The 113244-nt window shown below is 73.3% G+C and carries 105 protein-coding genes, 6 tRNA genes and 1 pseudogene (2 of these 112 only partly in view); 65 read left to right on the top strand and 47 right to left on the bottom strand.

What is annotated here, in order from left to right; genetic code table 11:
- The 3 genes and pseudogenes from manB to AC2TEW_RS01050 all read left to right on the top strand — a co-directional run.
- A pseudogene (gene manB, locus AC2TEW_RS01060) lies at nt 1-847 on the top strand (mannose-1-phosphate guanylyltransferase) (its annotated part extends 218 nt beyond the left edge of the window); the annotation flags it as partial.
- Between the two features lie 223 nt (nt 848-1070).
- Complete coding sequence (locus AC2TEW_RS01055; protein ID WP_484621345.1) at nt 1071-1991, top strand: Yip1 family protein; 921 nt, start codon at nt 1071-1073, stop codon at nt 1989-1991.
- A 146-nt stretch (nt 1992-2137) separates the two neighbouring features.
- Nucleotides 2138-3040, top strand: a complete 903-nt coding sequence (locus AC2TEW_RS01050; protein ID WP_484621344.1) for an alanyl-tRNA editing protein — start codon at nt 2138-2140, stop codon at nt 3038-3040.
- Between the two features lie 122 nt (nt 3041-3162).
- On the opposite strand, the gene dcd is transcribed toward AC2TEW_RS01050, so the two are convergent.
- Together dcd and AC2TEW_RS01040 are read right to left on the bottom strand one after the other, a co-directional pair.
- A complete protein-coding gene (gene dcd, locus AC2TEW_RS01045) occupies nt 3163-3738 on the bottom strand; it encodes a dCTP deaminase (protein WP_033817696.1) in 576 nt (191 codons plus the stop codon).
- Nucleotides 3739-3833: 95 nt separating this feature from the next.
- Nucleotides 3834-4055 carry a hypothetical protein gene (locus AC2TEW_RS01040; RefSeq protein WP_484621343.1) on the bottom strand — a complete coding sequence of 74 codons (222 nt, stop codon included), beginning with the start codon at nt 4053-4055 and terminating at the stop codon, nt 3834-3836.
- Nucleotides 4056-4313: 258 nt separating this feature from the next.
- Between AC2TEW_RS01040 and AC2TEW_RS01035 the strand changes: the two genes are divergently transcribed.
- From AC2TEW_RS01035 to AC2TEW_RS01020, 4 genes are all read left to right on the top strand, one after another.
- Nucleotides 4314-4387 (top strand) — tRNA-Gly (locus AC2TEW_RS01035).
- Between the two features lie 477 nt (nt 4388-4864).
- A complete protein-coding gene (locus AC2TEW_RS01030; protein WP_484621342.1) occupies nt 4865-5776 on the top strand; it encodes a LamG domain-containing protein in 912 nt (303 codons plus the stop codon).
- A gap of 378 nt (nt 5777-6154) precedes the next feature.
- Nucleotides 6155-7576 (top strand): cellulose binding domain-containing protein, encoded by a 1422-nt coding sequence (locus tag AC2TEW_RS01025; protein ID WP_484621341.1) that lies wholly within the window; start codon nt 6155-6157, stop codon nt 7574-7576.
- 205 nt (nt 7577-7781) lie between these two features.
- On the top strand, nt 7782-9308 hold the full coding sequence (locus tag AC2TEW_RS01020; RefSeq protein ID WP_484621340.1) for a polysaccharide deacetylase family protein: 1527 nt from the start codon (nt 7782-7784) through the stop codon (nt 9306-9308).
- Nucleotides 9309-9392: 84 nt separating this feature from the next.
- On the opposite strand, the gene AC2TEW_RS01015 is transcribed toward AC2TEW_RS01020, so the two are convergent.
- From AC2TEW_RS01015 to AC2TEW_RS00990, 6 genes are all read right to left on the bottom strand, one after another.
- Nucleotides 9393-10865 (bottom strand): glycosyltransferase, encoded by a 1473-nt coding sequence (locus AC2TEW_RS01015; protein WP_484621339.1) that lies wholly within the window; start codon nt 10863-10865, stop codon nt 9393-9395.
- A complete protein-coding gene (locus AC2TEW_RS01010) occupies nt 10862-12133 on the bottom strand; it encodes a nucleotide sugar dehydrogenase (RefSeq protein ID WP_484621338.1) in 1272 nt (423 codons plus the stop codon). Before AC2TEW_RS01010 ends, AC2TEW_RS01015 begins: the two co-directional genes overlap by 4 nt.
- A 762-nt stretch (nt 12134-12895) precedes the next feature.
- Nucleotides 12896-15652, bottom strand: coding sequence for a molybdopterin-dependent oxidoreductase (locus AC2TEW_RS01005; RefSeq protein ID WP_484621337.1), 2757 nt, complete (start codon nt 15650-15652; stop codon nt 12896-12898).
- Complete coding sequence (locus AC2TEW_RS01000; protein ID WP_484621336.1) at nt 15649-16563, bottom strand: FAD binding domain-containing protein; 915 nt, start codon at nt 16561-16563, stop codon at nt 15649-15651. The genes AC2TEW_RS01005 and AC2TEW_RS01000 overlap by 4 nt, the downstream gene beginning before the upstream one ends.
- Before the next feature lie 225 nt (nt 16564-16788).
- A complete protein-coding gene (locus AC2TEW_RS00995; protein ID WP_484621335.1) occupies nt 16789-17478 on the bottom strand; it encodes a hypothetical protein in 690 nt (229 codons plus the stop codon).
- Between the two features lie 172 nt (nt 17479-17650).
- On the bottom strand, nt 17651-18100 hold the full coding sequence (locus tag AC2TEW_RS00990; protein WP_484621334.1) for a nuclear transport factor 2 family protein: 450 nt from the start codon (nt 18098-18100) through the stop codon (nt 17651-17653).
- 232 nt (nt 18101-18332) lie between these two features.
- On the opposite strand from AC2TEW_RS00990, the gene AC2TEW_RS00985 reads away from it, so the two are divergent.
- From AC2TEW_RS00985 to AC2TEW_RS00965, 5 genes are all read left to right on the top strand, one after another.
- The gene (locus AC2TEW_RS00985) at nt 18333-18812 is read left to right on the top strand and encodes a cupin domain-containing protein (protein WP_484621333.1); all 480 of its coding nucleotides are present in this window, start codon (nt 18333-18335) and stop codon (nt 18810-18812) included.
- Nucleotides 18813-18931: 119 nt separating this feature from the next.
- Nucleotides 18932-19372, top strand: a complete 441-nt coding sequence (locus AC2TEW_RS00980) for a MerR family transcriptional regulator (RefSeq protein WP_484621332.1) — start codon at nt 18932-18934, stop codon at nt 19370-19372.
- 25 nt (nt 19373-19397) lie between these two features.
- Complete coding sequence (trxA, locus tag AC2TEW_RS00975; RefSeq protein WP_484621331.1) at nt 19398-19736, top strand: thioredoxin; 339 nt, start codon at nt 19398-19400, stop codon at nt 19734-19736.
- Nucleotides 19737-19811: 75 nt separating this feature from the next.
- Nucleotides 19812-20234, top strand: coding sequence for a MarR family winged helix-turn-helix transcriptional regulator (locus AC2TEW_RS00970; protein ID WP_484621330.1), 423 nt, complete (start codon nt 19812-19814; stop codon nt 20232-20234).
- 111 nt (nt 20235-20345) lie between these two features.
- Nucleotides 20346-20762: a PPOX class F420-dependent oxidoreductase gene (locus tag AC2TEW_RS00965; protein ID WP_484621625.1), complete on the top strand. Its 417-nt coding sequence runs from the start codon at nt 20346-20348 to the stop codon at nt 20760-20762.
- Between the two features lie 51 nt (nt 20763-20813).
- Here AC2TEW_RS00965 and AC2TEW_RS00960 read toward each other — a convergent pair whose 3' ends face one another.
- Entirely contained in the window at nt 20814-21572 is a 759-nt protein-coding gene (locus tag AC2TEW_RS00960) for an aquaporin (protein ID WP_484621624.1), read from the bottom strand.
- A gap of 236 nt (nt 21573-21808) precedes the next feature.
- Between AC2TEW_RS00960 and AC2TEW_RS00955 the strand changes: the two genes are divergently transcribed.
- Nucleotides 21809-22585, top strand: a complete 777-nt coding sequence (locus AC2TEW_RS00955) for a MerR family transcriptional regulator (protein WP_484621329.1) — start codon at nt 21809-21811, stop codon at nt 22583-22585.
- An 82-nt stretch (nt 22586-22667) separates the two neighbouring features.
- Here AC2TEW_RS00955 and AC2TEW_RS00950 read toward each other — a convergent pair whose 3' ends face one another.
- Nucleotides 22668-23705 (bottom strand): helix-turn-helix domain-containing protein, encoded by a 1038-nt coding sequence (locus tag AC2TEW_RS00950; protein WP_484621328.1) that lies wholly within the window; start codon nt 23703-23705, stop codon nt 22668-22670.
- A 134-nt stretch (nt 23706-23839) separates the two neighbouring features.
- Here AC2TEW_RS00950 and AC2TEW_RS00945 point away from each other — a divergent pair, with 134 nt between their 5' ends.
- Nucleotides 23840-24292, top strand: coding sequence for a rhodanese-like domain-containing protein (locus tag AC2TEW_RS00945; RefSeq protein WP_484621327.1), 453 nt, complete (start codon nt 23840-23842; stop codon nt 24290-24292).
- Between the two features lie 199 nt (nt 24293-24491).
- On the opposite strand, the gene AC2TEW_RS00940 is transcribed toward AC2TEW_RS00945, so the two are convergent.
- Nucleotides 24492-25973, bottom strand: a complete 1482-nt coding sequence (locus AC2TEW_RS00940) for an aminopeptidase P family protein (protein WP_484621326.1) — start codon at nt 25971-25973, stop codon at nt 24492-24494.
- Between the two features lie 151 nt (nt 25974-26124).
- Nucleotides 26125-27555 (bottom strand): PP2C family protein-serine/threonine phosphatase, encoded by a 1431-nt coding sequence (locus AC2TEW_RS00935; protein ID WP_484621325.1) that lies wholly within the window; start codon nt 27553-27555, stop codon nt 26125-26127.
- Nucleotides 27556-28067: 512 nt separating this feature from the next.
- Here AC2TEW_RS00935 and AC2TEW_RS00930 point away from each other — a divergent pair.
- Complete coding sequence (locus AC2TEW_RS00930; protein WP_484621324.1) at nt 28068-28814, top strand: bifunctional DNA primase/polymerase; 747 nt, start codon at nt 28068-28070, stop codon at nt 28812-28814.
- Nucleotides 28815-29057: 243 nt separating this feature from the next.
- On the opposite strand, the gene AC2TEW_RS00925 is transcribed toward AC2TEW_RS00930, so the two are convergent.
- The 4 genes from AC2TEW_RS00925 to AC2TEW_RS00910 all read right to left on the bottom strand — a co-directional run bounded on the left by AC2TEW_RS00925 (nt 29058) and on the right by AC2TEW_RS00910 (nt 33480).
- The gene (locus AC2TEW_RS00925) at nt 29058-30044 is read right to left on the bottom strand and encodes a DUF5926 family protein (RefSeq protein WP_484621323.1); all 987 of its coding nucleotides are present in this window, start codon (nt 30042-30044) and stop codon (nt 29058-29060) included.
- 203 nt (nt 30045-30247) lie between these two features.
- The gene (locus AC2TEW_RS00920; protein ID WP_484621322.1) at nt 30248-30727 is read right to left on the bottom strand and encodes an ATP-binding protein; all 480 of its coding nucleotides are present in this window, start codon (nt 30725-30727) and stop codon (nt 30248-30250) included.
- A 404-nt stretch (nt 30728-31131) separates the two neighbouring features.
- Nucleotides 31132-32001 (bottom strand): glycerophosphodiester phosphodiesterase, encoded by an 870-nt coding sequence (locus tag AC2TEW_RS00915; protein WP_484621321.1) that lies wholly within the window; start codon nt 31999-32001, stop codon nt 31132-31134.
- A 117-nt stretch (nt 32002-32118) separates the two neighbouring features.
- Complete coding sequence (locus tag AC2TEW_RS00910) at nt 32119-33480, bottom strand: purine-cytosine permease family protein (RefSeq protein ID WP_484621320.1); 1362 nt, start codon at nt 33478-33480, stop codon at nt 32119-32121.
- Nucleotides 33481-33859: 379 nt separating this feature from the next.
- Here AC2TEW_RS00910 and AC2TEW_RS00905 point away from each other — a divergent pair, with 379 nt between their 5' ends.
- The 3 genes from AC2TEW_RS00905 (at nt 33860) to AC2TEW_RS00895 (ending at nt 36629) form a co-directional block, all read left to right on the top strand.
- Complete coding sequence (locus AC2TEW_RS00905) at nt 33860-35527, top strand: S1C family serine protease (protein WP_484621319.1); 1668 nt, start codon at nt 33860-33862, stop codon at nt 35525-35527.
- Between the two features lie 88 nt (nt 35528-35615).
- Nucleotides 35616-35703: transfer RNA gene (locus tag AC2TEW_RS00900), tRNA-Ser, on the top strand.
- A 320-nt stretch (nt 35704-36023) separates the two neighbouring features.
- Nucleotides 36024-36629, top strand: a complete 606-nt coding sequence (locus tag AC2TEW_RS00895) for a histone deacetylase (protein ID WP_484621318.1) — start codon at nt 36024-36026, stop codon at nt 36627-36629.
- A gap of 114 nt (nt 36630-36743) precedes the next feature.
- Here AC2TEW_RS00895 and AC2TEW_RS00890 read toward each other — a convergent pair whose 3' ends face one another.
- Entirely contained in the window at nt 36744-37946 is a 1203-nt protein-coding gene (locus tag AC2TEW_RS00890) for a L,D-transpeptidase (protein ID WP_484621317.1), read from the bottom strand.
- A 367-nt stretch (nt 37947-38313) separates the two neighbouring features.
- Here AC2TEW_RS00890 and AC2TEW_RS00885 point away from each other — a divergent pair, with 367 nt between their 5' ends.
- Nucleotides 38314-39678: an FAD-binding oxidoreductase gene (locus tag AC2TEW_RS00885; RefSeq protein WP_484621316.1), complete on the top strand. Its 1365-nt coding sequence runs from the start codon at nt 38314-38316 to the stop codon at nt 39676-39678.
- A gap of 442 nt (nt 39679-40120) precedes the next feature.
- Nucleotides 40121-40462, top strand: a complete 342-nt coding sequence (locus AC2TEW_RS00880; protein ID WP_033823700.1) for a hypothetical protein — start codon at nt 40121-40123, stop codon at nt 40460-40462.
- Between the two features lie 314 nt (nt 40463-40776).
- Here the strand turns inward: AC2TEW_RS00880 and AC2TEW_RS00875 are convergent, their stop codons facing one another.
- Nucleotides 40777-41595, bottom strand: coding sequence for an EamA family transporter (locus AC2TEW_RS00875; protein WP_484621623.1), 819 nt, complete (start codon nt 41593-41595; stop codon nt 40777-40779).
- A 428-nt stretch (nt 41596-42023) separates the two neighbouring features.
- Here AC2TEW_RS00875 and AC2TEW_RS00870 point away from each other — a divergent pair, with 428 nt between their 5' ends.
- From AC2TEW_RS00870 to AC2TEW_RS00860, 3 genes are all read left to right on the top strand, one after another.
- Nucleotides 42024-43046, top strand: coding sequence for a DUF1906 domain-containing protein (locus tag AC2TEW_RS00870; RefSeq protein WP_484621315.1), 1023 nt, complete (start codon nt 42024-42026; stop codon nt 43044-43046).
- Nucleotides 43047-43256: 210 nt separating this feature from the next.
- Complete coding sequence (locus AC2TEW_RS00865; RefSeq protein WP_484621314.1) at nt 43257-44918, top strand: long-chain fatty acid--CoA ligase; 1662 nt, start codon at nt 43257-43259, stop codon at nt 44916-44918.
- Nucleotides 44919-45004: 86 nt separating this feature from the next.
- Nucleotides 45005-45517: a DUF4396 domain-containing protein gene (locus AC2TEW_RS00860; protein ID WP_484621313.1), complete on the top strand. Its 513-nt coding sequence runs from the start codon at nt 45005-45007 to the stop codon at nt 45515-45517.
- Nucleotides 45518-45637: 120 nt separating this feature from the next.
- Here the strand turns inward: AC2TEW_RS00860 and AC2TEW_RS00855 are convergent, their stop codons facing one another.
- On the bottom strand, nt 45638-49114 hold the full coding sequence (locus AC2TEW_RS00855; RefSeq protein WP_484621312.1) for a PAS domain-containing protein: 3477 nt from the start codon (nt 49112-49114) through the stop codon (nt 45638-45640).
- Between the two features lie 202 nt (nt 49115-49316).
- On the opposite strand from AC2TEW_RS00855, the gene AC2TEW_RS00850 reads away from it, so the two are divergent.
- The 3 genes from AC2TEW_RS00850 (at nt 49317) to AC2TEW_RS00840 (ending at nt 49788) form a co-directional block, all read left to right on the top strand.
- A tRNA-Ser gene (locus AC2TEW_RS00850) sits at nt 49317-49407 on the top strand.
- Nucleotides 49408-49602: 195 nt separating this feature from the next.
- A tRNA-Arg gene (locus AC2TEW_RS00845) sits at nt 49603-49678 on the top strand.
- 34 nt (nt 49679-49712) lie between these two features.
- Nucleotides 49713-49788, top strand: a tRNA-Arg gene (locus tag AC2TEW_RS00840).
- A 100-nt stretch (nt 49789-49888) separates the two neighbouring features.
- Here the strand turns inward: AC2TEW_RS00840 and AC2TEW_RS00835 are convergent.
- Nucleotides 49889-51088, bottom strand: coding sequence for a globin domain-containing protein (locus tag AC2TEW_RS00835; RefSeq protein WP_484621311.1), 1200 nt, complete (start codon nt 51086-51088; stop codon nt 49889-49891).
- A gap of 10 nt (nt 51089-51098) precedes the next feature.
- The gene (locus tag AC2TEW_RS00830; protein ID WP_484621310.1) at nt 51099-51554 is read right to left on the bottom strand and encodes a hypothetical protein; all 456 of its coding nucleotides are present in this window, start codon (nt 51552-51554) and stop codon (nt 51099-51101) included.
- 294 nt (nt 51555-51848) lie between these two features.
- Between AC2TEW_RS00830 and AC2TEW_RS00825 the strand changes: the two genes are divergently transcribed.
- Nucleotides 51849-54929: an Ig-like domain-containing protein gene (locus AC2TEW_RS00825; protein ID WP_484621309.1), complete on the top strand. Its 3081-nt coding sequence runs from the start codon at nt 51849-51851 to the stop codon at nt 54927-54929.
- A gap of 151 nt (nt 54930-55080) precedes the next feature.
- Complete coding sequence (locus AC2TEW_RS00820; RefSeq protein ID WP_484621308.1) at nt 55081-56433, top strand: SPFH domain-containing protein; 1353 nt, start codon at nt 55081-55083, stop codon at nt 56431-56433.
- An 88-nt stretch (nt 56434-56521) separates the two neighbouring features.
- Here the strand turns inward: AC2TEW_RS00820 and AC2TEW_RS00815 are convergent, their stop codons facing one another.
- Nucleotides 56522-57487 carry an aldo/keto reductase gene (locus AC2TEW_RS00815; protein ID WP_484621307.1) on the bottom strand — a complete coding sequence of 322 codons (966 nt, stop codon included), beginning with the start codon at nt 57485-57487 and terminating at the stop codon, nt 56522-56524.
- Nucleotides 57488-57650: 163 nt separating this feature from the next.
- Between AC2TEW_RS00815 and AC2TEW_RS00810 the strand changes: the two genes are divergently transcribed.
- Complete coding sequence (locus tag AC2TEW_RS00810) at nt 57651-57857, top strand: hypothetical protein (protein ID WP_484621306.1); 207 nt, start codon at nt 57651-57653, stop codon at nt 57855-57857.
- Between the two features lie 207 nt (nt 57858-58064).
- Nucleotides 58065-58955 carry a tyrosine-protein phosphatase gene (locus AC2TEW_RS00805; protein WP_484621305.1) on the top strand — a complete coding sequence of 297 codons (891 nt, stop codon included), beginning with the start codon at nt 58065-58067 and terminating at the stop codon, nt 58953-58955.
- Nucleotides 58956-59015: 60 nt separating this feature from the next.
- Here AC2TEW_RS00805 and AC2TEW_RS00800 read toward each other — a convergent pair whose 3' ends face one another.
- From AC2TEW_RS00800 to AC2TEW_RS00775, 6 genes are all read right to left on the bottom strand, one after another.
- Nucleotides 59016-59999 carry an RNA polymerase sigma factor SigF gene (locus AC2TEW_RS00800; protein ID WP_484621304.1) on the bottom strand — a complete coding sequence of 328 codons (984 nt, stop codon included), beginning with the start codon at nt 59997-59999 and terminating at the stop codon, nt 59016-59018.
- A 183-nt stretch (nt 60000-60182) separates the two neighbouring features.
- Complete coding sequence (locus tag AC2TEW_RS00795) at nt 60183-61091, bottom strand: RNA polymerase sigma factor SigF (RefSeq protein ID WP_484621303.1); 909 nt, start codon at nt 61089-61091, stop codon at nt 60183-60185.
- A 285-nt stretch (nt 61092-61376) separates the two neighbouring features.
- On the bottom strand, nt 61377-61670 hold the full coding sequence (locus AC2TEW_RS00790; protein ID WP_484621302.1) for a Dabb family protein: 294 nt from the start codon (nt 61668-61670) through the stop codon (nt 61377-61379).
- 66 nt (nt 61671-61736) lie between these two features.
- Nucleotides 61737-61877, bottom strand: a complete 141-nt coding sequence (locus tag AC2TEW_RS00785) for a hypothetical protein (RefSeq protein WP_179419212.1) — start codon at nt 61875-61877, stop codon at nt 61737-61739.
- 747 nt (nt 61878-62624) lie between these two features.
- Nucleotides 62625-63860, bottom strand: a complete 1236-nt coding sequence (locus AC2TEW_RS00780) for an NsdA family TPR-like regulatory protein (RefSeq protein ID WP_484621301.1) — start codon at nt 63858-63860, stop codon at nt 62625-62627.
- A 147-nt stretch (nt 63861-64007) separates the two neighbouring features.
- Entirely contained in the window at nt 64008-64352 is a 345-nt protein-coding gene (locus AC2TEW_RS00775) for a winged helix-turn-helix domain-containing protein (RefSeq protein WP_484621300.1), read from the bottom strand.
- A gap of 665 nt (nt 64353-65017) precedes the next feature.
- Here AC2TEW_RS00775 and AC2TEW_RS00770 point away from each other — a divergent pair.
- The 19 genes from AC2TEW_RS00770 to AC2TEW_RS00680 all read left to right on the top strand — a co-directional run bounded on the left by AC2TEW_RS00770 (nt 65018) and on the right by AC2TEW_RS00680 (nt 81420).
- On the top strand, nt 65018-65266 hold the full coding sequence (locus tag AC2TEW_RS00770) for a hypothetical protein (RefSeq protein WP_484621299.1): 249 nt from the start codon (nt 65018-65020) through the stop codon (nt 65264-65266).
- The gene (locus AC2TEW_RS00765; RefSeq protein WP_484621298.1) at nt 65263-66171 is read left to right on the top strand and encodes a DUF2637 domain-containing protein; all 909 of its coding nucleotides are present in this window, start codon (nt 65263-65265) and stop codon (nt 66169-66171) included. The genes AC2TEW_RS00770 and AC2TEW_RS00765 overlap by 4 nt, the downstream gene beginning before the upstream one ends.
- The gene (locus tag AC2TEW_RS00760) at nt 66168-66515 is read left to right on the top strand and encodes a hypothetical protein (protein ID WP_484621297.1); all 348 of its coding nucleotides are present in this window, start codon (nt 66168-66170) and stop codon (nt 66513-66515) included. Before AC2TEW_RS00765 ends, AC2TEW_RS00760 begins: the two co-directional genes overlap by 4 nt.
- Nucleotides 66512-66880, top strand: coding sequence for an RRQRL motif-containing zinc-binding protein (locus tag AC2TEW_RS00755; protein ID WP_484621296.1), 369 nt, complete (start codon nt 66512-66514; stop codon nt 66878-66880). The genes AC2TEW_RS00760 and AC2TEW_RS00755 overlap by 4 nt, the downstream gene beginning before the upstream one ends.
- 72 nt (nt 66881-66952) lie before the next feature.
- Entirely contained in the window at nt 66953-67636 is a 684-nt protein-coding gene (locus AC2TEW_RS00750; protein ID WP_484621295.1) for an NUDIX domain-containing protein, read from the top strand.
- Nucleotides 67637-67669: 33 nt separating this feature from the next.
- Nucleotides 67670-68794 carry a tyrosine-type recombinase/integrase gene (locus AC2TEW_RS00745; RefSeq protein WP_484621294.1) on the top strand — a complete coding sequence of 375 codons (1125 nt, stop codon included), beginning with the start codon at nt 67670-67672 and terminating at the stop codon, nt 68792-68794.
- A complete protein-coding gene (locus tag AC2TEW_RS00740; RefSeq protein ID WP_484621293.1) occupies nt 68794-69135 on the top strand; it encodes a helix-turn-helix domain-containing protein in 342 nt (113 codons plus the stop codon). The genes AC2TEW_RS00745 and AC2TEW_RS00740 overlap by 1 nt, the downstream gene beginning before the upstream one ends.
- 425 nt (nt 69136-69560) lie before the next feature.
- Nucleotides 69561-71573 (top strand): site-specific integrase, encoded by a 2013-nt coding sequence (locus tag AC2TEW_RS00735; protein WP_484621292.1) that lies wholly within the window; start codon nt 69561-69563, stop codon nt 71571-71573.
- A complete protein-coding gene (locus AC2TEW_RS00730) occupies nt 71560-72054 on the top strand; it encodes a hypothetical protein (protein WP_484621291.1) in 495 nt (164 codons plus the stop codon). The genes AC2TEW_RS00735 and AC2TEW_RS00730 overlap by 14 nt, the downstream gene beginning before the upstream one ends.
- Nucleotides 72055-72402: 348 nt before the next feature.
- A complete protein-coding gene (locus AC2TEW_RS00725; RefSeq protein WP_484621290.1) occupies nt 72403-74622 on the top strand; it encodes a P-loop NTPase family protein in 2220 nt (739 codons plus the stop codon).
- 140 nt (nt 74623-74762) lie between these two features.
- The gene (locus AC2TEW_RS00720; protein ID WP_484621289.1) at nt 74763-75014 is read left to right on the top strand and encodes a hypothetical protein; all 252 of its coding nucleotides are present in this window, start codon (nt 74763-74765) and stop codon (nt 75012-75014) included.
- Between the two features lie 43 nt (nt 75015-75057).
- The gene (locus AC2TEW_RS00715) at nt 75058-75249 is read left to right on the top strand and encodes a hypothetical protein (RefSeq protein ID WP_484621288.1); all 192 of its coding nucleotides are present in this window, start codon (nt 75058-75060) and stop codon (nt 75247-75249) included.
- On the top strand, nt 75246-75452 hold the full coding sequence (locus AC2TEW_RS00710) for a hypothetical protein (RefSeq protein ID WP_484621287.1): 207 nt from the start codon (nt 75246-75248) through the stop codon (nt 75450-75452). Before AC2TEW_RS00715 ends, AC2TEW_RS00710 begins: the two co-directional genes overlap by 4 nt.
- Nucleotides 75449-75721: a hypothetical protein gene (locus tag AC2TEW_RS00705; RefSeq protein WP_484621286.1), complete on the top strand. Its 273-nt coding sequence runs from the start codon at nt 75449-75451 to the stop codon at nt 75719-75721. The genes AC2TEW_RS00710 and AC2TEW_RS00705 overlap by 4 nt, the downstream gene beginning before the upstream one ends.
- Complete coding sequence (locus tag AC2TEW_RS00700; RefSeq protein ID WP_484621285.1) at nt 75711-76736, top strand: DNA cytosine methyltransferase; 1026 nt, start codon at nt 75711-75713, stop codon at nt 76734-76736. Before AC2TEW_RS00705 ends, AC2TEW_RS00700 begins: the two co-directional genes overlap by 11 nt.
- Before the next feature lie 10 nt (nt 76737-76746).
- Nucleotides 76747-77862 carry a bifunctional DNA primase/polymerase gene (locus AC2TEW_RS00695; RefSeq protein WP_484621284.1) on the top strand — a complete coding sequence of 372 codons (1116 nt, stop codon included), beginning with the start codon at nt 76747-76749 and terminating at the stop codon, nt 77860-77862.
- A 173-nt stretch (nt 77863-78035) separates the two neighbouring features.
- On the top strand, nt 78036-79574 hold the full coding sequence (locus AC2TEW_RS00690; RefSeq protein ID WP_484621622.1) for a YfjI family protein: 1539 nt from the start codon (nt 78036-78038) through the stop codon (nt 79572-79574).
- 309 nt (nt 79575-79883) lie between these two features.
- The gene (locus AC2TEW_RS00685; RefSeq protein ID WP_359893870.1) at nt 79884-80123 is read left to right on the top strand and encodes a helix-turn-helix domain-containing protein; all 240 of its coding nucleotides are present in this window, start codon (nt 79884-79886) and stop codon (nt 80121-80123) included.
- A gap of 16 nt (nt 80124-80139) precedes the next feature.
- On the top strand, nt 80140-81420 hold the full coding sequence (locus tag AC2TEW_RS00680) for a tyrosine-type recombinase/integrase (protein WP_484621283.1): 1281 nt from the start codon (nt 80140-80142) through the stop codon (nt 81418-81420).
- 73 nt (nt 81421-81493) lie between these two features.
- Here the strand turns inward: AC2TEW_RS00680 and AC2TEW_RS00675 are convergent.
- The 4 genes from AC2TEW_RS00675 to AC2TEW_RS00660 form a co-directional block, all read right to left on the bottom strand.
- Nucleotides 81494-81583: transfer RNA gene (locus tag AC2TEW_RS00675), tRNA-Ser, on the bottom strand.
- Between the two features lie 80 nt (nt 81584-81663).
- Nucleotides 81664-82179 carry a tRNA adenosine(34) deaminase TadA gene (gene tadA / locus AC2TEW_RS00670; protein WP_484621282.1) on the bottom strand — a complete coding sequence of 172 codons (516 nt, stop codon included), beginning with the start codon at nt 82177-82179 and terminating at the stop codon, nt 81664-81666.
- Between the two features lie 50 nt (nt 82180-82229).
- Nucleotides 82230-82745: a tRNA adenosine deaminase-associated protein gene (locus AC2TEW_RS00665; protein ID WP_484621281.1), complete on the bottom strand. Its 516-nt coding sequence runs from the start codon at nt 82743-82745 to the stop codon at nt 82230-82232.
- 255 nt (nt 82746-83000) lie between these two features.
- Complete coding sequence (locus tag AC2TEW_RS00660) at nt 83001-83204, bottom strand: hypothetical protein (protein ID WP_033818243.1); 204 nt, start codon at nt 83202-83204, stop codon at nt 83001-83003.
- Between the two features lie 174 nt (nt 83205-83378).
- Between AC2TEW_RS00660 and upp the strand changes: the two genes are divergently transcribed.
- Nucleotides 83379-84014 (top strand): uracil phosphoribosyltransferase, encoded by a 636-nt coding sequence (gene upp, locus AC2TEW_RS00655; RefSeq protein WP_359893865.1) that lies wholly within the window; start codon nt 83379-83381, stop codon nt 84012-84014.
- 79 nt (nt 84015-84093) lie between these two features.
- Here upp and AC2TEW_RS00650 read toward each other — a convergent pair whose 3' ends face one another.
- Together AC2TEW_RS00650 and AC2TEW_RS00645 are read right to left on the bottom strand one after the other, a co-directional pair.
- On the bottom strand, nt 84094-84783 hold the full coding sequence (locus AC2TEW_RS00650; protein ID WP_484621280.1) for a LytR C-terminal domain-containing protein: 690 nt from the start codon (nt 84781-84783) through the stop codon (nt 84094-84096).
- Between the two features lie 267 nt (nt 84784-85050).
- Nucleotides 85051-85347, bottom strand: coding sequence for a type II toxin-antitoxin system VapB family antitoxin (locus AC2TEW_RS00645; RefSeq protein WP_014136828.1), 297 nt, complete (start codon nt 85345-85347; stop codon nt 85051-85053).
- Between the two features lie 157 nt (nt 85348-85504).
- On the opposite strand from AC2TEW_RS00645, the gene AC2TEW_RS00640 reads away from it, so the two are divergent.
- Complete coding sequence (locus AC2TEW_RS00640) at nt 85505-87148, top strand: helicase HerA-like domain-containing protein (RefSeq protein ID WP_484621279.1); 1644 nt, start codon at nt 85505-85507, stop codon at nt 87146-87148.
- Nucleotides 87149-87194: 46 nt separating this feature from the next.
- Here the strand turns inward: AC2TEW_RS00640 and AC2TEW_RS00635 are convergent, their stop codons facing one another.
- Entirely contained in the window at nt 87195-88358 is a 1164-nt protein-coding gene (locus AC2TEW_RS00635) for a hypothetical protein (protein WP_484621278.1), read from the bottom strand.
- 91 nt (nt 88359-88449) lie between these two features.
- Between AC2TEW_RS00635 and AC2TEW_RS00630 the strand changes: the two genes are divergently transcribed.
- The gene (locus AC2TEW_RS00630; protein ID WP_484621277.1) at nt 88450-89313 is read left to right on the top strand and encodes an alpha/beta hydrolase; all 864 of its coding nucleotides are present in this window, start codon (nt 88450-88452) and stop codon (nt 89311-89313) included.
- Nucleotides 89314-89379: 66 nt separating this feature from the next.
- Nucleotides 89380-89901 carry a YbhB/YbcL family Raf kinase inhibitor-like protein gene (locus AC2TEW_RS00625; protein WP_484621276.1) on the top strand — a complete coding sequence of 174 codons (522 nt, stop codon included), beginning with the start codon at nt 89380-89382 and terminating at the stop codon, nt 89899-89901.
- A gap of 62 nt (nt 89902-89963) precedes the next feature.
- Here the strand turns inward: AC2TEW_RS00625 and AC2TEW_RS00620 are convergent, their stop codons facing one another.
- Entirely contained in the window at nt 89964-90458 is a 495-nt protein-coding gene (locus tag AC2TEW_RS00620) for an FBP domain-containing protein (protein ID WP_033818236.1), read from the bottom strand.
- 115 nt (nt 90459-90573) lie between these two features.
- On the opposite strand from AC2TEW_RS00620, the gene AC2TEW_RS00615 reads away from it, so the two are divergent.
- A complete protein-coding gene (locus AC2TEW_RS00615) occupies nt 90574-90795 on the top strand; it encodes a KTSC domain-containing protein (RefSeq protein ID WP_484621275.1) in 222 nt (73 codons plus the stop codon).
- Here AC2TEW_RS00615 and AC2TEW_RS00610 read toward each other — a convergent pair.
- Nucleotides 90779-91375, bottom strand: a complete 597-nt coding sequence (locus AC2TEW_RS00610) for an HhH-GPD-type base excision DNA repair protein (protein WP_484621274.1) — start codon at nt 91373-91375, stop codon at nt 90779-90781. The two genes, AC2TEW_RS00615 and AC2TEW_RS00610, sit on opposite strands and share 17 nt — an antisense overlap.
- 90 nt (nt 91376-91465) lie before the next feature.
- On the bottom strand, nt 91466-92380 hold the full coding sequence (locus tag AC2TEW_RS00605) for a LysR family transcriptional regulator (RefSeq protein WP_484621273.1): 915 nt from the start codon (nt 92378-92380) through the stop codon (nt 91466-91468).
- 253 nt (nt 92381-92633) lie between these two features.
- Between AC2TEW_RS00605 and AC2TEW_RS00600 the strand changes: the two genes are divergently transcribed.
- Both AC2TEW_RS00600 and AC2TEW_RS00595 read left to right on the top strand, forming a co-directional pair.
- Nucleotides 92634-94061, top strand: a complete 1428-nt coding sequence (locus AC2TEW_RS00600) for an MFS transporter (RefSeq protein WP_484621272.1) — start codon at nt 92634-92636, stop codon at nt 94059-94061.
- Between the two features lie 243 nt (nt 94062-94304).
- A complete protein-coding gene (locus tag AC2TEW_RS00595) occupies nt 94305-94832 on the top strand; it encodes a SixA phosphatase family protein (protein ID WP_484621271.1) in 528 nt (175 codons plus the stop codon).
- 58 nt (nt 94833-94890) lie between these two features.
- Here the strand turns inward: AC2TEW_RS00595 and valS are convergent, their stop codons facing one another.
- Nucleotides 94891-97467, bottom strand: a complete 2577-nt coding sequence (gene valS / locus AC2TEW_RS00590; protein ID WP_484621270.1) for a valine--tRNA ligase — start codon at nt 97465-97467, stop codon at nt 94891-94893.
- Nucleotides 97468-97564: 97 nt separating this feature from the next.
- On the opposite strand from valS, the gene AC2TEW_RS00585 reads away from it, so the two are divergent.
- The gene (locus AC2TEW_RS00585; RefSeq protein WP_484621269.1) at nt 97565-98149 is read left to right on the top strand and encodes a hypothetical protein; all 585 of its coding nucleotides are present in this window, start codon (nt 97565-97567) and stop codon (nt 98147-98149) included.
- A gap of 91 nt (nt 98150-98240) precedes the next feature.
- Here AC2TEW_RS00585 and AC2TEW_RS00580 read toward each other — a convergent pair whose 3' ends face one another.
- Nucleotides 98241-99368 (bottom strand): TolB family protein, encoded by a 1128-nt coding sequence (locus tag AC2TEW_RS00580; RefSeq protein ID WP_484621268.1) that lies wholly within the window; start codon nt 99366-99368, stop codon nt 98241-98243.
- 283 nt (nt 99369-99651) lie between these two features.
- Between AC2TEW_RS00580 and AC2TEW_RS00575 the strand changes: the two genes are divergently transcribed.
- The 3 genes from AC2TEW_RS00575 to AC2TEW_RS00565 all read left to right on the top strand — a co-directional run bounded on the left by AC2TEW_RS00575 (nt 99652) and on the right by AC2TEW_RS00565 (nt 103081).
- Complete coding sequence (locus tag AC2TEW_RS00575) at nt 99652-100161, top strand: DinB family protein (RefSeq protein WP_484621267.1); 510 nt, start codon at nt 99652-99654, stop codon at nt 100159-100161.
- A 156-nt stretch (nt 100162-100317) separates the two neighbouring features.
- Nucleotides 100318-101133, top strand: a complete 816-nt coding sequence (locus AC2TEW_RS00570; RefSeq protein WP_484621621.1) for a VOC family protein — start codon at nt 100318-100320, stop codon at nt 101131-101133.
- A 181-nt stretch (nt 101134-101314) separates the two neighbouring features.
- Nucleotides 101315-103081, top strand: a complete 1767-nt coding sequence (locus AC2TEW_RS00565; protein WP_484621266.1) for a DUF8823 domain-containing protein — start codon at nt 101315-101317, stop codon at nt 103079-103081.
- Between the two features lie 57 nt (nt 103082-103138).
- On the opposite strand, the gene gcvH is transcribed toward AC2TEW_RS00565, so the two are convergent.
- Together gcvH and AC2TEW_RS00555 are read right to left on the bottom strand one after the other, a co-directional pair.
- Nucleotides 103139-103531 (bottom strand): glycine cleavage system protein GcvH, encoded by a 393-nt coding sequence (gcvH, locus tag AC2TEW_RS00560; protein ID WP_484621265.1) that lies wholly within the window; start codon nt 103529-103531, stop codon nt 103139-103141.
- A 222-nt stretch (nt 103532-103753) separates the two neighbouring features.
- Complete coding sequence (locus tag AC2TEW_RS00555) at nt 103754-104332, bottom strand: TetR/AcrR family transcriptional regulator (protein WP_484621264.1); 579 nt, start codon at nt 104330-104332, stop codon at nt 103754-103756.
- Between the two features lie 159 nt (nt 104333-104491).
- Here AC2TEW_RS00555 and AC2TEW_RS00550 point away from each other — a divergent pair, with 159 nt between their 5' ends.
- Complete coding sequence (locus AC2TEW_RS00550; protein ID WP_484621263.1) at nt 104492-105307, top strand: NAD(P)H-binding protein; 816 nt, start codon at nt 104492-104494, stop codon at nt 105305-105307.
- A gap of 60 nt (nt 105308-105367) precedes the next feature.
- Here AC2TEW_RS00550 and AC2TEW_RS00545 read toward each other — a convergent pair whose 3' ends face one another.
- Together AC2TEW_RS00545 and AC2TEW_RS00540 are read right to left on the bottom strand one after the other, a co-directional pair.
- Entirely contained in the window at nt 105368-106903 is a 1536-nt protein-coding gene (locus AC2TEW_RS00545; RefSeq protein WP_484621262.1) for a hypothetical protein, read from the bottom strand.
- A gap of 10 nt (nt 106904-106913) precedes the next feature.
- On the bottom strand, nt 106914-107510 hold the full coding sequence (locus AC2TEW_RS00540; protein WP_484621261.1) for a hypothetical protein: 597 nt from the start codon (nt 107508-107510) through the stop codon (nt 106914-106916).
- 226 nt (nt 107511-107736) lie between these two features.
- On the opposite strand from AC2TEW_RS00540, the gene AC2TEW_RS00535 reads away from it, so the two are divergent.
- On the top strand, nt 107737-108567 hold the full coding sequence (locus tag AC2TEW_RS00535; protein ID WP_484621620.1) for a glycosyltransferase family 2 protein: 831 nt from the start codon (nt 107737-107739) through the stop codon (nt 108565-108567).
- Here the strand turns inward: AC2TEW_RS00535 and AC2TEW_RS00530 are convergent.
- From AC2TEW_RS00530 to AC2TEW_RS00520, 3 genes are read right to left on the bottom strand one after another with little or no spacing between them, the layout of a single operon-like run.
- A complete protein-coding gene (locus AC2TEW_RS00530) occupies nt 108564-109571 on the bottom strand; it encodes an NAD-dependent epimerase/dehydratase family protein (RefSeq protein ID WP_484621260.1) in 1008 nt (335 codons plus the stop codon). The two genes, AC2TEW_RS00535 and AC2TEW_RS00530, sit on opposite strands and share 4 nt — an antisense overlap.
- Nucleotides 109572-109623: 52 nt before the next feature.
- On the bottom strand, nt 109624-109827 hold the full coding sequence (locus AC2TEW_RS00525) for a hypothetical protein (protein WP_484621259.1): 204 nt from the start codon (nt 109825-109827) through the stop codon (nt 109624-109626).
- Entirely contained in the window at nt 109824-109973 is a 150-nt protein-coding gene (locus tag AC2TEW_RS00520; RefSeq protein ID WP_484621258.1) for a hypothetical protein, read from the bottom strand. The genes AC2TEW_RS00525 and AC2TEW_RS00520 overlap by 4 nt, the downstream gene beginning before the upstream one ends.
- Before the next feature lie 449 nt (nt 109974-110422).
- Here AC2TEW_RS00520 and AC2TEW_RS00515 point away from each other — a divergent pair, with 449 nt between their 5' ends.
- The 3 genes from AC2TEW_RS00515 to AC2TEW_RS00505 form a co-directional block, all read left to right on the top strand.
- Nucleotides 110423-111805, top strand: coding sequence for an NsdA family TPR-like regulatory protein (locus tag AC2TEW_RS00515; RefSeq protein WP_484621257.1), 1383 nt, complete (start codon nt 110423-110425; stop codon nt 111803-111805).
- Between the two features lie 13 nt (nt 111806-111818).
- Nucleotides 111819-112310, top strand: coding sequence for a TrmO family methyltransferase domain-containing protein (locus AC2TEW_RS00510; protein ID WP_484621256.1), 492 nt, complete (start codon nt 111819-111821; stop codon nt 112308-112310).
- A gap of 389 nt (nt 112311-112699) precedes the next feature.
- Nucleotides 112700-113244 carry the 5' portion of a tyrosine-type recombinase/integrase gene (locus AC2TEW_RS00505; protein ID WP_484621255.1) on the top strand. It continues 61 nt past the right edge of the window, so the window shows 545 of its 606 coding nt (coding positions 1-545); its start codon is at nt 112700-112702; its stop codon lies off the right edge, out of view.

Genomic DNA, 113244 nt, shown 5'->3' with positions numbered 1-113244 from the left:
CGAGCTGGTCTACCTCACCGAGAAGGAGCCGCTCGGCACCGGCGGCGCGATCCGCAACGCCGCCTCCGGGCTGACCTGCGGCCCCGACGAGCCGGTGCTGATCTTCAACGGTGACATCCTCTCCGGCGTCGACATCGCCGCCCTGCGCGACAGCCACCTGGCCGCCGGCGCCGACGTCACCCTGCACCTCACCCGGGTCGAGGACCCGCGCGCCTTCGGCCTGGTCCCCACCGACGCGGCCGGCCGGGTGCTGGAGTTCCTCGAGAAGCCCGAGACGCCCGAGCAGATCGTCACCGACCAGATCAACGCCGGGTGCTACGTCTTCACCCGCTCGGTCATCGACCGCATCCCCGCCGGGCGGGAGGTCTCCGTCGAGCGCGAGACCTTCCCCGAGCTGCTGGAGAGCGGCGCCCTGCTGCGCGGCGTGGTCGACACCTCGTACTGGCTCGACCTCGGCACCCCCGGCGCCTTCGTCCGCGGCTCCGCCGACCTGGTGCTCGGCAAGGTGGACTCCCCGGCCGTGCCCGGCCCGACCGGCGAGGCGCTGCTGCTGCCCGGCGCGGAGGTGGACCTGGGCGCGGTGCTCAGCTCCGGCACCGTGGTCGCCGAGGGCGCGAGCGTCGCCGCCGGCGCCATCATCGAGGGCAGCGTGATCCTGGCCGGAGCCGTGATCGGCCCGGACGCGTACGTCAAGGACTCGATCGTCGGTGCGTACGCCACCGTCGGCGCCCGGACCTCGCTGGACGGCGCCGTGATCGGTGACGGCGCCATCGTCGAGGCCGACAACGAGCTGCCCAGCGGCCTGCGGGTCGCCTGCGGCACCCTGCTGCCGGTCGGCGCGGTGCGCACCACGGCCGGCCCCGGCGGGTGCCCGGCCGGCCAGGTCTCGGCCGCCGCCGTGCACGGGAGCGGCCAGACCCGCTCCGAGGTCGCCAGCCGCTGACCGCACCGCGCCCGGGCCACCGGCCCGGGCCGGGCGGTCCGGCGGGTCGTCACAGGACGGCCCCAATCTCCCCACAGGGCCATGATCACCCGACGGCCGGTCAGCACGAGCGGGTACCGTCGATGGCGTGGCAGGTAATCGATACGACAGTGGGCAGGGCGGGGACCCCCGGCAGGGCTGGCCGGCACCGGGCGGCCCGGCGTCCCCGCACCAGGGGGGCGGCCCGACCGGGCAGCCGGAGTACTTCACCGCGGCCCGGGAGGCCTACCCGCAGCCCGACGCCCACCCGGCCGGCCCGGGCGACCCGTACGCGGCGGACCAGCCCGGACACACCCGCGCCTTCGCGGTCGGCGACGACCCGTACGGCCCCTACGACCCGTACGGCGCCCCCGCCGGGTACCCGGCCGGGCCGGACGGCTACGGCACCGGGCCCGACGGCTACGGCGGCCAGGACAACGTCGCGGTCTACCGGGCCGGCGGCCGCAGCACCCCGCCGCCGGCCGGCCCCAGGCTCGCCTGGCGGCCCCTGCTCGCCGGGATCTACCGAGAGCCCGCCCGCACCTTCGCCCGGACCCGCGACCACCAGGTCTGGCTGCCCGCCCTGTGCGTCTCGCTGATCTACGGCGTGCTCGCCGTCCTCGGCCTGGGCTCCACCCACAACGAGGTGGTCAACTCGACCTTCTCCGTCGCGGTGTGGGCCATCGCCGGCGCGGCCGTCGGCTTCACCCTGGCCGGCGCCGTGCTCGGCGCGGTCACCTACGCCCTGGCCCGCCAGTTCGGCGGCGACGGGCCCTGGCAGTCCACCGTGGGCCTGGCCGTGCTGATCGGCTGGACCACGGACGCGCCGAGACTGCTGCTGGCCCTGTTCCTGCCCGCCGACAACATGGTGGTCCAGGCCGTGGGCTGGGCCAGCTGGCTGCTCTGCGCGGTCCTGCTGACCACGATGGTCCGGCGGATCCACGACCTGCCCTGGGGCAAGGCCGCCGGGGCCGCGGCCCTGCAACTGCTGGCACTGCTCGTCCTGATCAAGCTGCCCACCCTGGGCTGAGGCGGACCGGCCGCGGCCCGGGCGCCGTGCCGGCCCGGCGGCGGGCGGGCCCCGCACACCACGGGCTATAGGCTGTTGGCTTTGCCCGCTTCCGCCCGTGCCGTCACGTCCGCGACCGCCGGCCCCACCGCGACCGGAGCCATCGAATGACCCTCCCCACCACGCACGTCAGCTTCCCGGCCGGCACGGTGCACGGCGAGTCGGAGATCCTCGCCGTGCACCTGCTCGCCGACGGGCGCCCGGCCGTGATCACCGCGGCCACGCCGTTCCACCCGCTCGACCACACCTGGCCCGACCAGCCCGCCGACCACGGCTCGCTGACCGTGGACGGCGTCGAGCACCCGGTGGTGGACTGCCTGACCGGCGCCGTCGGCCCGGACGGCGGCGAGGTCCTGGTGGGCGCCGACATCCCGGTGCGCCGCGGCGACGAGGACTGGTCCTGGCTGGTCCTGCACGTGCTGCCGCAGTCCTCCGCGGACGCCCTCGCCGCCGCGGCCGGCCGCACCGCCGAGCTGGGCGTCGACGCCCACCGCCGCGGCCTGCTGTCCGCCGCGCACAGCGGCTGCCACCTGCTCGCCCTCGCCCTCAACGAGGCCCTCGCCGCCCGCTGGCGCAAGGACCCGGGCCGCAGCGACGCCTTCGGCAACCCCGACTTCGACAGCCTCGCCATGGCGAGCTCGGTGATGGACACCGAGGCCAGCACCGACACCTACCGGCTGGGCAAGTCGCTGCGCAAGAAGGGCTTCACCACCGAGGCGGCCGACGACCTCCCCGCCCTCGCCGACGCCCTGCCGGCCGTCACCGAGGCCGTCAACCAGCGGCTCGCCGCCTGGGTCGCGGCCGACGCGCAGGTCCGCATCGAGGTCCCCGGGCCCGAGCTGACCGCCCGCCGCCGCTGGCAGTGCGAACTCCCGGCCGGCACCGCCGAGATCTTCTGCGGCGGCACCCACCTCCACCACCTCGGAGAACTCGCCGAGCTGCGCACCGAGTTGACCCTGTCCGAGGACGGCAGCGAACTGGTCGCGGTGACCCGCCCCAAGCGCGCCTGAGCCCCGTACGGCAGGGGCCGACGGGGACGGGGAGAACGCGAGGGGGGGAAGCACGACGAGGGGCGGCCGGGTGACCGGCCGCCCCTCGTCGTCGCCGCGTCCGTGCGGCCGATCCGCGCCGCTCAGATGTCGGTGCGGTGGAAGTTCAGGTGGGAGCGCGAGGCCGTCGGGCCGCGCTGACCCTGGTAGCGCGAGCCGTACCGCTCGGAGCCGTACGGGAACTCGGCCGGCGAGGACAGCCGGAACAGGCAGAGCTGCCCGATCTTCATACCCGGGTAGAGCTTGATCGGCAGCGTCGCGACGTTCGACAGCTCCAGGGTGACGTGCCCGTTGAAGCCGGGGTCGATGAACCCGGCGGTGGAGTGCGTCAGCAGGCCGAGCCGGCCCAGGCTGGACTTGCCCTCCAGCCGGGAGGCCACGTCGTCCGGCAGCGTGAGCCGCTCGTACGTCGCCGCCAGCACGAACTCGCCCGGGTGCAGGATGAACGCCTCGTCCCCCTCCGGCTCGACCAGCCGGGTCAGGTCCGGCTGCTCCTCCGAGGGGTCGATGTGGGGGTACCGGTGGTTCTCGAACACCCGGAAGAAGCGGTCCAGCCGGACGTCGATACTCGACGGCTGGACCATCGAGGGGTCGAAGGGGTCGATCACGACCCGACCCTTGTCGATCTCGGTACGAATGTCCTTGTCAGAGAGCAGCACGTCACCGAGGTTACGTGCACCGGCGGGCGCCCGACCAATCGTGCCCCCGCCCCGCGGGGGCGTGCTCGGGCCCGCCCGGACGCGACCAGGGTCGCTCAGGCCAGGAACTCGGCCGCCTCCAGCCGCAGCGCCCGGGCCAGCTGGGGCGCCGACAGCTCGTCCGGATCGGCCGGCACCGAGTTGCGCAGCCGCCCGCACCGCGGACAGCGGATCAGTCTCCCCGGACCCAGCCGGCCGGCACCGAGGTTCTGCATCGGGAACGTGGTGGTGCTGAACAGATGCCCCTCGGCACAACGAACGACGGTGCGCTGATCCATCGGTCCCCTTCCCGGTCTTCCCCGGACACCCTGCGCCCGGCGCGGCCTGCGCCCCGGCGACAGCGTCACATTAGGGGATGTTCCGGACATCACGCACAGCGGCTCGCCGCCCTCCACGCCGACCGGGCGGCCCACACGCTACGCCCCGGCGGGGCCCGCCGCACCGGCCCGGCGCCGCGTTCATGCCGGACGCCCGGACGGCTCCGCGGATGGGGTACAGTGGTGATCGATCGAGCGGTCACTGACGGCTCATCAGATGCGGGCGTAGTTTAATGGTAGAACATGAGCTTCCCAAGCTTATAGCGCGAGTTCGATTCTCGTCGCCCGCTCCAGCAGTGAAGCCCCAGGTCAACGGCCTGGGGCTTTTGCGTTGTCCGGGGCCGGTCGGAGCCGGTGGTCGGCCGGCGCTCCCTCGTCCGCCTTCCGGGCGCGCGGCAGGCTCGCCCGGAACCACGGCGCGGTGGCATTCCGGCCGGGCCGGAAGCCGTCGGCGGCGGGTGGTGAATCCGTTCCCGCGGCCATTTCCGGGCGGGGGGCGGTGATTACGCCGCGGGCGCCGGGAATGCGAATTGCCGGGGTGGGGACGATTGCGTCGTGAACGCCATCGCAAACCGGCGGAGCGGCGCCCCTTTCGGCCGTTTTGTCACCCGGCGACCTGGGCAGTGTCCGGTAGCCGGGACGGGGCGGCCCGCGGCGGCGGCGGGACGGCCGGAGTGGGCCCGGGATCTGCGGCCCCCCGGTGCTTGCGGATCCTCCCGGGTGGCCTAAAGTTTCGACCCATGGATAGTGCTGGGGGAAGTGGGGGAAACGTGAGCGGCGGCCAGGGCGGCAACGACGGCTGGGGCGCGCCGGGTTTCCAGCCGGCGATGAACGACAGCACCCCGGACTGGGCGGCGATGGCCGAGGCCACCGAACGCGAGGACCGCAGGAAGCGCCGGATGCGCATCGTGCTGAGCGTGGTCGGCGTGCTGGTGGTGGCCGGCATGGTGGCGACCGCGGTGGTCCTGCGCGGCACCGGCGGCAAGAAGCCGTCGGCCGACGACCAGCCCGTCGCGTCGGCGCCGAACTGCATCGCGCCTTCCCCCGCGGGTTCGAAGGGCGCCAACGACGTCCGCCTCGGTGCGGGCACCCACGTCGGCACCATCGACGGCCACAGCGGCCTGGCGCTGACCCTGCGCGGCAGCGCCGACGGCTACGCCGAGGCCGACTCGGTGGTGGTCAACACCTGCACGAGCTTCACCGTCTCCGCCGTGGTGCGCAACAACGCGCCGGAGCAGCCCCGGGCCGTCCTGTCCCAGGGCAGTGACGGATTCTTCTCCTTCTACCTGGGGCGCGACTTCCGCCCCGGCCACAACCAGTGGGTGTTCAAGGTCCAGACCGCCGCGGAGAGCGGCAAGGCCGTCCTGGCGGAGGCCCCCGGCTCGGTCCCGATCGGTGAGTGGACCACGCTGACCGGCGTGTACGACGCCAAGGCCGGCAGCATCGCGCTCTACGTCAACGGCGCCCTCGCGATGACCACCCCGGTGTCCGGGATCCTGTCCACCAACGGCCCGATCGAGATCGGCCGGGCGCGTTTCAAGTCGCACTGGGCCGACGCCTGGGACGGTTCGATCGCGGACGTCCAGATCTGGGACCAGGCGCTCACCCCGGAGGGGATCGCCCAGGTCGCCAAGGACCGCTCGACCGACGTCGCCGCACGCGCGACCTGGTTCCGGTTCTGACCTCCCGTTCCGGGTGGCCGGCCGGCCACCCGGAACGCCGCCGATTCGGCGGTCCGGCCGATACCGGTCCTGACCTCGGAATCTCCCCGCGCGGAGATATCTGACGGGAGATGAGTTTCCCCGCGCATTTCCGTCGCCGGAGGACATCGGCCCCGGAATTCTCGGGACGGAACCGGTCGGGGAGCGGGCGGTCCGGTGACTGCCGGTGCGTCACGGAATTGGCCGCGGTGCGCTGTTGAGCACGTCACATCGGAATTTCCGGTCCGCCCCCGGGGGCGGCGCCCGCACTGGCTAGGATGGCAGGCGAATCCGGTCAATTCTGAACATCATTTGAAGGCGCGCCCCCAGTAACGCGTCGCACCTGTGCTAGGAGCTCCCGTGGGATCTGCCCGCAGCGCGTCGCGTCGGCGCCTCTGGAACGTGCTCAAATTGCTGCTCCTGGTGATCGTGCTCGTTGCGGCCGGCAACGCGCTCTACCCGGCCTGGCGCGCCGCGCATCCCGATCCGAGCGATCTGACCATCCGGCACCGGACCGAGCCGACGGCCGTGGTCCCGGTGGCCAAGCCGTGGCTGGAGGTCATCAACAGCTCCAAGAAGGCGATCCCGCTCAACCAGGTGACGCTCCGGTACTACTTCACCGCGGACGGGGGCGTCCCGTACGGCTTCAACTGCGTGGAGGCCGCGGTCGGCTGCGCGAACATCGACGGCACCATCGTCGCGCTCGCCAACCCCTCGGACAAGGCCGACCACTACCTGGAGCTCAGCTTCACGGCGGGCGCCGGCAGCCTGCAGCCCGGTGTCAACAGCAAGGGCATCCAGCTGCAGCTCTACCGCCTCGACCACCAGGACCTGAACCAGGCCGACGACCGGTCGTTCGAGCCCGCCAACACCAGCTTCAAGCCCGCCAAGCTGGTCACCGCCTACATAGCCGGCAAGCTCGCCTGGGGCGACCAGCCCGCCGACTCCACCGCGGCCCCGGGCCAGCCGGCCGCCGCGGCGAGCCCGAAGCCGGCCGCGCCGGCCGGGATCGCGTTCGACAACTTCCACTACAGCGGTGCGACCGACCCGGCCCTGGTCAAGCACGGCTGGCGGATCCGGACCAGCAAGGGCGGCCCGGGCGTGGCCGACACCTGGTCGGCGGCCGGCGTCAGCTTCCCGGCCGAGCCCACCGCGCAGGGCGGACAGGCACTGCAGCTGAGGGCCAGCACCGACGGGACCAAGCAGGGCACCACCCAGGCCCAGGTCGACAACGCGGACACCGACTTCCTGACGGGCACCTACGCCGCCCGGATCTTCTTCAGCGACCAGCCCAGCAGCGGTCAGCCCGGCGACCACATCAACCAGTCGTTCTACACGATCTCCTCCAACGACTCGCTCTACAGCGAGCTGGACAACGAGTACATGCCGAACGGCGGCTGGGGTTCGCCCGGCCCGGTGCTGGACACCACCAGCTGGTACAGCGCCAAGAACGGCGACCGGGTGACCCGCCGGCACAACGCGAGCCTGCAGGGCTGGCACACCATCGTGATCACCGCCGTCAAGGGCGTCGCGACCTACTCGCTGGACGGCAAGGAGCTGTTCAGCAGCAACGGGAAGTACTTCCCGCGCCAGACGATGGGCGTCAACTTCAACACCTGGTTCGTGGACCTGCCCTTCAAGGGCCAGCGCAGCTGGGACATGAAGATCAACTGGTTCTACTACAACGCCAACCAGGCGATGTCCCAGGCGGACGTCGAGAAGACGGTCGCGGACTACTACAGCAGCGGCACCAACTACATCAACACCGTCCCCAAGTCCTGACCCGAAACTCCCCGGTCCCCGGGTCGCCGCCGGAACGCGACCCGGGGACCCGGTCCTCGAACCCGGGGACCGTACACAGAAGGACCGCCAGGGGCCGCGGAGAATCGTTCCGCTACGCTCCTCGGCTTGGGTGGGTGGAACGCAGCGGTCAGGACACCTGAGTGCGCGCGCCTTCCCCCGGTCCGATCGCACACAGGAGCCAACCATGAGCCACGAGCCGACCCGGAGCCCGTTCGGACTCCGCACGCCCCCCGCCGGGCTCCTGAGCGGTGTGAGCAGGCGCTCGGCTCTGCGGCTGGCCGGCGTCGGCGGGCTCCTCGCGGCCGGCGGCACCCTGCTCACCGGCTGCGGTGACGACCCCGCGGCCGGCTCCCCCGCGACGGCGGCGAGCACCGCCACGGCCTCGGCGGCAGCCACCGGCAAGCCCAAGGAGGCCGGTTCCGACCTGCCGATCCTCACCCCGGCCGGGTACAACCCCAGCAGCCGCCGGGCCACCTGGTCCCAGCAGTTCCAGACCGGACACGGCTGGTCGGCCGGCGGCGCGGGCACCGCGGGATACGAGCTCAACGACGCCTCGCTGTTCCTGCAGGGCACCCAGTCGGTGCGGGTCACCACCGACGGGTCCGGCCGGCAGTCCTACGTCCGCCGGACCGGGATGCCGAAGCTGGACCTCACCAACAAGATGATCAGGCTGACGCTGCGCGTCGACGACACCACCCACCTGCACAAGCTGGGCTTCTACCTGGGCACCGGCTCGCTGGCCAACAACTTCCAGTGGCAGTTCCACACCCACTCCACCAAGGCGGCCAACTACGTCCAGTCCGGCGAGTGGGTGGTGGTGCACCTGCAGTGGGCCGACGTCACCAACACCGCCGGGTCCTTCAGCCTCTCCCCGGTCGGGGTGCCGTCCGCCACCGCGGGGTTCACCGACATGTCGTTCGTGGCCTACGACGACGCGAACAGCCGGGTCACCTACCACCTGCAGTCGGTGGAGATCCTCCCGGACACCCGCACCACCTTCCCCCGCGGCGCGGTGTCCATCACCTTCGACGACTCCTACAGTTCGGTCTTCGACCTCGCCCGGCCGGTGATGAACGGCCACGGCTTCCCCGGCACGATGTACAACATCGCCCAGGCGGCCGGCACCGCCAACTACCTGACCATCGACCAGATGCGCACGATGCAGGAGTCCTCGGGCTGGGAGATGGCCGGGCACGCCTACTCCACCGCCGCCCACAACTCCGGCTACAACCAGCTCACCTCGCAGCAGGTGGACGAGGACATGGGCAAGCTGCGGGACTGGCTGACCACCAACCGCTTCAGCACCGAGAACTTCGCCTATCCGCACGGCGCGTTCCAGGAGACCTCGGACGGGGTCGGCGTCGACCGGATCGCCAGCCGGCACTTCAGCACGGCCAGGTCGATCATCTACGAGACGATCGAGTCGTTCGCCCCGGCGATGCCGTACCGGCTCAAGGCCCTCACCGGGCTCAACGACGGTGACAACGTGGGCGGTTCGACGCTCGCCGAGGTGACCGGCCCGGGCGGCAAGCTGGACCGCTGCGCGAAGAACGGGGACTGGCTGATCCTCTGCTTCCACGACATCGTGGCCGGCAGCCCGGTGGCCAGCACCCAGATCAGCCAGGCCGGCGTCACCAAGGTGATGGAGGCCATCGCGGCCCGCGGCATGCCGGTGGTCACCATCTCCGAGGCGATGAAGCACTATTCCTGACCCCGGTACGGAGCGAGGGGCTCCCGGGCGTGTGCCCGGGAGCCCCTCCTCGCGTTGTTCCCGGTGCCACGCCCCGGGGGCCGGTCAGGCCCGGCTGCCGCTCATGGCGGGCTCGGCCTCGTCCTCGTTCCACATGGCCGAGTAGTCCCCGCCCTGGCCGGACTGCACGGTGACCTCCACGCCGGCCTCGCGGGTGCCCCACTTGCCCTTGTTGAGGGTGACCAGGGCGTACATCCGCAGCGGTGTCAGCAGCGTCAGCTGGATCACGCCGTAGACCGGCGCCAGCATGAACATCCCGAACCGCTTGACCAGCCCCATGTTGCGCCGGGGGAAGTCGAGGTACCGGACGTTGCGCAGGTACCCCATCAGGACCATGAACATCAGGTAGTCGCCGACGTGGCGCATGAACCCGACCGGGTCGAGGATGGGGCTGACGACCAGCGAGTAGAGCATCGCGGTGCCGAAGACGAGCCACAGGCCCATCTCCATGACGGTGAGCCAGAACGCCGGCCGGGTGATCCGCTGGTTGCGCAGGGCCCACAGCGACTCCCGGAAGAACGACTTGTTCCACCGGACCTGCTGGCGCAGGAAGTGCGGGAGCTTCTCCGGGACGGCGGTGTAGCCGACGGCGGTCTCCTGGAAGACCACCTGACCCTCGGTGAGGCAGTAGTTGGTCATCCGCCGGTCGTCGCCGAACACCGCCGGCTTGCCCAGGAACTGCTGGTTCAGGAAGTCCGGGAGGTACTTGCGGACCAGGTCGCCGCGGTACGCGGAGAGCGCGCCGCAGCAGCACAGCACGGACTTCAGCTGGGAGTAGGCGGCCCGCTCGAAGAGGAACGAGTTGCCGTACCGCAGGTCCTGCAGGCGGGTGAAGATGTTGGCGTCGTGGTTGAGCGCCAGGACCATGCCGGTCGAGGCCATCACCCGGTCGTCGACCAGCGGGACGATCAGCTCGCGGACGGTGTCCCTGGTCAGCACGGTGTCCGAGTCGACGCACAGGAAGACGTCCGAGTACGGGGCGTCCAGGAAGCCGCGCGCCAGGGCCTCACGCTTGCCCCGGTTCTCGGGCTGCGCGCTCACCTTGAAGATCACGCCGGAGAGTTCGAACTCGCGGGCCATCCGACGGGCCACGGTGAGACCGCCGGGGTCGGCGCTGTGGTCGTCGATGATGTGGACCTCGTTGGGCAGCCGGCTCTGGGCGAGCAGGCTGCGCAGGCCCTGCTCGAACATCGACGGGTCCTCGTTGTAGATCGGCAGGACCGCCGTCACCCACATCTCGTCCAGGCGCTGGAGCTCGGCCGTGGTCGCCCGCCGCGGCCGGTAGAAGAGCGCCAGGAACATCTTGACCGACAGCAGCCCGACCGCGGCCAGCGAGTACAGGTGGACCGAGGAGGCGTCCATCTTGGTGGCGATGAACGCGGCCAGCGCCACGAACACCACGTACGAGACCTTCAGGTGCCGCTTCTTGCGGTGCCCCTGCCGGCCGCCGCGCCGCCGGGCAGGGGCCGCGGCGGAGGCGGGCAGGTCGCGCTCGCCGTCGTTGCGGTCGCGGCTCACAGCTGCACCGCCTTCGGGTGGCCGGTGGTCCTGCCGCGGGTGTCGAAGAGCAGCTCGGCGCGGTCGGCGAGGGCGTCCGGGTCGATGGTGCTGTGCGGCTGGAGCAGGATGGTCAGGTCGGCCTCGGCCGAGCCCGCCAGATAGTCCGTCACCCGGGCGACCGGCTCGCCGGCCACCGCCCAGTCGGCCACGTTGGGGTCGTAGTAGCGGACGTCGGCGCCACGGCGCCGCAGCTCGAGCGCGACGGCGGTGGCCGGGGTCTCCCGCTGGTCCGCTATGTCCGGCTTGTAGGTGACGCCCAGCAGCAGCACCCGGGCGCCGCGCACGGCCTTGGCCCGCTCGTTGAGCAGGTCGGCGGCCCGGTGCACGACGTGGACGGGCATCCGCTGGTTGATCTCCTGGGCCAGTTCGACGAACCTGAACGGGATGCCCAGCGACTTGACCTTGTAGGAGAGGTAGTTCGGGTCGATCGGGATGCAGTGGCCGCCGACCCCGGGCCCCGGGTAGAACGGGGCGAAGCCGAAGGGCTTGGTGGCCGCGCAGCGGATGGCGTCCCACAGGTCGACGTCGATCTCCCGGCAGAACATCGCCATCTCGTTGACCAGGGCGATGTTGACGTGCCGGTAGGTGTTCTCCAGGAGCTTGGCCATCTCCGCCTCGCGCGGACTCCTGGCCTCCACGACCTCGTTGACGAACCGCTCGTAGAACCCGCGGGCCGCCTTGGTGCACTCGGGGGTGCAGCCGCCGACCACCTTCGGGGTGTTCTCCAGGCCGAAGGACGGGTTCCCGGGGTCGATGCGCTCGGGGGAGAAGGCCAGGTGGAAGTCGGTGCCGGCCCGCATGCCGGTGGCCTCCAGGGCCGGGCGCACCACGTCGTCGGTGGTCCCGGGGTAGGTGGTCGACTCCAGGACGACCAGCGTGCCGGGCTGCAGGTGCCCGGCCACGGTGGCGACGGCGCTGTCCACCGCGCGCAGGTCCGGGGCACCGTGCTCGGTGAGGGGGGTGGGGACGCAGATCACCACGGTCTCGGCGGAGGCGATCACCGAACCGTCGGTGGTCGCCCGGAAGCCCTGCTCGCGCATGGCCGCGAGATCGGTGTCGGAGATGTCGTCGACGTGCGAGTGCCCGGTGTTGAGGCCGTCCACCACTGCGGCGCTGCGGTCGAGGCCGATCACCCGCAGTCCGGCCCGCGCGGCCCCCCGGGCCAGCGGAAGCCCGACGTATCCCAGGCCGATCACCACGAGATCGGCTTCTCTGCGGGACTTCATGACGCCTACTACTCCAAAGGTCTGGTCAAGAGACATAAAACGGTGCTCTGTCCGGTTCGCCGGAGGAATTTCCGCTCACGGCGCCTTTCGTCGCCCCCCGGAATATGTCGGATGTTCACGCTCGAAGTCCCGGTTCCGGCCGTGGATCATTCTCCCGGACCGGGCAGCGGTGCGATCCTTCCCACCCCCAAGACGGTCGCCGGGAGAACTACCCGACTTCCGTGAAGATGTTCGCACAGTGCTGTGGGGGCGGTCGGGGCAGGGGGGTGGGGAGCATGGTGATGCACATCACACGCGGCCGGGGGTCGGCCCGCTATGTCCGCCAAGCGGGCAGTTGATGCATAAACCGAAAGCTCGGGGTTTATTGTCCACATTTCGCCGGAAATGCGTCGACGGGGTGCGGGCGCCGGGGCAGACGCTCCAAAAGCGCCCTCGGTTCCCGGCGGCCCGGTCCCCGGCAGGCCGCCCCCGGGAAACCGGTCACGTCCGCCCGCTCCGCACGGCGGCCCGCGCCGCCGGCCGCGGCACCGGCGGCCGGGCAGCCGGCCGGCCCGCGCCGGGGTGGGGAACGCGGGCCGGCAGGAAAGATCGAATACCGCGGCCACGGGGGCCGGGAGATCACCGGCGAACCCTCTCGGCCGGCTGTTCCCGATGCCGGGTGATCGCCGGCCGAAAGCCGAACCTCGGGTATGCCGGGGACAATTTCGCCGGTCGGGCCGGAGGCCGGGATCGCCGCACGGGAATTCCCCGGCCGCGGACGGCTCAGGCGGCGCCGGACGCGCCCCGGGCGCGGTGGTCGGCGAGCGCCTGCCAGACCCTGTCCCGCAGGAACGGCGCCTCGGTGAAGCGGATGCCGGTCGCGTCGCGCAGCGCGTTGGCGAAGGCGGGCGGGACGGGGTTGAAGGGACTCTCGCTCATCGATTTGGCGCCCAGCGGGCCGATCGCGTCCGAGGTCTGGGTGAAGTGCACCTCGGTGCGCGGGATGTCGGCGTACGCGGGCAGCCGGTACCGGCGGAAGGCGGCCGTGGTGACCTCGCCCCGGTCGTCCAGCAGGACCTGCTCGAACAGGGTGGCGCCGAGCGCCTGGGCGACGCCGCCCTCGACCTGGCCGCGGCACTGCAGCGGGTTCATCACCCGGCCGGCGTCGGCGCCGTGGACGCTGCGCAGGATCCTGATCTCCCCGGTGTCCGGGTCCACGGCGAGCCGGAACCACTGCGAGTTGAACGCCACCGACCTCGGGGTGCCGCCCCAGTGCCCGTCCGCCGAGAGCAGCACGCCCCTGCCGTGAGCAGCCTCGAAGACCTCCTTGAGCGACACCGTCCGGCCGTCGCACTCCACGGCGTCGGCCAGCAGCCGCACCAGGCTGCGCGGGGTGCGGGCGTACTCGGCGGTGAAGGAGAGGATCTGCTCGGCGAGCGCGTTGGCGGCCTTCATCACGGCCTTGCCCGCCACCACCGTGCCCGCCGACCCGAACGCGCCGGTGTCGTGCTTGACCACATCGGTGTCGGACTGGCGGATGGCGATCCGGTCGACCGTGGTGCCGAGCGCCCCGGCGGTGATCTGCTTGTGCACGGTGGTGGTGCCGTTGCCGAACTCGGCCGTGCCGACGGCGATGTCGTAGGTGCCGTCCTCCATCAGCTTCACCGTGGCGTCGGCGAAGTGGCCGCCGGGCGGCCCGGTGGCGATCGCGGACATCGCGAACCCCTGGCCCACCAGCCAGCCCTCGGGCGCCAGTTCGGCGCTGCGGTCCTCGGCCAGGGCGTCCCGCACCACCTTCAGGCACTGGTCGAGACCGTAACTGGCGATGTGCAGGTCCTCCTCCTCACCGGCCGGGCCCTCCATGTGCTCGCCCGGGCCGATGACGTTCTTCTCGCGCAGGACCAGCGGATCCATGCCCAGCCGCCGCGCGAGCTCGTCCATCGCCGACTCCAGGGCGAAGGTGACCTGGCCGAGCCCGTAACCGCGGAACGCCCCGGCGGGCACGCCGTTGGTGTAGACGGAGTACGCGTTGACCTTCTTGTGGGGCGCCCGGTACACGCCCATCGACTCGCCGACGCTGTGGAACATCACCGCGGGCCCGTGGTTGCCGTACGCCCCGGTGTTGGCGACCACCCGGAACTGCAGCGCCGTCAGGATGCCGTCCCCGGTGGCCCCGACCTTCACCGTGATCTTGAACGGGTGCCGGGTGGTCGCGCCGTAGAACTGCTCGGGACGGGTGAACTCCAGCTTCACCGGCCGGTGCAGCTTCAGCGCCGCCAGCACCGCGATGTCCTCGGTGAGCATCTCCTGCTTGCCGCCGAAACCCCCGCCGACCCGGCCCGCGACCACCCGGACCTTCTCCGGCGGCAGGTCGTACAGGTCGCACAGCGCCCGCCGGGTCAGGAACGGCACCTGGGTGCTGGAACGCACCACGATCCGCTCCTCGCCGCTCTCCTCGTTCTCCTCGAAGTAGACGACGCAGCCGTGCGTCTCCAGGCTGGCGTGCTGCACCCGCTGCGTTTGGAAGGTCTCCTCGTAGACCACGTCGGCCTCCGCGAAACCCTGCTCGACGCTGCCCAGCTCCCCGTGCACCTCGCCGCAGACGTTGTTCTCGGCGCGGAAGATCCGGGACTCCGGCCCCTTCGGGTGGATCACCGGCGCACCCGGCAGCATGGCCAGCTCCGGGTCGACGACGTACGGGAGCTCCTCGTACTCGACGACGACCCGCCGGCACCCCTCCTCGGCGGCGCCCTCGCTGTCCGCGACCACGGCCGCCACCCGCTGGCCGACGAAGCGCACCACGTCGTCCAGCACCCGGGTGTCGTCCGGGTCCTCGGTGGGGTGCTCGTGCCGGGCCGAGGAGTACAGCTTGTCGGGGGCGTCGTGGTGGGTGAACACGGCGTGCACCCCGGGCACCCGCAGCGCGGCGGAGGTGTCGATGGACCGGATCCGGGCGTGCGGGTGCGGCGAACGCAGCAGCTTCATGTGCAGCAGCCCCTCGACCTCGAGGTCGAAGGTGTACCGGGCGGTCCCGGTGACCACCAGCGGCCCGGCCGGCGCCCCCAGGCTGCGGCCCACCGCCTGGCCCGCGCACGGCTCCTCGGCGTGCTTGACCCCGCGGATCGAGTCCTCGATCGCGCGGTAGCCGGTGCAGCGGCACAGGTTGCCCTTCAACGACCGCGGCAGGTCGGTGAGCTGCTCGGCGTCCAGCGCGGAGGTGGTCATCAGGAAGCCCGCCGTGCAGAACCCGCACTGGAAACCCTGCGCGTCCAGGAACCGCTGCTGCATCGGGTGCAGTTCGCCGTCCTTGGCCAGCCCCTCGACGGTGGTCACCGAACGGCCCTCGGCCCGGACGGCCGGGTACAGGCAGCTGTGCACCGGCTCGCCGTCGACCTGCACCGTGCAGGCGCCGCAGTCGCCGGCGTCGCAGCCCTTCTTCACCCCGAACCAGCCGCGTTCGCGCAGGTAGGTGCGCAGGCACTGGCCGGGGCGGGGCTCGGCGTCGAAGTCCTGGTCGTTGACGCGGATCGCGTAGCTCATCGTCCGGCCTCCTCGGTCGGTGCGGCGTCGGCGGGGGCCCAGTGGGTGGGGGCGCGGTCGGCGGTGGTGAGGGCAGGGTCGGCGGAGTCGGCGTCGGCGGGGGCGGCCAGTTCGCGGCGGATCTCCTCCGCGTAGCGGAGCGTCATGTGGCGCCGCCATGCGGGCAGCCCGTGGATGTCGTCGAACCACTCGTCCGGCGCCACCGCCTGGTCGACCGCCTCCCGGACGGCCGCCGCGTTCGGCGACGGCGGGAACCAGACCCGCACCGGCCGCACGGTCGAGGCGCTGACAGTGATGGTCAGCGAGCCGTCGACGGGATCCAGGGTGCCGATCACCAGCGAACCCGAGCGGCCCAGGCCGTACAACGACGCCTGCCGGAAAGCGGTCCGGCCGGCCAGCATCCGGGCCGGCAGGGTGACCGAGCGCAGCAGCTCCCCCCGCTGCAGGACGTTGCGGCCCGCGCCGACGACGAAGTCGGCGACCCGGACGGTGCGCATCGACCCGGCCTGGTCGCGCAGCAGACAGGTGCCGTCCAGGGCGGCGGCCAGCGAGATCATCGGCCCGGCGGGCAGCGAGTTGCACAGGTTGCCGCCGAAGGTGGCCATGTTCCAGATCTTCCACGAGGCCAGGAACGCCCGGCAGCACTGCTCGAACAGCGGCGCCGCCGCCCAGCGGGCGGGCTTCGGGAAGCGGGAGAGCTGGGCGATCGTGCAGGTGGCGGCGATCTCCAGGGAGTCGTCGGCGGCGATCCGCAGCGGCTCCCAGCCGGTCCGGCTCAGGTCGATCAGCCGGCGGATGTGGGGCTGCGGCTCGGAGAACAGGTACGTGCCGCCGCCGAGCCAGGCGTCGCCCGGCTGCCACACGTAGTGACGGCGGGCGTCACGTACCTCCTGCACCGTGTTCAGATCCACGTCGTCCCACCGTTCTCGACAGCTCGATACGGCGATTGAAGCAACGCGTCACCTGCACGGACGAGTGGTGCCGCACACCGCCGCACCCGGCCGCGGCTGGAGGATCGACCAGCCGGAACCGGGCCGCCGGGACTGCCGACCTCGCAGGTGAGAGGCCCGGGAACGGGCCGGACGCACGGCGGCGGGGTGCGGCGGCGCGGCCGGACCGGTGCCGCCGGTGACGGATCAGGCGGCTGCGCCCAGCGCCCGCGCCAGCAGGCGGCCGCGGTGGGTGCCGATGCCCCGGGCGTCGGCGCAGGGCGCGCCGGGAACGGCGGGCCCGGGGGCGGTGAGCCGACGGGCCAGGGCCGGGCGGAGCCCGCCGGGAGTGCCGACGGCCGCGAGTGCGGCGGCGACCGTCACGGCGGCGTCGGACGGCAGCGCGGCGGCCCGCAGCGCGGGCAGCAGGAGCAGCAGCCGCGGGTGCCGGGCCGTGACCCCGCCCTGCCCGCCCGGGTGGCGGGCGGCGTGCAGCAGCTCCGGCCAGCTCAGACCGGGGCCGGCCGGCTCCGCGCCGGTACGCGCCAGCAGCCGCGGCCCGGCCCAGCCCGGATGGACCAGGAGCAGGTCGAGCCCGGCACGGCCGGGGACGGCCAGCACGGTGTGGTCGTGCTCCAGCGGCAGCCGGGCGACCGGCCGCCCCACCGCGGCGGCGAGGGCCGCCCCGGCCTCGGCGGCCTGCGCCGGGGTGACCCCGAAGACCTCCGGCCCGGTGTCGGCCCCGCCACCGCCGCGGGCGTCCGCGGGCGGGGTGCCGCCGCTCACCGTGGCCGGCCGCAGTGCGTACCGGGGCAGGTAGGAGGCCCAGAATCCGGGCAGCGCCTGCGGCCCCTCGTCCGGCTCGGGCAGCCCGTCGACCTCTCCAGGGATCAGCACGGGGCCATCCTGGCATCCGGCGCCGACATCCGGGAGAGGGCCTCGGGCCCGTCCGGTGATTCGCCGCGGACCGCCCGGACCGCCCCGGCCGCCCGTCACGAGCGCCGGGAGTGGCCTCGGGGCGGCGCCCGGGCCGGTCAGGCATACGGCTCGCCGTCGGTGTCCGGGCCGGTCAGGCGTAGGGCTCGCCGTTGGCGCGCGGGCCGTGGAGGGTGCGCTGGGCCTCGGTGATGGCGAGGTCGTTGATCGAGGCCTCCCGGCGGCTCATCAGGCCGTCCGCCGTGAACTCCCACAGCTCGTTGCCGTGGCTGCGCCACCAGCGGCCGTCGGCGTCCCGCCACTCGTAGCGGAACCGGACGGCGATCCGGTTGTCGGTGAAGGACCACAGGTCCTTGCGGAGGGCGTAGTCGAGCTCGGTCTCCCACTTGTGGGTGAGGAAGGCCTCGATCTCGGCCCGGCCGGTGATGAACCGGTCGCGGTTGCGCCAGACGGAATCGGGTGTGTAGGCGAGTGCGACCCGGTGCGGGTCGCGGGTGTTCCAGGCGTCCTCGGCGGCCTGGACCTTGGCGCGGGCGGTCTGCGCCGTGAACGGCGGCAGCGGGGGACGGGCGGGTTCGGACACGGTCGCTCCTGACCTCGGCGGACTGCGATCACCTAACTCTTGAATCATCTCGTAGTGGTTAGGTGTGGGCAAGCGGCTTGCCTCCCAGGCAGGTCCGGTCCGGTGCCGGGTCGGCTATCGTGTCCGGCCGAAGCGGCGTCGAGCCGAACCGGCTTCTCCGGAAGGGCAGTTGAGGACGGCCATGGGAGTCGGCAGAATCGCGGCGACACGCAGGGGACATCGGCCCCGCCCGGTGGAGCTGCCCGCCGCCGCGCCGAGGACCACCCCCGCCCCCGGCACCGCCCCCGCCGCTCCCACCGGACCGGCGGTCCCCGCCCCCGGGGTCACCGCCCGGCTGCTCGCCCAGGGCACCACCGACGGCGCCGTCGCGGTCCGCAGCCGCGGCCGTACCGACGTGGTGATGCGCGAGATCACCATCCGTCCCGGCGGCTCGACCGGCTGGCACTACCACCACGGCCAGCTCATCGCGGTGGTGCAGTCCGGCACGCTGACCCGCACCCTGGCCGACGGCACGGTGCAGACCACCACCGCCGGCCAGTCCTTCGTCGAACCCGCGGGACCGGGCCAGGTGCACAACGCCCGCAACCTCGGCACCGAGCCGGTCGTGCTGTACGTGACGTACGTGCTGCCCGCCGGCAGCCCGCTCGCAGTGGAAGCTGCAGACCCCGCGGACCCCGCGGACCCCGCGGACGGCCCGGGCCGCCGCACCTGAGCCCCGCGCCCTGATCCCTGCGGGCCCCGCCGCCCGCACCCCCGGCCCGGGATCCCCGGCCCAGGACCCCGGACCGGTTGCTGGCGTTGACGTCCGGGTCAAGGTCTACCGTCGGGGGCATGCGGATCGGCGAGCTGGCGGCGCGGGCAGGTACGACCACGCGCACTCTGCGGTACTACGAGTCGCGCGGACTGCTGCCCGCGCGGCGGTCGGTCAACGGCTACCGGGCCTACGACGAGGAGGACCTGCGGCTGCTGCGGCAGATCCGCACCCTCCAGGACTTCGGCTTCGAGCTGGAGGAGACCCGGCCCTTCGTGGAGTGCCTGCGGGCCGGGCACCCCGCGGGCGACGCCTGCCCGGCCTCGCTGGAGGTCTACCGCAGCAAGCTGGCCGAGCTGGACGACTGCCTCGCCCGCCTGCAAGCCGTCCGCGACCAGGTCGCCGCCCAACTGGCCCGGGCCGAACAGGAACGGGCCGAACTGGAACGCGAGGCCGTCCGCCCGGGCGGCCCCGAACCGCAGTGCGAGCTGTCCGCACCGCGTGGGCCGCACCGGAACTGAGCACCACGACCGAGAGGAGCAGGAGATGCGCACAGACCTGGGAACGGACCTGCGGACCGTCACCGACCGCGACTTCGAGCAGGAGGTCGTGGCGGCCGACCGGCCGGTGCTGGTGGAGTTCACCGCCGACTGGTGCCCGCCCTGCCGGATGCTCGCCCCGGTGCTGGCCGAGGTCGCCAGGGAGGAGTCCGGCCGCTTCGCGGTGGTCCAGCTCGACGTCGACACCAACCCGCAGACCCAGGCCGCGTACGCGGTGATGTCGATGCCGACACTGATGCTGTTCAAGGCCGGCGAACCGGTCCGGACCCTGGTCGGCGCCCGCTCCAAGGCCCGGTTGCTGCGCGACCTCGCCGACCTGGTCTGAGCCGGCGTTTTCCCCGGAGCCCCGGCGGGCGCCTACCGTGGTGGGCACCATCCGGATCCGAAGGAGTCACCCCTCATGCCCGACCGCGACGCCGCGCTGGAGACCATCCAGCGGGAGCTCACCGCGTTCGCCCGCCGGGCCCGCCACAAGGCCGCCCAGCTGCACCCCGATCTCTCGCTGGTCACCTACAGCATGCTCGACCTGGTGAACGAGCGGGGCACCTGCCGGGGCGCCGACCTGGCCTCGCACTTCATGCTCGACAAGTCCACCGTCAGCCGCCAGGTCGGCGCCCTGGAACGGCTCGGCCTGCTGGCCCGGGAGTCGGACCCGGACGACCAGCGCGGCCAGCTGCTGCGGCTCACCGAGGCCGGCACCGAGCTGCTCGCCGAGGCGTACCAGCAGCGCCGCCGGTCCTTCACCAAGCGCTTCGAGTCCTGGTCGGACGAGGACATGGCGATGTTCGCCGGCTACCTGGTCCGCTACGGCGAGGCCGACTGAGCCGACGGCCGCGCCCGCGCGCCCGCCCGCGCCCGCCCCGGAGCATTGCCCCACCCGGAGCGTTGCCCCACCCGGGGCGGCCGGCTCGGCCAGGATGGGCACATGACCCGAATGACCGAGCCCGAGTGGCGCGAGTTCCTCGCCCACGGCACCCGCACCGGAAAACTCGCCACCACCCGCGCCGACGGCAGCCCGCACCTCGCTCCGGTCTGGTTCCTGCTGGACGGCGACGAACTGGTCTTCAACACCGGCGCCACCACCGTCAAGGGCCGCAACCTGACCCGCGACGGCCGGGCGATGATCTGCGTCGACGACGACCGGCCGCCGTTCGCGTACGTGCTGGTGCGCGGCACCGCCACGGTCAGCGAGGACCTGGCCGAGGTCCGGGCCTGGGCCGGCCGGATCGCCGCCCGCTACATGGGCGAGCACCTGGCCGAGCAGTACGCCGCCCGCAACGGCGTCCCGGGCGAACTGCTGGTCCGGCTGCGGATCGACCACGTGATCGCCGAGAGCGGCGTCGCGGACTGACCCCGCCCGCCGGCCCGCCCGGCCCGCGCTGACGGCCCGCCGGGACCGCCGTCAGCGCGGGACGGCCAGCTCCCGGGCACGGTCCGGCGCCCGCTGCCCGTCCGGCTCCCCGCCCCGCCTGTCGTCGCGGTCCCGTCCCCGCCCGAACACCAGCGCCACCAGCGCCAGCCCGGCCACCGCACCCACCGACTGCGCCGCCACGAAGCCCGGGACCGAACCCGGCGCGATCCCCGTGAACCCGTCGCTCAGCGCCCGCCCGAAGGTCAGCGCCGGATTGGCGAAGCTCCCCGAGGACGTCCCCCAGCAGGCCGCCCCGATCCAGGCCGCCACCGCCACCGGGAGCAGCCGAGCCCGCCCGCTGCGCACCAGCCCCGACACCAGCAGGATCAGCACCCCGGTCGCCACCGACTCCGCCAGCCACAGGTGCCCGGCCGACCGCCGCTGCCCCGACAGCTCCAGGAACGGCCGCTCGAACATCACGTTCGCCAGCCCGGTCCCCGCCACCGCGCCCACCAGCTGCGCCAGCACGTACCCGCCCAGCTCACGGGCGGTCGGCCCGGTACCGCTGCGCCGCCCGGTCCACCAGGCGGCGGCCGACACCAGCGGGTTGAAGTGCGCGCCGGACACCGGCGCGAACAGGGCGATCAGCAGGGCCAGGGCCAGCACCGAGGCCGACACGTTGGCGAGCAGTTGCACCCCGCCGTCCCGGCTCAGGCCGACGGCCCGGAAACCGGAGCCGACCAGGACGGTGGCCAGCACCGCGGTGCCGACGGCCTCGGCGGCCAGGCGCCGGGACAGCGGAGTCGTCATCATGGCGTTCATCGTGGTCAGCGGCGGTGTGCGGGGACAATTGGCCGGTGCGCCGAAGAGCGGGGCACTCTCCGCGCGTTCCGCTAGGAGACTCGTACGGCGTGCGCCCCCGGCGCCCGGTGCCCGCACCCGTGCTGCCGCTGCCGCTGCCGCTGGCGCTGTCGCGGTCGCTGCCGCTTGACCCTCACGCGACGTGAGGACCCAGGCTGGAGCCACACGAGGAGGGAGGAACCCCGATGCCCCCGACGGACAGCTACACCGTGGGACGGCTCGCCGAGATTGCCAAGGTGACGGTGCGGACCCTGCACCACTACGACGAGATCGGCCTGCTGTCCCCCGGCGGCCGCACCCCGGCCGGGTACCGGCGCTACGGCGAGGCGGACCTGGACCGGCTGCAGCAGATCCTGTTCTACCGCGAGCTCGGGTTCCCCCTGGAGCAGATCGCCGCCATCCTGGACGACCACTCGGTCGGTCCGGCCGAGCACCTGCGCCGGCAGCACCGGCTGATCGGTGAGCGGATCGGACACCTCCAGGAACTGGCCGCGGCGGTCGAACGAGCGATGGAGGCGAGGACGATGGGAATCCGACTGACCCCGGAGGAGAAGTTCGAGGTGTTCGGCCCGGACTACGACGAGAGCTGGGAGGCCGAGGCCGAGCAGCAGTACGGCGGCTCCGAGGCCTGGGCGCAGTCCCAGCGGCGCACGGCCGGGTACGGCAAGGCCGACTGGGAGGCCGTCAAGGCGGAGACGGACGAGTTGATGGCGCGCCAGGCGGCGGCCTTCCGGGCGGGAGTGCCGGCGGGCTCGGTCCAGGCCATGGACCTGGCCGAGGAGCACCGCCGGCAGATCACGGCACGGTTCTACGACTGCAGTTACGAGATCCACCGCGGGCTCGCCGCGATGTATCTCGCCGATCCGCGCTTCACCGCCACCTACGAGAAGGTGGCGGTGGGGCTCGCGCGGTGGACGCACGACGCCATCATCGCCAACGCCGACCGCCACACCGGCGACTGACCGACCCGGCCGACCGGTCCGGCCGACCGGTCCGGCTGACCGGCGCGTCCGACCCGCGCGGCCGGCCGGATGCCGACCGGCGTCAGGCGACCCCGCGTCCGAAGGTGCGCCGGTAGGCGGTGGGGGAGGTGTGCATGGTGCGGCCGAAGTGGTGTCGGAAGGTCGCCGCGCTCTCGAAGCCGACCGCACCGGCGATCTCCTCGACCGTGCCGTCCGGCGCCTCCAGCAGCGGCAGGCTGGCCGCGATGCGCTGGGTGACCACCCAGCGCATCGGGCTGGTGCCGTTGCGGGCGGTGAAGTGGCGCAGGTAGGACCGGTCCGACATCCGGGCGGCCCGGGCCAGCAGCGGTACCGTGAGCGGCGCCGCGAGGTGGTCCAGGGCCCACCGCATGGAGCGGGCGATGCCGTCGTCCTGCTCCTCGACCGGCTTGACCGCCGCCTCGATGAACTGCGCCTGCCCGCCGTCCCGGTGCGGCGGGACGACGAACCGGCGGGCCACCGTGTTGGCGACCCGCGCACCGTGGTCGCGCCGCACCAGGTGCAGGCACAGGTCGATGCCGGCGGCGCTGCCCGCGCTGGTCAGGATGGTGCCGTTGTCCACGTACAGCACGTCGGGGTCGACCCGGACGGCCGGGTAGCGCTGCTGGAGCATTTCCGCGTACCGCCAGTGGGTGGTCGCGGACAGGCCGTCCAGCAGCCCGGCGGCGGCCAGCGCGAACGCGCCGGAGCAGATCGAGACGATCCGGGCGCCCCGCTCGTGGGCCGTGCGCAGCGCGGTGACCAGGCCCGGGGAGGGCTCGCCGCCGAACGGGTTGGCGACGCCCGGCACGATGACGGTGTCGGCGGCGGCCAGTTCGTCCAGCCCGTGCGGCGCGGTCAGGGTGAAGCCGCCGACCGCGTCCAGCGCCGTGCCGGGCCGGTCGGCGCAGACTCTGACGTCGTACCAGGGCGCCGCCAGCAGGCCGGTCACCTCCGGCCTGGCCAGGGCGAACACCTCGACCACCACGCCCAGTTCGAACGGTGCCATGCCGCCGAAGGCGTACACGGCGACGGTGTGCACCGGTTCCGGGCGCCGTCCGATGGAGACGGCCACCGGGCCGCCGGTCCGCTGCTCGGCCACTGTGCTCCCCAGGGGGTGAAGGCTGGCGGGATCTTGGCGAGTGTAGTCGTCCACGCCACTGTCGGCGTCCGGTGCCCGCACCGGAGGATCGACCTGTCGGAACGCACCCGCAACAGACCGCCAGGAGTCCGCAGATGAACGCCACTGTCTCCCCCGTGACCGAGATCCCCGCCCTCGCCCCCGAGCGCGCCTTCGCCCACTTCGCCGAGCGGCTCGGCTGCCAGGCCGACCCGGCCGACGTCTGGTACGCGATGCGCGACGGCCGCCAGGACTTCACCGTGGTCGACGTCCGCGCCGAGGGGGCGCACCGCAAGACCCACCTGCCGGGTGCGGTCAGCCTGCCACTGGACACGATCACCCCGGAGCGGGTCGCCGCACTGCCGTCCGGCCTGCTGGTCGTCTACTGCTGGGGGCCCGCCTGCAACGGCTCCACCAAGGGCGCGATGCGGCTCGCGGCGCTCGGCCGCGAGGTGAAGGAGATGATCGGCGGCCTGGAGTACTGGATCCGCGAGGGCTGGCCGACCGAGGGCCGCCGCCCGGTCGACCCGGCGACCGCCACGCCGGCCGACCTCGGCCTGGTCTGCTGAGGGTCCGGGAGCAGGAACGGGAGCAGGAACGGGAGCAGGCGTGGGAGCAGGAACCGGAGCCGGCGGACCGGGACCCGCCGCTCCCGCACGCGACAGCCCCCGGCCGACCGGCCGGGGGCTGCTGTGCTGGTGCGATCAGCGAACGAGCGCATCAGCGAAGGGGCGCATCAGCGAACGAGCGCATCGGGGGATCGGCGGATCAGCCCTTCAGCGCGGCCATCCAGGCCTCGACCTCGTCGGCGCGGCGCGGCAGCCCGGCCGAGAGGTTCTCGTTGCCGTCGGCGGTGACCAGGATGTCGTCCTCGATCCGGACGCCGATGCCGCGGTACTCCTCGGGCACGGTCAGGTCGTCCAGCTGGAAGTACAGGCCGGGCTCCACGGTCAGCACCATGCCGGGTACCAGCTCGGCGTCGACGTAGGACTCGCGGCGGGCGTGCGCGCAGTCGTGCACGTCCAGACCGAGCATGTGCCCGGTGCCGTGCAGGGTCCAGCGGCGCTGCAGGCCCAGCTCCAGCACCTTCTCCACGTCGTACACCGAGGCGTCGAGCAGACCCCAGGCCAGCAGGCGCTCGGCGAGCACCCGCTGCGCGGCGTCGTGGAAGTCACGGAACCGGCCGCCGGGGCGGACCGCCGCGATACCGGCCTCCTGGGCGTCGTAGACCGCGTCGTAGATCTTGCGCTGGAGGTCGTCGAAGCGGCCGTTGATCGGCAGCGTGCGGGTGACGTCCGCGGTGTAGAGGTGCTCGGTCTCCACGCCGGCGTCCAGCAGCAGCAGCTCGCCGGGACGCACGTCGCCGTCGTTGCGGACCCAGTGCAGGGTGGTGGCGTGCGGGCCGGCGGCGGCGATCGAGCCGTAGCCGACGTCGTTGCCCTCGACCCGGGCCCGGCGCCAGAAGGTGCCCTCGATCCAGCGCTCCGAGGTGGCCACGGCCTGGTCCAGCTCGCGGACCACGTCGGTGAAGCCCTTGACCGTGGCGGTGCAGGCGGCGCGCAGTTCGGCGACCTCCCACTCGTCCTTGACCAGCCGCAGGCCGCTCAGGAAGACCTTGAACTCCTCGTCCCGGTCGGCGTCCAGCAGCTCGCCGAGGGCGCTCTCCAGCTCGGCGTCGTAGCCGCGCACGATCCTGGTCGGGCGGGCGTCGGCGGCCAGCTCCTCGGCGGCCTTGCGGACGTCCCGGCAGGGCAGGCCGTACAGCAGCTCCGCCTCGGCCAGGCTGTGCCGGCGGCCGACCCACAGCTCGCCGTAGCCGTCCAGCCAGAACTCGCCGTTCTCGCGGTTCGACCGCGGCCGCAGGTACAGCCGGAACTCGTGGCCGTCGCCGGCCGGGTCGCCGACCAGCACCGCGTCCTCGGTCCGGTCGCCGGTGAGGTGGACGTACTCGCTGGCCGCCCGGAACGCGTACTCGGTGTCGTTGGCCCGCACCCGCAGGTGGCCGGCCGGGACGACCAGGCGCTCCCCGGGGAACGCGGCCGACAGCGCGGCGCGGCGCGCGGCCGCGTACCGGGCCTGGGCGACCGGCTCCAGGCCGCGCAGCTCGGTGTCGGCCCAGCCGGTCTTCATCGAGGCGGCGAGTTCGTCGGAGACCTCCGAGTAGAGCCCGTTCTTGCGGCCCTTGATCTCCTCCTCGGCGGTCTGGCCCTCCGGGTTGTCGGCCACCGCCGGGGTACGGTCCTCGGTCACGTACGTCGCCTCCTTGCGCGCGTGGTGCCGCCCCGGGCACCCCGGATCGCGGGGTGGTGGGCGGCCTTGGCTCCCATGGTACGGATGCCGGACCGATCACCCGTTCGGGAGGCGCAGGACGGCCGGAAGCCGCCCCCGGAGCCGGCCGCGGTCACTCGAAGCGGACCGCCAGCAGCACCAGGTCGTCGGTGGCGTCCTCGTCCGGGCCGTCGCCGACCAGGACCGACAGCAGGTGGGCGCAGAGCAGGTCCGGGTCGTGCCGCACGTCCCTGGGCGCGTCCGCGGCGGCCCGCCGCAGCGCGGCCTGCCCCGCGTGCAGGGTCGGACCGCAGCGCCTGGCCAGCCCCTCGGTGCACAGCACCAGCACGTCCCCGCGTTCGGCGGTGAACTCCACCCCGGGCGCCTCCCAGCAGCTGAGCATGCCGAGCGGCGCGGACAGCGAGGTCTCCACGAAGTCCGCGCCGTACCGGGTGACCAGCACCGGGGGGCAGTGCCCGGCGCCGGCCAGGCTGACCCGGCGCTCGACGGGGTCGACGCAGGCGTACACGGCGGTGGCGGAGCGGGCCGGCTCGGTGGTCTTCAGCAGCAGCTCCAGGTCGCCGAGGACGGACACCGGGTCCTCGCCCTCCAGCACGGCGTACGCGCGCAGCGCCGCCCGGACCCGGCCCATCGCGGCGGCCGCGCCCGCCGCCGCCCCGGCGCCCGGGCCGTCCACCGACACACTGCCGACGGTGAGCCCGAGCGAGCCGTCCGGCAGCGCGATGGCGTCGTACCAGTCGCTCCCGCAGGACTGCTCCAGGGTGGCCGGGCGGCAGCGGACCGCGAGCCGCACCCCGGGCACGGCCGGCAGGTGGTCGGGCAGCAGGCTGCGGCGCAGCGCCCGGGTGGAGCGCAGGGCGCGGTCGGCCTCCAGCTGGCGGGCCAGCAGCGGCGCGGCGAACTCGCAGTAGCGTTCGACCAGGTGGCGGCGCCGCTCATCTGGGCAGGCGGGCTCGTCGTAGAACCAGACCGCCGCCGCGAGCGGGCCGTCCTGCTCGGTGGCCAGGGTCAGCGCGTAGCAGGCGCCGAGGCCGAGCGCGGCGGCGACCTCGCGGAACCTGGTGCCCACGCCCGGGTCCTCGGCCAGGTCGCAGATCAGCAGCCGGCCGGTGTCGGAGGGGCGGCTGAGCAGTCCGGCGAACGGGCCGTGCTCGGCGGGGACGGTCTCCAGCGCACCGATCCCGGCCCGGTCCAGGCCCAGCCCGACCGGGCGGCCGGCCCCCCGGCCGACGGTGGTGACCAGCCCGCGCGGCGCCCCGAGCAGGGCCGCGCCGGAGGCGAGCACGGCGTCCAGGGCGGCGGTCAGCCCGCGGGCCCGCGCCAGCAGTTCGGTGTGCTCGTGCAGGCTGGTGAAATCGGACAGCCATCCGGCCAAACGGTCCTGCAGGCCGGCCGCGCCCTCGTCGGCGAAGACGGGCAGCAGCCGGTCCGCCGCCGTCCCGGGTCCGGTCGGCCCGGGGAACCCGGCGCCGGTGCCCGCCAGGGGCGAGCCGCTCGCGGTGGACTCGGTCGGCACCAGGTGGAGCGGCCGGGCATCGGTCATGTCGGAACTCCCCGCAAAGTGGTACGTGTCACGCAGGACCCCCGGCAACGCCCAGAACGACAGCTATCTCACTACTCGGCAACAATCCACCACTTGTACACAGGCCGATCGGGGCATGTCCAGAACTCCCACCGGGCCCGCACCGCCGCCTCCCGGCCGCCGTCCGCCCGCCGCGTCCCGGCGCCGGGGGCGGGCCGGCGGCGCCCGCCCGGGCCGGCGGCCGGTCCGACGGTCCGTCAGGCGGCCCGTCGGGCGGCGGTCCGGATCGTATGCTCCGCACCCCCGGGGACCGGCCGGGCCGGGTTCGGCTCACTCGTACGGTGGAACCGCTCGGCGCGGGGAGGCGTCCATCCGGACGTATGAGGGATTCTCGTTCCAGCGGGCCGGTCGCACCGGCCCCGCCCCTCACCGACCCAACCCCGGGTCACCTCGGCCGGGCCGTGCGGCAACCGCCGGCCGTCGCGCCGATCGACGGTCCCGAGCACCGTGGTCGCGGAAAGGAACGAGTGCCCATGCGTCGGACACGTCGACTGGAGCAGCTGCGGCGGGCGGGGTCGTGGCGGCCCACGGCCCGGCTGGAGCCCGGCTTCTGGCGGGACACCTTCTGGCGGGACACCTTCTGGCGGGGCACCGCGTTCCGGTGGCCGGGCGGCCGCCGCCGGGTGCTGGCGGCCGCGCTCGCCGCCGCCGAACTCGGCTGGCCGGTGGTCCCGGGCGCCAGGCCGGTGCGCGGCGCGTCCGGCCCGTGCTCCTGCGGGGACGTCTGCTGCCCGGTACCCGGCGCCCACCCGCACGAGCCGGCCCTGCTCGCGGCCACCACCGATCCGCGGATGGTGCGCTGGTGGTGGGAGCGGCGCGCGCCCGGAGCACCGGTCCTGGTCGCCACCGGGCGGACGGTCTGCGCGGTGAGCGTGCCCGCGTCGGCCGGCCCCCGGCTGCTCGCCTGGTTCGACCGGATCGGGGTCCCGCTCGGGCCGGTGCTCGCCACCCCGTCCCGCTACCTGCTGCTGGTCGCCCCGTACACCCTCGACGAGTTGGGCGGGCTGCTGGCGGAACGCGCCTGGGTGCCGGGCTCGTTGCGCTACCACGGGCCGGGCGGCTACCTGCTGCTGCCGCCGTCCCGCACCGGCGCCGGGCCGGTGCACTGGGTGCGTCCGCCGCGGGCCGGCGCCACCCGGCTCCCGCAAGTCGCGGCGATGCTCGGCGGATTGATCGCGGTCGCCACCGCTGCGCCGGACGGCAGTCGGCTGCCGTTCTGAACAGGACCGTTCCTGCAGTGCGATGACGTACTGTCCGGAAAAACGAAAGGCCCGGCCGCTGGCGACGGGGGATGCACCAGCGACCGGACTGTTTAAAACAGTAACAAAGATCCGCGTGCGCGCCAATTTGTCCACGCGGACCGGGTCTTGGAAACTTCCGCGACCTGGTCCGATGTGCCTGAATTGTGACAGCCGTCACCGGCGGCGGCGATCTCCGGGCCGCCGGTGCGCGCGCTCCCGGGGTCAGTTCAGGGTGATCTGACGGTTCACCAGGTTGGCCCGGGAGCGGCGCTCCTCGGCGGTCAGCGGGGCGGTCTCGCGCAGCGCGGCCTCGAGCTTCCCGGCGAAGTCCGCGGCGGGCTTCTCGCAGTCGGCCGCGGTCATCTCCAGCGGCAGGTCCCAGACCGGCACGGTCAGCCCGTGCGCGCGGAACGAGCCGACCAGGCGGGTGTCCTCGCCCAGCGAGGACTCGCCCGCGGTGGTCAGCCGGGCCAGCGCGTCCAGCAGCTGCTCCTCCGGCACGGTCATCACCCAGCGCAGGTGGTTCTTGTCCGGGGTGCCGCACCAGTAGGCGGAGGCCACCGAGGTGAGCTTCTCGGTCGGGATCGCGGAGGCGTTGGCCCGCTCCAGCGAGGCCGCCACCTCACCCTCGGCCGCCTCGGAGTCCTCCAGCCAGAACTCGAAACCGCTGTGCACGACCGGCACGAACGGCGCCTCGGTGTCCAGCAGTTCCTGCAGCCGGCGGCCGCCCGGCACGGTCCGGCGGGACGGCACCGGGCTGCCCGGCGCGGTGGTCAGCGCCAGCTCCAGCGCGTCCGCGAGGTCCCGGCTCAGGTCGCCGGAGGAGGACTGGGTCTGCAGGCCCAGCAGGATCGAGCCGTCCGGACGGCGCAGGGCCGGCCAGGCCAGCGGCAGCACGGTCGCCAGCGTCACCGACGGCACCTCGCCCTCGGCCTGCTCGGCCACCCCGGCGGCCAGCGTCAGCGGCACCGTCGCCGCGGGCACCAGCTCGCGCAGCGCCACCCAGTCGGCCTCGCCCGGCAGCCCCTCGAACGGGCGGTGCACCAGCTCCTGCACGGCGTGCGCGGCCTCCCGGCCGTGGCAGGCCTTGTAGCGGCGGCCCGAACCGCACGGGCACATCTCCCGGGCGCCGACGACCGGCACCTCGCCCGCGGTCACGGTGGTGGACTGGCTGCGCTGCGGCGACTTCTTGGCGGCCTTCTTGGCCATGGTGCGGCTCTCCCGGTGACGGCGACTCTTGCTCCGGGCAGCCTACTGAGAATTCCGGCGCGTCCCCGCGTACCGCGGGCGGGTGACCCGTCCGGGTGGCCCGGGCCGGTGCGCCGCCGGGTCCGGGACCCGCGCGCCGCCGGGCCCCGCCGCACGGCGGTCCGCCGGTCCGCCGGTCCGGCCCCGGACCCGCCGGACCGGCGCTACGCGCTGCGGGCCTGCGGTCCGGTGCCGCCCGGCAGGACCGCCGCACCCGGTGCGGGCCGGCGGCCGTCGGCCGGCAGCTCCGCCCAGACCGTCACCCGGCCGGGCGTGTGCCGGACGCCCCAGTCGCTGGCCAGCTCGCCGACGATGTTCAGCCCGCGCCCGCCCCGGGCGGTCACCGAGGGCCGGGCCGGCAGCGGGCGGGTGACCGCGCCGCCGTCGGTGACCTCCAGGGTCAGCAGGCCGTCCGCATGGGTCCGCCAGCGGACCAGCACCGCGCCGGACTCCGGGTCGGCGTCGCCCTCACCCGTCGGCTCCTGGCCGCCCGCACCGCGCCTGACGGCGGATCCGACCGCGACCAGCCGGTCCACGAGTGCCTCCGCGTCCTCGTCGAGGCCGGGGGGGAGCACCAGCGGCCGGGCGTACCGGCAGGAATTGCTGAGCAGTTCGGAGAGGATCAGGACGGCGTCGTCAATCACCGATTCCGGTATCTCCAGATCGCCCAGATCCCGTCGCAACCGCCGCCGCGCCACGCCCACGCTCGCCGGACCGTGCGGCACCGCCAGGGTCGATGAAGCCGGACCGGCCTTCTCAGGCACAGAACGCGCCACCATCAACGCCACCCCCGGACCTCCTTCAGGCTTCTGCCGAGGGATGGATGCCCCCTGGGAATGCGTCGGAAACGAGCGTTCACCGATCCCTGACGGCCATTTCCGGCATCGCAACGCACGGTGCCCAAAAGATGATTAGATGCTCACGGTCTGTTGTGAAACAGGGTGGAAATACCCCGGTCCCGCACTTTGCGCCCCCTTCCGCGCCCCTTCACCCCCGCGCGCCCTAATACCGCAGGAACCGTCGGGACCGTCGGGGACCGGAGCGGCCGTCAGCGGCCCAACTGCTCCAGCACCTGGCGCGGACGGTTGGTGATCAGCGCCTCCACCCCGAGCCGCAGGCACAGTTCGACGTCGGCCGGCTCGTCCACCGTCCACACGTGCACCCGGTGCCCGGCCCGCCGCAGCGCCGGCACCAGACCGGGATTGCGCCGCACCAGGTCGATCCCCGGACCGGCGATCCGCGCCCCGCCCGGCAGCACCCCGGTCCGGCCCAGCAGCGGCAGCCGCCGCTCCAGCAGGTACACCGTCGGCACCGCGGGCGCGGCCCGGCGGACCCGGTGCAGCGCCAGCTCCGAGAAGCTCATGATCCGCACGCTCGGCCCGGCCGGGGCGCCCGCTTCCGCCCCCTCGGCCCCTTCGGCCTGATCGCCGCCGGCCACCGCGGTGGGCAGCAGCCCGAACCGGTCCAGCGTCCGCAGCAGCTCGGCCTCCACCCGTCCCGCGTACCGGGTCGGGTGCTTGGTCTCGATCGCCAGCTCGATCGGCCGGCCGGCGTCGACCGCCAGCTCCAGCAGCTGCGCCAGGGTCAGCACCGAGCTCGGCGTCGGCGACCCCGGTGACTTCCACGAGCCGAAGTCCAGCTCGTTCAGCTGAGCCAGCGTCATCGCCGACACCACGCCCCGGCCGTCCGAGGTCCGCCGCACCGTCCGGTCGTGCACGCAGACCAGCTCGCCGTCGGCGGTCAGCCGGACGTCGCACTCCAGGCCGTCCGCGCCCTCCTCGATCGCCAGCCGGTAGGCCTCGATGGTGTGCTCGGGCAGTGCGGCCGAGGAGCCGCGATGGGCGATGACCCTGACCGCGCTGCGGTCGGAGGAGCCGGAGGAGGCGGCGGCGGAGGAGCCGAGGTGCTGGGTGTCCACGACGGTCACCCTACGCGGGCCCAAAAGTCCGGAAGCCGCCGCCACGGGGAACGTGCGGTGAACAGCTCCCCGGGACGGCGGCAGGGCCCGGCCGGCCAGGCCGCCGGCCCGTCCGGCTCAGGCCGTCCGGCGCACCAGCGTGGTCGCCCAGGTGGCGAGCGCCGCCGCCAGGAAGCCGAACAGCGAGGCCGAGGTCCACGCCTGCGGGGTGAAGCCCACCGCGGACTGCAGGTCGGTCCAGAAGGCGGTCCACCGGCCGGCGTTCTGGGTCGGCGCCAGGAACTGGTACACGGCGAAGCCCAGCACCCACGGCACCAGCATCAGCAGCCGGGAGGGCGCGTCCTGGTCCAGGTTCCAGCCGCGGCGCCCGGCCCCCAGGAAGTAGTCGACCGCCAGGACGGCGAACAGCGGCACGAACACCGAGCCGATCAGACCCAGGAAGGCGTAGTAGGAATTGGTGAACTCGGTGATCTGCAGGGCCAGCACCGTCACCAGCGCGCCGATCCCGCCGGTCAGCAGCCGGCGGTCGATCCGCGGCAGCAGGTTCTGCACCGACATCGCGGTCGAGTAGACGTTGGCGAACGACTGGTCGGTCTCCCGCACCACCAGCACCAGCAGGAACAGCCAGCCCGCCGTCACCCCGGTGAACGACTGGAAGATCAGGCTCGGGTCGCCCTGGGCCTGCAGCAGCGCGATCAGGCCCAGCACGTAGCACCACACCTGCGCGATCGAGTACCCCGAGAAGGTGCCCCAGAACGAGGCCGACGCGGTGCGCGAGTGCCGGGTGTAGTCGGCGGCCAGCGGAACGAACGAGATCGACACCGCGATGATGTAGTCCGTCGCGGTCAGGAAACCGGTCCAGTTGCCCGCCCCCGGGTCGGGGAAGCCCTGTCGGCCCAGCTGCACCGTCAGGTACACCATCGCCACGCCCACCGCGACGGCCACGTACTTGCGCAGCACCGCGATCGCGCCCAGCGGCCAGATCGTCAGCACCGTGGTGAGCGCACCGGCGAGCAGCACGAACAGCCAGCGCCAGCCCTGCGTGCCCGCCACCGCCTGGGCCCCGCCCGCGATGGTGATCAGCTCGAACACGCCCCAGCCGAGGCACTGCACGATGTTCAGCGCCGTCGGCAGGTACGACAGCCTGGTCCCGAACAGCCCGCGCAGCACGGCCATCGCGGGCGCCCCGGTCCGGGCGCCGATCAGCGCGGCCACGCCCAGCATCGCGGTACCGATCACCGTGCCGACCACGATCGCCGTCACCGACGCCGCGAACGACAGCTCGCTGCCGGCCGTCCCCAGCACCGTCGCGGCGCTGGAGAAGCCGATCAGGCTCACCCCGAGGTTGGCCCAGAGCGCGAACTGCGCCCGGAAGTCCAGCGTCCGCGGCGGCGCGGTGTCGAGCACCAGGGGGGCCTCGACGCGTTCCGCGACGGCGGTCGCGGAGTCGGAGGCAGGGGAAGGCGAAACAGCCGTCATGGCCGATACTCCCTACGCCGGCATTACCCGGACAGGTTCCGGCGGTCAGCGCTCCCTCGACCGGCCCCGCCGTGATACCCATGGCGTACGGTCGAACAGCGCACTCTCAGCCTGGTGGGTCCAAGCTCCCGCGTCGTTTCAGTTTGGAGCGCCAGGCTAACGGGCGCCGCCTCGAACGCCAAGGCCAGGGGGGACGCTGTCCGCATCGCGGAAGTTCCGACGGCCGGGCGCCCGGGGCAGCCACCGCGGCCCGAGGCCGTACCGCGGGACCGTCAGGACCACCTAAGCATTCTCATGACTTCTTCAGGGGGCTCCTTACGGCAACTGAATCGGCTATGCGAAAAACTATGGCCAAGTCCGTCAGCTATGGAGGTCGTCCGTGAGCACCGAACACGAGGGTGGGTCCACCGGGCCGCAGGAGGGTCAGTCCTCCGGCGTTCCAGAGGCGGGTGCTCCGACCACCGACCACACGTCGGCCGCCGCACCGCAGCCGGTCGCCGAATCCGCTCCCACGCTCGCGCTGTCCAAGCAGGCCGACCCGCAGGAGCCCGCCGCCCCCGCCGCCCCCGGCTACCTCGACGCGCCGCCGCCGGTGGCCCCCGCGGCCCCGGCCGCCCCGGCGTCCGGCTACCTCGACGCGCCGCCGCCGGCCGCCCCGCGCAACCCGTACGCGCCCCCGCTGCCCGGCGCCGCGGAGCACCACCCGGCCGAGCAGCAGCCGGCCACCCCCGACCAGGCCGCGTACGGCCAGGGCGCGCCCGTACCGGGCAACCCGGCGGCCGGCGAGCCCGGCCACCACCCGTTCGGCGCCGGGCACCCGCTCGGCGGCTGGGGCACCCCGCCCGGCGGCACCGGCGGCCCGGGCGTGCCCGGCTACCCGTCCGAGTGGGGCGGCGCCGGTACGCCGCCCGGCCCCCGCAGGAAGCGCGGCTCGCTGATCGCCCTGGTCGCCGCGGCCGCCCTGGTGGCGGGCCTGGCCGGCGGCGCGATCGGTGCCTCGCTGACCGACGGCGGCAGCAACGGCAGCACCGGGTCCAGCAGCCACAGCAGCACCACCGTGACGGTCGGCGACAACAAGAAGGCCCTCGACCGGGCCCCCGACTCGGTGGCCGGCATCGCCGCCGCGGCCCTGCCCAGCACCGTCACCATCAAGGCCCAGGGCTCCAGCGAGTCCGGCACCGGCACCGGTTTCGTCTTCGACACCGAGGGCCACATCCTCACCAACAACCACGTGGTCGCCCCCGCGGCGAGCGGGGGCAAGCTGACGGTGAAGTTCTCCGACGGCTCCTCCTACCCGGCGTCCGTGGTCGGCCGCGCCCAGGGCTACGACGTGGCCGTGGTCAAGCTCGACAACCCGCCGAAGGACAAGCTCGTCCCGCTGCCGATCGGCGACTCCGACAAGACCGCGATCGGCGACGCCACCATCGCGATCGGCGCCCCGTACGGGCTCGAGGGCACCGTCACCACCGGCATCATCAGCGCCAAGGACCGTCCGGTCGCCTCCGGCGACGACATGGGCTCCCAGTCCTCGTACATGAACGCGCTGCAGACCGACGCCTCGATCAACCCGGGCAACTCCGGCGGCCCGCTGCTGAACGCCTCCGGGCAGGTCATCGGCATCAACTCGGCGATCCAGTCCAACACCGGCGGCTCCACCGGCCGGGCCGGCTCGATCGGCCTCGGCTTCGCGATCCCGATCAACCAGGCCAAGTGGGTCGCCGAGACCCTGATCAAGGACGGCACGCCGGTCTACGCGATCCTCGGCGTGCTGCGCAACGACGACTACAAGGGCGACGGCGCGCAGATCCCCAGCGCGGACGTCCGCGGCACCCCGGCCGTCACCCCCGGCGGCCCCGCCGACCAGGCCGGCCTCAAGCCGGGCGACGTGATCACCAAGCTCGGCGGCATCGCCATCGACAGCGGCCCCACCCTGGTCAGCGAGATCTGGACGCACAAGCCGGGCGAGAAGGTCGAGGTCGAGTACACCCGCGACGGCAAGACCGCCAAGACCACCATCACCCTCGGCGAGCGCAAGGGCGACAACTGACCCGGCACCACTGACCCGGCACCACTGACCCGGCACCGGAAACGGTGTGCACCGAACCCCGCCGGACCCGTTAGGCTGGCCTCCGCCTGGAGAGCTGCCCGAGCGGCCTAAGGGAACAGTCTTGAAAACTGTCGTGCGGTGACCCCGTACCGTGGGTTCGAATCCCACGCTCTCCGCCGCACAACGGCCCCTGACCGGACGTAACGGTCAGGGGCCGTTGCCGTGCCCGGCACCGTTCCGGGACGTCCGGCCGCGGCGGGCTCCGCCGGGTGGGTGGCCGTGGGCCGACCCGCCGGTCCGTGGGGTGCGCGGACGCCGCCCGCGGCCGACAATCGTGCGCCCGGGCCTGCCGCGGCCGACACGGAGCCGGGCCACCGGCGAGGCGGAGGGGACGGGCGGGCCGATGACTGCGACGGGCGGGGTACGGCGCCCGGGGCCGCGGCCCCGGCCGGGCGCGGCCACCGGGCAGGTCTGGTACGCCGCGTATGCGTCGAACATGTCCCTCGACCGGTTGACCTGCTACCTCGCCGGCGGCCGGCTGCCCGGCGGCGACCGTGACCATCCCGGCTGCCGGGACCGCCGCCCGCCCGCCGCGGACGTCCCGCTGCTGCTGCCGGGACGGCTGCACTTCGCGCTGGAGTCGTCCGTCTGGGGCGGCGGGATGGGCTTCTACGATCCCGCCGACGGCGAGGGCGAGATGCCCGCCCGCGGCTACCTCCTGACGACCGGCCAGTTCCTCGACGTGCTGGCCCAGGAGCGGCGCCGCACCCCCGGCGACGGGCCGGACCCGGACCTGCGGGCGGTACTGGCCGACGGGCGGGCCCGGTTGGGCCCCGGCCGGTACGAAACGGTGCTCTGCGTGGGCGGGTTGGCGGGCCGGCCGGTGCTGACGTTCACCGCCCCGTGGCGCCGCGCCGAGGCCCGGCTGAACGCGCCGACCGCCGCCTACCTGCGGGTCCTGGCCGCCGGGCTGCGCGAGGCGCACGGGTGGGACACGGCCCGGTCAGCGGCCTATCTGAGCAGCAGACCGGGCGCGGCCGGGGCCTGGAGCGCGGACGGCGTCGCCCGGGCGCTCACGGCACCCCGCCCGCTCGGCGAGTGACCGGGCCGCCCGACCGGCGAACGGCGTGCCGGATCGGCTGCGACCGGCGAACGGCCCGCCGGACCGGCTACCACCGAACCGGCCGCCCGACCGGCGAACGGCCCGCCGGACCGGCTACCACTGCGCCCAGTCGACGTTCCAGCCGCTCAGGCCGTTGTCCGGGGCGAGCGCCTCCTTCTTGATCGAGCCGCGCACCTTCACCACGTCGCCGATGATCGAGTCCGCGTAGAACTTGCCCGCGGTGGAGTTCGGGTCGCCCGCCGCGGTGTCGACCAGGCCGATGCAGCCGTGGCTGATATTGCGGCGGCCGACGGCCGGCCCGGCACTCGGGTTGCCGTGCACGTAGGTGCCGGTGGCGGTGAGGCGCATCGAGTGCGGGTCGTCGGCGGTGTACGGCGCGCCCTTGAGGCCGGGAACGCCCTCGGAGGTCATGTGCTCCATCAGGTGCTTCTCGGAGATCACCATGGTCCCGTTCCAGGACGGGTTGTCGTCGGCGCCCGCGGTGATCGGGATGTCCTGGTCCGGTGCGCCGTCCTTCTTGACCACCATCCGGTGGGCGGCGGCGTCCACCTCGCTGATCTTCGAGCGGCCGACGGTGAACTGCTCGTCCCGGTCGGTGGCGCCGTACACGCCCGGCGAGAGCTCGACGTTCTTGGTCCGGAAGTGCACCTTCACGGTGGTGCCGGGCTTCCAGAAGGTCTCCGGGCGCAGGTCCAGCCGGTTGCCGGGGAACCAGTGGCCCTTGACCACCGTGCCGTCGGAGGCCTCGACCGTGACGGCCTTGGCGGCGGCGGCCTTGTCCTTCACCTCGCCCTTGAACTGCACCGAGATGATCATGCCGACGCCGAAGGTGTCCCCGGTGACCACGTTGTCGTCGGCGCCGATCGTCCGCTTGGGCGTCAGCGTGGTGAAGGAGCTGGTCGCGGTGGTGGTCAGACCGCCCGCGTCGGCGGCCTCGGCGCTCACCCGGTACGCCGTCCCGACGGCCAGCCCGTTCGCGGGCACCCAGCCGAGCCCGTCGGCGGCGAGGGTGCCGTCGACCGGGGTGCCGGCGGCGTCGGTGACGGTGACCTTGGTCAGCTTCCCGCCCGCCACCGAGACCTTGAGTGCCCCCGGGGCCACGTCGGCGGCGCCGTCCTTCGGCTCGATCGCGACCACCGCGGCCGAGGTCCTGGCGACCGGCGCGGCCGAGGCCGCGCCGCCCGCACCGAGTGCCGCCGCGGCGTTGCCGGCCCCGCCCTTGCCGCCGCAGCCGGTCATCAGCAGCGCCCCGCTCAGCATCGCCGCCGCCACCGCAGCCGCCGTCCGCCTGGTCATGCTTCCCCCTGTGTGTCCGTCCGACCGGGGCCCGCCCGCAGGCGGGCCGACCCGGTCGCTCGCGCTCCCGTACCCGTGGGCACCACCGGCCCCGCACCCATGCACGTCGTGGGAGGCCCTGAGGGTGCGCCCGGCCGGTCGCTGTTGCCGAACGGTTACGCGGGGTGCCTGATTCCCGGACACCCGCGGCGGGGACGGCCTTGCCCCCGCCCCCGGACGGGGGCAGAGTGCGGGGCGGGAGCAGCGAACGGCGCGGCCGGACGGGCAGCCGGACCGGACGTCGGACGGGATGCCGGGCCGGGCGGTCGGACCGGACCACCGGGCGCTGCGGCCGGACCGGGCAGGGACGCGAGAGGTGGAGGCCGCCGTGGGTGATCTGGTCGACCGGCTGATGCAGGGCCTGCCGCCGGAGGCGGTCGCGGTGGACCCGGACGTGGCCTCCGCCTACGCCCGCGACATGGCGGGGTTCTGCGCCGCCGGGGTCCCGGCGGTGGTGGTGTTCCCGCAGACCGTCGAGCAGGTGCAGCACGTGCTCCGGACGGCGACCGAACTGCGGGTCCCGGTGGTGCCGCAGGGCGCCCGCACCGGGCTGTCCGGCGGCGCCAACGCGGTGGACGGCTGCATCGTCCTCTCCCTGGTCAAGATGGACCGGATCCTGGAGATCGACCCCGTCAACCGGCTCGCCGTGGTCGAACCCGGGGTGGTGAACGCCGTGCTGTCCCGGGCCGCCGGCGAGTACGGGCTGGCCTACCCGCCGGACCCGTCCAGCTGGGAGTCCTGCACCATCGGCGGCAACATCGCCACCGGCGCGGGCGGCCTGTGCTGCGTGAAGTACGGCGTGACCGGCGAGTACGTCCTCGGGCTGGACGTGGTGCTGGCGGACGGCCGGTTGCTGAGCACCGGCCGCCGGACCGCGAAGGGGGTCGCCGGCTACGACCTGACCCGGCTGCTGGTCGGGTCCGAGGGGACGCTCGGGGTGGTGGTCCGCGCGGTGCTGGCGCTGCGCCCGGAGCCGGCGCCGCCGCTGGTGCTGGCCGCCGAGTTCGGCAGTACGGACGCGGCCTGCGCGGCGGTCTGCGAGGTGATGGTCCGCGGGTTCACGCCGTCGCTGATGGAGCTGATGGATGCGACCACCGTCCGGGCGGTCAACGAGATGGCGGCGATGGGGCTGCCGGGGACCACCAAGGCGCTGCTGCTGGTGGCCTTCGACGGCCCGGGGCAGGCGGCCGAACTGGCCGCGGTGGCCGAGCTCTGCCGGGCCGCGGGGGCCACCGAGGTGGTGCCGGCCGAGGACCGGGCGGAGTCGGAACTCCTGCTGCAGGCCCGGAGGCTGGCGCTGCCCGCGCTGGACCGGCTGGGGACCACGATGATCGACGACGTGGCCGTGCCGCGCTCGCAGCTGGCACGGATGCTGGCCGGGGTCGCGGAGATCGCCGAGCGGAGCGAACTGACCATCGGCGTGGTCTCGCACGCGGGCGACGGCAACACCCACCCGGTGGTGGTCTTCGACGCCTCGGACGACCAGGAGACGGCCCGGGCGGAGCGCTCGTTCGAGGAGATCATGGCTCTCGGCCTGGAACTCGGCGGCACGGTCACCGGCGAGCACGGCATCGGCCTGCTGAAGCGGGAGTGGCTGGCCCGGGAGCTGGGGCCGGTCGGCCTGGAGGTGCAGCGGCAGATCAGGTCGGTCTTCGACCCGCTGGGAATCCTGAATCCGGGTAAGACTCTCTGACGGTCATTCAAATGACCATCCTGCCTTATTCTTCGGGTGCGTCCGGAGTGGCCGAAAAGGGCTGGAGAAATGGCCTGGGTCGGCCGATCCGACCGAATCGGGGGCGTGCGGGCCGAATCTGCGCCCGGGGTGGTGCGATCGGTGTGCGACCGACCGCCTTCGCGCCTGCTGGACGGTGCCCGCACGGCCCGGCCGATCGGGCTAAATGCCAAGCCAGGGGCGGTGTGTCTGCCGACGAACGGCATTTTCCCGGTCTATGCGAGTGCGGCCCGATGTCACGCTAACGGGCGAAAAGGCCTGCCGGTGCTGGTGCTTTGTCGATTTGTTGCGGAAGGCTGTCTCTCGGCGTCGCAGCCCGCAGGTGTTCGTCTGGCCGCGAACTCCCGCACTTATCAACACAATTGCCGCTCCAGTGCGGGGCGGCGGGTTCTTGGAGGACTTCATGGCGCGCTCCCGTATCCGCACCACCCGGCTGGCCGGGCTGCTGGTCGCCGCTCCGCTCGCGGCGGGCCTGCTCCTGGCCGGCGGGGCCGGTACGGCCGTCGCCGACAACGGCGCACTGGCCGGCGACGGTTCCAACAGCAGCGTGGTGTCCAACTTCGGCAGCGGGAACATCTTCGGCTCGGTCGACGGCAACTACAACGCCACCCAGCAGACCGCCACCGGTGCGGGTGCCTCGAACCAGAACAGCAATGTCGGGGTGAAGGACAACACCGGGTTCGTCTTCACCGACCAGTCCAACAAGAACATCCACTTCGTCTTCGCCCCGGTCTTCGGCGGCTGACACCACCACCGGACCGCACCCACACCCCACACCAACATCCACATCCACATCCACGGACACCGGTGGGACCACTGACGGCGGGGGCGCCGGCAGCGGACGACGACGGTGACCGGCCGGGCGGGGTGGGCGGGCGGGCCGGATCGACGACACCCGGAAGCGGAAAGGGTCACCGCACTCCGGCCAGGACGGGCGGCACCGGACCGGTGCCGCCCGTCGGCGTTCCTCGCCGCGTTCCCCGCGGCGACCGCCGCGGTCGCCGCGGGCCGCCGCAGCGCCTCGCCACCGGCCAGCGGCCGGCCGCCGCGGCGCGCCGGCTACCGCCGCGCGGTCAGGGTCGCCCCCACGCTCGCCGCCACCACGCAGCCGATCCCCGCGGCCTGCACCCACCCCAGCAGCTGGTGCAGCACCACCAGCCCGACCAGCGCGCTCACCGCCGGGTCCAGGCTGACGATCACGCTGAACACCCGCTGCGGCATCCGCCGCAGAGCGGTCATCTCCAGCGCGTACGGGATCACCGGGAACAGCATCGCCACCCCGGCGACCGCGAGCAGCAGCAGGGCGGGCGCCGACGCGGACGCGAGCCCGTGCCAGGCGTCGGCCGCGCCGAACGGCGCCAGCACCAGCGCACTGATGCCGAACGAGACCGCCAGCCCCTCGAAGCCCTTGAACGCGGCCCCCACCTTGTCGGTGAACAGGATGTACCCGGCGTAGCAGGCCGCCGCCCCGAACGCGCAGGCCAGACCGGCCGGGTCCAGCCGGGCGCCGCCCGAGCCCTCGCCCAGCAGGGTGAGCAGCACCACGCCGCCGCCCGCCAGCAGGGCCCAGAGCAGGTGCGACAGGCGCCGGGCGAGCGCCAGCGCGACCGCGAGCGGCCCGAGGAACTCGATGGTGGAGGCGGTCCCCATCGGCAGCCGGTCCACCGCCCCGGCGAACAGCAGGGTCATCCCGGCCGAGGCGACCCCGAGCAGCACGGCGAGCCCCAGGTCACGGCGGCTGCGCCCGCGCAGCCGCGGACGGGTGACGGCCAGCAGCAGCCCCGCCGCGACGACGAGCCGCAGGAAGGTCGCCCCGCCGACCCCGAGCACGCCGAACAGCGGTTTGGAGGCGGCGATGCCGAGCTGCACGGCGAACATGGCCGTCACGCACAGAAGCGGCGCCGGGATGCTTCCCAGGCGCCGCTTCGGTCCGGTGGTCCGGGGGCCGGCCGTGGGCCGGCCGCTCCCGGCCGTGCTGCCGGGTGGTGGATCCGTGGTGACCGAGGGCGCCGCCCCGCGTCGTCGCCAACCACCACGCTCGCCGGCCGGCTCGCCCTTGGGGGAGGGCGGCATGGCAAGGGCGCCGACGGGGACTCCGTCGGCCGGGGTCGGGGCCGGTCGGGCCGGCACCGTGGTGGTCGGCTCGCAGGGGTTGGCAGTGGGCATGGGAACGAGTGTGACGTAAGGGGTCCAAATGCTCCAAACTCATTACCGACATCTGAGACAACGCCGCCGACCAGGTGAAACGGTCCGGCCGGACCGCGCGCCGCCCCGAAGGTGTGATGGTGGATCAGTAGCACTGGAGGGTGCGCTACTTAGGTCCGGCCGCCCTCACCGCAGCCTCCCTGGTCCTGCTCCTCGCCACGGACGGCGCCCTCCTGAACCCCGCCACCGCACTGCGCCCCGCCGCCACCGACACCGCCGGCAGCGCCGCCACCGACAGCGCCGCCAGGGACACCGCCGCCGCGGGTGCGGCCGCAGCCGGCGGCCCGGCCGGGGCCGAACTGGCCGCCGCCGTCGCCCCCGCCGCCCCCGCCCCGGCCGGCCCGGTGGCCCCCGCCCCGCCGCCCCCGCCGCGCACCGTCCTGCCCGACCCGAAGGGCCGCCGGGAGGCCCTCCCCAAGGCGCTCTACTCCGGCCCCGGCTTCGACGCCTGCGCCGCCCCGCCGCTGGAGACCATGCAGGCCTGGTGGAACTCCTCCCCGTACGGCGCCCTCGGCATCTACAGCAGCGGCGACCAGCGCGCCTGCCCCCAGCCCCGGCTGACCGCCGACTGGGTCCGCCGGGTCCGCGCGATGGGCTGGAGGCTGCTGCCGGTCCACGTGGGCCCGCAGGCGCCGTGCCGCACGGCCGGCAGTCCGCGGCGGATCGACCCGGCCAGGGCCGTCCAGCAGGGCCGCGACGAGGCGGCGACCGCGGTGCGCGCGCTGAAGGCGCTCGGTCTGGCCGCCGGCACCCCGGTCTACCTGGACATCGAGTCGTACCCGCGGGGGGACGCGGCCTGCAGCCGGGCCGTCGTCGAGTTCGCGATGGGCTGGACCCAGGCGCTGCACGCCTCCGGCCACCACGCCGGCTTCTACTCCAGCACCGACTCCGGCATCGCCGACCTGGCGGCCGCGGCCCGGGTCGGCAGCTCGCCGCTGCCCGACGCCGTCTGGTTCGCCCGCTGGAACGACCGGGCCGACACCGCCGACACCGGCGGCACCCTCGACGGCCTGTGGGCCGACCGCCGACGGGTCCATCAGTACCGCGGCAACGTCCAGGAGACCTACGGCGGCGCCACCCTCACCATCGACCGCGACCGGCTGGCCACCCTGGTCGCCCGCTGACCCGGGTCCGCCCCGGCGTCCACCCGGCGCGCCGTCCGCGCCCGTTGCGCGCCCGCCGCGCCGCGCCCGGCCCGGTGAGCCTCAGGTCTCATCCCGGTTGCGAAGGCTGACACCGGGGCACCGGGGCCGACAGAATCGGGCGACGCGTCCTGCGCTACCAGTCAGTAGCCGCGGGCGCCGCGCCCAGCCGCCGCCGGTCAAGGAGGACCCGTGTACAGCACGATGCAGGACGTCCCGCTCACCGTTGCCCGAATCCTGACGCACGGCTCCACCGTCCACGGCCGCTCCACCGTCACCACCTGGAACGGTGCCGAGCCGGCCACCCGCACCTTCGCGGAGGTCGGTGCACGGGCCGCCCAGCTCGCCCACGCGCTGCGGGACGAGCTCGGGGTCACCGAGGAGAGCATCGTCGGCACGCTGATGTGGAACAACGCGGAACACCTGGAGGTCTACCTCGCGGTGCCCTCCATGGGCGCCGTGCTGCACACCCTCAACCTGCGCCTGCCCGCCAACCAGCTGGCGTACATCGTCAACCACGCCGCCGACGGCGCGATCATCGTGGACGGCAGCCTGCTCCCGCTGCTGGCCGGCGTCCTGCCGCAGCTCAACGCCACCCTGCGGCACATCGTGGTCAACGGCGAGGGCGACCGCTCGCTGCTCGACGGCTTCGCGGGCACCGTGCACGGCTACGAGGACCTGATCGCCGACCGGCCGCTCGAGTACCCCTGGCGGACCGACCTGGACGAGCGCCGGGCCGCCGCGCTCTGCTACACCTCCGGCACCACCGGGGACCCCAAGGGCGTGGTCTACAGCCACCGCTCGGTCTACCTGCACTGCCTCCAGGTCAACGCGGCGGACAGCTTCGGCCTGACCTCCCGCGACCTGGCGCTGCCGGTCGTCCCGATGTTCCACGTCAACGCCTGGGGCCTGCCGCACGCCGCCTTCATGTCCGGCGCGAGCCTGCTGATGCCCGACCGTCACCTGCAGCCCAAGCCGCTCGCCGAGATGATCGACCGCTTCCGGCCGACCGTCAGCGCCGCCGTCCCGACCATCTGGAACGGCCTGCTGGACGAGCTCGACGCCGGCAGCTACGACACCTCCTCGATCCGGATGGTGGTGATCGGCGGCTCGGCCTGCCCGCCCGCGCTGATGAAGGGCTTCCAGGAGCGCCACGGCATCCAGGTGGTGCACGCCTGGGGCATGACCGAGACCTCCCCGCTGGGCACCTTCGCCCTCCCGCCCGGCGGCCTGACCCCGGAGCAGGAGTGGCCGTACCGGGTCACCCAGGGGCTCTTCCCGGCCTCCGTCGAGGCGCGGCTGGTCGGCCCCGCCGGCGAGCGGATGCCGCACGACGGCGAGGCCCAGGGCGAACTGGAGGTCCGCGGCCCGTGGATCGCCGGCGCGTACTTCGCGGGCGCCGGGCAGGACCCGGAGCGGCCCGCGGACAAGTTCAGCGAGGACGGCTGGCTGCGCACCGGCGACGTCGGCACCATCACCCCCGACGGCTACCTGACGCTCACCGACCGTGCCAAGGACGTGATCAAGTCCGGCGGTGAGTGGATCTCCTCGGTCGAGCTGGAGAACCACCTGATGGCTCACCCGGAGGTGGCCGAGGCCGCCGTGGTGGCGGTGCCCGACGAGAAGTGGGGCGAGCGCCCGCTGGCCACCGTCGTGCTGCGGGCCGGCGCGACCGTGGGGCTGCCCGAGCTCCGCGAGTTCCTGGCCGGCCGGATCGCCTCCTGGCAGCTGCCCGAGCGCTGGGCGCTGGTGCCCGCGGTGCCGAAGACCAGCGTCGGCAAGTTCGACAAGAAGGTGATCCGGGCGGAGTACGCGGACGACCGCCTGGAGGTCACCGTGCTCGGCAAGGCGTGACCGACCGCCGGACACCCCTCGGGAATACCCCCGGGGGGTATCCGGTTGTCATCGGTGGAACCGCTGCCAGAGCAGGAGGACCCACCATGGACCACCAGCCCCAGCACCATCCCCACCAGCACCAGCACCAGCAGCGGCACGCGCACCCTGCCGCCCGGCCCCGCCGCACCGGCTGGGCCGACGCCGCCCGCGCCACCCTGCACTGCCTCACCGGCTGCGCCGTCGGCGAGGTGCTGGGCCTGGTCATCGGCACCGCCCTCGGCCTGCACACCGGCGCCACCATCGCCCTGTCGATCGCGCTCGCCTTCGCCTTCGGCTACGCGCTGACCATGCGCGGCGTGCTGCGGGCCGGCCTCGACCCGATCCGCGCGTTCAAGGTCGCCCTGGCGGCCGACACCGTCTCCATCCTGGTGATGGAACTGATCGACAACACCGCCATGCTGGCCGTCCCGGGCGCGATGGACGCCGGGCTCGGCGACGCCCTGTTCTGGACCTCGCTGGCCGGCTCGCTGTCCCTGGCCTTCACGCTCACCGTCCCGGTGAACCGCCTGCTGATCAGCCGGGGCCGCGGCCACGCGGCCGCCCACGCCCACCACTGACGCCGCCGCCCGCCACGGCGAGGCCTCCCACGACGCCGCCCCTCACCTTGACGCCCTGGCGACGGGTGCCACCGGCGGCGGCTCCCGGGTCCGGACCCGGGAGCCGCCGTCGGTCCGCACTCAGCCGACCGCGCTGACCTCGCCCATCGCACCGATCCGCCCGAGCAGGTCGACGATCCGGGACTGCACGTCCTCGGTGGTCGACCGCTCGGCCAGGAACAGCACCGTCTCCCCGGTCCGCAGCCGCGGCAGCTCCTGCGGGTCGAGGTCCACCGAGGTGTACACCACCAGCGGCGTGCGGTGCAGCCGGTCGTTGGCGCGCAGCCAGTCCAGCAGCCCCGCCCGGCGGCGGCGGACCTGCAGCAGGTCCATCACCACGAGGTTCGGCTGCACGCTGCTGGCCCGGGAGACCGCGTCGTTCTCGTCCAGCGCGTGCTCGACGTGCATCCCGCGCCGCTCCAGGCTGCTGATCATCGCCGCGGCGATGTCCGGGTCGGACTCCACCAGCAGCACCCGCGCCGCATGGGTCTCGCTGTCCCGCGGCGCCAGCGCCCGCAGCAGCACCGCCGGGTCCGCGCCGTACGCGGCGTCCCGGGTGGCCTGGCCGAGCCCGGCCGTCACCAGCACCGGCACCCGGCTGTTCAGCGCGGCCGTCCGCAGCGACTGCAGCGCGGTACGGGTGATCGGCCCGGTCAGCGGATCGACGAACAGCGCCGCCGGGAAGCCCGACACCTGGGCGTCGACCTCCTCGCGCGAACTGACGATCACCGGCCGGTAGCCGCGGGCCTGGAGCGCCTGCTTGGTCGACGGATCCGGCTCCGGCCACACCAGCAGCCGGCGGGCACCGTCGACGGCCGGCGTCACCATGGTCGGCGGGTCCGCCGCGGCAGCCGCCCCGGCGGACTCCTCGCCCGGCCGGTCCGCCCCGGCCATCGGCAGCTCCGCCACCGGACGCGGCGGGGTCCGCGACCCCGCCGGCGCCGCCGCCTCGCCGCCCGCACCCGCCTCGGCGCCGCCGGGCGCGGGCAGCGCGGGCCGCTCCAGCGACTGCAACGCCTGGACGGCCGGGGCCTGGCCGGCGGGCGCCTGGCCGACTCCCTGCGGGGCGTCCGCGAACGCCCCGGGGAACGCGGAGGCGAAACCGCCGCCGAGCGGCCGGGGCGGGGACAGTTCCGCCAGCCCGGTACCGACCGGCTGCGGCTGCTCGGGCGCCTGCGGGCCGCCCTGGGCCGCCGGGAGCTCGGCCCGGCCGGGCCTGGCCAGCTCCAGCTCGGCGGCCGGACGGACCGGCTCCGGCGGCTCGACGGGCCGCGGCGGCAGCGCCGCCGGCCCCGCCCCGGCGTCGGGCTGCGGCAGCTCCGGCCCGTTGCCGCCCGCCGTCGCGTCCGGCTCACCCGGCACGGCGAGGCGGCGACGCCGGCCGGTCGGCCGGACCGCGGGCGCGGCCTCCTCGGCCGTCCCCTGCGCCGGCACACCGCCCGCCAGCGAGTGCTCGAGACCCGGGTACACCGCCGCCCCCGGCTCGGGCAGACCGGGAAGGGCCAGCCCGCCGGAGGACTCGTCACCGGCCGGCAGCCCGCGCCGCCGCCGGGAGGCCCGGGTCGACTCGGGCCGCTCCGCCCCGCCCTGATCCGCACCCGCACCCGGGCCGGGAGCGGCCCCCGCGTCGGGGCCCGCCGCCGGCTCGGCCCCGGCCGGGCCCAGCGCGATGGCGGTCCGGGCCTGCGGGGCCTGCGGCTCCTCCGCCGCTACCGGCACCGCACCCCGGGCCTCGGCCATGGCCTGCGCCTCACCGGCATCCGTACCCCGGCCGTCCGTACCCGGACCGTCCATACCCCGGCCGTCCGAGGCCGGGCCGGGGCCGCCCGGGCCCGGCCGCGCCGCCTGCTCCTGCGCGGTCCCCTCCGGCGCCTGCCGGGCCCGTCCCGCCCGCTGGCGCGACGGCTCCCGGGACCCGGCCCCGCCGCCCTCCGCCTCGGCGGCCGACGGCAGCTGCGGCAGGTCCGGCAGCATCGCCGTGTCGGTCTCCTTCGGCACGCTGCTGCTCCGCCCGACCACCGGGGCGGACGGGTCCAGCGGCAGCTCGACCACGTACGTGGTGCCCGCCCGGTTCGGCAGCTCGTGGCGCTGCAGCACACCGCCGTGGCGCTCCACGGTGGCCCGGGCGATCGGCAGGTGGACCGGGCTCGGCCGGCGCGACGGGCCCCGGACCTCGATCCGGGCGACCTCGCCGCGCTGGGCCGCGGCCACCACCACCATCGGCAGCTCGCCGCCGGAACCCGGCATCGCCGGGACCCCGAGGCCGGGCGCGTCCGGGCGCACCCCGGCGACGTCCAGCGACGGCGTGACCCCGCTGACGTCCGCCACCAGGTGGGCCAGCGCCTGGGCCAGCCGGTCCCGGTCGACCGCCAGCTCGACCGGGGCCGCGTGCACCGAGTAGCGCACCCGCCCGGGGCCCACCAGCTCCCCGGCCCGCTCGACCGCCCGCTGCACCACGGTGTCCAGGCCCGCCTCGGCCCGTTCCAGCTCCTCCCGGCCGGACTCCGCCGCCAGCTCGAACCGCTGGTGCGCCAGCACCCCGTCGATCAGCGTGGAGAACCGCCGGCACTCGTCGGCCAGCCGCCGCAGGGTCCAGTTGGCCTCCGGCCAGAGCTGCCCGGCCGGGTCCCCGGCGAGGCCGTCGATCCGCCGGTGCAGCGCCGTCAGGGCGTCGCCCAGCTCCTGCTCCAGGACGGCCGTCAGATGCTCGTTGCGGGCGCTCAGCGCCAGTTCCTTGGTCCGGTCGGTGAAGGTCATCACCGCGCCGACCAGCTGGTCACCGTCGCGGACCGGGGCGGTGGTGAGGTCCACCGTCACCGGGGTGCCGTCCTTGCGCCACAGCACGGTGCCGCGCACCCGGTGCTTGCGGCCGGAGGTCAGGGTGTCCAGCAGCGCCGAGCCCTCCAGGGCCAGCGGGGTGCCGTCGGCCTGCGAGTGCTGGATCAGCGGGTGCAGCTCGCGGCCGCCCAGTTCGCTCGCCCGGTAGTCCAGGATGTGCGCGGCGGCCGGGTTGACCAGCACCACCCGCCCGTCCAGGTCGACCCCCAGCACGCCCTCGGCGGCCGCCCGCAGGATCATCTCGGTCTGCTTGTGCTGCCGCCGCAGCTCCGCCTCGACCCCGACCCGGGCCGACACGTCGCGGACCAGGAGCAGCAGCAGCCCGTGCCCGGACGAACCGGTGGACTCCCGGTACGGGTCGTAGGCGAGGTAGCCGATGCCCTCGCCGGCGCGGTCGTCGTCGAAGTCGTTCCCGGCGACCTCCACCGGGAAGCTGGAACCGTCGGTGCGCCGGGCGGTCATCCGGACGGGGTGGTCGAGACGTTCGGGCTCGCTCGCCTTGGGCCGCATCGAGCCGGGGATCCGGCTCGGATCGAACTCGGGCAGCAGGTCCAGGACCCCCATGCCGACCAGCGAGGTGCCGGGGGCCTGGAGGCTCTGCACCGCGGCCTTGTTGGCCTCCACCACCGTGCCGTTGCTGTTCACCAGCAGCAGCGCGTCGGGCAGGGCGTCGAGTATCGCGGCGAGGCGAGCAGCGCCTCGGGTCGGCCTGCTGCTCACGTCGACAGGTCTCCTCACGGCTGGGGGCCGCCGCTGCGACTCGCGGCACGCGCTCTCCTCGGGAGACTGGAGTATCTCATTCTTCTTTGCGCCGTGGACGACCCGGCTAGTAACGTTGTCGGTGGTTGGTGCCGGAGCCTCAGGCTGTGGCATCATCGCTTTCGCGCGGAGCAGCTCGCAGCAGCGGGGTGGTCCGAGTGGAGGAGGCGTCGCCTAGTCCGGTCTATGGCGCCGCACTGCTAATGCGGTTTGGGTTTTAAAGCCCATCGAGGGTTCAAATCCCTCCGCCTCCGCCTCCAGGGGAGCCCCGTCGGTCACACCGACGGGGCTCCTTGCGTCTTCCGGGCCCTCCGCCCGGCCCGGGCCGTGGTCCCGGGCCGGGGCCCGCTCCCGGGGCGGGCGGGGGCCGGAGCAATGGATTTCACCCCAGGTCGAGGGTCATGTAATGTTGTCCCCGCACCGCCCGGTCGGCCAGTTCGGCCGGGCGAGCGCTCATAGCTCAACGGATAGAGCACTTGACTACGGATCAAGAGGTTGCAGGTTCGAATCCTGCTGAGCGCACCACAACCCACGCTCGTGGCCCCTCGGGGCCGCCCGAGCGCTCATAGCTCAACGGATAGAGCACTTGACTACGGATCAAGAGGTTGCAGGTTCGAATCCTGCTGAGCGCACCAGCCGAAGGCCCCGGACGGATCGTCCGGGGCCTTCGCCGTTCCCGGCCCGCCGGCCCGCCGGCCCGCCGGCCCGCCGGCCGGGGCCTGGGCCTCGGCCGGGTCAGCCGTACTCGGTGCGGTTGATCCACGGCACGTCGCGCAGGTCGAGGAACCACTCGGACGAGGTCACCGGCCGCACCCGGTTGAAGGTGACGGGTGCCGGGTCGGCCCGGATCAGTTCGGGCCGGGCGCCCTGGCGGGCCAGCTGGTCCGCCAGCCGGGCGGCGAGTCCCGGCGGGCCGCTGAGGTGGATGTCGTGGCCGGAGCAGTCGCGGTGGCGGCCCAGGCGCTCGCACAGCAGGCCGATGCCGTCCTCGTAGCGGGAGCCGTCCGGGGGTGAGGTCAGCGTCACGTCCAGCCAGCGGTGGCGGGCCGCCAGCTGCCGGACGGACTCCAGGTCGTACTGCTCGCCGTGGCGCCGGGCGGCCAGGTAGAGGCTGGTGGGGCGGCCGCCGTCGAGTGCGACCTGTTCGAGGACCGACTTGATCTGCGCCCAGCCGGTGCCGCCGGCCACGGCGATCAGCGGGCGGGCCGACCCGGGTGCGAGTACCGCCTCGCCGAGCGGCGGGCCGATCCGCAGCGACTCCTCCGGCATCACGTCGTTGACCAGCAGGGTGCTGAGCGCGCCCCCGGGGACCCGGCGCACGTGCAGGTCGAGGGTGCCGTCGGCGCGCGGCGCGCAGGCGATCGAGTACGGGCGCCAGACCTGCGGCAGCCGGGGGGAGCAGAGCGACAGGTACTGCCCGGCGGTGAAGGGGTACGGGCGGTCCGGGGCGAGGGTGAGCCGGACCAGGTCGGCGGCGGCCCGGTGGCGGCGCACCACCTGGGCCTGCCACCAGCGCGGGGTGGTCGCGGGCAGTTCGCCGGCCGCCTCGATCATCGCCTGGGAGATCACCGTGTACGCCTCGGTCCAGGCCTTCTCGGTCTCCGGCGTCCAGTAGTGGCCGGAGAAGTGCCGGATGGTGGCGATCAGGCTCTCCCCGACGGCGGGGTAGTGGCCGGGCACCACCCGGAACTTGCGGTGGTCGCGGCCGAGCGCCGCCAGGTAGCCGGCCAGCCGGTCCGGCTCGGTCAGCCGCAGCACCAGCTGGGTGAGCGCGGCGAACAGCCGGTCGCGCTGCTCGTCCATCCGCTCGGGGAACAGCGCCCGGATCCCCGGGTTGTGCGTGAACAGGTGGGCGTAGAAGTACTTGGTCAGCTGGTCCGCGCGGCGTTCGACGACGGCGAAGCTGGCTCGTAGGACGGAGTGGTCGACGGGCACCGGGGCGGCCTCAGCCGGCGGACGGCGACGGGCCCGCCGGCCGGGCGGCCGCCGCGCCCGTGCGCTCGCCGGCCAGGTCGCGGACGGCGGCCTGCACCGCGGCCCGCACCGCCTCGGCCTGCGGGGTCCGGGCGTCCCCGGCGAAGTGGTCGAGCGTCGCCAGCAGGCCGGCGGCGACCGCGGCGCGGTGCTCGGGCCGGGCCCCGGGCCCGGCGTGCCGGCGGACCAGCTCGCCGGTCAGCTCGCCGACGAGCCCGACCAGCGCCTCGGTGTCCTCCGAACGGGTGAGCATGCCGCCGAGCGCCGCCCACCGCCGCACCTGCCGCTCGTCGAGGTCCACGGCGACCAGGGGCCGCAGCGCGGGGCTGTGCTCGAACAGGTGCCGGTAGAAGCAGGCGGCCACCTCGGCCCCGTGCGGCTCGACCAGCGCGAAGCCGTTCCGGATGACGTTGGGATCGATACTCACGGGCGCTGACTCTACTGAGCCGTCCGTCAATTCGAACAGAGATGACTGATGAATGGTCAAGCCATGCCCGGTAAAGCCCGGTTGACCGAGCGGGCGGATGGCTTGAATCCATCGCTTCCGGGTACGCCCTGTGCTGCCGCCCGAGTGGCCGCCAAACGGGTGTCACCGGCGTGGATCGCCGGTGTCGCGGTATGGCCGACTCGAGATCGTGATTCCCTTTTGTCGGATGTTATGGCTGTGTCAGAACTCATGCCCGGCCCGCGACTTGGCGGACGTCATCGAGAGGAGAGCCGGATGAGCCGACCGTCCCCCGACGCCGCTCCGGCACCCCAGGTCCGCCCGGCAGGACGCACCGGAAAACAGCGGGTGGCGCACCGCGCAGCCGCCGCGACATTGGCCGCCGGCCTGCTGATCGGCTGGAATTCAACCCCCGCCGCCGGCCAGCAGTCCCCCGACACCTGGTCGGCCGACCGACGGGCCGTGCTGCCCTCCGGACTTCGGGTTCAGCTGGATTTCGCCCCCCTCCCCGGAGTCGACGTCACCGCCGCCCCGGGAAAACTCGCGGAACCCGCCGGAGGATCCGCTTCCTACACGGACGGACTGCACACCGGCGATCCCGCCGAGACCTTTCTGGCGGCCGAGAAACGCCCCCGCGCGGACGGATCCTGGCGGACCCTGGGCACCCTGCAGATCTCCTTCTCCCGGGCGGTCCGCAATCCGCGACTGCACGTCAGCGGGCTGTCGGGGCTGGCCACCGGAACGAGTGGCAGCACCGGCACGGCCACCCGGCTGACCGTCACCGGCGGCTCCCCGGCCGCCCCCGCCCTGGTCGGCCGCACCGGCTGGTCCGGCTGGACGGTCGGCGACGGCGAACTCGCCCCCACCGGGGACGGCACCGCCGACGGCACGGCGTCCGGCTCCGGCACCCTGGAACTGGCCGGCACCGTCACCACCGTCACCCTCCGGGTCGAACAGCGCAGCACCCCCCGGTCCGGCTCCACCACCGCACCCGCCGCGCTGCGCCAGGCCTACACCGTCACCGTGGACGAGGGACTGGGCACCGCGCCGCAGGGCTACGGCAACGCCTCGCACGTCATCTCCGACCTGTTCCTCGGACAGGACGCCGGCGGATCCGCCGTCCGGGCCCGCCCCGGCCTCACCGGCGAGGTGCCGCAGCCGCTCGTCCCCGGTGAACAGCCGCCCCCGCCGATGCCGTACGACGCCGAACCGTCCGACGGCGGCCCGTCCGACGCCGCGCAGCCCGACGCACCCCCGCCCGACCAGGGCCCGCTGGTCGAACTGGACCACGGCGCCGCCCTGCGCAGCCCCTGGTCCAGCGCCGCACCGCCGCAACTCCAGCCCGGCCGGGGCGAGTACCTCGGGGCGGACCCGACGCTCGAGTTCCCCGCCGAGGCGGCCGTCGGCCGCTACTACGGCCTGACGGTTCCGGTCCGGGGCGGTGACGGCCCGGCCGTCCTCGCGGGCTGGATCGACTTCGACCACAACGGCCGCTTCGACCCGCTGGAGCGGGTGCAGGCCGAGGTGGCCCCCGGCAGCGGGACAGCGGCCCTCGAGTGGACGGTGCCGGACAAGGCGGTCAGCGGGGAGACCTGGGCCCGGCTGCGGATCGCCCGCAGCGGCGCCCAACTGGTCGTCCCCGGCGGCTTCGCCGACTCCGGGGAGGTGGTCGACCAGCGGGTGCGGATCTCGGTCGGCGCGGCCCGCCCCGAGATCTCGGCACCGGTCCCGGGGACCGTCACCGCCGACCCGAAGCCGGAGATCCGCGGCGAGGGCGCGGTCCAGGGCGCCACGGTGGCGGTCCAGGAGGGCGACACCGAACTCTGCCGGACCACCGCCGCCGCCGACGGCAGCTGGACCTGCCGCCCCGCCAAGGCGCTCGGCCAGGGAGCACACCTGCTCACCCCGGTCGAGACCACCAAGGGCGGCATGGTGCTGAAGGGGACACCGGTCCGGCTGACCGTGAAGACCGCGCCGCCCGCCGCCCCCGTGCTCACCCTGCCGGAGTTCACCAACGACCCCGGCCTGCTGATCACCGGCACCGGCGAAGCGGGCAGCACCGTCTCGGTGGCCCTCACCGGCCTGTCGGGCGGCGCCCGGGCGAGCGGCGAACTGTGCAGCACCGCGGTCACCGCCGACGGCTCCTGGTCCTGCCTGCCGGTGGAGAACCTGACGGACGGAAAGCACCAGCTCACCGCCGTCGCCGTCGACCAGGCCGGGAACCGGACAACCGGCAAGGCGGTCGCCCTGACCGTCGACACCGCGGCGCCGGACCGCCCCCGGCTCGGTTCACCGGCCGCCGGCGCCACCCTCACCACCGCCCGCCCCCGGCTGACCGGCCGGGCCGAGGCCGGCACCGCGGTCACCGTCACCGCCCGGCCCGCGGGCGGCGAACCGGCCACCGTCTGCGGCGGGGTCGCCGCGGCGGACGCCACCTGGAGCTGCACCGCCACCCGGGACCTCCCGGACGGCGAACTCACCCTGCAGGCCACCGCCACCGACCGGGCGGGCAACAGCACGGCGGGCGACGCGGTCACGGTGACCGTCAAGGCGGGGAACCCGCCTGCGGCCTCGCCGACGGCTTCCCCGTCCGGGTCCGCAGCGGCCTCCACGTCGGCCTCCACGTCGGCGTCGGCGTCGGCACCGGCCGGGGCGCCCGCCTCCGCCTCCGCTTCGACATCTGCGTCTGCGTCTGCGTCGGGGGCGGCATCGCCCGTACCGGCACCGGCGAGCCCGGACGCATCCGCCTCCCCGGCAGCCGCCGGCCCGGGCGTGAGCCCGTCGCCTGCTCCCGCAGCGGCATCCGGCACGGTGACGGGGGCCGAGCTGCTGCCGCCGCTGCCGTTCGGCCTGTTGCCCATCACGGTGCCACCCGTGGTCGCGCCGCCCACCGTCCCGTCGCCGGCCGTCCCGTCCCCGGCCGTCCCGTCCTCGGCTGCGCCGGGATCGGCTTCCGCGTCCCCGTCGGCGTCGGCGTCGGCGTCGGCGTCGGGCTCCGGCTCGCCCTCGGCGCCGCCCTCGCCGAGCCCGGCCGCCGCCGGTTCGCCGGGCGGGGCGCAGCGGGCCGGATCGGCCGACCCGTTCCTGACGGGGACGTCGTCCGACCGGGTGGAGACCCTCGCGGAGCAGGGCGGTGCGGACCGTGCGCTCGCCGTGCCGCCGGACCGTAAGCCGGCCGCCTCGGCCGCCTCGCCTGCCTCGGCCGCCCCGGACACCGCGGGGGCCGCGACCGCCGCCCAGGGAACCCCGGAGACGGGCTGGCGCAAGGCCGTCGTCGGGGGGCTGCTGATCCTGCTCGGACTGGGCCTGGTGACCCGCCGGGTGTTCGGCCGGGGCAGCGGCTCGCGGCGCCGCTGAGACGGGCCGGCCGCGGCCGGCCCCGCCCCCGACCTGCTGTTCCTGACCACCGATCGAGCGAACCGAAGTGATCGAGCCGTCCCGGTCCCGGCACCGACTGCCGGGCCCGGCCCGCCCGCCCAGCGACGCACCCAACCCCGAGGATCCGTGCATGGACGTCACCCGCGACCCTTCGCCGGGAACCACCCCGAACCCCGCCGGCCCGCCCGACCGCTCCGAACTCCCGTCGGGGGCCACGCAGCTGAGCCGGGCCATGGCCAGGGCCGTGGCGAACCCGCTGATCAGGCCGTCGGCGCTGTCCGACGACGGCCCCGACGGCCCGCCGACCCGCCCCATCCGGCCGATCCGGCCGATCCAGCCCGTCCAGCCGATCCGCATCCTCGGCCGTGACGAACCCGCCGCCGGCCCCACCACCGCACCCGCCCCCGCCGCCCCCGCACCCGCCCACCCGACGCAGATCCCGACCCCGGCGCCGACGGCGGTCCCGGTGCCGCCGCCCGCCGCCGGCAACGACACCCCGGCTTCGCGCCGCCCCCCGCGGGTCGACCACGCACTGCGCGAGCGCACCGCCCGTACCGTTCCCGGGTGGGTCGCGCTGCTGGCCGTCCTGCTCGGCGCGGCCGCGCTGGTGCTGGCGCTGGCCCGGTCGGGGCTGCTGCTGCACACCGGCGCCTTCCCGGACATCCGCAACCCGATCGCCAGGTCGGCCGGTGTGCCGGTGGTGACGGAGCGGGAGATCGGCACCGCGGCCGTCGGCGGCCTGGTGATCATGACGGCGCTGGCCGGGCTGCTGGCCAACGCGGGCGGCGAGACCCGGGTGCTCTCCCGCTGGGGCCGCTACCGGGGCACTGTCCGCCGGACCGGCCTGGTCTGGGTCAACCCGCTGCTGCGCCGCCACCGGGTGGACGTCCGGCTGCGCCACTGGCGCAGCGACCCGGTCCACGTGACCGACCGCAGCGGTACGCCGATCGTCGTGCGGCTGCTGGTCGTGTGGCGGGTCAAGGACACCGCGCGGGCCATGCTGGGCGTCGACGAGCACGAGACCTACCTGCGGGAGCAGGTGCACGCGGTGCTCACCCGTACCGCCAGCACCCTGCCCTGCGACTCCAACGCTGCGCCCGGCCCGGCCCTGCGGGACGGCCAGTGGTTCTCCGACGAGCTGACCAGGGCCCTGGTGGCCGAGGCGGCCCCGGCGGGCCTGGAGGTGTACTCGGTGCAGCCGCTGGCGCTGGACTACGCGCCCGAGGTGGCCGACTCGATGCGCCGCCGCCGGCTCGCCGAGCTGGACGCAGGCCTGCGGACGGTACTAGTGGACGACGCGGTGGAGGCCGCCGCGCTCGCCGTCCGCCGGCTGGAGCGGGCCACCGCGCAGGAACTGGACGCGGCCGCCCGCAGCGCGCTCATGGAACACCTGCTGGTCGCGTTCGTCGCGCCCGCCGGGATGAGTGCCTCGGTACCGGCCCCGGCGGCCCGGCCGTCCCGGAAGGAAGGCCGCCCGGCCTGAGCCACGGCAGCGCGGCGGGGCGGTCCGGTCTGGTTCCTGGGCCCCCCCGCCGCGTCGTACCTCCGTGCCGCCCCGGGCGGCCGCCCGGTCAGGCCGAGGCCTCGTCCAGAAGCTTCAGCTCCTGCTCGGTGAGGACCAGCGCGGCGGCCGCGAGCAGCGGCGGCAGCTGCTCGACCGAACGGGCGCTGGCGATCGGCGCGGCCACCGTCGGACGGGAGGCCAGCCAGGCCAGCGCCACGGTCGCGGGCTCGACCCGGTGCGCGTCGGCGACCTGGTCCAGCGCGGCCAGCACCCGGGGGCCGCGCGGGTCGGCGAGGTAGCGCGCGGCGCCCTGGGCCCGGGCGCTGGCGACCTCCGGTCCGCCCGGCCGGTACTTGCCGGTCAGGAAGCCGGAGGCCAGCGCGTAGTAGGGGACGGCGGAGAGCCCGAACCGGGTCACCAGGTCGGCGAGCGCTCCCTCGTAGGTCCCGCGGGAGACCAGGTTGTAGTGCGGCTGCACCGCCACGTACGCGGCCAGGCCCTCGCGCGCGGAGAACTCCAGCGACTCGGCCAGCCGGTCGGGCCCGATGTTGGAGGCGCCGACCGCGCGGACCTTGCCCTCCCGCACCAGCTCGTCCAGCGCGGTGACGATCTCCTCGACCGGCGTGCCGGGGTCGTCCCGGTGGGTGTAGAAGAGGTCGATCCGCTCGATGCCCAGCCGGCGCAGCGACTCCTCCGCGCCGCGCTTGATCGTCGCGGCGCCCAGCCCGGTGAGTTCGGGGTGCGAGCCGACCTTGGTGGCGATGACGATCCCGTCCCGGTTGCCCCGGCTGCGCAGCCAGTCGCCGATCACGGTCTCCGATTCGCCGCCGGTGTTGCCGGGGACCCAGGCCGAGTAGACGTCGGCCGTGTCGACGAAGTTGCCGCCCGCCGCGGCGTAGGCGTCCAGCACGGCGAAGGACCGGGCCTCGTCCGCGGTCCAGCCGAACACGTTGCCGCCGAGCGACAGCGGCGAGACGGCCAGGTCGGAGGTGCCGAGGGTCACACGTGGGGTGTCGCTCCGGAATTCGGTCATACCGCGAGTCAACCGCACGCCACCGGAGGCGGTTCCGCGGACCCGGGTGAGTTCACGAGCTTGTCGTACGGCCGTTGCAGGAGGTGAGAGGTCCGTGGAGATGGGCACGTCCGCGTGGGTCCGGGGTGTCGGGCGGGTCGCGGAATTGGCTAGAGTCCTGCCCATGGCTGACAACGACTACGACCCCGCCGGCAGCACCCAGATGTTCCGGGCGTTCGTCGACGAGGCCCCGGCCCCGCAGGCCCCGGGCTCCGTGACCACCTACGGCAGCAGCAACAACTCCGGTTCCGGCCGCACCGGCATGATCATCGTCGGTGCCCTGCTGGCGCTCGTCGTGGTCGCCGGCGTGATCTGGCTCGCCGTCAAGTAACCCGTCCCGAACTCCTCCTGCGTCCTCACCCCGGCGGGACCGGGCCCGGCGGACCGGGGACACCGCGGCGCCCGCGCCCGCACGCCGTCCCCCGGGCCGTCCGCCCGGCGGCGCACCGCGCTCCCGCCGGGGTGGCGCAAGCGCCGATGTCCCTAGACTGAACGGGTCCTACGACTCTCGTACGCCCGTGCCCCTGGAGGACAGCCCGTGACGCAGCAGCCCACCGAGACCGCCCGCAGCCTCGGCCTGTCGGGCGCCGTCAACGCTCGCGACCTCGGGGGCTACCCGACCGCGGACGGCCGGGTGCTGCGGCACGGCGTCGCGCTGCGCGCGGACGCGCTCAGCCGGCTCACCGACGAGGACCTGGCGGTGCTCGCCGACCACGGGCTGCGCCGGGTGGTCGACCTGCGCAGTCTGGTCGAGGTCCGCGAGGCCGGCCCGGACCGGCTGCCCGGCCTGCCCGCCGCCGCGCTCGCGGCGGCCGAGTTCTCCGACTCCCCGGGCGTCGTCGAGCCGGCGGACCCGTCCGGCATCGCGCTGCACCACCTGCCGATCTTCGCCGCGGACTTCGACATCTACGTGGCGCTGCGCAACGCGCTCGCCGACCGCGACGCCGACAAGCAGCGGGCCCTGCTCGGCGACGGCAAGGCCGCCGCGATGATGACCGGCCTCTACCGCTGGTTCGTCACCGACCCGGTGGCCCGCGACCGGTTCGCGAGCGTGATCCGGCTGCTCGCTGCGCCCGACGGGCCGCCGCTGGTGTTCCACTGCTCGGCGGGCAAGGACCGCACCGGCTGGGCGGCGGCGCTGGTGCTGACCGCCCTCGGTGTCGACCGCGACACCGTCTTCGACGACTACCTGCTCACCAACCAGCGCTCGGCCGCCCTGATCGAGATGATCGTCGACAGCTTCCACAGCCGCGGCCTGATGAAGGATCCGTCGCTGCTGCTGCCGGTCTTCCGCGCCGAGCGGGTGTACCTGGAGACCGCCTTCGCCGCGGTCGAGGCCGGCTGGCCGTCCTTCGAGGCGTTCTGGCGGGACGGTCTCGGCCTCGACGACGAGGTCCTCGAGGGCCTGCGCACCAACCTCCTGGTCTGACCCGCCCGGGCCGCCGCACCCCGGCGGACGGCCCCCGGCGGACGGCCCCGGCGGGTGCCGCTACGCCTCCGCGATCAGACCGTCCCTCAGCTGGGCCAGGGTCTTGGTCAGCAGCCGGGAGACGTGCATCTGGGAGATGCCGATCTCCTCGCCGATCTGGGACTGGGTGAGGTTGCCGAAGAAGCGCAGCATGATGATCCGCCGCTCCCGGGGCGGGAGTTTGGCCAGCAGCGGCTTCAGCGACTCGCGGTACTCCACGCCCTCCAGCGCCAGGTCCTCGTAGCCGAGCCGGTCGGCGAGCGGGCCCTCGCCGTTGTCGTCCTCGCCGGGGCTGGAGTCCAGCGAGCTGGCGGTGTACGCGTTGCCGACCGCGAGGCCCTCGACCACGTCGTCGTCGCTGACGCCGAGGAAGGCGGCGAGCTCGGGGACGGTGGGGGAGCGGTCCAGCTTCTGGGCGAGCTCGTCGCCCGCCTTGGTGAGGGCCAGCCGCAGCTCCTGCAGGCGCCGCGGCACCCGCACCGACCAGCTGGTGTCCCGGAAGAAGCGCTTGATCTCACCGACCACGGTGGGCATCGCGAAGGTCGGGAACTCCACCCCGCGGTCCGGGTCGAACCGGTCGATCGCCTTGATCAGGCCGATGGTGCCGACCTGGACGATGTCCTCCATCGGCTCGTTGCGGCTGCGGAAGCGCGCGGAGGCGTACCGGACCAGCGGCAGGTTCAGCTCGATCAGGGTGTCGCGGACGTACGTGTGCTCGTCGCTCCCGGCCTCCAGCGCCGCGAGCCGCCGGAACAGCGAACGGGACAGCGTCCGGGTGTCCAGGGTGCGGTCGGCGGGCTCGACGGGCGCCGCCGCGGCCGTCCCGGACCCGGCCGGGCCCGGGCCGTCGGGGCCGGCCGTGCCGCCCGGACCGCCGCCGGGCGCGTCCGTGGCGCACCGGTCACCGGGCCCGGCCGGCTGGCCGGGCACCACGGCGACCGCCGCAGGCTCAAGGATCTCCTCGGCGACCGCCTCGACGACTGCACTGGCCGGCTTTCCGGACACGCGCCCACCCCCTCGTGACTGACCGTTCAACGGGCACCACCAGACAGTGGTTCCCGGATGAGTTCGTCCCCCACCTCAATACCGGCACACTGTCCCCGGCAAACCCGAATGTCGCAAGATGTCACTCGGCGGTAACGCGGTGCGATCCTGCGGCCACGTCCGGGCGCGGGCGCACGACCCGGCTCACTCCTCCCAGGAGTTCCCGGTCCGCAGCCGGGTCAGGATCCGGGCCAGCAGCCGGGAGACGTGCATCTGGGACATCCCCAGCTCGGTGGAGATCTGGGACTGGGTCAGGTTGGCGAAGAAGCGCAGCATGATGATCCGGCGCTCCCGTTCCGGCAGCTGGACCAGCAGGTGGCGCACCATGTCGCGGTGTTCGACGTCGGCCAGCGCCGAGTCCTCGTAGCCGAGCCGGTCCAGCAGGGCGAGTCCGCCCTCGTGCTCCTGGGCGGCCTCCAGCGAGGCCGCGTTGTAGGCGCGGCCGGCGTCCAGGCAGGCCCGGACGTCCTCCTCGGGGATCCGCAGGTTGGCGGCGATCTCCGGCACCTTGGGGGCCCGGCCGTGCACCACGGTGAGCTCCTCCATCGCGCCGCTCACCTGGACCCACAGCTCCTGGAGCCGGCGCGGGACGTGCATGGTGCGGACGTTGTCGCGGAAGTAGCGCTTGATCTCGCCGAGGATGGTGGGCAGCGCGTAGGTGGGGAACTGCACCCCGCGGTCGGGGTCGAACCGGTCGATCGCGTTGATCAGGCCGATGGTGCCGACCTGGACGATGTCCTCCATCGGCTCGTTGCGGCTGCGGAAGCGGGTCGCCGCGTAGCGCACCAGCGGGATGTTGATCTCGATCAGGGCGGCGCGGACCCGGGCCCGCTCGGGGGCGTCCGGGGGGAGTTCCGCCAGCCGTTCGAAGAGCACCCGGGTGAGCGTGCGGACGTCCACCGCGCTGCCGCGGACGCCCGGCCGCTGGTCCTCGGGCCCGCCCGCCGGGGGCGCGGCCGCGGCCGTCCGGGCGCCGGGCGCCGCGGGGGCGGCAGCCGGGGAACCGTCGCCCCGGTCCGCCTCCGGCGTCCCGTCCTGTGTCCGCACGGACACCTGCACCCCTCCCAATGTCGACACCACACGATCCGAGCTGCCTGCTGCCCGGTGCAGACCGGGCGCCGTGGTGCTGCCCGGGGCTCGATCACCACCTCGCCATATCCGGCAAAACCGGTCATAGCATCACAAGTCGTTCGTGGGGCGGGCAAGCACCGGATATAGGCGTGTTGGTGGACGCTGCGGCGAACGGCGGTATGTGCTGCGGCCCCCCGCCCGGGACGGGGACGGGGGGCCGCACGGGTCGTGCGTGTGCCACGGCGGCCCGCCGGGCCGCCGGACCGGTCAGACCTCGATGTCCGCGATCACCCAGGTGGCGAACTCGCGCCACTGACCGGCCGCGGCCTGATGGGCCGGGTGGCCGAGGTACGCCTGCAGTGCGTCCCGGTCCTCGACCAGGCTGTTGATCGCATAGTCGTGCGCGATGTCGCGGTCGGTGGTGTTCCAGCCGCACTCCCACTCGCGCAGCTCGGGGATCAGCGGGCCGAGCGCGGCGAAGGCCTCGGCGCCGGCGACCGCGCGCGGGTCGTCCTTCGAGACGCCGTCGTTGAGCTTGAACAGGACCAGGTGCCGGATCACGAAGCCGCTCCTACCAGTGCAGTGAGGGTGGACGAACCCCGCCACGGTAACCGCCGCGGCACCCGCTCAGTTCACCAGCCCGGTCATGAAGGTCCCGACCGCCTTGGCCGCGTCCGAGATCCCGACGAACCCCGACTGGACCAGCTCGGCGGCGCGGGTGGGGGAGGTGATGATCGTGTAGATCACGAAGATCAGCAGGAGGTACATGCCGACTTTCTTCGCCTGAGCCATCGGACGGGCCTGCCTCCCTAGCGCCGGGCGCCACCCTGGTCCCCGGCGCCCACTCTCCTGGCGGCAGCTTATCCATCGGACGGGCGATCGAGTGAGTGGCGCGTTCACCCGTCGGGACGAAGGTCCCAGCGGGAGGGGGCTTTCTCCGGATGCCCGGGCCGGAGCCGGACGGCAGGATTGGTGATGTGGCGAGGATCTGGCAGGAATTCCCGCCGCACGGAACCGGAGTTCCCCGCTGTGGGACCGGGCGCCGCGGGTCTTCCCCTGACGCGGCACCGGTTGTGGGACCTCCGCAGGGGGAGCGGTCCGTCCCCCCGGGACCGCTCCCCCCTCCTCGGACCTTCGCGGTCTCGCAGGCTCCGCACTCCCCGGGCCCGGTGGTGGTCGGCCCGGACCAGGAGTGCGGAGCTTTCTGCGTTCCCCCGTCGTGGTCCCCCGGTCGTGTCTCCCCACGGGACCGTCCTCGGACGCGGGTACGACGAAGGGCCCGGACTGTGATCAGTCCGGGCCCTTCGTGCGAAGCGGTAGCGGTGGGATTCGAACCCACGGTGAAGTTGCCCCCACACACGCTTTCGAGCTCTGCCCTCGCCCGGACGGGGTGTGTCAGCCGTCCTGTTCTCCGAGCTGCGGCAAGCAGCGCGTGAATCCCGTGAACGCTGGCGGACGGTCGTGGTCGGGACTGAATGAGACGGAAACTGAGCCGGACGATCGCGTGGCGCTGGCCTAGGGGTTGGCCCGGCTGAGCGCGTTCAGGTGGTCAAGGTACGTCTGTGTTGCTGGGGCGTCGGCGTACTGCTCACGGACCACGGTAGCCAGCTCACGGCTCACTGCAAGGATCGACGGGAGCGATTGCCGCTCGCTCCTGAGCGCCCACTCCCCGTAGTTCACAGCGCCTTCGAGATCGCCCTCCTTGGCTGCCACCACTCCGAGGGTCAGGCGGGCCTCGGCGATGCGCATGGGCGATCGTTCGGTGCCGTCGTAGTCGGTGCTGGCTCGGATCACTTCCTCTGCCAGGCTTCGGGCCAGCTTGTATTCGCCGAGCATGCGGTAGCAGTCCATCGCGTAGAAGTCGTACTTGGCCGGGTCCACCACGAAGTGGTTGTCCAGGTTCTCCGGGTACTCCATGCCTTCCAAGAGGCGCCTTCCCCTGTCCAGCGAAACCTCTGCCTGCCGTCGGTCGCCCAGCCTGGCCCACGCCTTGGCCTCCTGCGCCGCGAGCTGTACCGCAACGCCCTGGTGGGCTGCTACATCGGTTCCTGCCCGGGAGGCAGCGAGGACGCCCCGGTAGTCGCCGGCCGTGATGGCGAACCAGGCTCGCATCTCATGCGCCCACCCCTGGATCTCGGCATGCTCGGCCTCGCCTCCGAGCGAGAGAGCGGCGCGGCGGGTGGACTCGGCTGCCCGCCGGTCTCCCATGTCGTACTCAACACAGCCCACCAGGAGAGCCAGCCAGCCCGCCATCGAGAGCACTTCGCGGTGCTGTGCGAGCGTCAGCCGTTGAGATTGGAGACCCGCGACGCGCTTCAGCCACTGCCTTCCTTCGACGGCCAATTGGCCGGGTGGGAGAAACGCGTACTCGGAGCAGAGCCGATCAGCTGTGATGCGGAGAGCGTCCATCGTGGCGTTGTCCACATCTGACGCCTGAAGCCGACTGATGATGTCCAGGGTTTCCATGCCGCTGGCCGCCACGATCTCGGCGTGTCCGTCTCGACGGCCGGCAAGAGGGAAGAGCGCGTGCGTAACCGTCCCGAAGGTGGCTGCGATCAGCGGCTGGTAGAAGTCGCTGGGCACAACCTCGCCGGACTCCCAGCGCTTCCACTGCCGAAGCATCGTGGAGTCCTCGGGCAGCTTCTTCGGCGAGTGCGCGCGGAGAGCGCTGATGGCATCGGCCTGAGACCAGTCCCGAGCGTCTCGTTCTGCGGTGATACGTCGCGCCCAAGCGGGCCTGTCCAAGCTCATTGGTGCCCTCCCTGTGGGTGGTGCCTGCACTGAGTCTGGCATTGCGAGATGGCTGGACAGCAGGGGGTGACAGGGCAGTGACACCACCCCTGTCACCGGCATGACACCACTGGTGTCACTGGTTCATCACTCGTAGCTACCGGATGGTTAGTCAGGAACGGAAGGGGCGACTACACGGCGTTCCAGTTCCGCGACTCGTGCTGTCAGTTGCTTCACCTGGGAGGTGAGATGTTCCACCTGATTCCGAACGTCGTCGCCTTCGGCATTCGGCTCCGCGTCGAGCGTTGCAGGGTCGAAGTCGCTACGCACGAAGGTCCCACGGCCGGGGCTGGCGACGATCAGCCCCTGTTCGCGGAGGACTCGCAGGCCGCTGTGGACCGTCATCTCGGCGATGCCAAACCGCTCCGCGAGCTTCTTCACCGAGGGCAGCTTTGCCCCCGGTTGATGTTCTCCCGATGCGATCTCAGCGCGGAGGACGTCCGCGACCTGCATGTATGGCGCTCGCTCATCCCTCACAAGAGTCATGCCAATCAGGGTACTCCCGAGCCATCTAGGGCATCTAGAGCGATTGGCTTGACGAACTAGAGCCATCTAGAGCAATCTAGATGGCAGATGGCCCGCCGCACTTCAGTGGGTCTCATTCACTCCTGTCAGGCACCTGGCCTTCTTTGGGCTGCCCTGACCTGCGCCAACGCACCATCTGACAACTCAAGAGCGTGATCCACCACCGCAATCCGCCCGTGTCCTGTCCGGCCGGGGTGAGTGGAGACCAGTCGGCCGAGAAGGGGCGCACGCCCTGACACCACCGTCGTCCTGAAGAGGGCGACCCCATGGGACACGCAACCGACTGAGAGGAGCTACTGGCCTCTCAAAAGAACGACGCGGCTGACATTGATCCAGCGACGACCTCCGGGAGGGATCTCCCCGGGGAGAGCTTGGGCCGCGTCCATCGAGATCAACCACCGTGTTCCACCAGTGACCACGGGCCCCGACACCCGCCGCGCCTCGCGTGGTGTCGGGGTCGTGTCGTTCGAGCAGCCAGGCCTGATGAGTCGGGGCCACCGCGCAATTCCTTGGCCGGAGCGCGGCAGCCCCTCGGGCCAACCCCAACTAGGAGAGGTCTACCCGTGAAGTCGATTGTTGCAGGACAGCGTGCCGTGAACTCGGATGAGTTCGCGGAGCTGGCGTTGGGCGTGGACTCGGAGCTGTTCGCCGGTGTGGCCGGCGAGGGCATCACCGAGCGGCGGGCCCGGTTGGACGTGGCGGTGGCGGTGCTGGCGGACCTGCGCCGGGAGGACCCGGAGTTGGCCGCCTACGCCGAGCGCCTGATGAACACGGCCCCGGTGCCGCTCCGCAACACCCGCCGCGCCGCTCGCCCGGATGTGGTGCTGGGGGTGGCGGCGTGACCAGGGCATCGAAGGTCTGGATGGTCACCGGGCTGCTGGCCGTGGTGGTCATGGCGTTCCGGGTGTCCTGGAACGCGCTCAAGGATGTGGCCGGCGCGATCGGCGCCGACCCGACCGCCGCGACCGTCTACCCGTTGGTGGTGGACGGCCTGATGGCGCTCGCGCTGGTCGCGGCGCTGGTGCTGCCGCAGGCCGACCGCAAGTTCGCGCTGCGGGTGCTGGCCGGGTACACGGTCGCCTCGCTGGTCCTCAACTACGTGCACGGTCTGGTCCCGGCGCTGCACGGCGGCGGCCGGGCCAAGCTGGCCGACTGGTCGCCCGCCCACTGGGCCCTGGTGCTGCTCGCCAGCTCGCTGCCGGTCGGCTCCATCTTCTTCGGCTCCGACCTGGTGGCGAAGGTCCTGCACCACAAGCCCGAACCGGCAGAAAACGACCAGAGCACTGTAAATCGGTCGGTGTCTGACCTGCCCGAACCTGCCGACCCGGACCGACTGGGGTCGGTGTACGAGTCGCCCGACCTTGCCCCGGTGGAGCTGCCGACCGTGCCCGCTCCGGTGGTGGAGGCGGTCCGGCCGGTCAAGGCCGTGGCGGCGGTGGCGAGTCGGCCCCGGCGGGCGACCGGCACCGTGCCGCAGTCGGCCCGCACCGCCCGGCCGACCCGCACGCCGGCCGAGCTGCTGGCCGAGGCCCGCACCGCCACGGCCGGGTGGTCGGACGACGAGTTGGTGGCCGACCGGATCCGGGAGGCGGTCCGCACCTCCTCCGCCAAGGCCCGGGAGCTGCGCGACCAGCTGAAGGCCGAGCGGACCGAGCTGGCCGCCCGGCCGGGCCTGCACGCGGTGCCCGAGCCGAAGACCACCACGGCGGCCGAGGACACCCCGGCCGCCGAGGGGGTGGCGTCGTGAGCGCCGGTACCGCTGCCGGTCAGGTGAACGCGGCCGGTGCGCTGATGGCGATGGTCACCGCGTTCCGGTCCCTGCCCGCCCCGGCCTTCCGGCTGGAACGGCTCTGGGGCTGCGGGGGCAGGGTCGAGGCCGCGTGGGGCGTGACCCTCGCCCTGCACGACGGGCTGGGCCAGTTCGAGCAGTGGCGCGCCGCGCTCGGCCTCGACCCCGCCGACGTCACCGCCCACCTGGACGCGAACGGCCCGCACTGGCTGGAGACCACCGGCACCTGGTCCGGGGTCCCCGTGCAGCTCATCGGCCACTTCCACTTCACCGACCCCCGGCCCGGGCCGGGCGCCGGGTGAGTGCCCGGCCCGCCGACCGGGGCGAGAACACCGGCACGATCCCGACCTACCGGTGGCGGCAGGCCCCGGACGGATACGCGACCCTGCGTCAGCTCCGTAAGCGGGGGCTGCGGCCGGGCGGTCAGCCGGTGGCCGCACAGCTCCACTGGCGTTCGCGCTTCGGCGGGACCGCGCTGGCGTTCCTGTACCGGATCGACCTCGCCCGGCCGGTCCGCCCGATGACCCCGGCCAAGGCCGCCGCGCTAGCCAAGGCCAACAAGGCCCGGCGGATGTGCCCCGGCTGCGGGCGCGACGCGGGCTACGTCCTTCCCGCCCACCTGGGCACCTGCGTGCCATGCGCCGACAGCCTGCCGATCGCCGCCTGAACGGCCCGAACGGACCACCCCAACTCCCGTGCACCACAGCCTGAACCACGACCGGACCAGGAGAGATCAACCATGAACGAGATCACCGAGAGCATCCCCGCCGGACGCCGCACCTGGTCGGCGCCGTGGTCGCAGTACGCGCCCACGGACGTCACGCCGCCCGAGCTGCGACCGGCGGCACTGGCCCACCACGTGCCCGCCTGGGCCGAGGCGGCGCCCACCCCGACCGACGTGCACGACTGGCAGCAGCGCCAGGCCGCCGCGCTCGTTCCGTTCGACCTCGACGGGCGGGGATGGCCGCTGCACCCGGCCGGCCGCACCGGATACACCGGCCGCAATCTCGGCAAGTGGGGTGAGAACGCGGCCGCTGACCCGATCGTGATCGCGGGCACCGGCCAGGCCCGGCGGATCCTGCTGATCACCCGGGACGACATCGGGGTGGAAGCGATCCCGGGCGGGATGGTCGACCCGGGCGAGACCGCCCCGCAGGCGCTGGTGCGCGAGCTGCGCGAGGAAACCGGCGTCGACCTCAGCGACCACCAGCCGGTCATCCTCGGCACCGCGCTGGTGGACGACTGGCGCCAGTCCGACCACGCCTGGGTCGCCTCGACCAGCGCCCTGTACCTGAACCCTCGCGAATTGCATCAGATGGGCGAGAACCCGCAGGTCGCGAGGCCAGAGAGGCGTCCGACGGGGCTCCATCCTCCTACAACTCGGTGGCCTGATCAGGGAGTTTGGCGATCAGATCCCATCTGATGCAGGATTTGCCCTCTGGAAGGGAGGGCGGGAGTGGGTCAACAGCGACGTGCCGACCTGGCTGGGGCGGCTCATCTGGAGCTGGTCTCCGGGGTGGTCCAGCTGCGTCCGCAGGACGCGATGGTCGAGGCGATGCTGCGGGGGTGGCGGGCCCAGCAGGCCGCCCGCGGGCTGCGCGAGGATACTGTCACTGCCCGCGAACGGCTCGTGCGTCGGTTTCTGGAGCACACCAACGAGTACCCGTGGGCCTGGATGCCGGGGCATGTGGATGAGTGGTCACTGTGGCTGACCAGCGAGAAGCACCTGGCGCCGTCCACGATCCGCAGCTACCAGGGCAGTCTTCGGCTGTTCAGCGAGTTCCTGATCGACGGCCGCTACGGCTGGTCGGTGGCCTGCGAGGACGCCTTCGGCACCCATCCGGTGGCGATCTGCCACGAGTGGAACACCATCGCCCACCTCAACGACTACGAGGGCACGCCGGAGGCGAGGCCGTTCACCCGGGAAGAGATCCAACTCTTCCTCGACTACGCCGACGACCAGGTCGACCGAGCGGTGCGTGCGAAGCGCAAGGGAGCCCTCGCCGCCTACCGGGACGCCACCCTCTTCAAGGTCATCTACGGGTGGGGCCTGCGCCGAACCGAGGCGGCCAAGCTTGATCTGGTGGACTTCGGCCGCAACGCCTCGGCTCCGCAGTTCGGCCGGTACGGCACGCTCAACGTCCGCTACGGCAAAGCGAAGAAGGGCCAGCCGCCCAGGCGTCGGAACGTGCTGTCGGTGATGGACTGGGCGGTGGAGGCCGTCGCCGACTACGTCGAGAACGTCCGGCCGCGGTTCGGCTGCGAGGACCACCCCGCGCTGTGGGTGACCGAGCGGGGCGGCCGGATCAAGCCGGCGGAGATCAACGCCCGGTTCGTCGCCTATCGAGACGCGCTGAAGCTCCCGAAGGAGCTGGTCGTCCACTCCGCCCGTCACGCCTACGTCACCCACCTCACCGAGGACGGCGTCGACCGCCGCTTCATCCAGCAGCAGGTCGGTCACGAGAACGACAGCTCCACCGCCATCTACACCCACGTCAGCGACGACTTCATGAACACCATGCTCCACAAGGCGCTCGCGCCCGTGCTCGCCCCGATCACCTCCGCAGACAAGGACCGCTGATGGCCGCCAAGCTCGACTACCACTGGCACCTGCGCAAGGTCATGGCCGACCGGGGGCTGTTCTCCACCACCGACCTCATCCCGCTACTGGACAAACGCGGCATCACCCTGTCCTCCAGTCAGGTCTACCGGCTCGTCGTCGAACGCCCCGAACGGCTCAGCCTGAGAATCCTCATGGCCCTGCTCGACATCCTCGACTGCAGCATGGACGACCTCATCGAACCCGTGGCCGCGGTCGGAGCTGGAGCAACCAGTCGGACGAAGAAGGCAGTTGGCGCCGAGGCCGGTGTCGGTGATCTTCGACCCAAGCGGGCCCGCATCCGTGGTGCCGAGCGATCGTGACCACACCGGGACACCCAGGCCGGGCCATCTCCGACCCGATCGGAACGATCGTGGACCTGGTCGCGGCCATCGAACCTCAGCTGGGAATCGAGCAGATCCGCCCAGTGGTCACCAGTCTCGCGGGTGGCCGGGCGAAGGCCCGCCGCCTTGCCTCACACCTGGCCGAGCGTCCCGGTGTGCTGACCGACGGCCGGTCACCGGCGCCCAGGGCCATAGGTGACCTGCTCATTGCGCTCCGCGAGGCAGGCGCCTCGCACCTCTCGCCCCCGTGTTGCGCCGACTGCGGCAAGCCGATGCGAACCCTCCAGCGCCGCGGGCAAGACTGGTACTGCTGGAGCTGCCGACCGCAGCCCGCACCCTGCACTGCCTGCGGAAACACCCGTCGGGTCACGACGCGGGACCGCGCTGGGCGGCCGCGATGCAAGATGTGTCCGGACGTCGACGACCGGGATCCGATCAGCGTCATCCACACGGTGGTCACCGCACTCGACCCGGCCGCCGATCGCGAGGTGATAGCCGATGCGGTCCGCGGGTCCGCAGCACGCCCCTCCTACCAGCAGAAACTCGCCTGGGCCCTGGAAACTGACCCCGGCCTGCTCACCGGGGACGGGCACCTCTCATCCCTTCGCGCCATTTTGCGACTGATCGATCTCCTGCACACCGCGGGCATCGCCGGAGTAGTCCCACCCACCTGCCCCGGCTGCCACAGAGTCGTCCGCATCGACAAACCACTCGACGGCCAGCGGGTTTGCCGCACCTGCATCGCCCACAGCCGCCTTGAGGACTGCTCGCGCTGCGGAGCCCGCCGTGAACCCGCCACCCGCGACGACCAGGGCCGGCCGCTCTGTCCCAACTGCCTGATCACCGACCCCGCGAACCTCGAACCCTGCATCAGCTGCGGCCGCCGACGCCTGGTGGATACCCGCACGCCAGACGGTCCGATCTGCCCGAGCTGCCCCGCTCTCCGCACCGCGACCTGTTCCATATGCAGCGAGAACAGGCCCTGCGGCACTTCCCGCACCACCGGTCGCCCGTGGTGTCCTACCTGTCAACGCCGCACCGCCTCCTGCTCGGCCTGCGGCCGCATCGCGGCCGTCGTCTCCGGGACCCTCGCCGAACCCCTCTGCGTCGACTGCACCGCCCCCGAGGTCTGGCACACCTGCCCCACCTGCACCGATCCCGACTATCCGCACCCGGGCCAATGCGCCCGCTGCCTGATCAACCAGCGCCTCAACGAGCTGCTGGGGCCTCCAACGGAGACGCTCCACCCCGGGCTCCAGGCCCTCCGGCACAACATCGCCACCGCCGAATACCCCGTCACCGCCAACCGCTGGTTGAACAAGCCGTCCATCGCCCCGGTGCTCGCCGATCTCGCCGCCGGCCACCGGCCACTCACCCACCAGGCCCTCGACGAACTGCCCGACAGTCAGCCACTCGCGCATCTGCGTCAAGTACTTGTCAGCGTCGGCGCCCTGCCCGAACGCGACGAGCACATGGCTCGCATCGAACGCTTCCTCGCCAGTCTCCTCGCATCCCAGCAAGACCTTGACCAGCGCAGCCTCCTCCACCGCTATACGACCTGGCACCTCGTCAGACGCCTACGTAGCAGGAACAACGGCCGACCCGCCACGCCGCAGCAGTTCAACTCCATCCGCCAGCACACCCACGCTGCCGTCGCCTTCCTGGGCTGGCTCGCCACCCATAACCTCACCCTGGCCACCTGCGGACAGGGCGACCTCGACCGCTGGCTCACCGACGACTCGGCCACCTACCGCTGGACCGCTGGCCACTTCATCCGCTGGGCCCGCACCAACAAGCTGACCACCATCCACGCCCCCGCCCACCGCTGGAGCGGCCCGACCCACCCCCTGGACGACCAGCACCGATGGGAAACCGCCCGCCGACTCCTGCACGACCACACCGTCAAATCCGAGGACCGGCTGGCCGGCCTGCTTCTCCTCCTCTACGCCCAAAGACCCGCAGCGATCAGCCGTCTGACCACCGCAGACGTCGAAGCCGACGATCAAGGAGTGCGCGTCCACCTCGGCCAGGCCCCCATCCGGCTACCCGACCCAGTAGCCGCACTCGCCCGCGCCGTCGCAGCCAACCGCAAGGGCCACGCGACCATCGGGGCACTGGCACCGTCGCCCTGGCTCTTCCCCGGCGGCCAGCCCGGACGCCCGATCAGCACCACGCAGCTCACCCAGCGGCTCAACAACCTCGGGATCCGCCCCAACCAGGCCCGCAGCACCGCACTGTTCCAACTCGCCACCCAAATCCCCGCCGCGATCCTCGCCCGCACCCTGGGCATCCACACCGACGTCGCCGTCGCCTGGCAGCGCCTCTCCGCAGGCGACTGGACCAACTACGCCGCCCAGGTCAGCCAGCGCATCAACCGGCCCCAGCCACACGGAGACGATGACCATGCCTCTCGATGACCAGCACATCTGGGCTCTGCTGAGGGCCCTCGACGATCCCGACCACATGGAGTTCCCTCAGCACTACGACTACGCGACGACCCGAGCCCGATTCAACCTGCTCGCAGCCAGGTTGGATCAGCGGTTCGACTGCACCTGCTCCGTCGATCGAGGCGTCCAGGACGCCAGCCACCACGGGACGATCGTCATCCCCACCGCCGCAACGGCCAGCGGCGACCACATCGCCATCCGCGTCAGCAACTTCGGCAACATCGTCGCCGTGACACTGGGGAACCCCGGCAGCTACGACGAGGACGAAGAGAACCTCCTCTTCGAGACTGCCGACCGGCACCGCATCGACGACGAACTCGAAGCGCTCGGCTATATCGCTGTCTCCGAGCACCTGCTCTGGACGCAGTACGACGGCGGCAGCAACCTCGCTGCCTACAACCCGATCGAGCACCCACCAACCTGGTGGGACCGCTTCTTCGACTACCTGTGAGTCCACCCCCGAGCAGCTCTGCACGGCGGGCATTCGGACAGTTCCAATACCCGACGTCACCATTACTGCCCGCCACCGTCACCGCGACCGCTGCCGATGACGCACTGGACGCCACCTGGTACCCGGCCGCCTCGATGGCTGCCCTGGAAACCGCCATCGCCACCGCCGGACGCACCCTGTACGCCGCCCACCGGCCCCTGATCGCCCGCGCCCTCGACCACCTCGACCAGCAGTAACCACCTGACGACCAGCGCCACTGGCACCACCCCGGGACGGCCGCTCCTGCCGGCAAGCTGACCGGCCGCCCCGGGTCCCCATCCCGCACATTTCTGTGAGGAAGGACCTCCAGTGAACCAGCCCAACCCGCCCACCCCCGACCGGCCCGACGACAACGACCTGTTCGCGATGCTCGAAGCGGACATGGCCACCGACAGCAACAGCGGCTCGGGTCTGGCCAACGTCCGGGCGCTGCGCCCCGGTTACCTTCCGCGCCAGCCCGAGCCCGCCGACCCGTCCCGCACCGGCGGTGGGGATCGGGTGGAGCTGGTGCCCGCCGACGACGACCAGGACGAGGACGGGCCGTCCGTCTACGTGGACGACCCCGCGCTGAGCGCGGCGAAGGTGCCGGTGGAGCGGCGGCGTGAGCCGCTGCTGCCCAAGTGGGCTTCCAACGCCGCCCAGTTCAAGGCCGCCGCCCGGTGGGCCGCAGGTCAGGCCGCGTACGTGACCGCGTTCCACGCCATCCGGCTGCCCTGGTACGGGGCCAAGCTGGCGATGCGCGCGCCGGTCGGAGCCGCCCGCACGATCGGACGCGCGGGCCGGTGGGTGTCGGACGCGCAGGGCGCCCCGATGCGCGGGGTCGCGGTGCGCCGGGAGGACGCGGAGCTGTACCTGAAGCTCACCCGGCAGCGGGACGCGAAGGTCCGGCTGCGGGGGCTGATCGCGGCCGTCGCCGGGGTCATCGGGATCACGGCGCTGGCGGTGCTGTGGGTGATGTCGCCGGGCTGGACGCATCTGGCGCTGCTGGCCGCCGCCGTCGCCGCGTTCGGCAAGCTGGGGGCGCCGGCCGATGAGCCGCTGATCTCCCGGTCGGTGGTGAAGAACAAGACCCCGCGTCTGACCAGCGACATCGTGGAACGCGCGCTGCTGTCGCTCGGCATCGCGGGGATGGGCAAGGGCGCCATCGCGTTCCCCGCCCCGATCACCCGGGACGGGCCCGGGTGGCGCGCGGATGTCGACCTGCCGCACGGTGTGACGGCCGGGGACATCATGGAGCGCCGCAAGCGCCTCGCGTCCGGCCTGCGGCGCCCGCTGGGCACCGTGTGGCCGGAGGGCAACGCCGACGAGCACGAGGGACGCCTTGTCCTGTGGGTCGGGGACAAGGATCTGTCCAAGACCGGCAACGTGGTGTGGCCGCTCGCCAAGGACGGCCGCCACGACCTGTTCAAGGCGATCCCGTTCGGCCGCGATCCGCGCGGCCGCTGGATCAACGTCCCGCTCGTCCAGCACAACGTCCTGTTCGGGTCCCAGCCCGGCCAGGGCAAGACCAGCGCCGTCCGCGTCCTGGCCAGCGGCGTGGCGCTCGACCCGTCCGCCGAGATGTGGACCCACGAACTGAAGGGATCCGGTGACCTCGACCCGTTCGAGGCCGTCTCCCACCGGTTCGTCTCCGGCATCGACGCCGAGTCCATCGAGTACGCGGCCGAGTCCCTGAAGCTGCTGCGCAAGGAGGTGATGCGTCGCACCGGCGCGCTCAAGAAGCTCCCGCGCGACCTGTGCCCCGACAAGCGCGTCACCCGGCAGATCGCCGACATGGGCATCGGCCTGCACCCCCTGGCCTGCATCATCGACGAATGCCAGAACCTGTTCGCCGACCCCGCCGTCGGCAAGCAGGCCGGTGAGGACGCCGAGTTCATCATCAAGATCGGCCGCGCGTTCGGCGTCATCCTGCTGCTCGCCACCCAGCGCCCCGACAAGGACTCCCTGCCCACCGGGATCTCCGGCAACGTCTCCATCCGGTTCTGCCTGCGCGTCGCCGGTCAGATCGAGAACGACATGATCCTCGGCACCTCCGCGTACAAGAACGGCGTCCGCGCCACCACCTTCCGCCCCGAGACCGACGCCGGACTCGGCTACCTGGTCGGCGCCACCTCCACCGCCACCGTCGTGCGCACCGCCTACCTCGACGCCGACGCCACCGAGAAGATCGCCCGCCGCGCGCACGCCATGCGCACAGCGGCCGGCACCCTCACCGGCCACGCCACCGGCCAAAGCGCCGAGAGCGCCGAGCCGCACTCCACGCTGCTGGACGACCTCACCGCCATCTGGCCGGCCAAGGAACCGCGCGTCTGGTCCGAAACCCTCACCACCGCCCTCGCCACCCTGCGCCCCGACACCTACGGCGGATGGGCCCCCGAACAGCTCACCTCCGCCCTCAAGCCGCTCGGCATCGAACCCGGCCAGATCTCCCGCCGCATCGACGGCAAGGTCGTCAACCGACGCGGATTCGACCGCGACGACCTCACCACCGCCATCGCGGAGCGTGACCGGAAGCGGTCCGCCGGCTAGCCGGCACAGGTGCTTGCGCAAGCACCCCAACCGCGCTTGCGCAAGCACTCCCGCTAGCACCCCAACCGGGCGCCCACCAGCACGCAAGCGGTAAGCGCCCCACCTGCGAAAACCCCGAAAACAGCCCCGGAAGGCCCCTCATGACCCCCGCGCTGCTCGCTTTCGCCTGCCTCATGGCCATCACGCTCGGTTACATCACGGTGTGTGCGGCCCAGCCGTTCGCCACCTGCCGAACCTGCCACGGCATCGGCCACCAGCTCACCACCGACCGCAACGGCCGCCCCAAGCGCGGCAAGCCCTGCCGCCGCTGCAAGACCACCGGACTGCGGATCCGCACCGGCCGGCGCCTGCTCAACGCCTGGCACCGCACCTACCGCAACGGCACCCGCTAACCCGTCCCCGCCAGCGGGCCTGACGCCCCGAAGGAGAACCGCCGTGCTCGTCTCCATCTCCACCGCGTTCCTGTTCGCGATCATCACCGCCGCCCTCATCCACGCCAAGCGCGTCGGTGCCGGTGCCGCCCTCGCCGTGTTCCTGTTCGGCTTCACCCTCGCCTCCACCGGCCTCGCCGGGCCCGTCAACGAGCTGATCTCCGCCGCCGTCACCGCCATCGGCAGCGCCAAGTGAGCGCCGCCCGCACGATCCGGCCACTGGCCGCCGTCCACCTGCGCGAGGCGATGACCGCCACCGCCGCCCACGACGGACCGGCCGCCCTGGCGGCCCTGATGCACATCGACGCCGAGTCCTGGCAGGCCATCAACGCCCTTCTCGCCCAGCTCGGCACCGACATCCTCACCGTTCTCAACGCGACTGCAGGGGGTACCTCGTGAGCACTACCGACCTGATCGCCGCCGCCGTGCTGTTCGGCCCCGGTACGGCGGGCGCCACCGCGTTCGCGCTCGGCATGCGCGGGCAGCGCGCCCAGTCCGCCGGGGTGCGGGCCGTGCTGGCCGCGTCCGCCGCCGAACGCGCCGCGCTCGCCGAGCAGGCCGACGGATCGACCCCGCCGCCGGCCCGGGAACCGGCCCCCGTCCCGCAGGCCGCCCCGGCGGTCCGGCTCGCGGTCGTCATCGACTTCCCGTCCCGTCGTGCGGCCTGAGCCCGGGGCGGCTGCGGTCGCCGACACCGTGGATCTGTTCGGTGGCGTCGGTGGCCTCGACCTGCCCGCCCGCGCGCTCGGCCTGCGGGTGGTGGGGATCGAGCGGAGCCCGGATGCGTGCCTGACCCGGCGGGCCGCCGGCCTCGCCACGATCGAGGGGGACGTGTGCCGCTACGGCCCCGCCGACTTCCCCGAGGCCCGGGTGCTGTTGGGCGGGCCGCCGTGCCAGACGTTCTCCGCGACCGGCACCGGCTCCGGCCGCCGGGACCTGGACACCGTGCTCCACCTGGCCCACCTCATGGCACGCCGCCGCCCGGTGTCCGCCCAGCTCGCCGATCTGGCGGACGAGCGGACCGGCCTGGTCCTGGAACCGCTGCGGTGGGCACTCGAAGCCATCGACCTCGGGCGGCCGTTCCGCACGATCCTGCTGGAACAGGTCCCCGCCGTGCTGCCGGTATGGGAGGCGTTCGCCACGCTGCTGGAAGCAGAGGGGTACCGCACCGCGACCGGGGTGGTGCGGGCCGAGCAGCACGGCGTGCCCCAGACCCGCCGACGCGGCGTCCTGCTCGCCTCACTGGACGGCCCGGTGGCGCTCCCGGCACCGACCCACCGCCCGTACCGGGCCGGTGTCCCCCGGCGGGCCGGTGACCCGGGCCTGCTGCCGTGGGTGCCCATGGGTGCGGTTCTGCCGGGCCGGGGTCGGTTCACGGTGGTGTCGAACTACGGCACCGGCGGTGACCCGGCCGCCCGCGGCCGCCGCACCTGCGACGAACCGTCCGCCACCGTCACCGGGAAGATCTCCCGCTGCCGCGTCCTGGCCCCAGACGGCACGGAGTCCCGGTTCACCTGGGCCGAGGCCGGCGCCCTCCACTCCTTCCCCCTCGACCACCCGTGGCGCGGCCGGGACATCGGCCAGCAGATCGGCAACGCCGTCCCACCCCTGCTCGGCCTGCACCTGCTCACCGCAGCGCTCGCCCCCACCCGCTGGCCCCTGCCCGTCCCGGCCGCCGCTTAGGGCCCGGGCCGTGGCCGCCCTGGACTGGCGCGACGCGTCCCACTTCGACCGCGCCCGCACCCTGCCCTGCCGCCACTGCGGCCGGCCCACCCCGCTGCGGGACGAACGGCGCAGGCCCTCGCACAAGGTCTGCGCCGAGCAGCCCGCAACCACCGCCGCCGTGTCCGCCCCGGTCCAGGCCGGGGCGGACACGGCGTTCCTGCCCACCGTGAAGGAGTCGCCGATGGACTGGCAGCGTGCCCTGTCCGCCGCCCACCACGCCGCCGAACGCGGTCTGGCCGTGTTCCCCCTCGCCCGTACGAAGCGTCCGGCGATCCCGAGCCCGCACCCCAAGGGCACCGTGTGCCGGGGTGAGTGCGGCCGGTTCGGGCACGGGGTCCTTGACGCCACCACCGACCACCGGGTGGTCGACGCGCTGTTCGGGCGGGCGTCGTGGGCGACCGCCTACGGCATCGCGTGCGGCCGGGCCCCGCACCACCTGATCGGCCTCGACCTGGACGTGAAGGACGGTCAGGACGGCATCGCCGACCTGACCGCCCTGGCCGAGCAGCACCGGTTCACCATGCCGCCCACGGCCACGGTGGCCACTCCGTCCGGCGGGCTGCACCACTGGCTGACCGCCCCGCCCGGTTCCCGGATCGTCAACTCGGTCAAGGCCGTGGCGCCGGGGATCGACGTTCGGGGCGTGGCCGGGTACCTGGTCGGCCCCGGATCACTGGGGGAGCGCGGCCGGTACCTGTTCGCCCCGGGCACCGACCCGGACACCATCGCCCCGGCCCCGGCCGGGCTGCTGGCCCTGCTCACCCCCGAACCCACCCCGGCCGTTCTGCCCGACCCGGTGAGGCTCCGGCAGGGCATCCGCAAGCAGGGTGCCTACGCCAGAGCCGTCATCGAGCGGGAGGCCGCCAAGGTCGCCGCCACGAAGCAGCCGGGGCGCGGGCGGCAGTTGTTCGCCAGCTCCGCCGCCCTGGGTGTCCACGTCGCGGCCGGCACCGCCGACCAGGACGTGGCGTTCGACGCGCTGCTGAGCGCGGGCCTGTCCACCGGCCTGCCGCACCCCGAGTGCGAGCGCACCATCCGCCGGGGCTTCGCCAAGGCCGCAGGCACCCTGCGCCCGGCGGCCTGACAGCCGGACCTCACCGTGCGGGGGCGGGAAAAGCGCTTTCCCCGCCCCGCCCTCCCGCGCCCTCTCCGCCATGGCCCGGCCCCGCACGGGCCCTCTCGCCGCCCCGCCACACACCCTCCGGAGGATTCTTCGTGACCAACGCCGGCAACGCCCCTGACGACCCGTACGACAACGTGAGCCCGCTGTTCCGTGAAGGGTGGGAGCAGGACGCCGAACCCGCCCCGGGCCCGGAGGCGTGGGACACCCCGGTGCCGGTCGGCGAGTCCCGCACCCTGCCCGCGTTCCCCGTCGACGCCCTGCCCGCCTGGGTGGGGGAGATGGTGGCCGCCGTGGCGGAGGAGACCCAGACCCCGGCGGACCTGGCCGGGTGCCTGGCGCTGGCCGCTCTCGCGGCCGCAGCGGGCGGCCGGGTCAGGGTCCGGATCCGGGGCCGGTGGCACGAGCCGGTGAACATCTACACCGCCGTGGCGCTGCCCCCGGGCAACCGGAAGTCCGCCGTGTTCGACCTGATGATCGCGCCGTTGCTGACGGTCGAGAAGGAGTTGAAGGCCGCCAGCGCACTGAAGCGGACCGAGGCCGAGACCACGCTCAAGCTGCTCAAGGCCGCCGCCGAGCGGGCCACCGCCAAGGCAGGTGCCGCCGAGGCGGGCGACCGGGCCACGGCAGCCCAGGAGGCGGTGGCCCTGGCCCAGGAGGCCGAGGCCGTCACGGTCCCGGCGGAGACGCAGCTCATCGCCGACGACGCGACCCAGGAGTCGTTGGCGACGCTGCTGGCCGAGCAGGGCGGGCGGATCGCCATCATGAGCCCCGAGGGCGGGATCTTCGACATCATCGCCGGTCTGTACTCGGGCAGCTCCAACATGACCATCTTCCTGAAGGGCCATGCCGGGGACATGGCCCGGGTGAACAGGCAGGGCCGCCCGTCCCAGTACGTCGAGCGGCCGGCCGTGACGATGGGCCTGGCCATCCAGCCCGAGGTGCTGGACGCCATCGCCAAGGTCAAGGGCGCCGACGGGCGCGGCCTGCTCGCCCGCTACCTCTACTCCGTCCCGGTGTCCCTGGTCGGTTCCCGCACGGTCGAGCCGGAGCCGATCCCCGACCAGGTGGTCGACGCCTACGGCGAGCGGCTGGCCGCGCTGACCAGGGACCTGGCCGACTGGTCCGATCCGGCGGTGGTCACCCTCACCCCGGAGGCCGATGCCGTGATGCTGGCCTACCAGAAGGTCACCGAGGCCCGCCTCGCCAAGGGCGGGAGCCTCGCCCCGATCATCAAGTGGGCCAGCAAGCGCGACGGGGCGGTGGCCCGCCTCGCCACCCTGCTGCACCTCGCCACCCACCCCGCCGAAGGGTGGCGGCGCCCGGTCGAGGCGGCCACCATGGCCGCCGCCACCCGCCTGGGGGACTACTTCACCGTCCACGCGCTGCATGTCTTCGACGCGATGGGCGCCGACCCGGCCCGGGACGCGGCCTGGGTCCTGCTGGAGCACCTGAAGGCCAACCCGCCCGGCGGCAGCTTCACCAAGCGCGACGCGTTCCGGTCGGTGCCCCGCTCCGACTTCCGCACCATGGCCGACCTCGACCCCGCCCTGGCCCTGCTCGAAGAACACGGGTGGCTGCGGCAGCAGGCCCCGCCGCCGCGCTCCGGCAAGGGCGGCCGGCCCCCGTCCCCGCGCTACCAGGCCCACCCCGCCATCGCCCACGGCGAGGCCTGACCCGGCGGAAACCCCCGGAGCGCCGACAGAACTGACACAACCCCCCTGAAACAGGCTCTGACCTGCAGAAACGCCCATGATCATCGCTGTGACAAAACCAATTAAAACTCTGACAGAACCTCCCCGCCCCGGGTTCTGTCTCGCTGACACAACCCCCTCCCCCGAGGTTCTGTCAGAGTTTTTACCGGTTTTGTCACGCGCTTGATCATGGACAAAACCGCAGGTCAGAGCACCTGGAAGGGGGGTTGTGTCAGTTCTGTCAGCGCCCGGGCCCTCCCAGCACCCCACACCATCGCAGGAGGACCCACCATGACGACCCCGGTCGCCGATGGATCGGCCGCGCCCGGCCATGACCCGACCCTCGAACTTCTCGACGTGGCGGAGGCTGCCCGCCGCCTGCGCATCGGCCGGACCACGGCCTATGCCCTGATCGCCTCCGGCGAGCTGGAGTCCGTCACGGTCGGCCGACTCCGCCGTGTTCCCCCTGCGGCAGTCGGTGAGTACGTCGCCCGCCTCCGCGAGTCCCAGAACCACCGCACCGCAGCCTGACCTGAGGAGCCACCCCGTGGACAACGAGAAGAAGCGCACCCGCAGGCCCAACGGGGCGTCCAGCATCTACCAGAGCGCCGACGGCAAGTGGCACGGCCGGGTCACCGTCGGGGTCAAGCCCGACGGCCAGCCGGATCGACGCCACGTTGAGCGCAAGACCGAGGCCGACGTCATCAACGCCGTCCGTGAACTTGAGAAACAGCGCGACAGCGGGAAGGTCCGCAAGGCCGGCCAGCGCTGGACGGTCAAGACATGGCTCACCCACTGGGTGGAGAACATCGCCGGGCCATCCGTAAAGCCGAACACTCTTGCTAGCTATCGGGTGGCCGTGAACGTCCATCTCATCCCTGGCCTGGGCGCCCACCGGCTTGAGAAGTTGGAGCCGGAGCACCTTGAGCTGTTCTACAAGACGATGCAGGGGCGTGGCAGCGCCGCAGCAACCGTCCACCAGGCCCACCGCAGCATGCGGACCGCGCTGAACCACGCGCTCCGGCGGGGGCACCTGACCCGGAACGTGGCCATGCTGGCGGTTGCCCCGAGGGTCACCGAAAAGGACGTGGAGCCGTACACGGTGGCCGAGGTACAGAGCCTGCTCGCCGCAGCTTCCCGGCGCCGAAACAGCGCTCGGTGGGCCATCGCGCTGGCCCTCGGACTCCGGCAGGGCGAGGCACTGGGGCTGCGCTGGGCTGACGTCGACCTCGCCACCGGGATGCTCCGGGTCCGCAAGGCCAGGCAGCGCCCGAAGTACGCGCACGGCTGCACCGAGCCGTGCGGCCGGAAGCACGCCGGCCGCTGCCCGGAGCGGCAGCAGACCAACGCCGACACTGACGACACCAAGTCCAAGGCCGGTAAGCGGACGATCGGACTTCCCGATGAGCTGGCGAATCTGCTCAAGCTCCACCAGGTCGAGCAGGCCCGTGAGCGCGCTGCCGCCGGACATCAGTGGCACGACGGAGGGTGGGTGTTCGCCTCCGAGGACGGACGTCCCCTGATCCCGCGCACCGACTGGGACGAGTGGAAGCGCCTGCTCAAGGCGGCCGGGCTGCGGGATGCCCGACTGCACGACGCCCGCCACACGGCGGCCACAGTCCTGCTGATCCTCGGGGTGAGCGAGCGCGCCGTCATGGGCGTCATGGGCTGGTCGTCCACCGCCATGGCCGCCCGATACCAGCACATGATCGACCCGATCCGGAAGGACATCGCCAAGCGCGTGGGCGGGCTGCTCTGGCAAGTGCCCGATGCTGCTGAAGGGAGTACGCCGGACGCCCCTGAGAAGGGCACCGCTAGGGGCGAATGAGACGGAAACTGAGACGGAAACGACTCGGGCGACCTCTTAGATCTAAGAGGTCGCCCGAGTCGTTGCTGCTCACTGGCGGTAGCGGTGGGATTCGAACCCACGGTGAAGTTGCCCCCACACACGCTTTCGAGGCGTGCTCCTTTGGCCGCTCGGACACGCTACCGAGGGAGACTCTACCGGACGCCCCCGGCGGGAACGAAATCCGTTCCGGGCGCCCGCGGGCGGGACCGCGCGGCGGCGCCGTCAGCGCTGGGTGTCGAAGAACGCGCGGAGCTGGTCGCCGCACTCCTCGGCCAGCACGCCCCAGATCACCTCGGGCCGGTGGTTGAGCCGGCGGTCGCGCATCACGTCGAAGAGCGAGCCGGCCGCGCCGGCCTTCTCGTCGAGGGCGCCGTAGACCACCCGGTCGATCCGGGAGAGCACGATCGCGCCCGCGCACATCGTGCACGGCTCCAGCGTGACGACCAGGGTGCAGCCGCTGAGCCGCCACTCGCCCACGGCCGCCGCGGCCTGCCGGATCGCGACCACCTCGGCGTGGGCGGTGGGGTCCCCGACGGCCTCGCGCTCGTTGTGGCCGCGCCCGAGGACAGTGCCGTCCGGGCCCAGCACGAGCGCCCCGACCGGTACGTCGCCGGTGGCCGGGGCCAGCGCGGCCTCGGCGATGGCGAGGCGCATCTGGTCCGTCCAGCGGTCGCGTACCGGGTCGGGGCGGATCGGGGCCGGGAGCGGGGTGAGCCGGGGGAGCGGTGCGGGCTGCATGGAGCCAGTGTCGGGCACCGGCTCCGGGCGGCGGGTCACCGGGCCGCCCGTTAGCGGACGGCCTCCAGGACCTCGCCGCAGCCGATCGCCTCGGCGATCTCGGCCAGCGCCTCGCCGGGCACCGCGCCCTCGCCGGCCAGGTCGGTCAGCTCGGCCGGGCCGAGGCCGTACTCGGCCAGCAGCTCCGCGTCGCCGAGCGGGCCGACCGGCACGCCGCCCGGGCCGACGGCGCCGGCGCTCTCGTCGTCGCCGTCCTGCTCGGCCTCGGCCGAGGCCTCGTCCTCGTCGTCGAGGTCGGCCACCAGGTCGTCGAGGTCGTCGAAGTCGTCACCGGTCTGCTCGACCAGCTCGTCGGTCAGGATCGCGCCGTAGGAGCTGCGGGCCGCCGCGGCGCCGTCGGAGACGAAGATCCGGGGATCCTCCTCGCCGTCCACCCGCAGGACGGCGAACCAGGCGTCCTCCTGCTCGATGAAGACCAGCACGGTGTCGTCGTCCTCGGCGGCCTCCCGGGCGAGGTCGACCAGGTCGGTCAGGGCTTCTACGTTGTCGAGTTCGGTCTCGCTCACATCCCACCCGGCACCGGTGCGAGCAAGCACTGCAGCGAAGTACGCCACCAGGGACACTCCCAAGATTGGTCTCGGCTGTCGGCGATCTCGGGCGAACGCGGTCTGGCCGCCCCCGCGCCAGAGGCGGTCCGCTGTTCGGACCGTCCCACCGCATCGTGACAGAAAGCCCGCCGCTGCGGGGGGTGTTCGGCAGCGCGTCTTTGCAGGTCGTGTCGGAATGGCCGGTCAGGGGCGGGCGGATCGGCCGGTGTGCCGTCAGATCCGGAAGGTCCGCATCCGCATCGCCTCGCGCAGCCGGCGCTCCTTGGTGCGGCGCGGCTGCACGCGCGCCCGTAGTTCGCGTGCCTCCGTGAGCTCGCGGAGGAACACGGCCCGCCGTCTACGGCGGTCCGCGGGGGTCTCGGGCGCGGGCTGGGACTCGTCTGTCGAGCCGGGCCCGACGCGCGGGTTGCTCTTCATACGCTCCGACGTTCCCAGAAATGTCCGGTTGATACCACGGGAAAGGTCTCGGTTCGGTCAGGTCATCCGGTCGGTGGCGTGTCGCACCCGCCGCATCCGTCGCACGGGGCCCGCCTGCCGCGCCCGTTTCGCGGCGAGTCGTACCCATGTGCTGCCGACCGTTACGGTTGGCACATGCGTCTCCATGTCGTCGACCACCCGTTGGTGGCCCACAAGCTCTCCACCCTGCGCGACGAGCGCACCGACTCGCCGACCTTCCGCAGGCTGACCGACGAGCTGGTGACCCTGCTCGCGTACGAGGCCACCCGGGACGTCCGGACCGAGCAGGTGGAGATCACCACCCCGGTCGCCGTCACCACCGGTACCCGGCTGAGCTACCCCCGTCCGCTGGTGGTGCCGATCCTGCGGGCCGGGCTCGGCATGCTGGACGGCATGACCCGGCTGCTGCCGACCGCCGAGGTCGGCTTCCTGGGCATGGTGCGCAACGAGGAGACCCTGGAGGCCTCCACCTACGCGACCCGGATGCCGGACGACCTCTCCGGCCGCCAGGTGTACGTGCTCGACCCGATGCTGGCCACCGGCGGCACCCTGGTCGCCGCGATCCGGATGCTGCTGGAGCGCGGGGCCACCGACGTGACCGCCGTGGTGCTGCTGGCCGCGCCCGAGGGCGTCGCGGTGATGGAGAAGGAGCTGGCCGGCACCCCGGTCACCGTGGTGACGGCCGCGCTGGACGAGCGGCTCAACGAGCACGGCTACATCGTCCCGGGCCTCGGCGACGCGGGCGACCGCCTCTACGGAACGGCGGGCTGACCGCCCGGACCACGACCAACGCCAGGTGGGCGCCTCCCGGCCGGGAGGCGCCCACCTGGCGTTGTGAGGGGATCGCGGCTCAGCAGCTGCCGGGACCGCTGGCGGACGGGGAGGGCTTGGTCGCGGCGGCCAGCGCGGCGGCCGCGGCCGTCGGGTCGAGCATCGCGGACCAGGTGTCGCCGATCACCAGGTCGACGGTGGCGTCGGCCCGGGTGTCGGCGGTGGTGGTGGCACCGGCGACCTGCGAGCCGACCAGGACGGCCGCGCCGAGCCCGCCCGGTCCGCTGATCACCTGGGCGGGGCCGGGCACCTTCTTGTCGAGGGCGGAGGGCGCGTTGCCCACCGCGCCGACGGTGAAGCCGCGCTTCTTCAGCTCGTCCGCCGTGCGGGCGGCCAGTCCGCTCTTGTCGGTGGCGTTGTACACGTTCACCGTGACGGCCTGCGGCTGCGGGACCGCGGTGCTGGTGGCGCCGGGGGCCGGGGCCGCCGCGCCGCCGGGTGCCGCGGGTGCGCCGCTGCCGGCCGCCGGGGAACTGCCCGGTTCGGGCGCGGCCAGCGGCTTGCCGGAGGCGGCGGGCGAGGCGCAGGCCTGGGCGGTGGCCTGCCGGCCCATGCCGGTGAAGATGTCCACCAGCTGCACGCCGCCCAGGGCGATCAGGGCCAGGGCGAGCAGGGAGCCGATCAGCGCGAGGACGCGCCGGCTCTTGCGGGGCGGGCGGCCCAGGCGCGGGTACGAGTTACCGGTGATCCGGTACTGCTTCCCCTTCAAACCTTGGGGAGTCAACATGCTCACGGTCTGTCTCCCCCTCGTGCCGGGGCGGGGTTCGGTGACGGGGCGGCCGTCCGGTTGGGGTGCGGCGGGGTCGCCGACTGGTGCGCGGCCGTTGGCAGCAGACTAGTGCCCGACCGGTCGCATATGTACTAATTGATCATCATCTGGAGTACGGCGGCACTCGAAAGGATGTACCGGAGCCGGAACGGGCCGCCTCTGGCGGGTGACCCTGGTTCCGGCAGGTTTAGGAACGGCGGGGGTGGTTCAGTCCATCTCCAGCACGCGGGCGTGCAGGACCTGACGCTGCTGCAGGGCGGCCCGGACGGCCCGGTGCAGGCCGTCCTCCAGGTACAGGTCGCCACGCCACTTCACCACGTGGGCGAAGAGGTCCCCGTAGAACGTCGAATCCTCGGCCAGGAGTGTTTCCAGGTCGAGCTGGCCCTTGGTGGTCACCAGCTGGTCCAGCCGCACCGGACGAGGTGCGACGTCCGCCCACTGGCGGGTGCTGGTCCGGCCGTGATCCGGGTACGGCCGTCCGTTGCCGATGCGCTTGAAGATCACACGGAAAGCCTACCGTCCGGGGCGCCGGGGGCGCAGCAGGCGTGACCTGACCTGCGGGCCCAAGACTCCGGGGTTTTGATGGTGAATGTCGTAAATTCCCGTCTTGTGACACCTCATGGTGTCTCACGACACCTCGCCCGCGTTGGGAGCCAGCCCCATGACCGCCGACCGGCCTTCGCCCGACGCAGCCCCGGACGCAGCCCCCGATGCCGCTCCCGCCGCCGGCCCCGGCGCGGCGGCCGCCCTCCCCGAGGCCGTCCGGGAGATCGCCGCCGGCTACGCCTTCACCGGCCCGGCGCTCGAACTCGGCGCCGTGCTGCAGGGCCCCGACGCCTACCCGCAGGCGCAGGTGCGGATCCCGCTCGGGGTGCTGAACCGGCACGGCCTGGTGGCCGGTGCGACCGGCACCGGCAAGACCAAGACCCTGCAGCTGATCGCCGAGCAGCTCTCGGCCCAGGGCGTGCCGGTCTTCCTCGCCGACGTCAAAGGGGACGTCTCCGGGATCTCGGCGCCCGGCACCCCGGGCGACCGGGTCACCGCGCGGGCGGGCGAGGTCGGCCAGAGCTGGACCCCGCAGGGCTGCCCCGCCGAGTTCTACGCCCTCGGCGGGCAGGGCGCCGGCATCCCGCTGCGCGCGACGGTGACCAGCTTCGGGCCGCTGCTGCTGGCCAAGGTGCTGGAGCTGAACGAGACCCAGGAGTCCTCGCTCGGCCTGGTCTTCCACTACGCGGACCGCCACGGGCTCGAGCTCTACGACCTCAAGGACCTGACGGCGGTGATCACCTTCCTCACCTCGCCCGAGGGCAAGGCGGAACTGAAGGGGATCGGCGGCCTGTCGGCGGCGACCGCCGGGGTCATCCTGCGGGCCCTGACCGTGCTGGAGAACGAGGGCGCCGGGACCTTCTTCGGCGAGCCGGAGTTCGACACGGCGGAGCTGCTGCGCACCGCCGACGGGCGCGGCGTGGTGTCGGTGCTGGAGCTGCCGGCGGTGCAGGACCGGCCGCGGCTGTTCTCCACCTTCCTGATGTGGCTGCTCGCCGACCTGTACCAGGAGCTGCCCGAGGTCGGCGACCTGGACCGGCCGAAGCTGGTGTTCTTCTTCGACGAGGCGCACCTGCTGTTCAAGGGCGCCTCGAAGGCGTTCCTGGAAGCGATCACCCAGACGGTCCGGCTGATCCGGTCGAAGGGGGTGGGGATCTTCTTCGTGACCCAGACCCCCAAGGACGTGCCGGGCGACGTGCTGGCCCAGCTCGGCAACCGGGTGCAGCACGCGCTGCGGGCCTTCACCCCGGACGACGCCAAGGCGCTGAAGGCCACCGTCTCGACCTTCCCCCGCTCCGGCTACGACCTGGCCGAGGTGCTCACCCAGCTGGGCACCGGCGAGGCGGTGGTGACGGTGCTCTCCGAGAAGGGCGCGCCGACGCCGGTCGCGGCGACCCGGCTGCGGGCGCCGCAGTCGCTGATGGGGCCGGTGCCGCCGGAGCAGCTGGCGGCGGCGGTGGACGCCTCGCCGCTGGCGGCCCGTTACCGGGACGCGATCGACCGGGAGTCGGCGTACGAGCGGCTGGCGGCGCGCGCGCAGCAGGCCGCCGCGCCCGTCCCGGCGGAGCCCGGGCCCGAGGCCGCGCCGCAGCGCGGGAGGCAGGAGCAGCGCGCGGAGCGGCCGCCGCAGGAGCAGGGCGGGCTGCTCGGCAGTCTGCTGAGCAACCCGGCCGTGAAGTCCTTCGCCCGCTCGGCCGGCACCCAGCTCGGCCGGGAGATCAGCCGCAGCCTGTTCGGGACCTCGCGGCGCCGGCGGTAGGCGGGAGCAGCGGTGACGGCGGTGGCGGCAGTGGCCGGCGGGCCGGTCAGCGCAGGGCCTCGCCGATCCGGTCCAGGGAGGACAGCCGCATCAGGCCGTAGTGGTAGAACTCGACCTCCGGGACGCCGAACGCGCGCAGCATGTCGATCTTCGCGGCCAGGTTGGCGGGCCCGTCGCAGTCGGAGGCCATCGGGCGCAGGATGACGGCCATCTCCTCGGGCCGCACCCCGTGCAGGGCGAAGGCGGCGACCTTCTCCCTGACCTCCTCGGGGGTGCGCGCGTAGCCGAGCGTCTCGATCTGGTGGGCGGCCTCGGCGAGCGCCGGGAGGTCGATGCCGGAGAGCCAGCCCTTGCCGGGCCCGGCGCCGTCCATGAAGGTGAGCCGCATGCCGTGCTGCGCGGCGGCCTCGGCGACCTCGGCGGCGAGCGAGGTGACGGTGAGGGTGGCGGCGTCCAGGTAGGCGGCGACCGTGCCGTCGGCAAGGGCGTCGAGGGCGGCCGGTTCGGCGGCCCGGCGCTCGTCGGTGAGGCGGGCCCGGATCTCGTCCCCGACGGCCCGGCGGACCTCGTCGGCGGGGACGTCCGCGGCGGTCGCGGCGGCCCGGCAGTGGTCGCAGAAGCAGATGCCGAGCAGGGCCTCGGCGGCCGGGCCGAGGTCCTCGAAGTAGCGCTCGTGGTGGTAGCCGTGGCGCAGGCCGTGGAAGTGCAGCGACTCGGCGCGGATAGCGTCCACGCCGTACCGGGCGAGCTCGCCGACCAGCGTGGTGGCGTACGCGCGGACCTCCGGGTTGGCGGGGCACAGCTCGGTGCGGGAGCGGTCGCCGAAGGCGTTGGCGGGGGAGCAGTCCGGGTACTGGAAGCCGAGCCGGTCGTTGTGGCAGAAGACCGTCCAGGCGTGCAGCTTCAGGCCGCGGCGGTGCGCCTGCTCGGCGGCCTCGGCGAAGGGGTCGCGGTCGCCGATCGCGGTGGAGGCGACGGGGGTGAGCCGCCGGCCGGCCCAGCGGGACGGGTCGGGCCGGAAGTAGGCGGCGCCCGGTTCCAGGTACTGGACGACCCGGCGCGGGTTGTGCGGGAAGACGTCCCGGGCCTCGTGGTAGACGGAGGCCAGGGTCACCCCGCCGACGCCGGCCCGGTCGGTAAGGTTGCCGAAGAAGGCGTCGGGCCCCTCGTCCAGCAGGTCGGTGGCGAAGGCGAGGACGGACGACTCCATGGGGCGGCTCCGGAGCAGGGCGGTACGCGGGATGCCCACGCTATCCGGGGCGTCCGTTATTGGTCTATACCTGATGGCAGGGGGAGCGCCGATGTCACCCGTCTACCGGCAGTTCGACCAGCGCGAGCTGGACCGCGAGTACTCGCCCAGCAGCTGCGTGGCCGACCTCGGCGCCGAGCTGGCCGCGTACACCGAGGGCAGCGCCGCCGCGTACGCCGCGCTCCCCGGCCACCGGGAGGTGCGGTACGGCAGCCAGGCGCCCGAGGTGCTGGACTTCTTCCCCGCTGCCGGACCCGCCGCCGGACCCGCCGCCCCGCTGCACGTCTTCGTGCACGGCGGCTACTGGCAGGAGCTGGACAAGGCCGACTCGGTGTTCGCCGCGCCGGACTTCACCGCCCGGGGCACCGCGTTCGCCGCGATCGGCTACGGGCTGGCGCCGGCGTGGCCGCTGGACGCGATCGTCGCGCAGGTCCGCCGGGCGGTGCGCCGGCTGCTGGCCGACGCCGAACAGCTCGGGGTGGACCCGCAACGGGTGTACCTCAGCGGCAGCTCGGCGGGTGCACACCTGGCCGCGATGGCGCTGCTCGACCCCGAGCCCGCCCCGGGCGGCCGCCGGGTGGCGGGCGCGGTGCTGCTCAGCGGGATCTACGACCTGGAGCCGATCTCGCTCAGCTACGTCAACGAGCCGCTCGGCCTGGACGCGGCGGCGGCCCGCCGCAACAGCCCGCTGTACCTCCCGCAGGCCGGGCTGCCGCCGCTGCTGATCGCGGTCGGCGAGCACGAGACCGCCGAATTCGGCCGCCAGCACGAGGAGTTCACCGCCTCGGTACGGGCCGCCGGGGTCCCGGTGCACGCCTTCACGGCGGCCGGGCGCAACCACTTCGACCTGCCGCTGGACCTCGGCCGCGCGGACAGCCGACTCGGCCGCGAGGTCCTGGAGCGGTTCGGGTCCTGAGCCGCCGCCGGATCCATAGACTGCCCCGGCAAGCAACCGACCCGACGCCCAGGAGAGGGACGCCCCATGACGGTCCGTCCGCCGCTTCCGTACGACTTCCTGCCGAAGGTGCCGTCCTTCGAGCTGACCAGCACCGACCTGGTGGACGGCGCCACCATGCCCGACGCGCACGTGCACGGCGGCGGGAACCTCTCGCCGCAGCTGAGCTGGTCCGGCTTCCCGGAGGGCACCCGGGGCTTCGCCGTCACCTGCTTCGACCCGGACGCGCCCACCGGCAGCGGCTGGTGGCACTGGCTGGCGCTCAACCTGCCCGCCGACACCACCGAACTCGCGCGCGGCGCCGGCTCCTCCGACGGCGACCTGCCGGGCGGCGCCTCGTTCCACGTCCGCAACGACTTCCCCGGCCACCAGTACGACGGCGCCGCGCCGCCGCCCGGACCGGCCCACCGCTACGTCTTCGCGGTGCACGCGCTGGACGTCCCCACTCTGGACCTGAAGCCGGACACGCCGGCCGCGGCCGTCGGCTTCAACCTGGCGTTCCACGCGGTCGGCCGGGCGCTGCTCACGGTCGAGTACCAGGCGGGCTGAGGACCGGCGGGCGGGTCCCGGCCGCGGCCGGCACCCGCCTGCTCAGGCCGGTACCCGCCCGCTCAGGCCAGTACCTGGGTCAGGAAGGCGTCCAGGTTGGCGACCGTGCGGGCGATCTGCTCGTCCAGGGTCAGCGACTCCTCGGGGCGGCTGACCAGCGCGGACTTCTTCTTCCCGCGGACGTACAGCGAGCAGGCCAGGTCGGCGCAGAGGTAGGTGCCGACCGTGTTGCCCTCGCGGCCGGCCGCGCCCGCACGGCGGGCGGTCAGCAGGGCGACGCCGGAGCCGGCGTGCGTGCTGATGCACAGGTTGCAGATGTTGGTCCGGGTCAGCGAGCGGCGGACCGAGGGCACCCGCAGGGTCAGCCCGACCGGGCCGCCGTCGCGCTCGGCCACCAGGTACCCGCGGTCGGGCGCGCCCGGGTCCCGCCAGCCGAGGAAGTCGAGGTCGGCCCACGGGACTTCGGCCAGCTGGCGGGGCAGGTTGAGGCGGCGGGCCTCGCCCTTGGAACAGTTGACGAAGGAGTCGCGGATCTCGGTCTCGGACAGTGCGTGCATGGTTCGCACGCTAGCCACCGTCCGGGGCGGCTGTCGCCCCGTTTTCCCGCCCGCGGTGGCGCCCGACAGGCCGCCCTCGGTGGCGGCCGGGCGGCGGGCCGGTCAGGGTGGGGGCATGGAGCGGGTGCCGCTGGAGTCGTCCTGGCTCGGCTCGGCCGGGTACGACGCGGCCGTGCGGGAGCTGGAGGTCGCGACCCTCGCCGGAGCGGTCTACCGCTACCTCGGGGTCCCGCCCGAGGAGTACGCGGCGCTGCTGGCCGCCGAGAGCCACGGCAGGTACCTCAACCTGCGGATCAAACCGCGCTACGGCTACCGCCGGGTCAGCCCCGGTCCGTGACCGCGGCGGCCTTGGCGGCCCGCTTCGCCTCCTGCTTGTAGGCCCGCACCTTGGCCAGCGACTCCGGGCCGGTGATGTCCGCGACCGAGCGGAAACCGCCCTCCTCGCCGTACGGGCCGGCCGCCTGCCGCCAGCCCTGCGGGCGGACCCCGAACTGCTTGCCCAGCAGGGCGAGGAAGATCTGCGACTTCTGCTTGCCGAACCCCGGCAGCGCGGTGAGCCTGGCCAGCAGCTCCCGGCCGTCCGGCGCGTCCCGCCAGACCGCCTCCGCGTCGCCGTCGTAGTGCTCCACCAGGTACGCGCAGAGCTGCTGCACCCGCTTGGCCATCGACCCCGGGTAGCGGTGCACGGCCGGCTTCTCGGCGAACAGCGCCGCGAACTCCTCCGGGTCGGCGGCGGCGATCCGGTGCGCGTCCAGGTCGTCCGCGCCCAGCCGGTCGGCCAGCGTCCGGGGGCCGGTGAAGGCGTGCTCCATCGGTACCTGCTGGTCCAGCAGCATGCCGACCAGCGCGGCGAGCGGACTGCGGCCGAGCAGTTCGTCGGCCTCGGGCTGCTGGGCGAGTCGAAGTTTCACGGCCATGGCGGGACGGCTCCGATCAGGTCGGGACTCACATGCTTGCAGCTCGGCCCGCCGGGCCCGGCGCACAACACGCGCGCCCGCGCCCGGGGCTCAGGACGGTCCGGACGCCATCAGCTCGCGGACGCAGCCACGCAGCCAGGCGTGCGCCGGGTCGGCCTGGTGGCGCGGGTGCCAGGCCAGGCCGAACGGCATCACCGGAAGGTCGAGCGGGATCTCGAAGGTGACCAGGCCCAGCGCGTCGGCCAGGCCGCGGGCCCGGGCCGCCACCAGGCCCACCAGGTCGCTGCCGCGCACCGTGAACAGCGCGGCCGGGAAGGTGGGCGCGCTGCCCACCACCGTCCTGGCCAGGCCGAGCCCCGCCAGCGCGGTGTCGACCGGCCCGTGCAGGCGCCCGCGCCGCGAGACGCTCAGGTGGTGCGCGGCGGCGAACCGCCCGGCGGTGACCGGTCCGCCGGACAGCAGCGGGTGGCCGGGGCGGACCACCGCCAGCATCCGGTCCTCGAAGACGTGCTCGACCCGGACCTCGGGCGAGGTGGTGTCGATCACCCCCGCCTCCAGGTCCGCCACCCCCTCCCGCAGGGCCGGGCCGTCCCGGTGGCTCTCGGCGAGGAACCGCAGCCGCACCCCGGGCGCCTCGGCCGCGGCCCGGGCGAACAGCGCGGGGCCGAAGGCGGCGGCGAACGCGTCGTGCGCCAGCACGGTGAAGGTGCGGGTGAGGGTCGCCGGATCGACCTGACCGGCCGCCGTGAACAGCCCCTGGGCCCGCTCCACCACCGCCCGGACCTCGGCCCGGATGGCCAGCGCGTGCGGGGTCGGCACCAGTCCGCGGCCCGCGCGGACCAGCACCGGATCGCCCAGCGCCTTGCGGATCCGCCCCAGGGTGCGGCTCATCGCGGGCTCGGACAGGTGCATCCGGGCGGCCGCGCCGGACACACTGCCCTCCTCCAGCAGCAGGTCGAGCGCGACCAGCAGATTGAGGTCGAGGCCGGAATGCGTCACGTGCATTCCTCTCTTGTGAAACTTGCACTGGATGACAGGACCGAGCAGCCCTACCGTGGCAGACATCCCGTCATCCACGCCAGCTTCAGGGGGAGCCTTGCCGACGCCTGCCCGCACGCCCGCAACAGCCCGTACACCAGAGCCCGAAGCCGCGCCGGAGCCCGAGGCCGCACCCGGACCCGAAGCCGCGCCGGAGCCCGAGGCCGCACCCGGACCCGAAGCCGCGCCGGAGCCCGAGGCCGCACGCGGACCCGAAGCCATGCCGGAGCCGGAAGCCGCGCCGGGACTGCGGCGGCCGGTCCTGCTCGCCGTCGGCGCGTGCGTCCTGGTCGCCCAGAGCATGGTCGCCGCGATCAACCTGATGGTCCCGCAGCTCGCCTCCGCAGGGCTCGGCCTGAGTGCCGACCAGCTGATCTGGGCGGTCGACGCCTACGTGATCGTCTTCGCCGGACTGCTCATCCCGGCCGGGGCCCTCGGCGACCGGCACGGGCGGCGCGGCGCGCTGCTGGCCGGCCTCGCACTGTTCGCGGCCGGCGCGGCCCTCAGCGCGCTCGCCGACGGGCCCGCCGTCCTGATCGCCGGCCGCGCGGTCTCCGGTGCCGGAGCGGCCCTGATCATGCCCGCCACCATGTCGATCCTGGTCCAGCTGGCCGGCCCCGCCCACCGGGCGCGGGCGCTCGCGTCCTGGACCCTCGCCCTCGGCCTCGGCGGGCTGGCGGGCAACGTCGGCGGCGGCCTGGTCGCCCAGTACCTGCCCTGGCAGGCGCTGTTCTGGGCGATGCTCCCGCTGGCCGCCCTGCTCGCAACGGCCGTCGCCACCGTCGTCCCCGCCGTGCCCCGGCACCCGGCCACACCCGACGCCACCGGCTCCGCCCTGCTCACCGGCGGCCTGGCCGCCGTGCTGTACGGCATCATCGAGGGCCCTTCGCGCGGCTGGGCCTCGGCGCAGGTACTGACCGCCTTCGCCGCCGGCACCCTGCTGCTGGCCGCCTTCACCGGGTACGCGCTGCGCGCCCGGCACCCGCTGGTCGACCCGCGGCTGTTCGGCAACCGGCGGCTGCGCTCGGCGGCCCTCGGCTCCGCCGCGAGCTTCTTCGGCCTGTTCGCGCTCTTCTACGTCAACTCTCAGTACCTGCAGTACGTCAAGGGCTACTCGGCGGCGCTCACCGGCCTGGCGATCGTGCCGCTCACCGTCGGCATGGCGCTGGCGCCCCGGGCCGCGGTCCGGATCCAGGCCCGGTACGGACCGCGGCCGCTGATCGGCGGCGGGCTGCTGCTGATCGGGATCGGACTGCTCGGCGTCTCCACCGCCGACGCCGGTACTCCGTACCCGCTCTACGCCGTCCACCTGCTGGTGCTCTCCGCGGGCATGGGGCTGTCCGCACCCGCCCTCGCGTACGGGGTGGTGTCCGAACTCCCGCCCGGCCGAGCCGGGTTGGGCGCCGGGCTGAACACCGCGGCGCGGGAGGCCGGAGCGGCACTCGGCGTCGCCGTGGTCGGCACCCTGCTGGCCGCCCGGGCCGGCGGCCCCGGGCCGGCGGCCGACCGGTTCACCGCGGGGATGGGTACTGGGCTGCGGGTGGTCGCCGTGGTGGTGCTGCTGGCGGCCGCCCTCGCGACGGCCGGTTACCGGGCCGACCGGACACCCACGGCCGCCGCACCCCTCGCCGACACCCCGGACCACTAGGCCGACCGCGCGGGCCGACCGCCCGGGCCGACCGCGCAGCCGACCGCCCGGCGGGTACGGGGTGCCTGGTGCCGGGTGCCGATGGACGGGCCCGGGCGGGGGCGGCCGACGGGGTGTCCCGGGGTGTCCCGGGGTGTCCCGGGGTGCTCCGGACCCCGGGCGGGTGCGGGACGGGCCGAACGCCGAGCGTCGGTTCGGCGCGTGAACTCCCGTCCGGCCCGCCGAAGGCGCACACTTGGCCTCATGACGGCTGCTGCCCACCCCGCCCGGCTGATCGTCCTACGGCACGCCAAGGCCGCCTGGCCGGACGTGCCGGACCACGAGCGCCCGCTCGCCGAGAAGGGGCGGATCGACGCCCCCGCGGCCGGCCGCTGGCTGCGGGACTGCGGCCGCGCCCCCGACCTGGTGATCTGCTCGCCCGCCCGCCGCACCCGGGAGACCTGGGAGCTGGCCGCCGCCGAACTGGATGCCGAACCCGAGGTGGTGTACGACCCCCGGGCGTACCGGGCCGACGCCGAGGACCTGCTCGACGTGGTGCGCAAGGTCCCGGAGGAGCGCCGCACCGTGCTGCTGGTCGGCCACCGGCCGGCCGTCCAGGACCTGGTGCTGCTGCTCGCGGTCGAGCGGACCGACGAACCTTCCACCCGGGTCCGGGAGAAGTACCCGACGGCGGCCGCCGCCGTGCTGGCACTGCCCGGCACCTGGGCACAGCTCGGGCCGGGCAGCGCGCTGCTGACCGAGTTCGTGGTGCCGCGCGGCACGGCCGGCTGAGCGTCCGCCGGGCCCCGGTGGACGCCCGGAGCCCGGTGGACGCCCGGAGGCCGGGCCGTCAGAAGCTGACCGTGACGGCCAGCTGCGGATCCTCGCCGGGCACCGTGCGCAGCTCCTCGATCCGGCCGGCCGCGCGGACGTCGCCGAGGGCGAGCGTGAGCCGGTCCAGCGCCGGGCGCGGCCCGGTGACCACGGCCAGCGCCACCTCGGCCCGCATCGACAGCTGCGCCTGCGACTTGGCCTTGCGCACCCCGGCGATGGCCTGCGCGGCGGTGGCCAGCACCGCGCGGTCGGCCGGCCCGGCGACCTCGCGCAGCTCCTCGGCCCGCGGCCACTCGGCCCGGTGCACCGAGCCCTCCTGCCACCAGGACCAGACCTCCTCGGTGGCGAACGGCAGGAACGGCGCGAACAGCCGCAGCTGCACCGACAGCGCGAGGGCGAGCGCGGCCCTGGCCGAGTCCGCCGCCCGGTCGCCCTGCTCGCCGTACGCCCGGGACTTGACCAGTTCGAGGTAGTCGTCGCAGAAGTGCCAGAAGAACTGCTCGGCCCCCTCCAGCGCCCGGGCGTAGTCGAACTCCTCGAAGGCCGCGGTGGCGGCCTCGACGGTGGCGGCGAGTTCGGCCAGCAGCGCGGCGTCCAGCGGTTCGGTGATCTGCGCCGGGCCGCCGGCGGCCCCGAGGCCGAGGACGAACCGGCTGGCGTTGAGCACCTTGACCGCCAGCCGGCGGCCGATCTTCATCCGGCCGACGTCGAAGGCGGTGTCGGTCCCCGGCCGCCCGCTGGCCGCCCAGTACCGGACGGCGTCCGAGCCGTGCCGCACCAGCAGGTCGGTGGGGGTGACGACGTTGCCGACCGACTTCGACATCTTCTTGCGGTCAGGGTCCAGGATCCAGCCGGAGATCGCGGCGTGCCGCCACGGCAGCACCCCGTGCTCGCTGTGCGCGCGGACCACCGAGGAGAACAGCCAGGTCCGGATGATCTCGTGCGCCTGCGGGCGCAGGTCCATCGGGAAGACCCGGGCGAACAGGTCCTCGTCGCGCTCCCAACCGGCCGCGATCTGCGGGGTCAGCGAGGACGTCGCCCAGGTGTCCATGACGTCCGGGTCGGCGGTGAAACCGCCCGGGCGGTCCCGCTGCGCGGGCTCGTACCCGGCGGGGGTGTCGCTGCTCGGGTCGACCGGCAGCGCCGACTCCGGCGGGGTCAACGGCCGCCCGTGGTCCGGGTTCCCGTCGGCGTCGAGCGGGTACCAGACCGGGATCGGGACGCCGAAGTACCGCTGCCGGCTGACCAGCCAGTCACCGTTCAGGCCCTCTGCCCAGCTGTCGTAGCGGACCTTCATGTGCGGCGGGTGCCAGGACAGTTCGCTGCCGCGGGCGAGGAGTTCGGCGCGCAGCCGCTCGTCGCGGCCGCCGTTGCGCAGGTACCACTGGCGGGTGGTGACGATCTCCAGCGGCCGGTCGCCCTTCTCGTAGAACTTGACCGGGTGGCTGATCTGCCGTGGTTCGCCGACCAGTTCGCCGCTGTCGCGGAGCAGCGCGACGATCCGCTCCCGGGCGGTGTGCACGGTCGCGCCGGCCAGGTGGGCGTAGGCGGTGCGGGCGGGTCCGGAGTCCAGGGCGGCCGGCGGCTCGGCGGCGAGCCGGCCGTCGCGGCCGAGCACCGGGCGGGTGTCCAGCCGCAGTTCGCGCCACCAGACCACGTCGGTGGTGTCGCCGAAGGTGCAGACCATGGCGATGCCGGTGCCCTTCGCCGGATCGGCGAGCCGGTGCGCGAGGACCGGGACCTCGGCGCCGAACAGCGGGGTCCGCACCCGGGTGCCGAACAGCGGCCGGTAGCGGGCGTCGTCGGGGTGCGCGACCAGGGCGACGCAGGCCGGCAGCAGTTCGGGCCGGGTGGTGTCGATCTCCAGCGGCGGCGCGCCGTCCGGCCGGGCGAACAGCAGCCGGTGGTAGGCCCCCGGCCGTTCGCGGTCCTCCAGCTCGGCCTGGGCGACGGCGGTCCCGAAGGTGACGTCCCACAGGGTCGGCGCCTCGGCCGGGTACGCCTCACCGCGGGCCAGGTTGCGCAGGAACGCCCGCTGCGAGGCGGCGCGGGCCGGGGCGCCGACGGTCCGGTACGTCATCGTCCAGTCGACCGACAGCCCCATGCGCTGCCAGAGCTCCTCGAAGGCCGTCTCGTCGGTGGCGGTGAGCCGCTCGCACAGCTCGGTGAAGTTCCGCCGGGAGACCGGGACCTGCTCCCGGCCGGGCTTGCCGGGCTTGCCGGGCTCGCCGGGCGGGACGAAGTGCGGGTCGTACGGAAGCGAGGGGTCGCACCGGACGCCGAAGAAGTTCTGCACCCGGCGCTCGGTGGGCAGGCCGTTGTCGTCCCACCCCATCGGATAGAAGACCGCGCGGCCGCGCATCCGCTGGTAGCGGGCGACGGCGTCGGTGTGGGTGTAGGAGAAGACGTGGCCGACGTGGAGCGAACCGCTGACGGTCGGCGGCGGGGTGTCGATCGAGAAGACCTGGTCCCTGGTCCTGGACCGGTCGAAGCGGTATACGCCCGACTCGTCCCAGCGCCGCGACCACTTCTCTTCGAGCCCGTCGAGGGAGGGCTGCTCGGGGACGTCGGGAAGACGAGGCAGATGCGTCATGCCACCGCATGCTAACCGCGGCGCGCCGGCCGCCGCCGGGCATTTTCGGCCCGGCGGGGGATGTGGGGGAGCCGTCGGGGCTGGTAGGCAAGGGTGCGTGCGTTTCGACAGTGTTCCCAAGCCCCCGCAGGTCGAGGCCAGGCCTCACGACGGCCGCGGCTACCCCGTTCCCGCGATCACGCCCTGGGAGGACGGCCTCCCGCAGTTCGCGCTCACCGACCACGGGCGCAGCGCCGACTGCGCCCGCGGACGGCTGTGCTCGGTGTGCAACACGCTGATGCCCCGCGGCCCGGTCTGGCGGGTGGTCGGCGCCACCGAGAGCGCGGCCATCGCCGAGGCCCTGGCGGCCGGCCGCCCGTACCGGAACCTCGCGCCGACCCTGGAGGGCCCCGGCCACCGCGCGTGCATGCTGTACGCCTCGATGGTCTGCCCCTACCTGGCCCGCCCGAACGCCCGCCGCAGCCTGTCGGCCGACGGCACGGACGAGCTGACCGCGCACGTGGTGCGCGGCACCGCCCGCGGCGGGAGCGGCGCGGTGGTCGGCTTCGGCGACTACGAGTACGCGGTCACCCCGGACAAGGTGCTGTTCCGCTTCCTGGACCTGGTCGAGTACCTGCCGCACGACACGGCCGACACCCACCTCGCCGAGCTGCGGGCCGAACTGGCCCGCCGCCCCGCCTGACCCGCCCGGCCTGACCCGCCCTGCCTGACCCGCCGTGCCTGACCTGCCGTGCCTGACCCGCCCGGCCTGACCCGCCCGGCGGGTCCCCGGGTCAGTGCTTGCCGGCGCGGTACGCGGGCAGGCCCGGGTAGGTGGAGACCTGGACCGGGGCCGCGCCGCCGTGGGCCGGGAGGGTGGCGATGCCACCGGGCGTGCGGACGGCGATGGTCCGGCCGTCGGGGGAGAACGCGGGCTCGGTGTAGTCGGTGGTGGCGTTCGGGGTGAGGTCCTTGGCGCTCGTGCCCGAGCCGGTCCACTCGAAGATGTGGTCGTGACCGCCGACCGACCGGACGAAGACGGTCTCCTTGCCGTCGGGCGACAGGGCCGGCTGGGACCCCGTGCCGATCGGGCCGCCCTGCTGGCGCAGGTAGTCGTCGCGGATGTACACCTCGCCGGTGTCGGGGTTGGCGTACACCGAGGAGCCGGCCTCGCCGCCGCCGTTCGGCCAGGTGTTACCGGTCTGCGGGAGCGGCTTCACGTCCGGGTCCGCCGGGGTGCCCAGCCCGAGCTGCTCGGGGGTGCCGCCCGGGGTGGTGGCACCGACCCGCTCCAGCCGGGAGACTCCTCCCTTGACCGCGGCGAAGATGATGTTGTTCTTGGCGGGGATGCGGCTCAGGTCGTCGGCGGCGGCGACCTGCCAGGTCGGGTGGGACCAGGTCTCGCCGCCGGGGTTCTTGGCGACCACGATGCGGCCGCTGCCGTCCGGGCCGGAGACCACCAGGTCGCCGGAGCCGTTCACGAAGGCCGCCTTGCTGCCGTCCGGGGACCACGCGAGGTCCCGGACGACGGTGCCGAAGTTCACCGACACGCCGTTCATCAGCACGTACTGGGTTCCGTTGCTGATGGTCAGTCCGTTCCCGGCGGTGCCGTTGACCGCGGCGGCGGTGGGCGTCGTCCCGGCAGGCTTGGGCGCCGAGGGGCTGACGGTGGCGGACGGGGTCGGAGCCGTGGTCGGTGTGGCCGAGGCGGAGGCCGAGGCCGGGGCAGAGGTCGGGGCCGAGGTGGCCGGGGCCGCGGTCGGCGTCGCCGGGCCGGTGGTGGCGGCGCTCGCCGAGGCGCCGCGAGCGGCGGAGCCCGAGGCGGGCTCGGGGTCGCAGGCGGTCAGCAGCGCCACCCCGGCGGTGACGGCGAGGGCGATGGCGACGGCGGAGCGGTTGCGCATGCGGGTGCGAGCAGACATGAGACGGTTCCCCCCGGAACGGTACTGACGGCGGTGGTGGAGTGTCACCGATCGAGCCGCGCCGTCATTCCCTGGGCGTTGGACGCCCGTTCGACCTGTCGCTGCTCCGTGTGATGAGAGAAGTCTGGCAAGCGCGCGTCTTTGATCTGTATGCCGCCTGTCACGGCCCTGCAACACCGTCAGTTCCCCTCCCGCGGAGGCGCCTTCCCGGCCCGGACGCGAGGCTGTGGAAGGGTGGAAAAGCGCCGGTGAGAGCCGGACGGACCCGGGAGGCAGGCACGTCATGACACCTCATCAGAACCCCGCCGGCGGCGAGCGCGCCGACCTGCTGGAGACCCTCGCCAAGCACCGCGGCTTCCTGCGGCACACCGTCCGCGGCCTCAGCGACGAGCAGGCGGCGCTGCGCACCACGGTGAGCGAGCTGTGCCTGGGCGGACTGATCAAGCACGTCGCCGGGGTGGAGGCCCGTTGGATGCGGTTCGCGACCGGCGGCGCCGAGGCGATGCGCAGCGAACCGATCGACTGGGCGGGCCAGTTCCGGATGCTCCCCGGCGAGACGCTGGACGGCCTGCTGGACGCGTACGAGCGGGTGGCCCGGGAGACCGACGAGCTGGTCGTCACCCTGCCCGACCTCGACCAGGCGCACCCGCTCCCGGAGGCCCCGTGGTTCGAGCCGGGCGCCAGCTGGTCGGTGCGCCGGGTGCTGCTGCACATCATCGCGGAGACCTCCCAGCACGCCGGTCACGCCGACATCATCCGTGAGTCCCTGGACGGCGCGAAGACCATGGGCTGACCGCCCGGGCCCCGACACTGCCCGGACCGCGGAGACGCCCGGATCGCAGAGATGCCCGGACCGCAGAGAGGAGTCGACGCCGTGCCAGGGCAACCCGGGGACACACCGTCCGAGGGCACACCGGTGGAGGCCGGGCCCGCCGTGAGCGGGCCCGCGGTGGAAGGCCCCGCCGAGGGCAGGCCGTGCTGGGTCGACGGGAGGTTCGCCGATCAGGCGGCCGCGCAGTGCTTCTACGGGGACGTACTGGGCTGGACCTTCGTCCAGCGCCCGCCGGAGTCCGGCGGCGGCGCCCGGGCGTACGCGGACGGCAGGGCGGTGGCGGACCTCGTCCCCCCGCCGCCCGGTCAGGAGGGCCGCTCGGCCTGGTGCCTGTCCTTCGCCTCGCCCGACGCCGGAGCCACCGCGCGGCGGATCCGCGCGGCCGGCGGCCGGGTGCTGACCGGGCCGGCCGAGGCCGGCCGGCCCGGTACGGTGCTGCTGGCGTCGGACCCGGGCGGGGTGCCGTTCGGGGTCCGGCAGACCGGCGGCCCCGCGGACGTCGAGTGGCGCGGCGAGCCCGGCGGCTTCTCCTGGGCCGAGGTGTACACCCGCGATCCCGCGGCCTCCGATGCCTTCTTCCCGGCGGTGTTCCCGTACGGCGTGCGCCGGATGGAGGACGGCGGACTCGACTTCAAGGTCTTCGACCTCGACGGCGAGCCGGTGCTGGGACGGCTGGCGATGACGGACGAGTTCCCGCCCGGCCTGCCGCCGTACATCGGCGTGTACTTCACCGTCCGGGACTGCGACGCGGCCGTCGCGGCCACCCTGGAACGCGGCGGACGGACGGTCTTCGGCCCGCTGGACAGCCCCTTCGGCCGGTTCGCCGCGCTGATCGACCCGCACGGCGCCCCCTTCGCCGTACTGGACCCGGCCGGGCCGCCCGGCGAACTGCCCGTCCTGCCCACCCTGCCTGCCCTGCCCGAACCGGGCTGAGCCGGACTGAGCCGGGCCGAGCTGGGGCCGGGCCGGGCCGGGCTGAGCCGGGTGCCCGCGTGCCGCCCGGCGGTACCGGCGGCGGCGTTCCGGGGGACGGCGCGGTGTGTCCGGCCGGGGACCGCCCGCTCCCGCGGTGTCCACTGGTCCTGTCACCGTCCGCCGCCGCGAGAGAGATCCGATGACCACCTGGGAGACGGCTCCCCGGGCCGCCACCGGGCGCCCCTCACCCGCCCGGCGCTCCCCGCGATTCCTGCGCTCCTCGCGCGGCCGGCCGGTGGCCGCCGCGGCCCTGCTGGCCGCCGCCCTGCTCGGGCTGTGGGCGCTGTTCCTCGCCGCCGACGCGGGGGACCTCGCCGCCCAGTACGCCTGGACGGAGTTCACCAGCCGCTACCCGGACGCCGCGTACAACCTCTCCTGGTACGGCGGCATGCACCCCGCCTCGTACAGCCTCATCGCGCCGTACCTGATGGGCTGGCTCGGGGTCCGGACCACCGGCGTGCTGGCCGGGACGGTGTCGGCGGCGCTGGCCGCCGGTCTGCTGGTGCGCGCGCCGCTGCGCCGCCCGATGGCGCCGGCGCTGTGGACCGCCGTCGCGTTGTGCGCCAACATCGCCTCCGGGCGGGTCACCTTCGCGGTCGGCGTCGCCTTCGGCCTCGCGGCGCTCGGCGCGGTCCTGCCGCCCGCCCGCCCGGCCCGCCCCCGGCCGTGCGCCGGGCCCTTCCTGGCCGGGACCCCGCGTCCCGCCGCTGCCTTCCTGCTCGCCGTGCTCGCCACCATGAGCAGCCCCGTCGCCGGGCTGTTCCTGTGCGTGGCCGCGGCCGCCCTGGCGCTGACCCGGACAGGCCCCGGACGTCACCGTGAGGCGCTCACCCTCATGGTGGGCCCGGTGCTGGTGGTCGGCGGCACCGCGCTGGTCTTCCCGTTCCACGGCATCCAGCCCTTCGACTGGTGGCTCGCCTTCCCCGTCACCGCGTCCGCCGTCGCCGTCGCCGCCCTGGTCCCGGCCAGGTGGCGCACGGTGCGCCGCGGCGCGGCGGTGTACGCGGCCGGGGTGGCCCTCACCTGGGCGGTGCCCTCGCCGGTCGGCAGCAACGTGGAACGGCTGTCGCTGCTGTTCGCCGGGACGGTGCTGCTCGCCGCACTCCTCGAAGCCACCCCGCGCGGGCGCCGCCAGGCCGCCCTGCTGGTGGCCGGGGGGCGCCGGACCATCCTGCCGGTGGCCGGGCGCCGCCGAACCATCCTGCTGGTGGCCTTCCTGGCGGTCGCCGCCTGGCAGGTCGGCAAGCCGATCGGCGACCTGATCACCACCGTGCCCTCCGCCCGGGCGGCCCGCTCCACCGCACCCCTGCTCGGCGAACTGCGCCGGATCGGCGCCGACCGCGGCCGGATCGAGGTCGTCCCGCTCCGCTCCCACCAGGAGGCCTCCGGCCTCGCCCCGTACGTCAACCTGGCCCGCGGCTGGAACCGGCAGGCCGACGTGGCCCGCAACCCGGTCTTCTACCAGGACCGCCCCCTCACCGCGGACGCGTACCACGCCTGGCTGCGCAACTGGGGCGTCGGCTACGTCGTCCTGCCCGCCGCCGCGCCCGATGACGCGGCCGTCGACGAGGCCGGGATCGTCGCCGCCGGACCACCCTGGCTGAACGAGATCTGGCACGACGAAGGCTGGCGGCTGTTCCGGGTCACCGACGGCGTGCCGCTGGCCGAACCGCCTGCAACGGTCCGCCGGGCCGGGCCCGCCACCCTCACCGTCGAGGTCCCGCGGGCCGGCCCGGTCCTGCTGCGCATCCCGTGGTCACCGTGGCTCGGCATCGAGGGCGCGCGCGGCGGCGACCGCGGCTGCCTCGCCGAGTCCGGCGAGTGGACCGTGCTGCACGCCGCCGCGCCCGGCACCTACCTGGTCGGCGCCCGGTACGGGCTGACCCGCGGCAACCCCTGCATGTAGCGGGCGCGGGGCCCGGGCCGCGCCGGGCTCCGCTCGGCGGACGCCCGGGAGCCTGCGCTAGGACTCCTGCATGACGAAGTCCCGGTACTGGGCGGCGGTGAGCAGCCCGTCGAGCTCCTTCGGGTCGGACATCTCGACCTGGATCAGCCAGCCGTCGCCATAGGGGTCGGTGTTGACCTGCTCGTGCTCGTCGTGGAGGCTCTCGTTGATCGCGGAGATCTTGCCCGTCACCGGCATGAAGATCTCGGACACCGACTTGACCGACTCCACACTGCCGAACGGCTCGTTCTGCTCCAGCCGGTCACCCGACTTGGGCAGCTCGACGTAGACGATGTCGCCGAGCTGGCGCTGCGCGTGGTCGGTGATGCCGACCTGCACCTGACTCTTGCCCATCGAGCGCACCCACTCGTGGTCCTTGCTGTACTTGAGGTCGTCCGGGACGTTCGCCATGCCAGCCTCCACAGAAGTCAGAAGTCGTCCGGGCGGCGCCGTCACCGACCGCCGCCGTGACGACCGGGACGATCGGGACGAGGCGCCAGCGGAGAGCCTGCTACAGCGCGCGGCCCCGGGCCGGGACGTTCGCCCGCAGGGGTGAGTCGGACCCGGCGACGAGGGCTGCCGCGGCCCGCCCCGAGCCGTCCCGGCCTGTTCCGGGCCGGCTGTGGCGGACCGTCAGGTGAGCGAGTCGATCCAGCGCTCCAGCCGGCGGCCCTCGACGGCCATCAGCTCGGGGTCGCGCAGGGTGTTGGTGAGCAGCGAGATCCCCTGGTACGCGGCGACCAGCGCGACCGCGAGTTCGCGGGCGTCCTCGCGTCCCATCGCCCGGAACTGCTGCTCGGCCCAGTCGATGAGCGCCCCGATCACCTTGGCGACGGCCTGGTCGAGGCCGTCCGCGCGCTTGTCGAGCTCCGAGGCGAGTGAACCGGTCGGACAGCCGTGGCGGGCGGTGAGTTCGCGCTGCTCGATCCATCCGTTGAGCAGTGCCTTCAGCCGGTCCTGCGGGGTCTCGAGGGCGTCGAGTGCGCCGATCAGGGCGGCGAGGCTCTGTGCGTGGGCGTCGATCGCCGCCTCGACCAGCTCGTTCTTGGTCTTGAAGTAGTAGTAGACGTTGCCGACCGGCACGTCGGCGGCCCGGGCGATGTCGGCGAGCGTGGTCTGTTCGACGCCCTGCTCGTGCAGGACCTGGGCGGCGGCGGCCGCCAGCCGCTCCCGCTTGCCCGAGGAACGCCGGGCAGTTTTTGAGTGAGTCACCTGACTGACTGTAGACGTGCGCCCCGGGGAGCGGCTAGGGTCTCAACCAAGTCAGCCAACTAACTCACTAGTGTGCCGACTCGCTCACTCACCAACTCAGTTGCCATTTCAACTGCCAATTCAGCTGCCAGCTCAGCTGCCGACCCGCGGGGGTTTCTCATGATCGTTGTGACGGGTGCGACCGGGAACGTCGGCCAGGAACTGGTCCGGATCCTCACCGAGGCCGGCGAACAGGTGACCGCGGTCTCCCGCCGTCCGGCTCCGCTGCCCGACGGTGTCCGGCACGTGGCGGCCGACCTCGCCGACCCGCCGAGCCTGCGCCCGGCGCTGGACGGCGCCGACGCGCTGTTCCTGCTGGTCGCCGGCGAGGACCCGCAGGGCATCCTCGACCTCGCCGCGGCGGGCGGCGTGCGCCGGGTCGTCCTGCTCTCCTCGCAGGGCGCCGGGACCAGGCCCGAGGTCTACCGCCACCCGGTCGCGTTCGAGGAGGCGGTACGCCGCTCCGCCCTGGACTGGACCGTCCTGCGCTCCGGGGGCCTGAACTCCAACGCCTTCGCCTGGACCGGGCCGATCCGCGAGCAGCGGACGGCGGCCGCGCCCTTCGGCGACGTCGCCTTGCCGACCGTCGACCCCGCGGACGTCGCCGAGGTCGCGGCGGCGGTCCTGCGCGGAGGCGGCCACACCGGCCGGACGTACGACCTGACCGGACCCGCCGCCGTCAGCCCGCGCCAGCGGGCCGAGGCGATCGGCGAGGCGCTGGGAAGCCCGGTGCGGTTCGTCGAGCAGACCCGCGCCGAGGCCCGCGCGCAGATGCTGGCCTTCATGCCCGAACCGGTGGTGGACGGCACCCTCGCCATCCTCGGCCGGCCGCTGCCCGCCGAGCAGGAGGTGAGCCCCGCCGTCGAACACATCCTCGGCCGCCCGCCCCGCACCTTCGCCTCCTGGGCCACCCGGACGGCCCCGGCCTTCCGCTGACCCGCAGCCGGGCGGGCCTGCCGTCCCGCGGGGATCGCCGACTGAGGCAGTGCGGTCGGATCAGGGTGCGGCGGCAGTGTTACCGGTGGTCTGTTTCGGTGAGGAGGCCGTCGAGGCCGAGCCGAGTGATGGCCTCCTCGAAGGTGCTCCACACGCGTTCAGAGAAGGAGAAGAACTGGCCGAAATCGGTTCGGGTGGGGCCGGGTTCGGACCACGCGTGGGGCCCGGGGCCTCATTGTCGGACTGTGCCCCGGCCAGCGCTGCCACCCTGCCGAAGGGAAGGTGTCCTGAGGCCTTGCCTGTCTCGTCTCTCCGCATGGCGGTCATGGACAGCTCGGCGAGGCGGGGGAGAAAGGTGACGTTGAGCCGCTCCATCGGGTGCAGCAGCCCGCGTTCGCAGGTCTCCGCGGTCCATACCGTGTAGCGGGCTCGTGGGTAGGCCGTGTTGATGCCGATCTCACCCTTGGGGATCGTGCCGTTGAACGGGGTCGGGATGCCTTCGGCATTCCAGTACGTCCAAGCCTCAAGGGCCTTGGCCTGCTCGAAGGCGAGGTAGAGCTGGGGGTAGCGGTGGACGATGCGCATCTCACGGAAGATGAGCTGGCCCAGCAGGTGTGGTGCGGTCACTGCGACGGTGTCGAAGTCCGCGTCGCGGAAGGTGAATGACGCCGCATCCTGGCCTGGCGCGAGCGCCACAGTGGCGAACAGGTGTGACAGCCGCTGCCTGGTGTAGCGGGCCACCTTGGAGGCCAGGTTGGCCTCGATCTGCCCGACGAGTCGGAGGAGGCGTTCGTGTCCCGGGTTGAAGCGGGACAGGTCGAAGAGCTGGTCCATGCCTTGCACCGCGGAGAAGGCCAGCCGCTTGTAGAGGCGGTTGTTCATCTCTCCGAGCTGGGCGTACGCCTCGGTCTCGGGGGTCGCGGAGTGGAGCACCAGGTACTCGGACAGCACCTCGAAGTAGAGGTAGCCGAGGAACGGCACGGCCGGCACTGTGTCGGCGAGCCAGTCGATGAAATCGGCTTCCGGCGTCTGCTTGCCGGCGGCGTTGGCCAGGAGCGTGTCGAGGAAGGGCGCCGCTGCACGGAGTCGGTTCAGTACTGCTCGGCGGAGCTGGGTGTCTTCGGGCTCGGTGAGGAAGCTGCGGTGGGTGAGGTAGGTCCGTAGGTGGATGGCGCCCAGTCGGAGGTAGTCGATCCCCTTGGGCGGCACAGGAGCGTCGGGGGTGATCTCGAAGACCAGGGTGCGGGTGTGCTTCTTGGTCTCCAGCAGGTAGGTGCCCAAGTTGTGGGGTCGCAGGCCGGCGGGCTCGGGGGTGAGGGGAGCGCAGTAGAGGGCCGCGACCAGGCAGCCGGTGGAGGCGTACAGGTGTCCGCTGGCTCGGATCGCGTGCAGGGCCACGGTGGTGTGCATCAGGTGGATGGGGCGGCCAGTGGCCAGCGTCTTGGTCATGGCGTTGCCGCTCAGGAGCCAGCCGTTGGGCGTCCCGTGTTCGAGGTGGTGGCGCCAGTCGGCTTCGTTCTCGGCGAGGCCGGAGGGGCCGGGCCGTGTAACGCTGCTGGTGTGGTCGGTGTGGGCGTTGTCCCACTCGTGGTGCATGGACGGCCTCCTACTGCCGGGGGTTGAGGATCTGGCTGGCGTGGATGAGTGCGCCGTGGTTGGTGGCGCCGTCGAGCCGGGCCTGTTCGCTTCGGATGACCAGGTCGAAGGCGACGGGATGGAGCCATGCGGGGATGACGATGCGTAGGTGGGACGGGTCGGGCCACCAGAGGGCGAGAGGGAGCCGGTAGCGGTCCAGGCAGTCGGCTGCCTTCAGCAGGTCGATCAAGTGGGGCGCCCGCTGGTAGGCGAGGTTCTGCTGCGAGGTGAAGTCCGCGTACGGGACGTCGTGGAGGCCGATCGCGGCGGCTGCCTGCGGGGAGAGATCGGGCGGGAGTTCGCGGCCGAGCATGGTGGCCACGGCAGGTTGGTTGCGGGTGAACCAGAGTGCTGCCCGTCGGCCGTGTCCGGGATCGTCGCGGTCGTCGCACCGCCGGCAGTCGTGGACCGCTGCGGCGGCGCACAGAGCTGCAGTGTGATCGCGGTCGAGTCCGTACTCCTGGGCGAGCAGACCGGCGAGCAGAGAGACTCGGGCGTTGTGCCGGATGCCGTGGATGGAGTCGACGAGCCGGGGCTCCGTGAACCAGGTGACGTCCGGTACCAGCATGAGCGGCGGATGTGGCAGGGTGGGCGGCGCGGCTGAGGCTTGGGGTCGGTTTCTGGCGATCCAGGCGAGTGTGTCCTGGTCCATGACCTGATGGGCGGGAAGGCTCCGGTTCTCGGCGAGTTCGCGGAGCGACGCGGCACCCGGCTTCGGCGTTCGTGAGGTCATCTCTGGTTCCTCGAAGGGAAGAGGTTCGGTGGGCGTCAAGCTGGGTGTGGCGATCCTGACCATGGGCACGCGGCCGAAGGAGCTGGCCGAGCTGCTGGCTTCGGTGGAGATGCAGACGGTCAAGGCCACGAAGGTCGTGGTGGTCGGCAACGGGTGCGTACTGCCGGAACTGCCCGCCGGGGTGGCGGGCGTGGAGCTCGCGGACAACCTCGGGGTGACCGGCGGTCGCAACGTCGCTCTCGACCACCTGCGCGAGGTGGACGTGGTGATCGACCTGGACGACGACGGCCTGCTGGTCGCCGACGACGTCCTCGCCCGGATCACCGCCCTGTACGAGACCGACTCCCAGCTGGGCATCGTCAGCTTCCGGATCGCTGACGAGACCGGCCTCACCCAGCGGCGCCACGTCCCCCGGCTGCGGGCCGGCGACCCGATGCGTGGTGGCGAGGTGACCAGTTTCCTCGGCGGCGGCCACGCACTGTCCTCGAAGATGCTGGCGCAGGTCGGCGACTGGCCGGACGCCTTCTTCTTCGCGCACGAGGAGACCGACATGGCCTGGCGGGCCCTGGATGCCGGGTGGCGGGTGCTGTACGTCCCCGAGCTGCTGCTCCAGCACCCGCGCACCAGCCCGACCCGGCACTCCTTCTTCTACCGGGTAAACGCCCGCAACCGGGTGTACCTGGCGCGCCGCCACCTCCCGGCCCTGCTTATGCCGGTCTACCTCGGCGTGTGGATGGCGCTCACCGTCGCCCGGACCAGGGACGTTGCTGGCCTGAAGGCGTGGTTCGCGGGCTTTGCCGAGGGCTGGCGCACACCGTGCGGCCGGCGCAAGCCGATGCGCTGGCGCACGGTGTGGACCATGACCCGGTTGGGGCGTCCGCCGATCATCTAGGCGGCCGCTGCCCGGCGCATCCAGTCGGGGATGGCCTCTGGCGTGGCCTTCAACCAGGCCACGTAGCGGGCGAGGCCTTCCTCCATCGTGATGCCCGGGCGCCATCCCAGCAGCTGCTCCATCCGCTCGACGGAGGCGTATCCGCCTTCCGGGTCACCAGGCGGCATGGGCGTCTCGATCAACGGGACGTCCGGGTAGTGGCGGCGGACGAGTTCGGCGATCTGCCGGATTGAAGTGCCAGTCCCGGTGCCGATGTTGATGGTCTCGTTGTGCGCACCGGGCATGACCAGCGCCCGCACGGTGCCGGTGGCGATGTCGTCGACGTGGACCATGTCGCGGATCTGGTGGCCACCGCCGTTGAGGTGGAGCGGCAGGCCGAGCGCGGCGCGCATGGCGAACCAGGCGACCACCCAGGAGTGGCTCCGCTCCTTGACGACCTGCGGCTCGCCGTATACCGAGAAATACCGCGCGACGGCGTAGGAGATGCCGGCGCCGCCGAGCACCGCGGCGGTCTGGTGCTCGCCCCACGCCTTGCTGTTGCCGTACACCGACACCGGCTGGACCGCCGCGCCCTCAGCGAACCGTGGGCTGCCGTTGCCGTAGACGCTGGCGGAGGAGACGAACACCATCCTGCGCACCCGGTCCGAGGTGGCGACGGCGTCCAGGACGCGCTGGGTGCCGGTGATGTTGGTGTCGATGGCGTCCAGTGGTCGGCGCGTGCAGGCCGCCACGTCGGCCAGGGCGGCGGCGTGGATCACGTAGTCGCAGCCGGAGATCACCTTGCGCATCAGGTCCGGCTCGGCGATGTCGCCGATGATGAAGTCCGGGTCGGTGACGTCGATGCCGAACCGCTCGCGGTACACCTCGTGCGGGTAGGCGTCGAGCTTGCACACCGAGATGGGGCGGGCGCCGAGCCGGCGGAGCTGGGACGTGATGCGGCTGCCGATGAGGCCGCCAGCACCGGTGACCAGGACGGTCTTTCCTGAAAGTTGTTCGAGGGACAAGGGAGGCTCTTCCTCTCACATGTGGGATGAGTGGTGCTGCGGGGACGCGCGGTCAGCCGTCGCGATGCTTCGGGCAGCGGCAGGCGGGCCAGGTCGCCGAGGGGTGGTACGCATAGGCGCCGGGTTGCGATTCCACGGTGATGACGCCGGAGTCGCCGTACCGAGTGCCGTCCTTCGCGATCTTGAACGTGCGGATGTTCAGGCCCTGGTGGCGTTCCTCTGGGAGCTTGAAGTCTGCGGAGTTCTCGGTGCTCACGCCGCCGACCCCCGGTGGCGCTTGCGGCGACGGCGACCGGCGGCGAGCTGACGCAGGACCAGGGCGCGTCGGCGGGCTCGGTCCCGGTTCGGGATGAAGACGACCGTCCGAGCGGCGGCCTGGATGTGGAGCTCGTCGCTGATCACGCGATGCTCCCCAAACGGATGCTCCTGGTCACGCCGCAGGGCCAGGGGCTCTCGCACCGGACGCACAGCCCGTCATTGCTGCGGTGTTCGTCCGGCAGCATGCGATTGCTGGTCGCGGCGGCGCCCTCCCGTGTCGGACTCGTGGATCGGCGCGGGATTGGCCGATTGGGGTCCATCAGCGTGGCGGTGCCGTTGCGGCTCCACGGGTGCGGCGTGCGGTCGGCAGTCGTCATCAGCCTCTCCGAGGTCACGAGTTGGCGGGGCGACTTCGATGCCGGATGCACAGCTGGAGCCGCCGCAGGCCGCCGCTCCGCAGGGCCTCAGGGCCCGAATCGGCCCCACCCGGTGGGCGGCATGCAGTTAGTGAACCGCCTAATCGCTACTGGGAGTACGGTGTTGGGCACGCTATGCGGTCTAAGCGGTTTAACGGCCCGTCAGGGAGGTGCGCTTTGGCGCCGACGAGGGAACCGAACGAGCGGCTGCGGAAGGTCATCGACGAGACGAAGCTATCCGGCGATGCGATCGCGCGCCTGGTCAGGCGGGTGGCGGCCGAGCATGACGAGCTCTTGGAGACCAACAAGTCGAGCATCACGCACTGGAAGAACGGCGGACAGCCGGCCGGAAACGTCGGTGCCTTCCTGGCCGAGGCATTGGGCCGCGCGCTCGGCGGACGGGTCGTGACGCTGGACGAGATCGGCCTGATCGCGCCCGCACCCCAAAAACCCGACTGGGACGCGGATACGCTGAGCGCGCTGGCCGAACTCGGGAGAACCGACGTGGACGTGGAACGCAGGCGGGCGCTGGGGGTGGTGGTCTACTCGGTGGCCGCGCTCTCCCTGCCCGGCGAAGACTGGTGGCAGCGCATGGCCGAGCGGGGTAGCGCGCGCAGCGCTGCGGCAACCCGCCGAGTCGGCCCCGGCGACCTGGCAGCCGTCCGCGACATGACCACCCTGTTCTCCCAAGTGGACCAACGCCGAGGCGGCGGACACGCCTGGACGTCCGTGGTGCAGTACCTGGCGACCGATGTCACCGCCTACCTGCGCGGGAAGTTCACCGATGAGCGTGTCCGCCGTGACCTCTTCTCCACCGCCAGCGAACTCGCCTACCTGGCGGGCTGGATGGCATTCGACGGCGGCCAGCACGCGACAGCGCAGCGGTACTTCGCCGAGGCGGTGAAGCTCGCGGCTGAGGCCGGCGATCCGACGATGGCCGCTCACGTGCTGCGGGCGATGGCGCACCAGGCCATCGACCTCGGGCACTACCAGCAGGCGCTCGATCTCGCCGCCGCGTCCGTAGACGGCGACAGATACGCGCTCGCCTCGCCACGGGAGCGGGCTCTCCTCGGCGTCGTTCACGCCCGGAGCCTGGCCTCCGCCGGCCGCAAGAACGCCGCTGCCAAGGCGCTGCTGCGAGCCGAAGACGACCTGTCCGCCGCGAGCGAGGACATCGCTGAGCCGGACCGCGTGTTCTTCTTCGGTGAGGCGAGCCTCGCCCACGAGACCGCGTGCGCCCTGCGCGACATAGGTGACCTCGACGGCTCGGTGCGCGAGTTCCACCACAGTGTCCGCACCCGCAAGGCGACGAAGTTCACCCGCACCCACGCCGTGACCCTGGGATACCTCGGCTCCGTGTACGCGCAGATGAACAACATCGACCGAGCCTGTGCCACCTGGTCGCAGGCGCTGGATGCCATGGACGGCGTACGGTCCGGCCGCACCCGCCAGGCCGCTGCCGACATGCGCACCCTGCTCTCCCCCTACCGGCGGCGCGGTACCGCAGCAATCAGCGAGATCGACGCGCGCGCTGCCGCATACCTGTCCGAAACAGCCTGATGAGGAGTCACTGATGGCAGACCGTGAGACGTTCGAGGTCGAGGTGCTCGGCCACGTGGTCGGCGGACGGATCGAACCCACCGACGACTTCTGGGGCGGCACCCGGGCGATCATCCGGCTGGACGGATCCCTCTTCACCGCCGACGCGACCAAGGGGCTTGAGGACTTCTCGCACTTGGAGATCGTGTTCCGGTTCCACCTCACGGACCCGACCGACCTGAACCTCGGCGCCCGCCGGCCCCGGGACAACCCGGAGTGGCCGGAGGTCGGGATCTTCGGGCACCGCAACATGCGGCGCCTGAACTGGCTCGGGGTCTCCCGCTGCCGCCTGCTCAAGGTCGACGGTCTGGACCTCCACGTCGAAGACCTCGACGCCGTGGACGGAACACCGGTCCTTGACGTGAAGCCGTGGTTCGGTGAGATGGGTCCCCACGGAGAGCAGCACCAGGCCGAGTGGACCACCGTCATGCTCCGCGACTACTTCGCGCCCGCAGCCAATGACTGACGGCGGACCGTGACTGTCCGATCGCGAGCATCGGCGGCTCTGCGCCTAGCCGCTGACGCTGGTTACAGGCTTACTCTTGCGCCCATGGGCGAGGGCAAATGCGGCGGCGGGCCGTAGGACCGTCCTATACGACAACTTGCTCCGCCAGGAGCGGCGCCAGGTAAGGAGTCCTTACCCCACAACTTGCTCCGGCTTTCGGTGGCCTGATCAGGATACGGATCACGGTGATCTCTTGTTGCTGCTCTACCTGCTTACAGCGGGCGGCGGCTTAGAGTCGCCTCGAACGCAGGGAGTTCACGGTAGGGCGTACACGCGAGCCCCCTTCCAGGGGGCTCGCGCGTGAACGCTGGGTCGCGTGGACGGCGTGTACGCCTCCGTGATCGCTCTACATGCGGTTTCTTTGCTGGACGGACATCGACTTCGACAACGGGATGGCGTGGGTTCTGCGAGGCCGGCTGCGGCCCAAGTACGCGCACGGGTGCCGCGAGGAGTGCGGCCGCAAGCCCGGCTTCTGCATCCAGAAGGTCCCGACTCGCCCTGAGACCGCGGACCCGAAGTCCAGAGCGGGCAGGCGGCCCGTCCCGCTTCCCGAGCAGCTCGCCAAGATCCTCCGTCAGCACAAGGAGGAGCAGGACCGCGAGCGTGCCCTTGCCCGGGACCTCTGGCTGGACAAGGGCTACGTGTTCGCCTCCGAAGCCGGCGAGCCGCTCAACCCCAGCACCGACTACCACTACTGGAAGCGGCTCCTGCGCGAGGCCGGCGTCCGCGACGGCCGCCTGCACGACGCCCGCCACACCGCCTCCACCGTCCTCCTGCTCCTCGGTGTGCTGGAACGGATCGTGATGGCCATCATGGGCTGGTCCTCAGCCTCGATGGCCAAGCACTACCAGCACGTCACCGACCCGATGCTGCGTGACGTTGGCCAGAAGATCGA

It is taken from the genome of Kitasatospora sp. NEAU-CNBT7 (assembly GCF_057220535.1).
The sequence above is the reverse complement of the archived record's forward strand: the minus strand, read 5'-3'. Positions and strand labels throughout refer to the sequence as shown.

Bases quoted from the DNA above. Each gene is read 5' to 3' on its own strand.
- AC2TEW_RS01050 (WP_484621344.1), top strand. From the start codon at position 2,138: ATGACCCTCCCCACCACGCACGTCAGCTTCCCGGCCGGCACGGTGCAC.
- AC2TEW_RS01040 (WP_484621343.1), bottom strand. From the start codon at position 4,055: ATGGATCAGCGCACCGTCGTTCGTTGTGCCGAGGGGCATCTGTTCAGC.
- AC2TEW_RS01020 (WP_484621340.1), top strand. From the start codon at position 7,782: ATGAGCCACGAGCCGACCCGGAGCCCGTTCGGACTCCGCACGCCCCCC.
- AC2TEW_RS01010 (WP_484621338.1), bottom strand. From the start codon at position 12,133: ATGAAGTCCCGCAGAGAAGCCGATCTCGTGGTGATCGGCCTGGGATAC.
- AC2TEW_RS01005 (WP_484621337.1), bottom strand. From the start codon at position 15,652: ATGAGCTACGCGATCCGCGTCAACGACCAGGACTTCGACGCCGAGCCC.
- AC2TEW_RS00980 (WP_484621332.1), top strand. From the start codon at position 18,932: ATGCGGATCGGCGAGCTGGCGGCGCGGGCAGGTACGACCACGCGCACT.
- trxA (WP_484621331.1), top strand. From the start codon at position 19,398: ATGCGCACAGACCTGGGAACGGACCTGCGGACCGTCACCGACCGCGAC.
- AC2TEW_RS00970 (WP_484621330.1), top strand. From the start codon at position 19,812: ATGCCCGACCGCGACGCCGCGCTGGAGACCATCCAGCGGGAGCTCACC.
- AC2TEW_RS00965 (WP_484621625.1), top strand. From the start codon at position 20,346: ATGACCGAGCCCGAGTGGCGCGAGTTCCTCGCCCACGGCACCCGCACC.
- AC2TEW_RS00960 (WP_484621624.1), bottom strand. From the start codon at position 21,572: ATGACGACTCCGCTGTCCCGGCGCCTGGCCGCCGAGGCCGTCGGCACC.
- AC2TEW_RS00955 (WP_484621329.1), top strand. From the start codon at position 21,809: ATGCCCCCGACGGACAGCTACACCGTGGGACGGCTCGCCGAGATTGCC.
- AC2TEW_RS00945 (WP_484621327.1), top strand. From the start codon at position 23,840: ATGAACGCCACTGTCTCCCCCGTGACCGAGATCCCCGCCCTCGCCCCC.
- AC2TEW_RS00935 (WP_484621325.1), bottom strand. From the start codon at position 27,555: ATGACCGATGCCCGGCCGCTCCACCTGGTGCCGACCGAGTCCACCGCG.
- AC2TEW_RS00930 (WP_484621324.1), top strand. From the start codon at position 28,068: ATGCGTCGGACACGTCGACTGGAGCAGCTGCGGCGGGCGGGGTCGTGG.
- AC2TEW_RS00925 (WP_484621323.1), bottom strand. From the start codon at position 30,044: ATGGCCAAGAAGGCCGCCAAGAAGTCGCCGCAGCGCAGCCAGTCCACC.
- AC2TEW_RS00910 (WP_484621320.1), bottom strand. From the start codon at position 33,480: ATGACGGCTGTTTCGCCTTCCCCTGCCTCCGACTCCGCGACCGCCGTC.
- AC2TEW_RS00895 (WP_484621318.1), top strand. From the start codon at position 36,024: ATGTCCCTCGACCGGTTGACCTGCTACCTCGCCGGCGGCCGGCTGCCC.
- AC2TEW_RS00890 (WP_484621317.1), bottom strand. From the start codon at position 37,946: ATGACCAGGCGGACGGCGGCTGCGGTGGCGGCGGCGATGCTGAGCGGG.
- AC2TEW_RS00880 (WP_033823700.1), top strand. From the start codon at position 40,121: ATGGCGCGCTCCCGTATCCGCACCACCCGGCTGGCCGGGCTGCTGGTC.
- AC2TEW_RS00875 (WP_484621623.1), bottom strand. From the start codon at position 41,595: ATGTTCGCCGTGCAGCTCGGCATCGCCGCCTCCAAACCGCTGTTCGGC.
- AC2TEW_RS00860 (WP_484621313.1), top strand. From the start codon at position 45,005: ATGGACCACCAGCCCCAGCACCATCCCCACCAGCACCAGCACCAGCAG.
- AC2TEW_RS00825 (WP_484621309.1), top strand. From the start codon at position 51,849: ATGAGCCGACCGTCCCCCGACGCCGCTCCGGCACCCCAGGTCCGCCCG.
- AC2TEW_RS00820 (WP_484621308.1), top strand. From the start codon at position 55,081: ATGGACGTCACCCGCGACCCTTCGCCGGGAACCACCCCGAACCCCGCC.
- AC2TEW_RS00815 (WP_484621307.1), bottom strand. From the start codon at position 57,487: ATGACCGAATTCCGGAGCGACACCCCACGTGTGACCCTCGGCACCTCC.
- AC2TEW_RS00810 (WP_484621306.1), top strand. From the start codon at position 57,651: ATGGCTGACAACGACTACGACCCCGCCGGCAGCACCCAGATGTTCCGG.
- AC2TEW_RS00785 (WP_179419212.1), bottom strand. From the start codon at position 61,877: ATGTACCTCCTGCTGATCTTCGTGATCTACACGATCATCACCTCCCCC.
- AC2TEW_RS00780 (WP_484621301.1), bottom strand. From the start codon at position 63,860: ATGAGCTTGGACAGGCCCGCTTGGGCGCGACGTATCACCGCAGAACGA.
- AC2TEW_RS00775 (WP_484621300.1), bottom strand. From the start codon at position 64,352: ATGCAGGTCGCGGACGTCCTCCGCGCTGAGATCGCATCGGGAGAACAT.
- AC2TEW_RS00750 (WP_484621295.1), top strand. From the start codon at position 66,953: ATGAACGAGATCACCGAGAGCATCCCCGCCGGACGCCGCACCTGGTCG.
- AC2TEW_RS00740 (WP_484621293.1), top strand. From the start codon at position 68,794: ATGGCCGCCAAGCTCGACTACCACTGGCACCTGCGCAAGGTCATGGCC.
- AC2TEW_RS00735 (WP_484621292.1), top strand. From the start codon at position 69,561: ATGTGTCCGGACGTCGACGACCGGGATCCGATCAGCGTCATCCACACG.
- AC2TEW_RS00730 (WP_484621291.1), top strand. From the start codon at position 71,560: ATGCCTCTCGATGACCAGCACATCTGGGCTCTGCTGAGGGCCCTCGAC.
- AC2TEW_RS00720 (WP_484621289.1), top strand. From the start codon at position 74,763: ATGACCCCCGCGCTGCTCGCTTTCGCCTGCCTCATGGCCATCACGCTC.
- AC2TEW_RS00685 (WP_359893870.1), top strand. From the start codon at position 79,884: ATGACGACCCCGGTCGCCGATGGATCGGCCGCGCCCGGCCATGACCCG.
- tadA (WP_484621282.1), bottom strand. From the start codon at position 82,179: ATGCAGCCCGCACCGCTCCCCCGGCTCACCCCGCTCCCGGCCCCGATC.
- AC2TEW_RS00660 (WP_033818243.1), bottom strand. From the start codon at position 83,204: ATGAAGAGCAACCCGCGCGTCGGGCCCGGCTCGACAGACGAGTCCCAG.
- upp (WP_359893865.1), top strand. From the start codon at position 83,379: ATGCGTCTCCATGTCGTCGACCACCCGTTGGTGGCCCACAAGCTCTCC.
- AC2TEW_RS00640 (WP_484621279.1), top strand. From the start codon at position 85,505: ATGACCGCCGACCGGCCTTCGCCCGACGCAGCCCCGGACGCAGCCCCC.
- AC2TEW_RS00635 (WP_484621278.1), bottom strand. From the start codon at position 88,358: ATGGAGTCGTCCGTCCTCGCCTTCGCCACCGACCTGCTGGACGAGGGG.
- AC2TEW_RS00630 (WP_484621277.1), top strand. From the start codon at position 88,450: ATGTCACCCGTCTACCGGCAGTTCGACCAGCGCGAGCTGGACCGCGAG.
- AC2TEW_RS00625 (WP_484621276.1), top strand. From the start codon at position 89,380: ATGACGGTCCGTCCGCCGCTTCCGTACGACTTCCTGCCGAAGGTGCCG.
- AC2TEW_RS00620 (WP_033818236.1), bottom strand. From the start codon at position 90,458: ATGCACGCACTGTCCGAGACCGAGATCCGCGACTCCTTCGTCAACTGT.
- AC2TEW_RS00615 (WP_484621275.1), top strand. From the start codon at position 90,574: ATGGAGCGGGTGCCGCTGGAGTCGTCCTGGCTCGGCTCGGCCGGGTAC.
- AC2TEW_RS00610 (WP_484621274.1), bottom strand. From the start codon at position 91,375: ATGGCCGTGAAACTTCGACTCGCCCAGCAGCCCGAGGCCGACGAACTG.
- AC2TEW_RS00605 (WP_484621273.1), bottom strand. From the start codon at position 92,380: ATGCACGTGACGCATTCCGGCCTCGACCTCAATCTGCTGGTCGCGCTC.
- AC2TEW_RS00600 (WP_484621272.1), top strand. From the start codon at position 92,634: ATGCCGGAGCCGGAAGCCGCGCCGGGACTGCGGCGGCCGGTCCTGCTC.
- AC2TEW_RS00595 (WP_484621271.1), top strand. From the start codon at position 94,305: ATGACGGCTGCTGCCCACCCCGCCCGGCTGATCGTCCTACGGCACGCC.
- valS (WP_484621270.1), bottom strand. From the start codon at position 97,467: ATGACGCATCTGCCTCGTCTTCCCGACGTCCCCGAGCAGCCCTCCCTC.
- AC2TEW_RS00580 (WP_484621268.1), bottom strand. From the start codon at position 99,368: ATGTCTGCTCGCACCCGCATGCGCAACCGCTCCGCCGTCGCCATCGCC.
- AC2TEW_RS00575 (WP_484621267.1), top strand. From the start codon at position 99,652: ATGACACCTCATCAGAACCCCGCCGGCGGCGAGCGCGCCGACCTGCTG.
- AC2TEW_RS00565 (WP_484621266.1), top strand. From the start codon at position 101,315: ATGACCACCTGGGAGACGGCTCCCCGGGCCGCCACCGGGCGCCCCTCA.
- gcvH (WP_484621265.1), bottom strand. From the start codon at position 103,531: ATGGCGAACGTCCCGGACGACCTCAAGTACAGCAAGGACCACGAGTGG.
- AC2TEW_RS00550 (WP_484621263.1), top strand. From the start codon at position 104,492: ATGATCGTTGTGACGGGTGCGACCGGGAACGTCGGCCAGGAACTGGTC.
- AC2TEW_RS00545 (WP_484621262.1), bottom strand. From the start codon at position 106,903: ATGCACCACGAGTGGGACAACGCCCACACCGACCACACCAGCAGCGTT.
- AC2TEW_RS00540 (WP_484621261.1), bottom strand. From the start codon at position 107,510: ATGCTGGTACCGGACGTCACCTGGTTCACGGAGCCCCGGCTCGTCGAC.
- AC2TEW_RS00535 (WP_484621620.1), top strand. From the start codon at position 107,737: ATGGGCACGCGGCCGAAGGAGCTGGCCGAGCTGCTGGCTTCGGTGGAG.
- AC2TEW_RS00510 (WP_484621256.1), top strand. From the start codon at position 111,819: ATGGCAGACCGTGAGACGTTCGAGGTCGAGGTGCTCGGCCACGTGGTC.